103 protein-coding genes (2 of these 103 running past the window's edge) are annotated in these 115,343 nt (G+C 62.9%); 58 read left to right on the plus strand and 45 right to left on the minus strand.

Annotated features, from left to right (window positions below; all coding sequences use genetic code 11):
- The 5 genes from ACH79_RS21355 to ACH79_RS21375 all read left to right on the plus strand — a co-directional run.
- Positions 1-355 carry the final stretch of an ABC transporter substrate-binding protein gene (locus ACH79_RS21355; protein ID WP_161852747.1) on the plus strand. It extends 848 nt beyond the left edge of the window, so 355 of the gene's 1,203 nt are visible here — the last part of the coding sequence; its start codon lies off the left edge, out of view; its stop codon occupies positions 353-355.
- A 199-nt stretch (positions 356-554) separates the two neighbouring features.
- Complete coding sequence (locus ACH79_RS21360; protein WP_161852748.1) at positions 555-2,444, plus strand: ABC transporter permease; 1,890 nt, start codon at positions 555-557, stop codon at positions 2,442-2,444.
- The gene (locus ACH79_RS21365; protein ID WP_161852749.1) at positions 2,441-3,232 is read left to right on the plus strand and encodes an ABC transporter ATP-binding protein; all 792 of its coding nucleotides are present in this window, start codon (positions 2,441-2,443) and stop codon (positions 3,230-3,232) included. Before ACH79_RS21360 ends, ACH79_RS21365 begins: the two co-directional genes overlap by 4 nt.
- Positions 3,229-3,933: an ABC transporter ATP-binding protein gene (locus ACH79_RS21370; protein WP_065756668.1), complete on the plus strand. Its 705-nt coding sequence runs from the start codon at positions 3,229-3,231 to the stop codon at positions 3,931-3,933. Before ACH79_RS21365 ends, ACH79_RS21370 begins: the two co-directional genes overlap by 4 nt.
- Before the next feature lie 23 nt (positions 3,934-3,956).
- Entirely contained in the window at positions 3,957-4,412 is a 456-nt protein-coding gene (locus tag ACH79_RS21375) for a MarR family winged helix-turn-helix transcriptional regulator (protein WP_161852750.1), read from the plus strand.
- Between the two features lie 13 nt (positions 4,413-4,425).
- On the opposite strand, the gene ACH79_RS21380 is transcribed toward ACH79_RS21375, so the two are convergent.
- The 6 genes from ACH79_RS21380 to ACH79_RS21405 form a co-directional block, all read right to left on the minus strand.
- Positions 4,426-5,010, minus strand: a complete 585-nt coding sequence (locus ACH79_RS21380; RefSeq protein ID WP_246738702.1) for a hypothetical protein — start codon at positions 5,008-5,010, stop codon at positions 4,426-4,428.
- Positions 5,011-5,093: 83 nt separating this feature from the next.
- Positions 5,094-6,494, minus strand: coding sequence for a selenium-binding protein SBP56-related protein (locus ACH79_RS21385; RefSeq protein WP_161852751.1), 1,401 nt, complete (start codon positions 6,492-6,494; stop codon positions 5,094-5,096).
- A 156-nt stretch (positions 6,495-6,650) separates the two neighbouring features.
- On the minus strand, positions 6,651-7,076 hold the full coding sequence (locus ACH79_RS21390; RefSeq protein WP_161852752.1) for a DUF4399 domain-containing protein: 426 nt from the start codon (positions 7,074-7,076) through the stop codon (positions 6,651-6,653).
- 15 nt (positions 7,077-7,091) lie between these two features.
- Positions 7,092-8,696: an SUMF1/EgtB/PvdO family nonheme iron enzyme gene (locus tag ACH79_RS21395; protein WP_161856488.1), complete on the minus strand. Its 1,605-nt coding sequence runs from the start codon at positions 8,694-8,696 to the stop codon at positions 7,092-7,094.
- A gap of 398 nt (positions 8,697-9,094) precedes the next feature.
- On the minus strand, positions 9,095-9,784 hold the full coding sequence (locus ACH79_RS21400; RefSeq protein WP_161852753.1) for a hypothetical protein: 690 nt from the start codon (positions 9,782-9,784) through the stop codon (positions 9,095-9,097).
- 139 nt (positions 9,785-9,923) lie between these two features.
- A complete protein-coding gene (locus ACH79_RS21405; RefSeq protein WP_161852754.1) occupies positions 9,924-11,123 on the minus strand; it encodes an amidohydrolase family protein in 1,200 nt (399 codons plus the stop codon).
- Between the two features lie 145 nt (positions 11,124-11,268).
- Here ACH79_RS21405 and ACH79_RS21410 point away from each other — a divergent pair, with 145 nt between their 5' ends.
- The gene (locus ACH79_RS21410) at positions 11,269-12,042 is read left to right on the plus strand and encodes a ferredoxin--NADP reductase (protein WP_161852755.1); all 774 of its coding nucleotides are present in this window, start codon (positions 11,269-11,271) and stop codon (positions 12,040-12,042) included.
- An 18-nt stretch (positions 12,043-12,060) separates the two neighbouring features.
- Here ACH79_RS21410 and soxA read toward each other — a convergent pair whose 3' ends face one another.
- The 9 genes from soxA to ACH79_RS21455 form a co-directional block, all read right to left on the minus strand.
- Positions 12,061-12,834, minus strand: a complete 774-nt coding sequence (soxA, locus tag ACH79_RS21415) for a sulfur oxidation c-type cytochrome SoxA (protein ID WP_161852756.1) — start codon at positions 12,832-12,834, stop codon at positions 12,061-12,063.
- A complete protein-coding gene (gene soxZ, locus ACH79_RS21420) occupies positions 12,831-13,151 on the minus strand; it encodes a thiosulfate oxidation carrier complex protein SoxZ (protein ID WP_161852757.1) in 321 nt (106 codons plus the stop codon). Before soxZ ends, soxA begins: the two co-directional genes overlap by 4 nt.
- Positions 13,151-13,630 (minus strand): SoxY-related AACIE arm protein, encoded by a 480-nt coding sequence (locus ACH79_RS21425; protein ID WP_161852758.1) that lies wholly within the window; start codon positions 13,628-13,630, stop codon positions 13,151-13,153. Before ACH79_RS21425 ends, soxZ begins: the two co-directional genes overlap by 1 nt.
- Before the next feature lie 9 nt (positions 13,631-13,639).
- The gene (gene soxX / locus ACH79_RS21430) at positions 13,640-14,077 is read right to left on the minus strand and encodes a sulfur oxidation c-type cytochrome SoxX (RefSeq protein ID WP_161856489.1); all 438 of its coding nucleotides are present in this window, start codon (positions 14,075-14,077) and stop codon (positions 13,640-13,642) included.
- A gap of 13 nt (positions 14,078-14,090) precedes the next feature.
- Positions 14,091-15,371, minus strand: coding sequence for an NAD(P)/FAD-dependent oxidoreductase (locus ACH79_RS21435; RefSeq protein ID WP_161852759.1), 1,281 nt, complete (start codon positions 15,369-15,371; stop codon positions 14,091-14,093).
- A gap of 10 nt (positions 15,372-15,381) precedes the next feature.
- Entirely contained in the window at positions 15,382-15,669 is a 288-nt protein-coding gene (locus tag ACH79_RS21440; RefSeq protein WP_161852760.1) for a cytochrome C, read from the minus strand.
- Between the two features lie 53 nt (positions 15,670-15,722).
- Positions 15,723-17,915 carry a molybdopterin cofactor-binding domain-containing protein gene (locus tag ACH79_RS21445; protein WP_161852761.1) on the minus strand — a complete coding sequence of 731 codons (2,193 nt, stop codon included), beginning with the start codon at positions 17,913-17,915 and terminating at the stop codon, positions 15,723-15,725.
- Between the two features lie 10 nt (positions 17,916-17,925).
- Entirely contained in the window at positions 17,926-18,375 is a 450-nt protein-coding gene (locus ACH79_RS21450) for a (2Fe-2S)-binding protein (RefSeq protein WP_161852762.1), read from the minus strand.
- 188 nt (positions 18,376-18,563) lie between these two features.
- Positions 18,564-19,022, minus strand: a complete 459-nt coding sequence (locus ACH79_RS21455) for a MarR family winged helix-turn-helix transcriptional regulator (protein ID WP_161852763.1) — start codon at positions 19,020-19,022, stop codon at positions 18,564-18,566.
- 63 nt (positions 19,023-19,085) lie between these two features.
- On the opposite strand from ACH79_RS21455, the gene ACH79_RS21460 reads away from it, so the two are divergent.
- On the plus strand, positions 19,086-19,514 hold the full coding sequence (locus ACH79_RS21460; protein ID WP_161852764.1) for a DUF1772 domain-containing protein: 429 nt from the start codon (positions 19,086-19,088) through the stop codon (positions 19,512-19,514).
- A gap of 33 nt (positions 19,515-19,547) precedes the next feature.
- On the opposite strand, the gene ACH79_RS21465 is transcribed toward ACH79_RS21460, so the two are convergent.
- The gene (locus ACH79_RS21465) at positions 19,548-20,939 is read right to left on the minus strand and encodes an MFS transporter (protein ID WP_161852765.1); all 1,392 of its coding nucleotides are present in this window, start codon (positions 20,937-20,939) and stop codon (positions 19,548-19,550) included.
- Positions 20,940-21,208: 269 nt separating this feature from the next.
- Between ACH79_RS21465 and ACH79_RS21470 the strand changes: the two genes are divergently transcribed.
- Genes ACH79_RS21470 through ACH79_RS21480 form a run of 3 tightly spaced genes read left to right on the plus strand, consistent with a single transcriptional unit; the run spans position 21,209 to position 25,146 of the window.
- The gene (locus ACH79_RS21470) at positions 21,209-22,945 is read left to right on the plus strand and encodes an iron ABC transporter permease (protein ID WP_161852766.1); all 1,737 of its coding nucleotides are present in this window, start codon (positions 21,209-21,211) and stop codon (positions 22,943-22,945) included.
- Positions 22,946-22,979: 34 nt separating this feature from the next.
- Positions 22,980-24,014, plus strand: coding sequence for an ABC transporter substrate-binding protein (locus tag ACH79_RS21475; RefSeq protein WP_161852767.1), 1,035 nt, complete (start codon positions 22,980-22,982; stop codon positions 24,012-24,014).
- A gap of 28 nt (positions 24,015-24,042) precedes the next feature.
- Positions 24,043-25,146: an ABC transporter ATP-binding protein gene (locus ACH79_RS21480; RefSeq protein WP_161852768.1), complete on the plus strand. Its 1,104-nt coding sequence runs from the start codon at positions 24,043-24,045 to the stop codon at positions 25,144-25,146.
- A 5-nt stretch (positions 25,147-25,151) separates the two neighbouring features.
- On the opposite strand, the gene ACH79_RS21485 is transcribed toward ACH79_RS21480, so the two are convergent.
- From ACH79_RS21485 to ACH79_RS21510, 6 genes are all read right to left on the minus strand, one after another.
- Entirely contained in the window at positions 25,152-25,940 is a 789-nt protein-coding gene (locus ACH79_RS21485; protein ID WP_161852769.1) for an ABC transporter ATP-binding protein, read from the minus strand.
- A complete protein-coding gene (locus tag ACH79_RS21490) occupies positions 25,928-26,983 on the minus strand; it encodes a dihydrodipicolinate synthase family protein (protein WP_161852770.1) in 1,056 nt (351 codons plus the stop codon). Before ACH79_RS21490 ends, ACH79_RS21485 begins: the two co-directional genes overlap by 13 nt.
- Positions 26,984-26,992: 9 nt before the next feature.
- A complete protein-coding gene (locus ACH79_RS21495; RefSeq protein WP_161852771.1) occupies positions 26,993-27,817 on the minus strand; it encodes a GNAT family N-acetyltransferase in 825 nt (274 codons plus the stop codon).
- Positions 27,804-28,841 (minus strand): NAD(P)-dependent oxidoreductase, encoded by a 1,038-nt coding sequence (locus ACH79_RS21500; RefSeq protein ID WP_161852772.1) that lies wholly within the window; start codon positions 28,839-28,841, stop codon positions 27,804-27,806. Before ACH79_RS21500 ends, ACH79_RS21495 begins: the two co-directional genes overlap by 14 nt.
- A 13-nt stretch (positions 28,842-28,854) precedes the next feature.
- The gene (locus tag ACH79_RS21505; protein WP_161852773.1) at positions 28,855-29,625 is read right to left on the minus strand and encodes an ABC transporter permease; all 771 of its coding nucleotides are present in this window, start codon (positions 29,623-29,625) and stop codon (positions 28,855-28,857) included.
- An 88-nt stretch (positions 29,626-29,713) separates the two neighbouring features.
- The gene (locus ACH79_RS21510) at positions 29,714-30,361 is read right to left on the minus strand and encodes a TetR/AcrR family transcriptional regulator (protein WP_161852774.1); all 648 of its coding nucleotides are present in this window, start codon (positions 30,359-30,361) and stop codon (positions 29,714-29,716) included.
- A 98-nt stretch (positions 30,362-30,459) separates the two neighbouring features.
- Here ACH79_RS21510 and ACH79_RS21515 point away from each other — a divergent pair, with 98 nt between their 5' ends.
- The 3 genes from ACH79_RS21515 to ACH79_RS21525 all read left to right on the plus strand — a co-directional run bounded on the left by ACH79_RS21515 (position 30,460) and on the right by ACH79_RS21525 (position 35,482).
- Complete coding sequence (locus ACH79_RS21515; RefSeq protein WP_161852775.1) at positions 30,460-31,464, plus strand: ABC transporter substrate-binding protein; 1,005 nt, start codon at positions 30,460-30,462, stop codon at positions 31,462-31,464.
- 200 nt (positions 31,465-31,664) lie between these two features.
- The gene (locus ACH79_RS21520) at positions 31,665-33,485 is read left to right on the plus strand and encodes an NAD(P)/FAD-dependent oxidoreductase (protein WP_161852776.1); all 1,821 of its coding nucleotides are present in this window, start codon (positions 31,665-31,667) and stop codon (positions 33,483-33,485) included.
- Between the two features lie 50 nt (positions 33,486-33,535).
- On the plus strand, positions 33,536-35,482 hold the full coding sequence (locus tag ACH79_RS21525) for an alkyl/aryl-sulfatase (protein ID WP_161852777.1): 1,947 nt from the start codon (positions 33,536-33,538) through the stop codon (positions 35,480-35,482).
- Positions 35,483-35,739: 257 nt separating this feature from the next.
- Here ACH79_RS21525 and ACH79_RS21530 read toward each other — a convergent pair whose 3' ends face one another.
- Entirely contained in the window at positions 35,740-36,810 is a 1,071-nt protein-coding gene (locus ACH79_RS21530) for a glycosyltransferase family 4 protein (protein WP_161852778.1), read from the minus strand.
- A 303-nt stretch (positions 36,811-37,113) separates the two neighbouring features.
- Between ACH79_RS21530 and ACH79_RS21535 the strand changes: the two genes are divergently transcribed.
- The 4 genes from ACH79_RS21535 (at position 37,114) to ACH79_RS21550 (ending at position 43,022) form a co-directional block, all read left to right on the plus strand.
- Positions 37,114-38,877, plus strand: a complete 1,764-nt coding sequence (locus tag ACH79_RS21535; protein ID WP_161852779.1) for an ABC transporter ATP-binding protein — start codon at positions 37,114-37,116, stop codon at positions 38,875-38,877.
- A 66-nt stretch (positions 38,878-38,943) separates the two neighbouring features.
- On the plus strand, positions 38,944-41,142 hold the full coding sequence (locus tag ACH79_RS21540; RefSeq protein WP_161852780.1) for an amylo-alpha-1,6-glucosidase: 2,199 nt from the start codon (positions 38,944-38,946) through the stop codon (positions 41,140-41,142).
- A 49-nt stretch (positions 41,143-41,191) separates the two neighbouring features.
- Positions 41,192-41,689 (plus strand): PRC-barrel domain-containing protein, encoded by a 498-nt coding sequence (locus ACH79_RS21545; protein ID WP_161852781.1) that lies wholly within the window; start codon positions 41,192-41,194, stop codon positions 41,687-41,689.
- Positions 41,690-41,735: 46 nt separating this feature from the next.
- A complete protein-coding gene (locus tag ACH79_RS21550) occupies positions 41,736-43,022 on the plus strand; it encodes an MFS transporter (RefSeq protein WP_161852782.1) in 1,287 nt (428 codons plus the stop codon).
- On the opposite strand, the gene ACH79_RS21555 is transcribed toward ACH79_RS21550, so the two are convergent.
- Both ACH79_RS21555 and ACH79_RS21560 read right to left on the minus strand, forming a co-directional pair.
- Positions 42,994-44,214, minus strand: coding sequence for an MFS transporter (locus ACH79_RS21555; protein WP_161852783.1), 1,221 nt, complete (start codon positions 44,212-44,214; stop codon positions 42,994-42,996). The genes ACH79_RS21550 and ACH79_RS21555 overlap by 29 nt on opposite strands.
- Before the next feature lie 123 nt (positions 44,215-44,337).
- The gene (locus ACH79_RS21560; protein WP_161852784.1) at positions 44,338-44,829 is read right to left on the minus strand and encodes a cupin domain-containing protein; all 492 of its coding nucleotides are present in this window, start codon (positions 44,827-44,829) and stop codon (positions 44,338-44,340) included.
- Between the two features lie 278 nt (positions 44,830-45,107).
- Between ACH79_RS21560 and ACH79_RS21565 the strand changes: the two genes are divergently transcribed.
- Positions 45,108-45,392 carry a hypothetical protein gene (locus ACH79_RS21565; RefSeq protein WP_161852785.1) on the plus strand — a complete coding sequence of 95 codons (285 nt, stop codon included), beginning with the start codon at positions 45,108-45,110 and terminating at the stop codon, positions 45,390-45,392.
- A gap of 80 nt (positions 45,393-45,472) precedes the next feature.
- A complete protein-coding gene (locus tag ACH79_RS21570; RefSeq protein ID WP_246738059.1) occupies positions 45,473-46,192 on the plus strand; it encodes a peroxiredoxin-like family protein in 720 nt (239 codons plus the stop codon).
- Between the two features lie 41 nt (positions 46,193-46,233).
- Here the strand turns inward: ACH79_RS21570 and ACH79_RS21575 are convergent, their stop codons facing one another.
- Entirely contained in the window at positions 46,234-46,560 is a 327-nt protein-coding gene (locus ACH79_RS21575; RefSeq protein ID WP_161852787.1) for an antibiotic biosynthesis monooxygenase, read from the minus strand.
- Positions 46,561-46,680: 120 nt separating this feature from the next.
- Entirely contained in the window at positions 46,681-47,583 is a 903-nt protein-coding gene (locus ACH79_RS21580) for a LysR family transcriptional regulator (protein ID WP_161852788.1), read from the minus strand.
- 185 nt (positions 47,584-47,768) lie between these two features.
- Between ACH79_RS21580 and ACH79_RS21585 the strand changes: the two genes are divergently transcribed.
- The gene (locus tag ACH79_RS21585) at positions 47,769-48,593 is read left to right on the plus strand and encodes a 3-hydroxybutyrate dehydrogenase (protein ID WP_161852789.1); all 825 of its coding nucleotides are present in this window, start codon (positions 47,769-47,771) and stop codon (positions 48,591-48,593) included.
- A gap of 26 nt (positions 48,594-48,619) precedes the next feature.
- Positions 48,620-49,783 carry a patatin-like phospholipase family protein gene (locus ACH79_RS21590; protein WP_161852790.1) on the plus strand — a complete coding sequence of 388 codons (1,164 nt, stop codon included), beginning with the start codon at positions 48,620-48,622 and terminating at the stop codon, positions 49,781-49,783.
- 5 nt (positions 49,784-49,788) lie between these two features.
- Here the strand turns inward: ACH79_RS21590 and glgA are convergent, their stop codons facing one another.
- Positions 49,789-51,216, minus strand: coding sequence for a glycogen synthase GlgA (glgA, locus tag ACH79_RS21595; RefSeq protein ID WP_161852791.1), 1,428 nt, complete (start codon positions 51,214-51,216; stop codon positions 49,789-49,791).
- 183 nt (positions 51,217-51,399) lie between these two features.
- Between glgA and ACH79_RS21600 the strand changes: the two genes are divergently transcribed.
- The 8 genes from ACH79_RS21600 to ACH79_RS21635 all read left to right on the plus strand — a co-directional run bounded on the left by ACH79_RS21600 (position 51,400) and on the right by ACH79_RS21635 (position 60,516).
- Positions 51,400-52,605 (plus strand): CaiB/BaiF CoA-transferase family protein, encoded by a 1,206-nt coding sequence (locus ACH79_RS21600; protein WP_161852792.1) that lies wholly within the window; start codon positions 51,400-51,402, stop codon positions 52,603-52,605.
- A 150-nt stretch (positions 52,606-52,755) separates the two neighbouring features.
- Complete coding sequence (locus ACH79_RS21605; RefSeq protein WP_161852793.1) at positions 52,756-54,297, plus strand: ABC transporter substrate-binding protein; 1,542 nt, start codon at positions 52,756-52,758, stop codon at positions 54,295-54,297.
- 6 nt (positions 54,298-54,303) lie between these two features.
- The gene (locus tag ACH79_RS21610; protein ID WP_161852794.1) at positions 54,304-55,254 is read left to right on the plus strand and encodes an ABC transporter permease; all 951 of its coding nucleotides are present in this window, start codon (positions 54,304-54,306) and stop codon (positions 55,252-55,254) included.
- Positions 55,241-56,113: an ABC transporter permease gene (locus tag ACH79_RS21615; protein ID WP_161852795.1), complete on the plus strand. Its 873-nt coding sequence runs from the start codon at positions 55,241-55,243 to the stop codon at positions 56,111-56,113. Before ACH79_RS21610 ends, ACH79_RS21615 begins: the two co-directional genes overlap by 14 nt.
- An 11-nt stretch (positions 56,114-56,124) precedes the next feature.
- A complete protein-coding gene (locus ACH79_RS21620; protein WP_161852796.1) occupies positions 56,125-57,105 on the plus strand; it encodes an ABC transporter ATP-binding protein in 981 nt (326 codons plus the stop codon).
- Positions 57,102-58,082 (plus strand): ABC transporter ATP-binding protein, encoded by a 981-nt coding sequence (locus ACH79_RS21625; RefSeq protein WP_161852797.1) that lies wholly within the window; start codon positions 57,102-57,104, stop codon positions 58,080-58,082. The genes ACH79_RS21620 and ACH79_RS21625 overlap by 4 nt, the downstream gene beginning before the upstream one ends.
- A gap of 106 nt (positions 58,083-58,188) precedes the next feature.
- Positions 58,189-59,259 (plus strand): alcohol dehydrogenase, encoded by a 1,071-nt coding sequence (locus ACH79_RS21630; RefSeq protein ID WP_161852798.1) that lies wholly within the window; start codon positions 58,189-58,191, stop codon positions 59,257-59,259.
- A 174-nt stretch (positions 59,260-59,433) separates the two neighbouring features.
- Positions 59,434-60,516, plus strand: a complete 1,083-nt coding sequence (locus tag ACH79_RS21635) for an isocitrate/isopropylmalate dehydrogenase family protein (RefSeq protein WP_161852799.1) — start codon at positions 59,434-59,436, stop codon at positions 60,514-60,516.
- 169 nt (positions 60,517-60,685) lie between these two features.
- Here ACH79_RS21635 and ACH79_RS21640 read toward each other — a convergent pair whose 3' ends face one another.
- Together ACH79_RS21640 and ACH79_RS21645 are read right to left on the minus strand one after the other, a co-directional pair.
- Complete coding sequence (locus ACH79_RS21640; RefSeq protein ID WP_161852800.1) at positions 60,686-61,507, minus strand: enoyl-CoA hydratase; 822 nt, start codon at positions 61,505-61,507, stop codon at positions 60,686-60,688.
- 382 nt (positions 61,508-61,889) lie between these two features.
- Positions 61,890-62,285, minus strand: a complete 396-nt coding sequence (locus ACH79_RS21645; protein ID WP_028347342.1) for a helix-turn-helix domain-containing protein — start codon at positions 62,283-62,285, stop codon at positions 61,890-61,892.
- A gap of 905 nt (positions 62,286-63,190) precedes the next feature.
- Between ACH79_RS21645 and ACH79_RS21650 the strand changes: the two genes are divergently transcribed.
- The 3 genes from ACH79_RS21650 to ACH79_RS21660 all read left to right on the plus strand — a co-directional run bounded on the left by ACH79_RS21650 (position 63,191) and on the right by ACH79_RS21660 (position 66,183).
- Entirely contained in the window at positions 63,191-64,189 is a 999-nt protein-coding gene (locus tag ACH79_RS21650; RefSeq protein WP_161852801.1) for a TRAP transporter substrate-binding protein, read from the plus strand.
- Positions 64,190-64,351: 162 nt separating this feature from the next.
- Positions 64,352-64,867 (plus strand): TRAP transporter small permease, encoded by a 516-nt coding sequence (locus tag ACH79_RS21655; RefSeq protein ID WP_161852802.1) that lies wholly within the window; start codon positions 64,352-64,354, stop codon positions 64,865-64,867.
- The gene (locus ACH79_RS21660; RefSeq protein ID WP_161852803.1) at positions 64,864-66,183 is read left to right on the plus strand and encodes a TRAP transporter large permease; all 1,320 of its coding nucleotides are present in this window, start codon (positions 64,864-64,866) and stop codon (positions 66,181-66,183) included. Before ACH79_RS21655 ends, ACH79_RS21660 begins: the two co-directional genes overlap by 4 nt.
- A gap of 87 nt (positions 66,184-66,270) precedes the next feature.
- On the opposite strand, the gene ACH79_RS21665 is transcribed toward ACH79_RS21660, so the two are convergent.
- Complete coding sequence (locus ACH79_RS21665; protein WP_161852804.1) at positions 66,271-67,779, minus strand: sensor histidine kinase; 1,509 nt, start codon at positions 67,777-67,779, stop codon at positions 66,271-66,273.
- Between the two features lie 147 nt (positions 67,780-67,926).
- Positions 67,927-69,201 (minus strand): serine hydrolase, encoded by a 1,275-nt coding sequence (locus ACH79_RS21670; RefSeq protein ID WP_161852805.1) that lies wholly within the window; start codon positions 69,199-69,201, stop codon positions 67,927-67,929.
- Positions 69,202-69,335: 134 nt separating this feature from the next.
- On the opposite strand from ACH79_RS21670, the gene ACH79_RS21675 reads away from it, so the two are divergent.
- The 7 genes from ACH79_RS21675 (at position 69,336) to ACH79_RS21705 (ending at position 78,110) form a co-directional block, all read left to right on the plus strand.
- Complete coding sequence (locus ACH79_RS21675) at positions 69,336-70,250, plus strand: intradiol ring-cleavage dioxygenase (RefSeq protein ID WP_161852806.1); 915 nt, start codon at positions 69,336-69,338, stop codon at positions 70,248-70,250.
- Positions 70,251-70,590: 340 nt separating this feature from the next.
- The gene (locus ACH79_RS21680) at positions 70,591-71,910 is read left to right on the plus strand and encodes a CmpA/NrtA family ABC transporter substrate-binding protein (RefSeq protein WP_161852807.1); all 1,320 of its coding nucleotides are present in this window, start codon (positions 70,591-70,593) and stop codon (positions 71,908-71,910) included.
- Between the two features lie 63 nt (positions 71,911-71,973).
- A complete protein-coding gene (ntrB, locus tag ACH79_RS21685) occupies positions 71,974-72,882 on the plus strand; it encodes a nitrate ABC transporter permease (RefSeq protein WP_161852808.1) in 909 nt (302 codons plus the stop codon).
- An 11-nt stretch (positions 72,883-72,893) separates the two neighbouring features.
- On the plus strand, positions 72,894-73,688 hold the full coding sequence (locus tag ACH79_RS21690; RefSeq protein WP_161852809.1) for an ABC transporter ATP-binding protein: 795 nt from the start codon (positions 72,894-72,896) through the stop codon (positions 73,686-73,688).
- Between the two features lie 50 nt (positions 73,689-73,738).
- Positions 73,739-74,164 carry a globin family protein gene (locus ACH79_RS21695; protein WP_161852810.1) on the plus strand — a complete coding sequence of 142 codons (426 nt, stop codon included), beginning with the start codon at positions 73,739-73,741 and terminating at the stop codon, positions 74,162-74,164.
- A gap of 9 nt (positions 74,165-74,173) precedes the next feature.
- Positions 74,174-75,391 carry an NAD(P)/FAD-dependent oxidoreductase gene (locus ACH79_RS21700; protein ID WP_161852811.1) on the plus strand — a complete coding sequence of 406 codons (1,218 nt, stop codon included), beginning with the start codon at positions 74,174-74,176 and terminating at the stop codon, positions 75,389-75,391.
- Between the two features lie 13 nt (positions 75,392-75,404).
- Positions 75,405-78,110 carry a nitrate reductase gene (locus ACH79_RS21705; protein ID WP_161852812.1) on the plus strand — a complete coding sequence of 902 codons (2,706 nt, stop codon included), beginning with the start codon at positions 75,405-75,407 and terminating at the stop codon, positions 78,108-78,110.
- 280 nt (positions 78,111-78,390) lie between these two features.
- On the opposite strand, the gene ACH79_RS21710 is transcribed toward ACH79_RS21705, so the two are convergent.
- Both ACH79_RS21710 and ACH79_RS21715 read right to left on the minus strand, forming a co-directional pair.
- Positions 78,391-79,317, minus strand: a complete 927-nt coding sequence (locus ACH79_RS21710; RefSeq protein ID WP_161852813.1) for a response regulator — start codon at positions 79,315-79,317, stop codon at positions 78,391-78,393.
- Complete coding sequence (locus tag ACH79_RS21715) at positions 79,307-82,678, minus strand: ATP-binding protein (protein ID WP_161852814.1); 3,372 nt, start codon at positions 82,676-82,678, stop codon at positions 79,307-79,309. Before ACH79_RS21715 ends, ACH79_RS21710 begins: the two co-directional genes overlap by 11 nt.
- Before the next feature lie 174 nt (positions 82,679-82,852).
- Between ACH79_RS21715 and urtA the strand changes: the two genes are divergently transcribed.
- From urtA to ACH79_RS21755, 8 genes are all read left to right on the plus strand, one after another.
- Positions 82,853-84,112 (plus strand): urea ABC transporter substrate-binding protein, encoded by a 1,260-nt coding sequence (gene urtA, locus ACH79_RS21720; protein ID WP_161852815.1) that lies wholly within the window; start codon positions 82,853-82,855, stop codon positions 84,110-84,112.
- Positions 84,113-84,241: 129 nt separating this feature from the next.
- Entirely contained in the window at positions 84,242-85,168 is a 927-nt protein-coding gene (gene urtB, locus ACH79_RS21725; protein ID WP_161852816.1) for an urea ABC transporter permease subunit UrtB, read from the plus strand.
- A 17-nt stretch (positions 85,169-85,185) separates the two neighbouring features.
- Positions 85,186-86,331: an urea ABC transporter permease subunit UrtC gene (gene urtC / locus ACH79_RS21730; protein ID WP_161852817.1), complete on the plus strand. Its 1,146-nt coding sequence runs from the start codon at positions 85,186-85,188 to the stop codon at positions 86,329-86,331.
- 64 nt (positions 86,332-86,395) lie between these two features.
- Positions 86,396-87,151 carry an urea ABC transporter ATP-binding protein UrtD gene (urtD, locus tag ACH79_RS21735; RefSeq protein WP_161852818.1) on the plus strand — a complete coding sequence of 252 codons (756 nt, stop codon included), beginning with the start codon at positions 86,396-86,398 and terminating at the stop codon, positions 87,149-87,151.
- 12 nt (positions 87,152-87,163) lie between these two features.
- Positions 87,164-87,853 carry an urea ABC transporter ATP-binding subunit UrtE gene (gene urtE / locus ACH79_RS21740; protein ID WP_161852819.1) on the plus strand — a complete coding sequence of 230 codons (690 nt, stop codon included), beginning with the start codon at positions 87,164-87,166 and terminating at the stop codon, positions 87,851-87,853.
- 28 nt (positions 87,854-87,881) lie between these two features.
- Positions 87,882-89,111: a formamidase gene (gene fmdA / locus ACH79_RS21745; RefSeq protein ID WP_065755718.1), complete on the plus strand. Its 1,230-nt coding sequence runs from the start codon at positions 87,882-87,884 to the stop codon at positions 89,109-89,111.
- Between the two features lie 98 nt (positions 89,112-89,209).
- Entirely contained in the window at positions 89,210-89,557 is a 348-nt protein-coding gene (locus ACH79_RS21750) for a zinc ribbon domain-containing protein (protein ID WP_161852820.1), read from the plus strand.
- 217 nt (positions 89,558-89,774) lie between these two features.
- Positions 89,775-90,815: an aliphatic amidase gene (locus ACH79_RS21755; RefSeq protein WP_161852821.1), complete on the plus strand. Its 1,041-nt coding sequence runs from the start codon at positions 89,775-89,777 to the stop codon at positions 90,813-90,815.
- Between the two features lie 113 nt (positions 90,816-90,928).
- Here ACH79_RS21755 and ACH79_RS21760 read toward each other — a convergent pair whose 3' ends face one another.
- The 6 genes from ACH79_RS21760 to ACH79_RS21780 form a co-directional block, all read right to left on the minus strand.
- The gene (locus tag ACH79_RS21760; RefSeq protein WP_161852822.1) at positions 90,929-91,909 is read right to left on the minus strand and encodes a GNAT family N-acetyltransferase; all 981 of its coding nucleotides are present in this window, start codon (positions 91,907-91,909) and stop codon (positions 90,929-90,931) included.
- A 498-nt stretch (positions 91,910-92,407) separates the two neighbouring features.
- Positions 92,408-92,776 carry a hypothetical protein gene (locus tag ACH79_RS21765; protein ID WP_161852823.1) on the minus strand — a complete coding sequence of 123 codons (369 nt, stop codon included), beginning with the start codon at positions 92,774-92,776 and terminating at the stop codon, positions 92,408-92,410.
- 129 nt (positions 92,777-92,905) lie between these two features.
- A complete protein-coding gene (locus ACH79_RS21770) occupies positions 92,906-93,130 on the minus strand; it encodes a hypothetical protein (protein ID WP_161852824.1) in 225 nt (74 codons plus the stop codon).
- A gap of 178 nt (positions 93,131-93,308) precedes the next feature.
- Complete coding sequence (locus ACH79_RS21775) at positions 93,309-93,746, minus strand: hypothetical protein (RefSeq protein ID WP_161852825.1); 438 nt, start codon at positions 93,744-93,746, stop codon at positions 93,309-93,311.
- Between the two features lie 52 nt (positions 93,747-93,798).
- The gene (locus ACH79_RS43075; protein ID WP_202639364.1) at positions 93,799-93,996 is read right to left on the minus strand and encodes a hypothetical protein; all 198 of its coding nucleotides are present in this window, start codon (positions 93,994-93,996) and stop codon (positions 93,799-93,801) included.
- Between the two features lie 373 nt (positions 93,997-94,369).
- A complete protein-coding gene (locus ACH79_RS21780; protein WP_161852826.1) occupies positions 94,370-95,668 on the minus strand; it encodes a serine hydrolase in 1,299 nt (432 codons plus the stop codon).
- 396 nt (positions 95,669-96,064) lie between these two features.
- Between ACH79_RS21780 and ACH79_RS21785 the strand changes: the two genes are divergently transcribed.
- Complete coding sequence (locus tag ACH79_RS21785; protein ID WP_246738060.1) at positions 96,065-96,457, plus strand: hypothetical protein; 393 nt, start codon at positions 96,065-96,067, stop codon at positions 96,455-96,457.
- Positions 96,458-96,488: 31 nt separating this feature from the next.
- Here the strand turns inward: ACH79_RS21785 and ACH79_RS21790 are convergent, their stop codons facing one another.
- From ACH79_RS21790 to ACH79_RS21800, 3 genes are read right to left on the minus strand one after another with little or no spacing between them, the layout of a single operon-like run.
- Positions 96,489-97,163: an L-2-amino-thiazoline-4-carboxylic acid hydrolase gene (locus ACH79_RS21790; RefSeq protein ID WP_161852827.1), complete on the minus strand. Its 675-nt coding sequence runs from the start codon at positions 97,161-97,163 to the stop codon at positions 96,489-96,491.
- A 27-nt stretch (positions 97,164-97,190) separates the two neighbouring features.
- On the minus strand, positions 97,191-97,577 hold the full coding sequence (locus ACH79_RS21795) for a RidA family protein (RefSeq protein ID WP_161852828.1): 387 nt from the start codon (positions 97,575-97,577) through the stop codon (positions 97,191-97,193).
- Between the two features lies 1 nt (position 97,578).
- On the minus strand, positions 97,579-98,448 hold the full coding sequence (locus ACH79_RS21800; protein ID WP_161852829.1) for a VOC family protein: 870 nt from the start codon (positions 98,446-98,448) through the stop codon (positions 97,579-97,581).
- 128 nt (positions 98,449-98,576) lie between these two features.
- On the opposite strand from ACH79_RS21800, the gene ACH79_RS21805 reads away from it, so the two are divergent.
- From ACH79_RS21805 to ACH79_RS21830, 6 genes are all read left to right on the plus strand, one after another.
- A complete protein-coding gene (locus ACH79_RS21805) occupies positions 98,577-99,203 on the plus strand; it encodes a LysR family transcriptional regulator (protein ID WP_161852830.1) in 627 nt (208 codons plus the stop codon).
- A 7-nt stretch (positions 99,204-99,210) separates the two neighbouring features.
- Entirely contained in the window at positions 99,211-100,053 is an 843-nt protein-coding gene (locus ACH79_RS21810; protein WP_161852831.1) for an aldo/keto reductase, read from the plus strand.
- Between the two features lie 411 nt (positions 100,054-100,464).
- Positions 100,465-101,409 carry a DMT family transporter gene (locus ACH79_RS21815; RefSeq protein ID WP_161856491.1) on the plus strand — a complete coding sequence of 315 codons (945 nt, stop codon included), beginning with the start codon at positions 100,465-100,467 and terminating at the stop codon, positions 101,407-101,409.
- 257 nt (positions 101,410-101,666) lie between these two features.
- Positions 101,667-104,534, plus strand: coding sequence for an autotransporter domain-containing protein (locus ACH79_RS21820; protein ID WP_161852832.1), 2,868 nt, complete (start codon positions 101,667-101,669; stop codon positions 104,532-104,534).
- Between the two features lie 464 nt (positions 104,535-104,998).
- Complete coding sequence (locus ACH79_RS21825; RefSeq protein ID WP_161852833.1) at positions 104,999-105,304, plus strand: hypothetical protein; 306 nt, start codon at positions 104,999-105,001, stop codon at positions 105,302-105,304.
- Between the two features lie 156 nt (positions 105,305-105,460).
- On the plus strand, positions 105,461-106,543 hold the full coding sequence (locus tag ACH79_RS21830; RefSeq protein WP_161852834.1) for a zinc-binding dehydrogenase: 1,083 nt from the start codon (positions 105,461-105,463) through the stop codon (positions 106,541-106,543).
- Positions 106,544-106,843: 300 nt separating this feature from the next.
- Here the strand turns inward: ACH79_RS21830 and ACH79_RS21835 are convergent, their stop codons facing one another.
- The gene (locus ACH79_RS21835; protein WP_161852835.1) at positions 106,844-107,983 is read right to left on the minus strand and encodes a DJ-1/PfpI family protein; all 1,140 of its coding nucleotides are present in this window, start codon (positions 107,981-107,983) and stop codon (positions 106,844-106,846) included.
- Between the two features lie 285 nt (positions 107,984-108,268).
- Here ACH79_RS21835 and ACH79_RS21840 point away from each other — a divergent pair, with 285 nt between their 5' ends.
- Positions 108,269-109,297 (plus strand): IS110 family transposase, encoded by a 1,029-nt coding sequence (locus tag ACH79_RS21840; RefSeq protein ID WP_161849768.1) that lies wholly within the window; start codon positions 108,269-108,271, stop codon positions 109,295-109,297.
- A gap of 1,089 nt (positions 109,298-110,386) precedes the next feature.
- On the opposite strand, the gene ACH79_RS21845 is transcribed toward ACH79_RS21840, so the two are convergent.
- Entirely contained in the window at positions 110,387-110,848 is a 462-nt protein-coding gene (locus tag ACH79_RS21845; protein WP_161852836.1) for an Lrp/AsnC family transcriptional regulator, read from the minus strand.
- Positions 110,849-110,985: 137 nt separating this feature from the next.
- Here ACH79_RS21845 and ACH79_RS21850 point away from each other — a divergent pair, with 137 nt between their 5' ends.
- From ACH79_RS21850 to bla, 3 genes are all read left to right on the plus strand, one after another.
- Positions 110,986-113,352 carry a transketolase gene (locus ACH79_RS21850; protein WP_161852837.1) on the plus strand — a complete coding sequence of 789 codons (2,367 nt, stop codon included), beginning with the start codon at positions 110,986-110,988 and terminating at the stop codon, positions 113,350-113,352.
- Positions 113,353-113,747: 395 nt separating this feature from the next.
- Positions 113,748-115,178 (plus strand): aldehyde dehydrogenase family protein, encoded by a 1,431-nt coding sequence (locus ACH79_RS21855; RefSeq protein WP_161852838.1) that lies wholly within the window; start codon positions 113,748-113,750, stop codon positions 115,176-115,178.
- 151 nt (positions 115,179-115,329) lie between these two features.
- Positions 115,330-115,343 carry the 5' end (the start) of a subclass B3 metallo-beta-lactamase gene (gene bla, locus ACH79_RS21860; protein WP_161852839.1) on the plus strand. 877 nt of this gene lie beyond the right edge of the window, so only the first 14 of its 891 coding nucleotides appear in the window; it begins with the start codon at positions 115,330-115,332; the stop codon falls past the right edge of the window.

A 115,343-nucleotide genomic window follows, 5' to 3' on the forward strand; every position in this document is an offset into this window, starting at 1 on the left:
CAAGACGCCTGATCATGACAAGTTCCTGAAAGCGTATCAGGCCAAGTTCAACGACTATCCGCGGCTCGGCTCGATTGTCGGCTACCAAACCATCAAGGCGGCTGCCGCGATCCTTGCCAAGGCCAACTCCACCGATCCGGAGAAACTGATCGCGGCGACCGAAGGACTGTCGATGCCGTCGCCGTTCGGTGAGATCACCTTCCGCAAGATCGATCATCAGTCGACACTCGGGGCCTATGTCGGCAAGACCGCACTGAAGGACGGCAAGGGCGTGATGGTGAACTCGGTCTATCGCAAGGGCGCGGATTATCTTCCGAGCGACGCGGAAGTGGCAAAGCTGCGTCCGAAGGATTGACGGCTCTTCTCCCTCGCCCCGCTCTTGCGGGGAGAGGGTCGGGGTGAGGGGCTCTCTCCACGAGTCATGCAAGTTGTGAGACCTGTACCCCCTCACCCGGATCGCAAGGGCGATCCGACCTCTCCCCGCAGGCGGGGAGAGGTAAGCCGGACCCGCCGACGCCAATTCAACGCCGCAATAATGTGAACCCGGACCGCCCATGGCCTTCTACTTCGTTCAGTTCCTGACCGGTCTCGCCAGCGCGGCGTCGCTGTTTCTGGTCGCGTCGGGCCTGTCGATCATCTTCGGCGTGACGCGGATCGTGAATTTTGCCCATGGCGCGTTCTACATGCTTGGCGCCTATGTCGCGTTCACGTTGACCGAGCGCTTCTCCGGTGCGCTCGGGTTCTGGGGCGGGATCGTCGCGGCGGCGCTGGTCGTGGCCGTCGTTGGCGTACTGGTCGAAATGATACTGCTGCGGCGGATCTATCACGCGCCGGAGCTGTTCCAGTTGCTGGCGACGTTCGGCCTCACCCTGATGGTTCAGGATATCGTGGTGATGATCTGGGGGCCGGACGATCTGCTCGGCCGCCGCGCGCCTGGCTTCAGGGGCGCGGTCGATTTCTTCGGACAGAACATCCCGAGCTACGATCTGTTCCTGATCGGCCTCAGTCCGGTCGTGCTCGGCATTCTCTGGCTGTTATTCCAGCGCACGCGCTGGGGAGTGCTGGTGCGCGCGGCGACACAGGACCGCGACATGGTCGCGGCGCTCGGTGTTAATCAGAAATGGCTGTTCACCAGCGTGTTTGCGCTTGGCGTGTTTCTCGCAGCACTCGGTGGCGCGCTGCAAATCCCGCGCGATGCCGTGCATCATGCGCTGGATCTTCGTATCATCGTCGAAGTGTTTGTGGTGGTGGTGATCGGCGGGCTCGGCAGCATCATCGGCGCCTTCGTGGCCGCCGTGCTGGTGTCCGAGCTGAACGCCTTCGGCATCCTGATTTTCCCGAAGATCTCCATCATCCTCGTGTTCCTGGTGATGGCGGTGGTGCTGATCGTGCGTCCCTGGGGCCTGTTCGGCAAGCCGGAGGCCGCGGCGCGGCGTACGCCGGGGCTGACCGTCAATCCGTGGCGGCCGCTGACCTCGGCTGAGCGGTTGATGTCGGTCGGTGCGCTGGCGCTTGCAGCCATGCTGCCGCTGTTCGCCGGAAACTACGCACTCACTGTTGGTTCGGAAATCGCGATCTTCGTGATCTTCGCCGCCAGCCTGCATTTCCTGATGTCGGTCGGTGGGCTCGCCTCGTTCGGCCATGCCGCCTATTTCGGGCTTGGCGCCTATGGCGTCGCGTTCCTTGCCAAGGCGGCGGGACTGCCGATGATCGCTTCGCTGCTGCTGGGTCCGGTGCTGGGGCTATTGGGCGCCGCCGTGTTCGGCTTCTTCGCCGTGCAACTGTCCGGGGTTTATTTCGCCATGCTGACGCTGGCCTTTGCGCAGATCGTTTGGTCGATCGCGTTCCAGTGGGTCGCGGTGACCGGCGGCGACAACGGCATTTTGGGCGTCTGGCCGGATAAGTGGGCGGCGGGCCCGGCCGCCTTCTACTGGCTGTCTCTTGCAATCGCGGCGGTCGCCGTCACCGCGCTGCGTGTAATCGTGTTCTCGCCGTTCGGCTTTGCGTTGCGCGCGACGCGGGATTCGCCGCTGCGCAGTGAGGCGATCGGCATCAACGGCAAGCGTGTGCAATGGACGGCGTTCGTCATATCAGGCACGGTCGCGGGTATCGGCGGCGCGTTGTTCGCTTATCTGAAGGGAAGCGTATTTCCGGACAATCTTGGGATTTCGCTGTCGGTCGATGCGCTGGTCATGGTGCTGCTCGGCGGCGTGGAGACGGTTTCTGGCGCGGTGATCGGTGCCATCGTGTTCAAGGCGGCGAATATCTGGCTGGTGAGCCAGACCGATCTCTCGAAGCTGGTGCTGGGCGGCTTCATCGTTTTGATGGTGGTGGCATTCCCGAAGGGCATCGTCGGCACGCTGGAGACGATCTGGAACCGCCGCCGATCCTCCAAAGACAAGAAATCTGCGCTTGCCACCTCCCGCGTGGAGGTAGCCGAATGAGCATGATTCCGACATTGCTGAAGGTCGAAGCCTTGAGCAAATCCTATGGCGGCGTCCATGCCGTGCGCAGCGTGTCGTTTGAATTGCGCGCCGGCGAAATCCTGGCGCTGATCGGACCCAATGGCGCCGGAAAAAGCACCTGCTTCGACATGCTCAACGGCCAGAATATGCCGGACAGCGGCCGCATCACGCTCTTGGGCGAGGATACGATCGGCCGCAAGCCGCGCGCGATCTGGCGGCTTGGCGTCGGGCGCACGTTCCAGATCACCGCGACGTTCCCGACCATGACCGTGCGCGAGAATGTGCAGGTTGCACTGGTGTCGTATGGCAGGCAATTGTTCAATCTCTGGGGCTCGACCGCGCAGTTCGCGCGCGACGAAGCGGGGCGCCTGCTCGATCTCGTTGGCATGGGCGCCTATGCCGAGCGGCCCTGCGGCGAGCTGGCCTATGGCGATCTCAAGCGGCTGGAGCTTGCGATCGCGCTCGCCAACCAGCCCCGGCTGCTGCTGATGGATGAGCCGACCGCCGGCATGGCGCCGCGCGAGCGGATCGAACTGATGCGGCTCACCGCGCGCATCGCCCGCGAACAATCGATCGGCGTGCTCTTCACCGAACACGACATGGACGTGGTATTCGAGCATGCCGACCGCATCCTGGTCCTGAACCGTGGCAGCCTGATCGCCGAAGGCTCGCCCGAGGAAGTCCGCGGCAACCCGCAGGTGCGCGCGATCTATCTCGGCGAAGGCCTGGTCTACGATGCGCGGCATCGCGAGGGAGCCGGCGCATGAAGCTGCAGGTCGCCGATCTCAATAGCTTTTACGGCCCGGCGCATATCCTGTTCGATATCGCGCTCGAGGTCGGCGAGGGCGAGGTGGTGGCTTTGCTCGGGCGCAACGGCGCCGGCAAGTCGACGACCTTCCGCTCCATCGTCGGCCTGGTCGAGAACCGCTCGGGCCGGATCATGTTCGAAGGCAAGGATGTTTCGCGTGAGCCGACGCATGCAATTGTGCGCGGCGGGCTCGGCTACGTGCCGGAAGAGCGGCGCATCTTCACGGATCTGACGGTTGACGAAAACCTCGAAGTCGGTCGCCAGCCGAAGCGGCCGAACGCGCCATACTGGACGCGCGAAAAGCTGTTCACGCTGTTTCCGAACCTCGGCGAAATGCGCAATCGTCCGGGCGGGCGCATGAGCGGCGGCGAGCAGCAGATGCTGACCATCGCGCGGACGCTCATGGGCAATCCATCGCTGGTGCTGCTCGACGAGCCCTCGGAGGGCCTGTCGCCCAAAATCGTGGAGCAGATGGTCGACGCCATCCTGGCGATGAAGAAGGAAGGCGTCAGCATCGTGGTATCCGAGCAGAACCTGCATTTTGCGCGGCTGATTTCGGACCGCGCCTACATCATCGAGCGCGGCAAGATCTGCTTCGGCGGCACGATGGCCGAACTCGACGCGCGACCGGATATCCGCGACGCGCATCTGTCGTTGTGATCAGGGAAGGGCGGGGGACGCAGATGGGAAGGAGTGTTTCGCCGAAACGGGCCGTCAAGCCGGCGCGGCCGTCCTACATTCTCGACGAGCAGATCGGCTTCATGTTGCGCCAGGTCTGGCAGCGCCATGCCACCATCTTCGCCCGCGAGATCGGCATCAATCTGACGCCGACGCAATGGGCCGCCGTCTCAAAGCTTGCCGAGACCGGGCCGTGCTCGCAGAACCTGCTCGGACGGCTGACGGCGATGGATGTCGCGACCATCAAGGGCGTGATCGACCGCCTCACCGCGCGCGGCCTGACGGAAACGAGCCCCGACCCCGAGGACGGCCGCCGCCTGCTGGTGAGTCTCACGCGCGCTGGGCAGCAACTGGCGGAGAAGGCCGCACCGAATGCGCTGGCGATCTCCAGGGAGACGCTGGCGCCGCTGGACGTCAAGGAGCGCGAGACGCTGATTGCGCTGCTCGACAAGCTGCGTTGAGGCCAAGCTCGCGTCAGCTCAGGTTGAGCATCAGCGCGATCGCGCCCACCAGAATGAGGCTGACGGCCCAGGTCGTATCCAGGTTGAACCAGCTTTGCGATATGAATTTGAGGCCGAGATAGCGGTAGGCGAGCCACGCACAACATCCACCGGCGGCGACCATCGCGGCGGCGTGGACGGTGGCGACCAGCACCGCCATGCCAAGATTGCCATTCATGAGGGCGCCCGCGGCGGCATGGCCGCTGTCGAGCTCGGCTTCTCGGCACAGCCCGAGATAGATCGGCACCAGCATCAGCGCCGCGCCGTGCGCAAGCGCCACCGCGAAGGACCACAGCCCCAATTGTGCCGGCGATATCCGCGCCAAAACTCTTGGGTGGCGCCGGTTGGCCAACCGGAAAATGCCGAAGCCGATGACGAGGAGGCTTGCGCCGAACTGGATCGTGCGCTGCCATTCGACGACGGCAATGAGCAGCGCGAAGGGAAGGATCACCAGCAGCATCGCGAGCAGATGGCCAGCCGTGAGCGGCCACAGCGCGGCCACTAGCGCCCGTGGACTCCTCTCCATCAGTCCAGCCGACACGGCGAGCGGCCAGCCCATGCCCGGGTTGACGCCGTGATAGAGGCCGCTCGCGACGACAGCCAGCCAGAGCCAGGCGAGTGTCCAGTCGGCTCCGCTCAAGTCTAGACCGACGGATAACAGAACGAATCCGTCGAGCAATCGCCGCCGTCGAGCCGGACCTGGTGAGAGCGGTAACCGTCAGGGAAATTGATCCAGTAATCCCGCGCCAGTTCGAGGCCGCCGTCCGGCTTTGCGTTGGCCATCACCATGGCGCCCGGAACACCGTCGGGATAGAACTGATCATCCCACGTCGAGTAGAGCGAGTTGGTCCAGTACACCCGCTTGCCGTCGCGGCTGATCTCGACCATCTGCGGACCGCCGGCAAACGCCTTGCCGTTCGGGTGCGGCGTGCGGCGCGCGATGCCGCCGATGTGGACCGAGCCGGCCAGCTTCGGCTTTCTCGGCTCCCGGACGTCGTATTGACGCATCTCGCCGGTGCCCCAGCAGGCGACGTAGAGGAATTTGTCGTCCATCGACAGGTCGATATCAGATACCAGCGGCGGAACGGCGCCGAACCCCTGCAGTAGCGGCGGCAGTTGCTCCTTCGCTGCCGGCTCGGGCGGAATCGTCGCCGTCTTCTCGATGTGAAACACGCCACCCTCGCGCCACCAGGTCCAGATCGAGCCTTCGAGATTCGTGGTGTCGACCACGACGCCGAGGAAGCCGTATTCACGAACCGGATCATGCGCGGGACGCACTTCCAGCGCCATCTGATGGTTGGCGCCGAGATCGATGGTCTGCACATTGCGCCGGGCGCGCAGATCCCAGAAATGAATCCGGTGGCCGTATTTGTTGGAGAGCAGATCCTCGGGAACGATTCCGTTCTCGAACTGCGGCGGCAGTGCCCACTCGCTCGTCACCATGTAATCGCGCGGCAGGTTCCACCAGAAGTCATAATGCAGTGTTTGCGGACCGCGATCGAGCTCCCAGCGTCCGAGCACCTCGAACGTCTCGCAATCCATGATGAAGACGCCGGGCGGTCCGTCGGTGCCGTTCTTGCCGCCGCCGCCGAGCGTAGAGATGTAAATGCCTTCCGGTCCGCAATGAACGGTGTGGGGCCGCGAGTAGCCGGTCTTCCTGAAGATCTCTTCGGGCTCGATGATCTTGTGGATCGCCGCCTTGGTGGGGTCCGGCTTGGTGTCGACGATGTAGATGCGGGACGACCGCATGCCGGGGATGATGAGATAGCGGCGTTCGAGGAAGGCGTGTCCGCTGAGCGGCGACAGCGCCGACGAGCAGGCGTTCCAGCCGAAATGGTGAAACTCATCGCCCTTGTTGGGCATCGTCACGGTGTGCACGATCTGGCCGTAACTTTGGGAGTCCGGCTTGACGTCGATCACGGCAAGCGCATCCGGCTTCGAGAAGTCCGGGCTGAGCAGCACGGTATAGGCGAAGCTCTCCGGCGGAGCTTCCATGGCAAGCTTGGGCGAAGCGTGAAACGTGGGATCGGGCCGAATGTTCATCCTACTGCCTCCCTGTTTGCCTGAAATGGTCAGCAACACGGCTCAGCGGCACGCAACAGCAAGATATCACCCGGCGCGTTGAGTTCCTCTCGCGAGTGCCGCCGGCCGGGGTTTGCGCAATCGAGCATACACCGCAATGCGGTCGGCCGCCGGGTTTTACTTGATCGTTATGGTAATTTTTTCGGAGATGACCGGAGGGACGTGCGGATAGTGCTCGGCGTCGCCCAGCACGAGCTGAAGCGTGTGCTTGCCAGGCGGAAGCTCGATCCGGGCTTCGGTCTGACCCGCCCCAAAATGCAGATGTGACTTGTCTTGCGGGATCGGTTCGTTCGGATTGATGGGTTCATTCACGTCGACCAGCAGATGATGATGGCCGCTGTTCGGGTAGTTGTCGCCCGCGTGGGTTACGCCCATGTTGCGCAGACCAAAGCGGCACCAGAATGCACCCTTGATGACGGCGCCATTCTGCGGCCACACGAAATAGAGACGGGCATCCTTTGCGGCGGGCTTTCCTTGAGCGCAGGCGGCGAACGGCAGGCAAGTGAGCGCTACTGACAGAGCGATCCACTGCATAACCTTCATGACTGCCTCTCAACCTCATGGGGATAGCGCAACACGGAACCCGTGGGTGGGATATCGCACATTGGTGTCATAAGCGCCGCGGTTTGACGTCCGGGCATAATTGGAGTCTTTTCTCCAGGAGCCGGAACGTATCACATGCGAGGGACACTCGCTCTCGACCCACGCTGATCCGTCCGTGGGAGCGCCCTGATAGTTTTTGTGCCAGCAGTCTTCGACCCATTGATCGACGCTGCCGCCCATGTCGAACAGCCCAAAGGGATTTGGCTTCAGACTTCCGACCTTGACCGGTTGATCGACGGCTGGAATGTCAGTGCAGTTCTTGCAATTGACCATGCCCGGCTGAAATTGATCGCCCCACCAGTATCTGGTCTGCGTGCCGCCGCGGGCTGCATATTCCCATTCGGCCTCGCTCGGCAGGCGATATGGTTTTCGGGTGACTTGCGCAAGCCAGGCGACATACTGTTTGGCGTCGCTCCAGCTCACGTTCGTAACGGGCGCATCGCTCTTTCCAGTCGCTGTGAACCCGCATGCCTTTGCCGCGGCGCATGCGTTCCATTCCCGCACCGAGACGGGAAATTTCCCCATCGCAAATGGCTTGATCGTTACCTGACGGACCGGCCTTTCCGAGAGGTCTTCGTTGCTTCCCATCGCGAAGCTGCCACCGCGAAGGAGAATCGTCTCGGGTTCTCGAAACGACGCGGCTCCTTGTGTCGTCGGTGCAGGCTCAGGAATCGCGGGAGATGCGGGTGGCGTCAGCGGCGCCGCTTGTTTTTCCGTCGGAGAGGCCTCCGGCTTAGGTGTCGCCTGTTGTTGAGTTGGTGCCACGGCAGGAGAGGGCTGGGGCGGCGGCGCTGGTTGTTTCTCAGCAGGCGCAGGCGCTTTCGGCACTTCCGCCGGAGATGAAACGGGCGCTGACGCCCGTTCCGTCGCCTTGCGAACCGGCGCGAAGATGCTCCAGAGAGTGCCTCCCGCAATGATCAGTAATGCAAGGATAAGCAGGAAGGTCAGGATCCTTTCGCGTCGCTTCCGGTTCTCGTGCAGTGCGGACGGGTCGGGAAGCACGCGGTAGACGCGCACCGGATCGGTGATGTTCTTGACCTTTCGATCACCGAGCGACTCGTACCCGCACACCAGCTTATGCTTTATCTGTTCGTAGATGCCGCCGGAAATGTAGACTTCGCCGGCCTTGGCTATGCCCTCGAGCCGCGTCGCAATATTGACGCCATCGCCATAGACGTCGTCGGTTTCGATGATGACGTCGCCAAGATTGACGCCAATCCGATATTCGATCCAATGATGCTTGGGCAGTGACGCATTGCGACCGACCATATTCTGCTGGATCACGATGCTGGATCGGACGGCCTCCACGGGGCTGTCGAAAATGGCGATGAAGCCGTCGCCCGTGGTTTTGACGAGCCTGCCGTGGTGTTCTCTGATGGTGGGTTCGATGAGGTCGCGCTCGAGCCGCTTGACGCGGTTATGCGTCCCTTCCTCGTCGATCTGCATCAGGCGGCTGTAGCCGGAGATGTCGCCTGCCACGATGGCCGCAAGGCGCCGCGGCGTTGGCTCGCGTGGAGGCTCACCAACGCGGCCCGACTTGATGTCACGAATCTGGGCCATGGCTCGGATTGGCTCCCAACCTGCTAACACAGTGTAAGGCAAGCAATCTTTCCAGCATCCGCACCGTACCATACCGGCCGTTGGCGGCAAAGCAGCCGGGCGGGTTCCACGCTGGCTGGCACGGGCAATGGGCGGATGAGAACATGAGAACATGAGATTGAGTGTGATCCAGATCATGAAGATTCCGGATTTGCACTGCAGACCTGAATACCGGCAAACGGACTGGCCGGCATCGACCGGCCGGCCAATGATGCTCGCAATTGCATGAACACTGCCGACCAGCACGGCGGTTTGAGTTCCAATGGCGAGCACTACCAGTTGGATTGCTCAGCTAATGCACCTCAACGGCAAGCCAGTTTTCAAGGAAGAGGTGGATGAGCGCCTCGCGCTTGCAGGGCTCAATCCCGTCCCGGCCATTTGGCGCGATAGCGAATTTCACTGCCGTCGGGAATCGGCTGCCACGACCCGAGCTCGGAGGCATGCGGCGCCATGGCTGACAGTCCGATGCGGTAGAGTCGGTCAGGCTGGCCCTCGATCCTGATCTCCAACTGCCTATGCGCGGTGCGGAACGCCAGCTCGACGTCGCCCGCGAACACCGGCCTGTCGCCGTCGCTACGGAACTGGTTGAAGCGTGGCTCACCCGGCATGCGGTTGATGTCGGTCTGCAGTTCGATCGCTATGTCACGGGCGGAACTTGGCAATGCTGCGCCTGCGGGGAGGCGCACTTCAAAGACGAGAATCGGATTGGCGGCATTCGGATTGAGCCAGGGCGTGGCGGTCGTGACTGCGTAAACATAGTAGGCGGTGCCGGCCGCGACGCAGAGTGCGATGACAACGGCAAGTGCCTTCAGGCTGTTACGGAGAAGTGTGCCGGTATTTTCTCTGCCGCGCAGCCGCCTCGCCAGCGTCGTGCCGAGGACGAGACCCGCGGTCGCGCCAAGCGGCGCGAGCACCAGCAGCGCCAGCACGCCGGACATGATGGGATCGGCCCGGTTTCCGAAGCCGACCAGCTCAAGCAGCAGCAATGTCGCGACAAAGCCAATGACCGCGCCGACGACCCCGCCGGCGACTTGCAACGAATTCTTCAAACGTTCCTCGAAGGTCTGAGCGAATGGCTATCAGGCCAGCCCGCATTGGACAGGGCTGACCGGCAATTCGTTCACTGCCTTCGAGGCTTAATGTGACTTTTTCACACGCGCCGGCGTCGTCGTGCCGCGACCGGCGCCATCAATGTCCGCTGACGATCTCCGGCACCTTGCCGGCCGGCGGCGTGTTGCGGCTGCGCTGGGTGCGGACGATGCCGTCGATGATGGTCATGCCGATGCCCGGGAGGTCACCGAGTTGCACGCTTTCGAGGATGTTCTTGCCGGGCGAATGCTGCGCCTTGTCCATCAGGACGAAATCGGCGGAGCGGCCCACCTCGATGATGCCGCAGTCCAGCTCGCGCATGCGCGCGGTGTTGCCGGTCGCAAGGCAGAAGGCGAGTTCGGCCGGCAGGTCGCCGAGCGAAGACAGCATCGATACCATGCGAAGGATGCCCAGCGGCTGCACGCCGGAGCCGGCCGGCGCATCGGTGCCGAGGATAACGCGGTGCAAATCGCCCATCTCGCGCGCGGTGCGCAGCGTGAACAGCGCCGAGCGTTCGTTGCCGTTGTGAACCAGCTCCAGCCCGCGCTTGCAACCCTCGCAGATACAACGGATCTGGTCGTCGGGCAGTGCGGTGTGGCCGCCATTGATATGGCCGACCACATCGGTGTCGGCTTCCAGCACCACGTCCTTGTCGATCAGGCCGGAGCCGGGGATCGAGGGCCCGCCGGTGTGGATCGTGCTTTGAATGCCGTATTTGCGCGCCCAGCCCACCATCTTGCGCGCGGTCGGGCCGTCTTTCACGCCGCCGAGGCCGACTTCGCCAAGCAGCTTGACGCCGGCCGCGGCCATTTCCTTGAAGTCGTCTTCCACCATCTCGCATTCGATCACCGGCGCGCCGGCGTGAACCTTCACGCCGCCGGGCCGCAGCGTCCAGAACGCGCGCTGCGCAAAAATCGCCATCGCCTTCAGCCCGACGACGTCGCGCGGACGGCCGGGCATGTGGACTTCGCCAGCGGAGATCATGGTGGTGACGCCGCCGTGGAGGTAGCTGTCGATCCAGTTGATCTGGTTCTGCCGCGGCGTCCAGTCGCCGGCGACGGGATGGACGTGGCTGTCGATGAGGCCCGGGGCAACCGTGGTTCCGTTGGCATTGACGATTGTGGTAGCGCCCTCGATATCGACGTCCTTGAAGCGGCCGATGGCAGTGATCTTGCCGTTCTCGGCGACGATCGTATCGCCGTCCAGGATCGGCTTTTCCAGGGCACCCGATAGCAGCAGCCCGATATTGCGGATCACCAGCTTGCTCGGGCCGGTCGCCTGGGGTGCATCGTGGGCCATGGTTTTTCCTTTTGGTTCAATGCCTTCGCCGGACATTCTGCCCGGCTTGACGATCGGATCAAGCTGGATTATTCATTTGTATACGAATGATCGTATACGAATGATACGGCCGGTCAATCCGGCCAGCAGGTCAGGAAACGGTGCGATGAGCAATTTCAACAAGGAAAGCGTGCTGAGCGTCCATCACTGGACCGACACGCTGTTCAGCTTCACCACCACGCGCGATCCCTCGTTCCGCTTCCGCAACGGCGAGTTCACCATGATCGGACTCAAGGTCGGCGAGAAGCCGCTGCTCCGCGCCTACTCGGTCGCCAGCGCCAATTATGAGGACCGGCTCGAATTCTTCTCGATCAAGGTGCCGGACGGGCCGCTGACCTCGCGGCTGCAGCACCTGAAGCAGGGCGACGAGATCATCGTCAGCCGCAAGGCCACCGGCACGTTGGTCATCGACAACCTCGAAGACGGCCGCAACCTTTATCTGATCGGCACCGGCACCGGGCTCGCGCCGTTCCTTTCCGTGATCAAGGATCCCGAGACCTATGAGCGGTTCGAGAAGGTGGTGCTGCTGCATGGCTGCCGCCGTGTCGCCGAGCTCGCCTATGGCGAGATGATCACCGAAAAGCTGCCGAACGACGAACTGATCGGCGAGTACATCCGCAACCAGCTCATCTATTACCCGACCGTGACGCGCGATCCCTTCCGCAACCGCGGCCGCATCACCGACCTGATCACATCAGGCAAACTGTTTAGCGATATCGGGCTGGCCTCGCTCGATCCCGCACATGACCGCGTCATGATCTGCGGCAGCCCCGCGCTGGTGGCCGACACCCGCACGCTGCTCAACGGCAGAGGTTTTGTCGAAGGCAATCACGGCGAACCGGCCCAGTTCGTGGTCGAGAAGGCGTTCGCGGAGCGCTAATTTAGGCTTCCTGCGAAGCTAGGGCCTGACTGCGGGTGTCTCCATCGGCATCCCGCGAGCCCGCGACATCAGATACAGCTCCAGCTCGACCAGTTCCGGTGCGCCATAGTCATAAGCCTGCGCCCGGATGCCTGACATGCACGCCCGCAGCCGCCGCTGCAGCGATCCCAGCGATTGCCATTCCAGCCGGTAGAGCGGGTAACCCGTCGGGTGTCCTTGCGTGATCGCGGAGCCGGCGAGCCGCTTGTCCCAATTATCGTCATGGCAATTGGCGCAGCCGAGATTGAGCTGTCCCTGCCGCTGCATGTAGAGCTCGCGCCCCTTGGCGATGAATGGTGCAAGCTGCGGGTCGGCGCCGGTTTCGATCGGCACGCCCTGCGACTGCCGCGCGATGAAGGCGGTGAGCGCCAGCAACTCGCGGCCCTCGAAGGCCAGCGGCGTCGCCTGCTGGTGGCCAGCGCGGCAGGAATTGATGCGCTGCTCCAGATCGACGGGGCGCCCGGTTGCCTTGTCGAAAGCGGGATAGCGGGCGGCGACGCCCTTCATGCTGGTGCGGGCGTCACCATGGCAATCGGCACAAGCCTTCTCCGCCGCACCCGACTTGCGCTTCCACAAGGCTTCGCCATCGAGCACCCAGAGCATGCCGGGATTGGCGGTATCCTCGTCCTGCATCGCCTTGGTGTCAGGTTTCATGAAGCTGTAACCGGAGCGGCGTTCGGCCTGCGGAATTTCGGTGGCGCCAACGGCGCCCGCCACCAGCAGCGCGGCGGCTATGGCGCCGAAAGATCTCATTCGACCGTAATCGAAGCGGAAGCAGTTTCGGAGAAGCCCTTGTCGCCGATCCACTCGAATTCGAACTTGCCGCTTTGGGTCGCGGTCGTGAAGAAGGTGATGAAGGGATTGGCCGAGATCGCCGGAAACAGGTCGGCGCGGAAAATCTCGGTGCCGTTGAAGCGGCACGTAAAGCTCGTAATGATGTCGCGCGGCACGACTTCGCCTGACGCGGTATGGCGATAGCCGGTTTCCATGATGTGCGACATCAGCGTCTTGATCTCGATGATGTCGCCGCGTTTGGCCTTCGCAGGAACGTTGATCAGTGCTGAAGCCATCAGATGACATCCTCGGTGCAGGCGGCCAGCGTGACGACGACGTCGATGCTGGCCGACCAGTACGAGCCGTCCGAGAGCTTTGCGATCGCCACGATTTTCTGGGTGTCGGCGAGACGGACGCGGGTCGAAATCTGGGCGCGGCCCGCGTGTGGACCGAGATGGAAGTTGCCGATGTTCGGCTGCGGGTTCTTTTCGTTGAAGACGTGGATACTTGCGACGTGATCCTCCGGCGCCATCGGGCTGGCGACGCTGACCGTCATCGGCACGGTATTGCCGTTCTCGACCAGCGGGGGAATGTCCAGCTTGACCTTGCCGGTCTTCACCGCGGCGCCACCGGTCACGTTGCGGATGGCGGAGGCGAGCATCGCTGGCGTCGCTTCAGTGGGCCGGACCGTGACGATGGGGACCGCGCCGGCTATGGCGGCGCCGCCGGCGAGGCTGAGGAATTGGCGGCGTGTTGTGTCGGGTTGTTGTTGCATCACGTCTTCCTATTCGCGCAAGCTTGCCAGATACGCCACGACATCCTCGATCTGTTCCGCCGACAGGATCGGCTTGTCACGCCATGGTGTCCCGACACGTTGAAGTCCGTCGAGGCGGTAGTAGGACGGCATGATCGTCTCGGCATTGAGACGCGACGCATCCACGAGCCGGAGCCGTAGCTGGCCTTCCGACCAGCGGCTGCCGGAACCGGAAAGGTCGGGGGCCAGATCGCCCTGGAATTTCTGTTCGGGAAATGGGCCGCTGTGGCAAAGGATGCAAGTGCTGGAACGTTCCACCACAAGTTCTCGCCCGCGCGCCACATCGCCGGCCGTGCCCGTCAGCGACTGCGGTATCGCGTCGCCGGCGACGGCATAGAGGCGAAGTTCCGTTGCGGCAGCCAAGCCGGGCAGGGCGAGCACGACCCCGGCGACGATCGGACCCGACATGCGATCGATGAGTCTAGCCAAAGACTTCCGCCGTAATGGTCGCAAACCAGGATTGCGCGTAGTCGGCTTCGCGCGCGCGGAATTCGCGTGGCACGTCCGCCGGGCTGACGCCGCCGGCGCCCTCGACATCGGCCAGCGTTCCATTTTTCGGCTGATAGACGCCGGCCACCGAGATGCCGTAGCCGGGAGCCGCCAGGCTGTAGCAGGTGTTGATCAGCTTTGGCGCGGCAGGCGTGCCACCCGACAACAGCGTGGCGATCGCGGCCGCGCAGACCTTGGCCTGCGCATTCGCCGTGAAGGCCGATTTCGGCATGGCGCCGGCGAGACAGGCATCGCCGATGACATGGATGTTTGGCGCCGATTTGGACTCGAAGGTGACCGGATCGATCGCGCACCAGCCGGTGTTGTCGGTGGCGCCGGCTGACGTCGCGATGCGGCCGGCCCGCTGCGGCGGAATGACGTTGGCCACCTGCGCGGTGTGGTTGCCGAAATCGGTGATCAGCGTGTTGGTCGCGGGGTCGACGGCATTGACCTTGCCGCCTTGCGACAGCGAGACCCATTCGACCATGCCGGGATACAGCTCCTTCCAGGCGTTCTGGAACAGGCGCTGCTTGGAGAAGGTGTCCTTGGCGTCGAGGATGATCAGCTTCGAGCGTGGCTTTTTGGTCTTCAGATAATGCGCAATCAGGCAGGCGCGTTCGTAAGGTCCCGGCGGACAGCGGAACGGATTGGCGGGAGCCGCGATCACCACCAGGCCGCCATCGTCCATCGCCTCGAGCTGCTTGCGCAGCAACAGCGTCTGCTCGCCGGCCTTCCAGGCGTGCGGCATCTTCGAAGCGGCGGCTTCGTCATAGCCCTGCAGCGCGCCGAAACGCAGATCGATGCCGGGCGAGAGCACCAGCCGGTCATAGCCGAGCGAGGTGCCGTCGGCGAGGGTAACGGTCCGCGCCGCGCCATCGACGCCGGTCGCCATCTGCGCCACCACGGTCACGCCGCCGGCGGCGATCTTGTCGTAGCCGAATTGCTGCTCCTCGATCGAACGCAGCCCAGCGATGACATTGTTGCTGAACGGGCAGGCGGTGAAGGTCTTGTTCGGCTCGACCAGCGTGACCTGCAGTTTCGGATCGATCTGTTTGAGGGCACGCGCACAACTCGCGCCGCCAAAACCGCCGCCGATCACGACGACGCGGGCTGCCGCTTGCGCGAATGCGGGCAGCGGAAACGTCAGGGACGCTGCTGTGGCCGCGCTGGTGCCCAGGAATCCCCGGCGGCTGATGCGATGGCTGATACCCATGCCGGCCCCCTTATTTCTGCGCCGCGAGCCACGCCGCAATCGCGCGCAGCTCGTCGTCCGTAAAGCCCTTGGCGATGCGGGTCATCACCGTAGAGGGAACCGAGCCATCGCGAAATCCGGTCATCGCGGTCACGATCTCGCCGGCGTCGCGGCCGTACAGCCGCGATACCGATGCTGCTCCGGCGGAGTGACAGCCGGAACAGGACGCCGCGCCGGGCGGGGGGACGGAGGCCGCCAGCACGGGCAGGCTCGACGCCACAATCGTTGCCACCCCGAGGATGACAGACAAGGTTTTCATCAGCGGCCCCTCCGGAAGATAGAGCGGCGGCCCGAAGGCCGCCGCTACTTTTGTCAGGCGAACGTGATGTTCTGGTCCTTCAGCGGCACCGAACGAATCCGCTTGCCGGTGGCCGCGAAGTAGGCGTTGAGCACCGCGGGTGCGGCGACGCCGATGGTCGGCTCGCCAACGCCACCCCAGAAGCCGCCGCTCGGCACCATCACGCATTCCACCTTCGGCATCTCGGCGATGCGCATGGAATTGTAGGTGTCGAAGTTGGTCTGCTCCATCTTGCCGTCTTTCACCGTGCAGCCGCCATAGAACAGGGCGGACAGGCCGTACACGAAAGAGCCCGCGATCTGCCGCTCGACCTGCGCCGGGTTGACGATGTAGCCGGGATCGGTGGAAGCGACAATGCGATGCACCTTGATCTTGCTGCCCTCGGTGACGGAGATTTCGGCGGCACCCGCGACATAGCTGCCGTAGCCCATCACCTGCGCAATCCCGCGATAGACGCCTTGCGGCGCGGGCTTGCCCCAGCCGATCTTCTCGGCCACGGCGTTGAGCACGGCGAGATGTTTGGGGTGCTTGCTCATCAGCTTGCGGCGGAATTCGACCGGGTCCTGGCCGACCGAATGCGCCAGTTCGTCCATGAAGCATTCCATGTAGATCGCATTCTGGTTGACGTTGACGCCGCGCCAGAAGCCGGGCGGAACGTGCGGGTTGCGCATGGAATGCTCGACCAGCAGGTTCGGCACGGAGTAGCCGATCGCAGCGTCGCCGGAAGGACTGAGCCCCTGGAACGCAGCCGTATCCATCCCGTTCACCAGCGCCGCCGGACGCACGGTGTACAGGATCGACTGGCCGGACAATCGCACATGCAGCGCCGTGAGATTGTTGTCGGCATCGAAGGCGCCGGTCAGCTTGCACTGCGTGACCGGATGGAATTTGCCTTGCGCCATGTCCTCTTCGCGCGACCATAGCAGCTTGACCGGCGTGCCCGGCATCTCCTTGGCGATGAGAACCGCCTGCCGGACGTAGTCGGTCATGCCGCGGCGGCCAAAACCGCCGCCGAGGATGAGCTTGTGCACCTCGCATTTCTCGGCCGGCAATCCCGACGCTTCCATCGTGGCGGCAAATGCCGCTTCGCCGTTCTGCGTGCCGCACCAGACTTCGCACTTGTCCGGCGTATAGACCGCGGTCGCGTTCAGCGGCTCCATCGTGGCGTGGTTCTGGTAGGGATAGTTGTAGACCGCCTCGACCTTCTTGACGGCAGAGGCAATCGCCGCCTTGGCATCGCCGTTCTGGTTGCCGATAAAGGCCGGCTGCGAATTGTCGAGGCCCTCGGCCAGCCATTTTGCGATCGACTCGCTGGAGACTTTTGCGTTCTCGCCTTCGTCCCAGACGATCGGCAGCGCATCGAGCGCGGTCTTGGCGTGCCACCAGGTGTCGGCGACGACGGCGACTGCGCTATCGCCGACCTTCACCACCTTCTTGACGCCCTTCATGCCGGTGATCTTGGCTTCGTCATAGCTCTTCAGCTTGCTGCCGAAGACCGGCGCGTCCTTGATCGCGGCGTTGAGCATGCCGGGCAGCTTGATATCGGCGCCGTAGATCATTGCGCCCGTGGTCTTGTCGACGGTATCGAGCCGCTTCACGCCCTTGCCGGCGATCTTCCAGTCCTTCGGATCCTTCAGCTTGACGTCGGCGTCGGCCGGCGGCGTGAGCTTGGCTGCGGCTTCGACCACCTTGCCGTAGGTCGTGGTCCGGCCCGACGGCGTATGGGTGATGACGCTGTTGGCCGCGCTGCATTCCGAGGCTGGCACCTTCCACTCGTTCGCGGCGGCCTGCACCAGCATCATGCGCGCGGTGGCGCCGCCCTTGCGGACATATTCCTGGCTGGTGCGGATGCCACGGCTGCCGCCGGTCGAGAAATCGCCCCAGGCGCGCTTGCGTGCGACACTTTGACCCGGTGTCGGATATTCGGTGACGACCTTCGACCAGTCGCATTCGAGCTCTTCGGCGACGAGCTGGGCGAGGCCGGTGAGGGTGCCCTGGCCCATTTCCGAGCGGGCGACGCGAACTACCGTGGTGTTGTCGGGGCGGATCACCACCCAGACATTGACTTCCGGCGAGCCGTCGGCGGCGCGGACGACCTTCGGTCCGCCGAAGGGAATATCGAGACCGATCGCGAGGCCGGCGCCGGCAGCAGCGGTGCCGATTACGAAGGCGCGGCGGTTGAGCTTGGGCATGACGTGCTTGTTCATGGCGTCCTCCTCAAGCGTTCGCGGCGGCGTGGATCGCCTCGCGGACCTGCTGGAAGGTCCCGCAACGGCAGATATTGGTGATGGCCTCGTTGATGTCTTCGTCGGTAGGCTTTGGCTTCTCCTTGAGAAGCGCCGCAACCGCCATGATCATGCCGGCCTGGCAATAGCCGCATTGCGGCACGTCGTTGGCCACCCAGGCTTGCTGCACCTTATGCAGCGTGCCGCCAGTGGCGAGACCTTCGATCGTAGTGATCTGCTTGCCGACCGCTTCGCTGACGGTAACGCCGCAGGAGCGCATCGCGACGCCATCGATGTGCACGGTGCAGGCGCCGCATTGTGCAATGCCGCACCCATATTTGGTGCCGGTCAGCCCGACGTTCTCCCGGATTGCCCAAAGAAGTGGCGTGTCGTCTTCGACGTCCACATTGATCGATTTGCCGTTAATTGTGAGATTTGCCATCGCGTATCCCCTGTTCGCTCCATCCACCGAGGGAGCTGCGCGCGGAAGATGGCCCGCAACTTGGAATAGTTCAAATCAAGAAAATGCGTTTGTGCGCACGATAAAAAACTCGTTTTCGTGCCGGATGAAACTTGACCAGCCGGTGTTGCGGCGGGTGGGCGCGGTCGCCACCCATCGGCGCGGCGGGGCTAATCCGCGCTATCGAGGCGCTCGTTCAGCGCCTTCAAGGTTCGACTGGCGGCGGCAATCTCGTTGGGCGAGATCCCCTTGGCGAGGGCATTTGCCCACGGCGCCTGCAAATTCGTGGCGGCCGAAAAGGCATCCTGTCCACGCCTGGTCAGCGCAACGAGATGGGCGCGGCGGTGATTTGGGTTGGGGCGCAGCTCGACGAGGCCGTCGTCCCGCATCTCATTGACGATGCGCTGAACGCCCTGGCGATTAAGCCCCATGCTTCTCGCCAGCCACGCCACCGGCTGCAGGGTTGGCGAAAGGGCGATCGCGCCCAGCACCTGCCAGCGCGCGCTGGTCAGACCGAGATCGGCCACAAGGCGGTCGCCGGCCGCGAGCAGCCGTCCGTTGAGCCGGAACACCGCCAGCACCAGATCGGTCAGGGCCTCGCCGCCGGGCGTATGTCGTTTTGTCGCCATTTGACTATTAGTACCCAAGATGACAATATATTGTCAATTAGCAAACGATATCTGGAGTGAGTCATGTTTGCAGGACAGCTAGCGACGATCGTCGCCGCGGCATTCGCCGGCGCCGCATTTTTCATCAACTTCGCCGAACAGCCGGCCAGGCTGGCTCTCGATGACCGAGGTCTGTTGCGACAGTGGAAGCCAAGCTATGCGCGCGGCTTTACGATGCAGGCGAGTTGTGCGGTGATTTCAGGCGTGTTTGGCCTGATCGCCGCCTGGTTGACCGGGGACTGGCGCTGGATCGTCGGCGCGGTGCTCATTCTCGCCAACTGGCCCTATACGCTGATCGGCATCATGCCGACCAACCGCGTACTGAACGCTCTCGACGAGAAGGACGCCGGCCCGCAATCACGTGCGCTGATCGTGAAGTGGGGAGGGCTGCACGCGGTCAGGACGGGTCTCGGGATCGCGGCGACGCTGGCCTATCTCTGGGCGCTCAACTAGCAGTAGCGGCTGGCCGTGCTGCGTCGCCGGCCGTCACGTTTTCTCTGCGCCTACGGCGAGGCGCAGGAAACTCATCAGGCTCCCGAGCGCAGCAAATCCGGCTCCGAGCGCCAGCGCCACGGTCGCACCATTATGGCCGGCCAGCGCAAAGCACAGGGCGGCGAGCGCCGCGCCGAGGGTTTGTCCGGTCAGGCGCGCGGTCGCGACGATGCCGCTCGCGCTGCCACTGCGATGCGGCGGCGCGCTCGCCATCAGCGCCCGCAAATTGGGCGTTTGAAAAAAGCCGAATCCGATCCCGCAGACCACGGTGCGCCAGACGATGTTGGCAATGCTGGGGTCCGGCGGCAGCGTCGCCAGCAGCGCCATGCCGATGCCGAGTAGCACCAGCCCGATGCCGCCGAGAATGCCGACGGGATAGCGGTCGGACAATCGGCCTCCGATCGGCGCCATGATCGCCACCACCAGCGGCCACGGCGTCATGAAGAAGCCGGTCTCCACCTGCGAACGGTGCAGCACGTCCTCGAAGTAGAAGGGCAGCGAGACGAACGCCAGTCCCTGCACCGCGAATGCGCAGACCGAAGTTGCGGCCGACAGCGCGAACATCGGCCGCCGAAACAGATCGATCGGCAACATCGGCGCCGGATGGTCCGCATCTCTGCGCATCATGATCCAGCCAAGCAGCAACGCAGCGCCAAGCTCCAGTCCGACAAGGGCGGGTGGCGCCTGATGCGCGGCACTGCCGATGCCGATGATGAAAAGCCCGAGGCAGCTCGCGGTCAGTGCTGCGCTGGCAAAATCGAAGGCGTGCTTCGCGCGCGGCGTTTTCGGCAGCGTCTTCAGGCCGATCCAGATCGCGATTACGCCGAAGGGGATGTTGATCGCAAACAGCCACGGCCATGTTCCGATCGCAAGGATCGCCGAGGCAATGGTCGGGCCGAATGTGAATGCCGTTCCAACCACCAGTGCGTTATGTCCGAAGCCACGGCCGAGCATGTGGGTCGGGTAGACGAAGCGGACCAGCGCCGCGTTCACGCTCATGATGCCGCTGGCGCCCAGCCCTTGCAGCGCCCGGGCCGCTGTCAGGCTGGGCAGCGACCATGCCAGGGCGCAGCCGAGCGAAGCCAGCGTGAACAGGATGAGCCCGCCGATATAGATTCGCTCATGGCCGACGATTTCGCCGAGCGCACCGAGCGGCAGCAGCGTCGCCACCAGCGCGATCTGGTAGATATTGACCACCCAGACCACGTCGGCCGGGCTGACATGGAGGTCGGCGGCAATCGCGGGAAGTGCGACGTTCGCAATTGCCGTATCCAGCGAAGCCATCGCCAGCGCGGTAAAGATCGCCGCGACCGCCCAGCGCCGGAGTTCCGGGGGCAGGCCGTCGATCGGCGCGGTTGATGGCTTTGCGGTTGCATCTGCGGTCATTTCGTTCGGGCTCTCCACGCCGGGGGCGGTCGCGCCCACGGCGGCGTGTACTACGGACACGGTGCAAGCCACAGGCACACCGCTGCATGATGCGTATGCGAAGGGATGGACGCCCGCCGCGCCATATCCGCGCGCCGACCTTCGGATACCTTTCCGCCTGCCGAACGATCGACTAGGCTTGGGCGCACAGCGACCGCAGTTTTATAAAAAGACGGTCACCGGCGAGGGAAAACGCTTTGGACGGACTGGCGAGCCGGCGCAGCGAGGTCATGCGTAGCGCGAGTGAGGGCGGGCGTGGGCGCGTAGGGGCGGGGTTGTGGGTTTCGCTCCTGCTCGGAATCCTCGGCTTCCTCGTCATCTATCCGATCCTGATGCTGCTGCTCGGCGCGCTCACCGACACCAATCCGGTGGTCGACGGCATCCAGCTTAGTCACCTCTCAGTCACGAACTTCCTCACCGTGCTGGCGAACCCGAACGTCGCCGAGGCGCTCGCCAATACGCTGATCGCTTGCGGCGGCGGCACGCTGATTGCGGTCGCAGTCGGATTGCTGTTTTCCTGGATCGTCGTCCGCACTAATACGCCGTTCAAGGGTTTTATCGCGGCCGCGAGCATTTTGCCGCTGTTCGCGCCGCCGCTGGTCGCGGGCGTCGCATGGGCCATTCTCGGCTCCCCGAAGACCGGCCTGATCAACACCATGTTCAAATGGGTTGGGCTCGACTGGCGCGTCGATTTCTATTCGATGTGGGGACTGGTGTTCGTGTTCGGCATCTATTACGCGCCCTATGTCTACATGTTCACCTCGTCGGCGCTGCGCAACATGGACCCGAGCCTGGAGGAGGCTGCCGAGATTTCCGGCGCCAGCGCGTTCGCGACGCTGTTCACGGTGACGTTTCCGCTGATCATGCCGGCGATCGTCTCGGGCATGCTGCTGTCGTTCATCGTCATGCTCGGCATCTACGGCATCCCCGCGGTGCTGGGGGCGCCGACCAACCTGGCGGTGCTCACCACCTACATCTTCAAGCTCACCAACTGGTCGCCGCCGCTCTACAACACCGCCGCTGCAGTGGCGATCATCCTGATGGCCGTCACGGGCCTGCTGGTGTTTTTGCAGCACAAGGTGCTGAGCGGCCGCAGCTACACCACCGTCGCCGGCAAGGCGTTCCGGCCGCGCAGCCTCGATCTCGGGCGCTGGCGCTGGTTCACCTTCGGTCTCGGCATCGTCTATCTCCTGATCGTGGTGGTGCTGCCGTCGCTGGCGCTGATCGTTGCGGCGTTCCGGAAATTCATGTTCATCCGCGACGTCTCGAGCCTGTTCGACGCCAGGCAGTATTCGCTGATGCATTTTCACAGCATCTTCGACAATCCCTTGACCATGCGTTCGATCTACAATGCGGTCGAGGTCGGTATCATCACCGCCGTGGTCGGCGGGGCGCTCGCCTTTGCGATCGGCTACACCATCCACCGCACGCAAGTGATGGGCCGGCGCTGGATCGACGTGATCTCGACCTTGCCGGTGGCGATCCCGGGCCTCGTGGTCGGCGTTGCCTATCTCTGGGCATGGATCGGCATTCCCGGCGGTCTCTACGGCACCATCTGGATTCTGGCGCTGGCGTTCATCGCGCGCTTCATGCCGGATACGGTCAAATCATTGTCGACCTCGTTCCTGCAAATCCATCGCGAGCTCGAGGAAGCGGCATGGGTCTGCGGCAAGGGCGTGCTCGGCACCATCAGGACGATCGTGCTGCCGCTGGCGCGGCCCGGCGTGATGGCCTCGATGACGCTGCTGTTTGTGCTCGCGATCCGCGAACTCGGCTCGTCGCTGTTTCTCTACACCAGCGACACCATGGTGATGTCGGTGCTGCTGCTCGACTATTACGAGGGCGGGAACCTCGGAAAGACCGCCGCATTCAGCCTGGTGCAAACCGTTCTGCTCGGCGTTCTCATTGGCGGCGCCAATTGGCTGTCGCGCGGTGCGGCGCAGGGCAGCGTCGCCCGGACCGGATAACAAAACGAAGGGCAAAGGAAGGGAGGGATTGGCTATGACTGGAAGGATCCTCACCAACATCGTGGCAGCCGCCGGCATCGCCGGTCTCGCACTCACATGGGGCGCGCGGGCACAGGCGCAGGAATTCGGTCCGCCCGAATTAATCGCGGCGGCGAAAGCCGAAGGCAAGCTGGTGTTCTACACCGCGAATTTCGCCGAGGTCGAACAGCAGGTCATCAAGGCCTTCAACAAGCGATTCCCCGAAATCAAGATCGAGATGGTGCGCGCGCCAGGTGGTCAACTCATCACCCGGGTGAAGACCGAAGCGGCGGCCGGAAAACTCATCGCCGACGTGGTCGATCATTCCGACCGCGCGCTGATGCAGCCCCTGGCGGACATGTTCCAGGACTACGCGCCGCCAAATGCCGCCGACTACAATCCCGAATCGAAAATCGCACCGCAGCTCTGGCCGCGCGTCACGCTGGTATGGTCGATCGCCTACAACACCGAACTGGTGAAGAGCCCGCCCAAGACCTGGATGGACCTTACCAAGCCCGAATACAACAAATTGACCGGGCAGGTGATCGCCCCGTCTGGCGGCACCACATGGACCCGCGTGATGTTCGAACGCCAGGTGCTCGGCGAGGATTATTGGGCCAAGCAGGCAGCGACCCGTCCGGTACTTTATCCATCGGGCGCGCCGATGTCGGATTCGCTGGTACGCGGCGAAATCGCCATGGGGCCGTTGCTCTACAACGCGATCTATCCAAAGCAGAAGGATGGCGCGCCGATCCAGATCTTCTTTCCGCCGGAGGGCGCACCGGTCAATCCCTATGCCACGGGCATTCCGAAAACCGCCGCACACCCCAACGCCGCAAAGCTGTTTCTCAACTGGTGCCTGTCGAAGGAGGGCCAGACGTTCATGATCAAGGAGCTCGGCAATCTCACGTCGCTGAAGGTGCCGCCGGCCTATCCGGAGGGCTTTGATCCCAAGGTGGTCAAGGTCTGGTTCCCCAAGTTCGACGAGTATGTGAAGTTGCACACGGCCTGGGTGGCCGAGTGGAACAAGACCTACGGCTACGCGCAATGATCGTCAGATCAGTGGAATTGTCGGACCGATGACGGCGACCCTCGAAGTTACCGACCTGCGCAAGCAGTTTGCGATCGGCCGGCCGGCGATCGACGGCGTCAGTTTCGGCGTGCCGGCCGGCGAGATCGTGGTTCTGCTCGGTCCCTCCGGCTGCGGCAAGACCACGACGCTGCGCTGCGTCGCGGGGCTGGAACATCCGACATCGGGCGAGATCAGCATTGCCGGCAAGGTCGTCTCGTCGCCCGAGCGTGGCATTCTGGTGCCGCCGCGGTTGCGCGATCTCGGCATGGTGTTTCAGTCCTATGCGGTGTGGCCGCATATGACGGTGCGGCAGAACGTGGTCTATCCGCTCAAGCACCGCAAACTCTCTCGCGCGGACGCCCGCCGCAAGGTCGACGAGGCGCTCGAACTGGTCGGCCTGTCGGAATATGCCGAGCGGCCGGTGGTCGCATTGTCTGGTGGGCAGATGCAGCGCGTGGCGCTGGCGCGCAGCATCGTCTACCGGCCGCAATTGCTGCTGCTCGACGAGCCGCTGTCGAATCTCGATGCCAAATTGCGGTTGCGGCTGCGCGACGATCTGCGCGTCATCCTCAAGCAAACCGGAATGACCGCGCTGTATGTCACCCATGACCAGGCCGAGGCGGTGGTGCTGGGCGACCGCATCGGCGTGATGCGCGACGGCAAGCTGCTGCAGATGGATACGCCTGACGCGATCTATAACCGGCCGGCGGATCTGTTCGTCGCCAATTTCACCGGCGCGACCAACGAGCTCGCCGGCACGCTGGTGTCGCGCAACGGCGCGTTCGGCACAGTCGATTTCGGCGAGGGGCGGCGCGGCGAGGTGGCCTTGCTGCATCCGCTCAGCCCGGATGAGAAGGTACGCATCGCGCTGCGGCCGGAAAACATCACGATCGGCCAGCACAACGGCGCCAACGTCTTTTCCGCTCGCGTGCTCGATCGCCGCTACCAGGGCACGCAGACCGCCTATGGCATCGAGCTGTTCGGCCGGCGGCTGGAGGTGGTCGAGCTCGGCACCGCGGCCCGCCATCAGGTGGGGATCGAGACCGAGGTTTCGCTGCCGCGGGAAAGTTGCTGGGCTTATCGCGATACCGGGCCTGTGGCGTACGAGTAGGAAGCTCAAGCGCTCGGGCTCAACCCCAGCCTTTCATAAATCCGCCGCGCATAGGCGCCGAACTCATCCGTGGTCTTGATCGGCAATGCGCGGGGAAACGGCAGCTCGATCGGGAAATATTCCGCCATCCGCGCCGGGCCTGCGGTGAGCACGGCGCAATGCGAGGCCAAAAACACCGCTTCCTGAATCGAGTGCGTCACGAACAGGATGGTTTTGCCGCTCTCGCGCCAGATCCGCAGCATTTCGAGGTTCATCTGCTCGCGGGTCAGCGCATCGAGCGCGCCGAACGGCTCGTCCATCAGGATCAGTTTTGGGTCGTGGATGAACGCGCGCGCAATCGCCGTGCGCTGCTGCATGCCGCCGGACAATTGCTGCGGATATTTGTTCTCGTAGCCGGCGAGGCCAACAAGGTTGAGCAGGTCGCGGGCGCGGTCCCGCGCCGGCTTCATGGGCAGGCCGACGATTTCGGCGGGCAGCAAAACGTTATCGAGGATAGTTCGCCATTTCAGCAGCAGGGCCTGCTGGAACACCATGCCGATGTCGCGCGCGGGGTCGAACGGTGTTCTCGAATTGCCGATCTTGATGGTGCCGCCATCGGCATCATGCAGCCCGGCCAGGATCTTCAGCACGGTGGTCTTGCCGCAGCCGGAGGGGCCGACGAGGGATACCAGCTCGCCTTCCTTCACGTCCATGGTGACATCGGAGACGGCGAGGAATTCCGTGCCCTTGGACCGATAGACCTTGCGGACGTTCTTCAGGCTGATGAAAGGCTCGTCGGCGCTCATGCCAGCCATTTCTGCAGGTTCGCCTTCACGAAGGTGTCGTCGGAAAGGTCGGCATGCTCGCGGCAGACGCGGTCGATCTCCTGCATCTGGCCGGGGCTGAGACCCTCGGCGGGATCGAGGCACCAGAGGCCCTGCATCAATCCTTGCCGCCGCAGCACTTCATGGCAGCCTGCGATGCAGCCATGGAAATTGTTGGCGACATCGAAGAATGCGCTGTTGCAATCGGTGACGCGGGCGTCGAGCGCCAACAAATCGGCCGGTACGGTGTCCTTGCCGCGCGCTGCCTTGCACATCTCGAACTGCATGATCGCGCTCGCGGTCCACACCGACCAGTGCCCGAGCAGGCCGCCCCTAAAGTAGGCGCGGGTGGTGACGCCCTTGTCGCGCAGATCGAAGGGCAAAGTGAGGTCCAGCAGAATGTGGTCGTCATTGCCGGTATAGAGCGCGACCCGGTCGAGCGCGCCGGCCGCCGCCACGCCGCGCAGAACGTCAAGCGTCCGGTAGCGATTGAACGGCGCGATCTTGATCGCGATGACGTTATCGATGGAAGCGAAGCGGCGCCAGAAATCGGCGCTGAGGATGACGCCGCCGACCGCCGACTGCAGATAGAAGCCGACCAGCGGGATCTCGCGTGCCACCGCCGCGCAATGGGAGATGATGTCGTCCTCGGAAGCCGATTTCATCGCTGCAAGGCTGAGCAGGCCGGCATGGTAGCCGATGCCGCGTGCAGTCTGCGCCTCCGCAACGGCTTGCTTTGTCGGACCGGCGAGCCCCGCGACCATCGCGACCGGTCGTTGGGCCCATGAAGCGGCGGTCTCCGCTGCCAGTTCCAGCACCGGCCGGTACAGACCGACCTCGCGGATCGCGAATTGGGTCGTGTGCACGCCGACGGCGAGGCCACCGGCACCGGCATCGAGGTAATAGCGCGTCAGCGCCCGCTGATGCCTGACATCGAGCGCGCGGTTGGCATCGAGCGCAAGCGGATGCGCCGGCAGCACGGTGCCGTCGGCGATCAGCTTGCGGACTTCGGCCTTGATCTCGCTGTGGTGCATCGGCACTTCCTATCCAAATTCCGGCCCGGCGACGGCGAACGGCAGTTGCGCAGGCGGCGCGGTGGGACGGCCAAAGCGCATCCGCTGAAACGGCCGCTCGATGTTCCAGCCTGACTGAACGAGCTCCTGCAGAAACGCTTCCTGAGAATGAACGGCGTCGATCAGCCACGGTCCAGTCTCGGAGCCGACGATGGCGTCCACCAGCGCCAGCGCCTGCTCGGTTCGATCGGCCAGCAGTGGCCCGATCTGCCGCGCGGCGCGCCCATCGCGTACGAGGGCCATGGCGCGATCATCCGACACGATGCGCGAGCCCGGTCGCGCAGAAAATTCCGACAGCAACGTGCTTCGGTCGAACCCCATGGCGCTGCTATCGCGCGTGGCCAAGGCGTCGATCCTGCCGGCCGCCAGCAGCCGCGTTGCTGTGGCGCCTTGCGGCTTTTCCAGCCGCAGCCGCCGCAATTGCAGTGTCGGCGTGAAGCCGAGCGGACCATAGACGGTGGCGCCTGCCGGCGTCGCATCCAGCCAGGCGGTGAGGCCGCGCCGAGCCGCCGCGCCGAGGCAGGCGTCGACCAGCTTTGTCGCAATGCCACGGCGGCGAAAGTCTGAGGTCACCAGCACCATGCTGATCCAGGCATTGCCCGCCGAGTACGGTAGCAGGGCGGCTGATGCTACCAGCCTCGTGTCGTGACGCACGCCGAACACAACGCCATTGCTCAGGAAAAAGCGCCAGTCGGCCTCGTTCTGGTTCCAGCCCGCTTCGGTCGACAATACCAGCCCGGCTGGCGCATCGTCGACGTCGAGCTCGACGATGTCGATCGGCTCAATAGCGGCCATCGCGCACCTCGTATTTGGTGGGCTTGCCGAGGCTGGGCATCGATCGCGATACCCAGTCGGCGGTCCAACTGATGAGTTGCTCGGTGTCGACGATCGGCAGGCCGAACAATTTCACCGCCTGCGAAGTGTCGGTGAGCCACGCCGTCGGCTCCTCCTTGCCGGTGATGACGGGCGCGCGGCCGAAGCGCTGGCCGAATTTCGCGGCAAGATCGCGCACGGCCAAAATCTCATGGCCGCTGACATTGATCGGCGAGGTCGGTGTGTCGCAATGCGCGAGGCAGCGCAGCGCCTGCGCGGAGGCGTCGCCCTGCCAGATGAAATTGACATGGCCGAGGCTGACGTCGATCGGCTTGCCCTGCAGCACCTTGCTGGCGATGTCGTGCAGCACGCCGTAGCGCATGTCGATCGCGTAATTGAGCCGGAACAGCCGCCCCGGCGTCGAATGCTTTTTCGAGAAATACTCGAACATGCGTTCGCGCCCGACGCAGGATTGCGCGTATTCGCCGGGCGGGTTCGGCGCCATGTTCTCGTCCGAGCCCTTGCCGTTGACGGGCACGAACGGATAGACGCAGCCGGTCGAGAACGCGACGATGCGTGAAGTAGAAAAGGCCTGCGCGACAAGGGCAGGGACATGCGAATTCATCGCCCAGGTCAGCGAGAGATCGCCCTCGGCGCCGAACTTGCGTCCGGCCATGAATACGATATTCGGAATCTTTGGCAGCGCCTTGATCTCGGTCTCGTCGAGCAGATCGCAATTAATGGTCTCGACGCCGCGGGCCTGCAGCCAGTTTTTCACGCCGGCATCGCTGAAGCGGGCGACGCCGACCACGCGGCGCTTCGGCGCGGCCGCCTTGGCAAGGCCGGCCAATGTCGGACCCATCTTGCCGGCGACACCCAAAATCATGATGTCGCCGTCGACCTTGTGGAGATCGTCGATCAGCGCCTGGCTCGGGCGGCACAGCAGTTCGTCCAGTGCTGCGATATCCGAAATCGTCTGCGGCAGGCTTTCGCGCGTTAACAGCATGTTTCTTCCCGTCTTATTGCAGCCGGATATCCCGGACGACGAACATCCGCTCCAGGCCGAGCACGAGCCCATACAGCGCCACGCCCAGCAATGTCAGCAGCACGACGGCCATCACCATCGCCGGCGTATCGAGCGACGACTGCACCTGGATCATGAGGTAGCCGAGCCCTCGCTCGGAGGCGATGAACTCGCCGACGATGGCGCCGGCCACCGCCAGGATCGCGCCAACCTTCATTCCGGAAAACACGTAAGGCAGCGCGCCCGGCAACTGGATCTTCCGGAACAATGTCCAGCGCGAGCCGCGCAACGATTTTACGAGATCCAACAGGTCCGGCTCGACTTCGCTCAAGCCTCGGGCTGTCGTCAGCAGGATCGGAAAGAAGCAGATCGAGAACGCGATCAGGATGTTCGGGAAGATGCCGTAGGAGAACCAGACGATGAACAGGGGGCCGAGCGCCACTTTCGGAATCATGTTCAGCGTCACGAACAGCGGCAGCAGCAACAGGCTGATCAGCGGCGACCAGGTGAACATCACCGCCAGCGTGATGCCGACCACCGCGCCGAGGCAGAACCCGCCGAGAATTTCGGCCGCCGTCACCGCGAGATTGGAAAGCCAGGCATAACCGGGCGTGCCCAGCGTCTTGACGGTTGCAAGCGGCGAAGGCAGGATGAATTTCGGCACCTGAAAGAGGTCGACCAGCACCTGCCAGAGCACGATCACGGCCAGATGCACGATCAGGATGATCGCGAAAGACCGTGCCGATCCGCCATCCCCGCTGAACACCAGATACTCCCGTTAGACTCGTAGCCGGTTCCCGGCCGCGTGGCGGCAATCTATCGCGGCCTCTCCTACCGATCAACCATCTGGTTGATTAGGGGCGCAGCGAATGCATCACCAGATCGACCACGTGTTTCCGGCGGGCCTGCCGGGCGGCCCGGCTCGACAGGTCCTTGCCGAAGATCGCCGACAGGGTCGGCGTATTCGAAAAGTAGAAATAGCTGAGTCCGGCGATCGAGATGTAGAGGTGAACGGGGTTGATACCTCTACGGAAGATGCCGGCCTTCACGCCCTGGGACAGGGTGGTCGAAACCAGGCTGACCAGCGGCGAATGCATCGCTTCCAGCTTGCGCGAACCGCGGACATGGCGGGCGCCGCCACGGTTTTCGTCGTTCAGCAGCACGATGAAGTCAGGGTGTGCGGCGAGGTAGTCGAAGGAACTTTCGATCAGCTTCTTGATCGCCTGCTCGGGCGGCAGTCCCTCGAGGTTAAGCTCGCGCTCCTGGGCACGGATTTCCTCATAGACCCATTCCAGTACCGCCAGATAGAGCGCGTCCTTGTCGCCGAAATAGTGGTAGACAAGCTGCTTGTTAACGCCCGCGCGCGCGGCAATCTCATCGACGCGGGCGCCGGCAAGGCCGCTGCTGGCGAACTCGCGCCGCGCCGCCGTCAGTAGTTTTTTCCGGGTCGCGGCCGGATCGCGCCGCTGCGGCTTTAAGTCGTCAGGTCGTTTCTTGGGCATTTCCAACCAAATAGTTGACAAGTCGTCTGGTCCCTTGTTGCATTGGTAGCGTCACGGATGCGCGACGACAAGATCGGTTGCAGAACGAGGAGGGTGCAATGAAGGCTTTGCGAATTGCGGGATTGGCGCTTGCGCTTGCCATGCCGGCTGCTCCCAGCGTTGCGGCCGAGGCGGTCAACCTCGTCCTGAACTGGACGCCGACGGCGGATCATTCGCCGTTCTACTACGCCAAGTCACAAGGCTGGTACGAGAAGGCCGGCATCGATCTCACGATCGAGGTTGGCAAGGGCTCCGGCGTTTCCTCCCTGAAAGTCGGCTCCGGCGGCTCGCCGTTCGGCATCGCTGATCTCGCGACCGCGCTGGTGGCCAAGAGCAAGGGCGCCGACGTGGTGGCGCTGATGAGCATCTACGCCAACACTGGACAGACCTTCTACTGGCTGAAGAGCTATGGCGTGAACGGGCCGAAGGACTTTCCGAACCACAAGATCGGCAATCCGCCCGGCGATGCCTCGCGGGTAATGTGGCCGGCCTTCGCCAAGGCCGCCGGCATCGCACCCGACTCGGTGAATTTCGTCAATGTCGGCCCGACCGCCAAGATCGCGGCACTGAAGAGCCATACCGTCGATATCATCAGCGACTTCTACAACGAGCACGATTTGAAGGTGATCGAGTTCGGCGCCGATCTCGGCTTCATCAACTGGAAGGATATCGGGCTCAATCCCTACGGCAACTCGCTGATCGTCAACGGCGCCTATCTGCAAAAGAATCCGAAACTGGTCGAGGAGTTCGTCAAGATCAGCCAGAAGGCCTATGCCGCCTGCGTCGCCGACGTTGCGCCTTGCCTCAAGGCGCTGCTTGACCAGGCTTCGGGTCTGGACAAGGAAAACCAGCAGCGCCAGTGGGAGCGCATCAAGTTTTTGATGACGGATGAATTCACCACGACCAAGGCGCTAGGCTGGATCGACGCCGAGCGGATGAAGAAGGATTACGAGTTGGTGCAGACCTATTTCGGCATGGAAAAGCCTTTCGACGTGAACACGGCGTTTTCGGTCAAGATGCTGGATACGTCAATCAAGATGGATGCGAGCAAGGTGAAGAAGTAGTTGGGCAGGCTCTCTCGTCCGTCATTGCGAGGAGCGAAGCGACGACCTGTCCGCCGTAGCTCGGAGAGCGAAGGCGGAAGCAGCCCACCTATCCCTGCGTAGATAGGTGGGTTGCTTCGCTTCGCTCGCAATCACGGCTGCGCAGACGAGGGGAACAATGATAATGATGGGCACCTTCGCCACTTCCGAAAGGCGCCCGGATGACAATGACTGACCATGCCCCGTCCTCGCATAGCCTCCCGATCGACAAGGAGCGGCTGCGCCAGAAATATCTGGAGGAGCGTAACAAGCGGCTGCGCCCGGAAGGCAACGATCAGTACATCCGCGTCGCGGGGCAGCTCGCGCATTATCTCGACGATCCCTATACGCCGGTCACCGCGCGCGAGCCGAAAACCGACCACGTCACCTTCGCCTTCATCGGCGGCGGCTTTGCCGGCCTCGCCACATCAGCGCGAATGTCGGAAGCCGGGGTCACGGACGTCCGCATCATCGAGAAGGGCGGCGATTTCGGCGGCACCTGGTACTGGAATCGCTATCCAGGCGCGCAATGCGACACGGCGTCGATGGTCTACATGCCCTTGCTCGAAGAGACCGGGCACATGCCGTCGGAGAAATATGCGCATGCGCCGGAAATCCTCGCGCACTGCCAGCGCATCGGCAAGCAATATGGTCTCTACGACAACGCGCTGTTCCACACCGAGGTCGTGAGCCTCGATTGGGACGAGGCAAAATCGCGCTGGAATATCCGCACCAACCGTGGCGATGCGTTCACCGCGCAGTTCATCGGTATGGGTACGGGCCCGCTTCACGTGCCGAAGCTGCCCGGCATTGCCGGCATCTCTTCGTTCAAGGGCCATTCGTTCCACACCAGCCGCTGGGACTATGACTACACCGGCGGCAACCCCTCCGGCGCACCGTTGGAAAAGCTGGCGAACAAGCGCGTCGGCATCATTGGCACGGGCGCGACGTCGGTGCAGTGCGTGCCGCATCTCGCGCGTGCCTGCAAGGAGCTCTACGTCTTCCAGCGCACGCCGTCCTCTGTCGATGTGAGGGCCAACGCGCCGATCGATCCGGAGTGGTTTGCAGGGATAGCTACACCCGGCTGGCAGCAGCGCTGGCTGGAGAATTTTACGGCGAACCAGGCCGGCGGCTCTGCGGAAGAGGATCTGGTGCAGGACGGCTGGACCGATCTGTCGCGGCGGATTCGCGCCAAGGTCATGCATCTGCCGCGCGAGCAGCGAACGCCGGCAAACATGCTGGCGGCGTTTGAGGATTCCGATTTCGAGAAGATGGAGGAAATCCGCGCCCGGGTTGACAGCATCGTCAATGACCGCGAGGCCGCCGCAAAGCTCAAGGCCTGGTATCGCCAGCTCTGCAAGCGACCGTGCTTCCACGATTCCTATTTGCAGGCCTTCAACACGCCGGGTACGCATCTCGTCGATACCGACGGCAAGGGCGTCGAGCGTATCACCAAGAACGGTGTCGTGGTTGCGGGCAGGGAATACCAGCTCGACTGTATCATCTATGCCTCGGGATTTGAGGTCGGCACCGAGTACAAGGGGCGCGCCGGCTTCGACCTGACCGGCCGTGGCGGCGTCAAGTTGTCGGAGCATTGGGCGTCCGGCATGCGCACCAAGCACGGCATTCACGTTCACGGCTTTCCGAACGCCTTCTTCGTCCAGCCGACGCAGGGCGCCAATCTCATCTCCAACGTGCCGCACAACCTGACCGAAGCCGCGCGGACCATCGCGCTGATGGTCCGGCATGCCCAGACGAACGGCTTCAAGGAGATCGAGGTCACCAGGGAGGCGGAAGAGCGCTGGGTCGAGCTGCTGCTGACCGGCGCCGGCCGCATGATCGGCTCGCCCGACTGCACGCCCGGCTACTACAACAATGAAGGACGCGAGCCCGGTCCTGCGGCCAAGCTCAATGTCGGCCATCCCGCAGGCCCGATGGCCTACTTCAAATATATCGAGGGTTGGCGCAACAGCGGCGAGTTCGAGGGACTGCAGTTTCGCTGACGTCGTTCGGGTTTTTCGACCTTCTGTCTTGTGCAAGGGAGCAAGCAACAATGAGCCAACCAGCCACGATCGAAACACCCCGGGAGTCTCCAAAGGAAGCTTCCGCCTCCGTCATCGCGCAGCACGCGGCGACGCTGAAGGCGCTGCCGTTTTCCGACACGCGCGATTTCGACGACGCGACGCGCGGCTTCGTTGGCACGGTGGAGAACGCAAAGATCACCTCGCCACAGGGCAGGGTGTTCTGGAGCCTCGAGCCTTATGGCTTTCTTTCCGCTGAGCAAGCGCCGCTGACGGTCGATCCCAGCCTGTGGCGGCAGTCGCGGCTCAACATGCATCACGGCCTATTCGAGGTGGTATCAGGCGTCTATCAGGTGCGCGGGCTCGACATCGCCAACATGACGCTGATCGAGGGTGACAGCGGCGTGATTGTGGTTGATACGCTGACCTCGATCGAAGGCGCGCGGGCGGCGATGGAGCTCTATTTCCAGCATCGCGGCAAACGGCCGGTCGCGGCCGTGATCTTCACCCATACCCACACCGACCATTGGGGCGGCGCGCGCGGCGTGCTCGACGATGCAATGCGCGCCGGCGGTGAGGTGCCGATCATTGCGCCCAATCTGTTCATGGAGCATGCGGTCTCCGAAAACATCATCGCCGGCCCGGCCATGCTGCGGCGTGCGCAGTATCAGTTCGGGCCGTTCCTTGCCAAGGGCGTGCGTGGACAGGTCGATTGCGGGCTGGGCAAGACCATGGCGGCGGGGGCGGTCGCGCTGGTGCGTCCGACCGACCTGATCATGGCAACCGGCGACAACCGGACGATCGACGGTGTCGAGTTTGAATTCCAGATGGCGCCGAACAGCGAAGCGCCGGCCGAGATGCATTTCTTCATCCCGCGCTACAAGCTTCTCAACCTTGCGGAAAACTGTACGCATAATTTCCACAATCTGCTGCCGTTCCGCGGCGCCGACGTGCGCGACGCGCTGGCCTGGTCAAAGTATCTCGGCGAAGCCTTGCAGATGTGGGGCGGCAAGGCGGATGCGATGTGCGGCCAGCACCATTGGCCGGTCTGGGGCCAGGAGCGGATCGATACCATGATCCGCCAGCAGCGCGATCTCTACAAGTTCGCACATGACCAGACCGTTCGCCTGATGAACCACGGGCTCACCGCTGCCGAGATCGCGGAGACCATCCGCCTGCCGGCGAGCCTGGAGGGCGCCTGGCACGGCCGCGGCTATTACGGTCACATCAGGCATAACGTGAAGGCAATCTACCAAAAATATCTCGGCTGGTACGACGCCAATCCGGTCAACCTCGATCCTTTGCCGCCGGTCGAGTCAGGCAAGAAATATGTCGAGTATATGGGCGGCGCGGACGCAATCCTGACGCGGGCGCGAGCGGATTTTGCCAAGGGCGAATTCCGCTTCGTCGCGCAAGCCGTGAGCCATCTGGTGTTCGCCGAGCCAGACAATCAGGCGGCGCGGGCGATGCTTGCCGATACCTTCGAACAGCTCGGTTATGCCTCCGAAAGTTCGACTTGGCGCAACGCTTATTTGTTCGGTGCGCAGGAATTGCGGCAGGGCATGCCGAAGGCGCCGCCGCGTTCCACGATGCCGCGCGAAACGCTGGCCGCGCTGCGCACCGAGCAGCTCTGGGACGTGCTCGGCGTTCGTCTGAATGGCCCCAAGGCCGAAGGCCAGCGCATCGTGCTGAACTGGAATTTCACCGATACCAATGAGAGCTTCATTCTCAACCTGGAAAATTGCGCGCTGACTTATACAGCCGGCGCGCAAGCCGCCGACGCCGATGCTACCTTTACCCTGGCACGCGGCGTGCTCGACGACGTGATCGCCAAGCTGACCACGTTCCCCGAAGCGGTCAGCGCCGGCAAGATCAAGGCCGCCGGCAACCCGATGCGTCTCGGCGAGTTGATGATGCTGATGGATGAATTCCCGCGAATGTTCGAGATCGTCGAGCCGAAGCGGACAGTGATCTCCTAGCGTCATTGCGAGCAAAGCGACTTGTCCGCCGAAGCCTTGGCGAAGGGCGGAAGCAATCCATTCTCCATGCGCGGTGAGATGGATTGCTTCTCGTTTCACTCCTCGCAATGACGGAGCGTGGAGAGTTGTAGGGTGGGCAAAGGCGCCTACGCGCCGTGCCCACCATCTGTCCGGATCCATTGCTTGATGGTGGGCACGCTGCGCTTTGCCCACCCTACGGCCGTCTTGCGACGACAAGGGAAGGCGTTATCGCGCCGCTACTCCGCGCTGCTGACGAGCTTGATCCGCGGCTCCGCTTCTTCCACCAGGCCGCGATAGGCGGCGAGATAATCCAGCGCCATGCGGCGCGCGGTAAACCGTGCTTCGAACTGTTTGCGGATGGCGGCCCGGTCCAGCGCAGCGAGACGGTCGACCACAGCGACCGCGCTGGTTTCGTCTTCCACGACGAAGCCGGTGAGGCCTGGGTCGATGATCTCCGGCACCGAGCCGCGGTTATAGGCAAGGACCGGCGTGCCGCAGGCCATGGCTTCGATCATCACCAGGCCGAACGGCTCCGGCCAGTCGATCGGGACAAGGAGGCCGATCGCGCCGCTGAGGAAATCGGGTTTCTCACGGTCGCTGATCTCGCCGATAAATTCGACCAGCGGATTGGCCTTGATCAGCGGGGAGATCAACTCATCGTAATATTCCTGGTCGGCGCGGTCGACCTTGGCTGCGATCTTGAGCGGAATACCGCATCGCGTCGCGATCCGGATGGCACGATCAACGCCCTTTTCCGGCGCGATGCGCCCGAGCACGGCGAGATAGGATGGCCTCACCTGCTGCGGCGTCAGCAGATCCTCCGGCAGTCCATGGTGAATGGTGCGCACCCAATTGGCCTGCGGCACCGGCCGCCGCTGTGAGTTGGAAATCGATATCACCGGGATCTTGGAGAAGGTCGTGAACACCGGCTGATGCTCCGGCAGGTCGAGCCGGCCGTGCAGCGTCGTCAAAAACGGCGTCGGCTGCCGGTAGAACAGCGAGAATGGATAGTAATCGAGATGAAAGTGCAGAAAATCGAACTCTTCATCGTCGCATTTCTGCCGCACGCGCTCCAGCATCACCATATGCAGCGCGTTGGGGTCGCGCACCGAGCCGTCGAGGCGCAAGGCCTTCGGCCAGGCTGCGTCGAGTTTCGCCGAGGTGCGGGAATCGCCGCTGGCGAACAACGTGACTTCATGCCCTAACGCTACCAGTTCTTCAGTCAGCCAGTGCACCACCCGCTCGGTGCCGCCGTACAGTTTGGGGGGAACAGCCTCCGTCAGCGGGGCGACCTGCGCGATGCGCATCTTTCGTCTCCTGTTTGGAATGATAGTTGAATGAAGCCCTCAGCCCGCAAGTCGACACCGGTGTGCCGATAGGTGGAACGTTCTTGCATCTGCGAAGTTCCACTCATCGGCGCATCTTGGTTCTTCCACACGACTGTCTTGCTGATGCCATCTGACAACAACAGATTTACGGCGACTTTGATGCTGCAGAATTGTTGCGCGCTGATGGCCGCGTGCCCGCAAAACCGCCGCAGTATCGTTCACGACCTCGTGCGCGACGCGCGTTAGGGATTCCCGTTCACTCTCAACAGGTTTGCAGACGACATGGACAATCTTTCAGGGTATGCGCGCCGGCCGTTTCCGTTTGTGTTGCGCTATCTCCGGCAGCGCCGCGCGGCCCATGCCGTCATTCTGACTGCTGTTGTGGCGGCGGTTGCCTGCTCCGTGGGCACGCAATACGGCGTGAAGCATCTGGTCGACAGCCTGACGGCCGGATCGGAACGTGCAGGAAGCGTATGGCTGGCATTCGCTTTTCTCATGTCGCTGATCGCGGCGGACAATCTGTTGTGGCGTGTCGCAAGCTGGACGGCGAGCTTCACTTTCGTGGGCGTCACCGGCGATCTCCGCCGTGACATGTTCCGGCATCTGACCGGTCATGCGCCCAGCTATTTCTCCGACCGGCTGCCGGGCATGCTGACCAGCCGCATCACCGCGACCTCAAATGCGGTTTTCACGGTCGAGAACATGTTCGTCTGGAACGTATTACCGCCGTGCATCGCGACCATTTCGGCAATTCTCCTGATCGGGACCGTCAGCCTGGCGATGTCCGCCGGGTTGATCGTCATCGCCGCCATCATGCTGATGGCGATGTTCCGCCTCGCCGCGGCGGGTAAGCCGCTGCATGACGATTTTGCCGACAAGGCCGCTGCGGTCGACGGCGAGATGGTCGACGTCATCAGCAATCTGCCGCTGGTTCGCGCGTTCTGCGGCCTCAGCTACGAACACGACCGCTTCGATGCCACCGTCGAGCGGGAACTCGACGCCCGTGGCCGCAGCCTGCGCTATCTCGAGAAGCTGCGGCTGCTACACGCCGTCGTGACAATCGTGCTGACGATCGCGTTGCTGGCATGGGCCATCGCGCTTTGGCAGCGCGGCGCGGCGACCACCGGCGATGTCGTGCTGGTCTGTACGCTCGGACTTTCGATCCTGAGCGCGACGCGCGACCTTGCAGTAGCACTGGTCGACGTGACCCAGCATGTCGCCCGCCTGACCGAGGCGATCGCCACCCTGTTGCTGCCGCACGAATTGAAGGATCATCCCGAGGCCGAGCCACTGATCCGCAGCGGCGCCGCCGTCGGATTCAATAACGTCGCATTCCATTATCCTGGCGGTGTTCAAGTGTTCGAAAAGTTCAACTTGCGCATTCAGCCGGGACAGCGGGTCGGTCTGGTCGGTCATTCCGGCGGCGGAAAATCCAGCCTGTTCACACTGCTGCAGCGCTTCTACGACGTCGAGCATGGCAGCATCACGATCGATGGCCAGGATATTGCGCGGGTGACGCAGCAAAGCCTGCGCGAAGCGATCTCGGTGGTGCCGCAGGACATCTCGCTATTTCACCGCTCGATCATGGAAAACATCCGCTACGGACGGCCGAACGCGACCGACGACGAGGTGCTGCGCGCGGCGATCGCAGCGCGGTGCGATTTCATCGAAAATCTCCCGGAAGGGATGGCGACCATCGTCGGCGATCGTGGTATCAAGGTCTCCGGCGGACAGCGGCAACGCATCGCCATCGCGCGCGCCTTCCTGAAGGACTCGCCGATCCTGCTGCTGGATGAAGCGACTGCTGCACTCGATAGCGAATCGGAGGAGGCGATCCGCGAGGCACTGTCGCGGCTGATGCGCGGACGCACCGTGATTGCCATCGCCCATCGTCTCGCCACCTTGCGCAATTTCGACCGCGTGGTGGTATTGCAGAACGGGCGGATCATCGAAGACGGACCGCCGGATATTCTGGTACAGGGAAGGGGCCCTTACCGCGAACTGGTCGCGCGCGAAATGGGCCGTCTCGCCAGCCACGCGGCCTGATCTGCGGCAGTAGCGTTTGCGTCCCGATGCGTCCCTCGCAACGCAAGGAAATCGCCTGAGGTCAATATGACAGCCGAAGTCACTCAATTCATCACCATTGAGGCTGCCGAACACGTCGCGGAATCGCCGTTCTATATTCCGATGACGGGACCGGCGACGCGGCAGCGCCGCTCGCTCAAGCACGACGACACCTTTATCGTACTCGACAGCCATGGCGACATCGGCGCCTCTGCCGGCGGGCCCGACGGCCTGTTCAATGCCGATACACGTTATCTCGCCCGGCTGGAGATGGTGCTCGACGACGTCCAGCCGCTACTGCTGGGCTCCAATCTGCGTGACGATAATTCGGCGTTGACCGTCGACCTCACCAATTCCGACGTGTACCGCAACGGTAGGCTGACGCTGCCAAAGGACACGCTGCACATCGTGCGCTCGATCTTCCTGTGGCGCGGCACCGCTTACCAGCGCATCGCCCTGCAAAATCACGGCGAGCGGCCGGCAAGTTTCGACCTGACGCTGCTGTTCGACAATGATTTCGCCGATCTGTTCGAGGTGCGCGGCGAGCGCCGACCGCGTCGGGGAATAGGTTCCAGCCGGCTGCTCGGGCCCGCCGACGTGGTGCTGGAGTATGCTGGGCTTGACGGCCAGGCCCGCATTACCGCCTTGCATTTCGAGCCGCGGCCGACCCGGCTCGCCGTCAATTCAGCGACCTATCATTTCGAACTCGAACCCGGGCAAGTGATCGCCCTGTTCGTCGCGGTGTCCTGCAACAAGCCGATCATGCAGAAGCCGGTACCGTTCTTTCGCGGCCTCCTGGCGCATCGCCGCGAGATGCGGCGGTCGACGGCCGGCGCAGCCAGCATCGAGACCTCGAACAATATCTTCAACGAGGTGCTGTGCCAGGCGATGGCCGATCTCAACATGCTGATGACGGACACGCCGCAGGGCAGATATCCCTATGCGGGCATTCCCTGGTATTCGACCACGTTCGGCCGCGACGGGCTGATCACCGCGCTGCAGATGTTGTGGGTCGATCCGCGCATCGCCAAGGGAGTGCTGCGGCGGCTCGCCCATTTTCAGGCCAAGACGGTCGATCCGCTCGCCGATGCCGAGCCCGGCAAGATCCTGCACGAGATGCGCGGCGGCGAGATGGCGGCGCTGCGCGAAGTGCCGTTCGCGCAATATTACGGCAGCGTCGATTCGACGCCGCTGTTCGTGCTGCTGGCCGGCCTCTATGTCGAGCGTACCAGCGATGACGACACGCTGGTCGAGTTGTGGCCCGCCATCGAAGCGGGCTTGCGATGGATCGACGGCCCCGGAGATCCCGATCGCGACGGTTTCGTCGAGTACCAGCGCGCCACCGAGCAGGGGCTTGCCAACCAGGGCTGGAAGGATTCGTTCGATGCGATCTTCCACGCCGATGGACAGCTCGCCGAGGGCTATCTCGCGCTGGCGGAAGTTCAGGGATATGTCTTCGCCGCCAAGCGGCTGGCGGCACGTTGCGCCCGCCGGCTCGGAAAGATCGATCGCGCGGCGGAACTGGAATCCGCTGCGCTGTTGCTGGCCGAGCGCTTCGAAGAGGCGTTCTGGTGCGAGGAGCTCGGCACCTACGCGCTGGCGCTCGACGGCGCCAAACGGCCGTGCAAGGTGCGAACTTCCAATGCCGGCCAGCTTCTCTTCACCGGCATCGTCCGAACCGATCGCGCCCGTCGCGTCGCGGCCGATCTGATGAGCCAGAAATTCTTTTCGGGATGGGGCATCCGCACCGTGGCCTACGGCGAGGTTCGCTACAATCCGATGTCCTATCACGACGGCTCGATCTGGCCGCACGACAATGCGCTGATCGCGCTCGGCTTCGCGCGTTACGGCCTGAAGCATTCGGTCGCGCATCTGTTCAAGGGCCTGTTCGATGCCGCGAGCTACATGGACTTGCGGCGGCTGCCGGAATTGTTTTGCGGATTCCGCCGCGAAAAGCGCCGAGGTCCGGTGCTCTATCCCGTCGCCTGCGCGCCGCAGGCCTGGGCCAGCGCGACGCCCTTCACGCTATTGGAAGCGGCGCTCGGCCTCGAATTCGATGCCGCGCGCGGCGAGATCCGCCTTCGCGACCCAAAGCTGCCGGAATTCCTCAACGAGGTGGTGTTGCGCGATCTGCAACTCGGGCCGTCCAGCGTCGACTTGAGGGTGCGCCGCCACGACGATGAGGTCTCGCTCGAAGTATTGCGCACCCGCGGCCAGATTCAGGTGTCGATCGTATTGACGCATTAGCGATGGCGGATTCGGGTAACCGAAGCGTCCGCCAAGATCAGGAGACCATATGCGCGCCGGTATTCTTGTCCTATCTTTGATCGCCGGGTTAGCGATGAGCCTTCCGGTATCGGCAGCGGAAGACGGCGGAACGCAGGGAAGCCGCGCCGCGCCGGCCGATGCCGCGAAAGATGCCACGAAAAAGGAACCGGCGCCTCCACCTTCGGTCACGGTGATCGGGGCCCGTGACGCGCTCGGCATTCTGGGTCGCGAGGTCCGCAGTGCAGCCAACGAGAATATGGGACGCATCGTCGACGTGATTGTGGACCGCGAGGGCGCTGTACGCGCCGCGGTCATCGATTTCGGCGGATTTCTCGGTGTCGGCAGCCGAAAGATAGTCGTGGACTGGAGTGCGCTGCATTTTGGTCGAGTCGCCAATAAGAGCGACAGCATCACCCTGGAGCTGACGAAAGAACAGGTGACGGCGGCGCCGGAATACAAGCAGGACGCGCCGGTAATCGTGCTCGGTGCGGCTGGCCGCCTACAGCCGTGGGATTTCGACAAGTAAGGGAGAAAACGATCTGGTCGCGCTCCCGTCCCAGTCGCTCGATCTGATGAACGACGATCGCCAGAGGCGATCCGCCGGCGAGAGCAATATCGTGCCGCAGCCGCCCGCTCCCAGCGAGCGGCCCAAACCGTCGATTGAGAGCCAGCGTGGCCTCGACTGGTTCATCTTCTTCCTCGCCGACGTGCAGACCGGGTTCGGTCCGTTCATTGCGGTCTATCTGACCACGCAGAAATGGACGCAGGTCGAGATCGGCTTCGTGCTGTCGATCGGCGGGATCATCGGCCTGCTCGGGCAGATGCCGGGCGGGGCCGTGGTCGATGCAGCCCGTTCCGAGCGGCTGGTGGCGGGGCTCGCGGTCGCCACCATCGGCTGCGCCGCGCTGGCCTATGCGCTATGGCCAATTTTTCCGGTCGTGACCGCGGCGGCGGTGCTGCATGCGCTGGCGAGCTGCGTGCTGGGTCCGGCAATCGCGGCCATCAGTCTCGGTCTGGTGGGGCCACTCGCGATCGGGGAGCGGCTCGGGCGCAACGCCCGTTTCGCGTCCCTCGGCAACGGTTCGGCGGCGGCGCTGATGGGCGCATGCGGCTATCTGTTGTCGAGCCAGTCGGTGTTCTTCGTCACCTTCCTACTCACAATCCCCACCTTGCTGGCGCTTACCCGGATTCGTGGCCAGGAAATCAACGTGGCGCAGGCACACGGCGCCTTGAGCGAGGACAGGGCTACCACGGCCACCGACAAGGAGGCGACCAGTGTGCTGCATCTCCTCCGGCAGCGCCCGCTGCTGATCTTCGCCGGCGGAGTATTACTGTTTCAACTTGCCAACGCCGCCATGCTGCCGCTCATGGCCGGCGTGGTCACGACGCGATCGGCTCAATGGGCGCCGGTGCTGATTGCGGCCTGCATCATCGTACCTCAAGCGATCGTCGCGCTGACTTCACCCTCGGTCGGGCGCAAGGCGCAGGCCTGGGGGAGGCGGCCGCTGCTGCTCATGGCGTTCGGCGCGCTGGCGATCCGCGGATTGCTGTTCGCAGTCGTGCGCGATCCCTATCTTCTGGTTCTCGTGCAGGTGTTCGACGGCATCACCGCGGCCGTACTCGCCGTGATGGTGCCGCTGATTGTGGCCGATGTCGCCTATGGCAGCGGCCACTTCAATCTGGCGCAGGGCGTCGTCGGCACTGCGACCGGCATCGGTGCATCGCTCAGTACGGTGCTGGCGGGCTATATCAGCGACACCTTTGGCAGCAGCATCGCCTTTACGGGCTTGGCCGGAATTGCAGCCCTCGGCCTGACCGTGATCTGGCTGTTCATGCCGGAGACCCGGCGAACCGGGTAAGCCGCCCGGTCAACAGTGCGGCGATGACCAGCGACGCGCCGATTCCGGCGACGCAGGCGGTCCATCCAGAGCGGTCGAACAATTGGCCCAGTGCGGCGCTTCCGACGAGACCGCCGAAGAAATAGCTGGCGAGGTAGGTTCCGCTGGCAATGCCGCGGTTGTCGCTGGCGGCCTGCCCGACAAAGCCGGTGGCGCAGGCCTGTGCGAAGAACGTACCGACGCCGACCAGCACCATTCCCGCGAGCACCGCCAATAGATGCGAAGACAGCATCATGGGCAATCCCAGCGCGGCGACCGCAAGCGCGGCCCAGATCGCCGGGCGCGTGCCCAAGCAGGCTACCGCCTTGCCGGCGAACAGTGTCGTGAACACGGAGGGCGCAAACACGAAATAGACAAAGCCGAGATCCATCCGCCCCAGCGACAGCGGCGCGCGAACCAATACGAAATTGACGTAGGTGAAAGTGCCGATGAAAACGAACAGAATACAGAAGCCGATCGCAAAGGCCGCGCGGAGCGCCGGATTGCGCCAATGCGCGAGCGTCGCCGCGAACGGCGACGGCGCCGCGGATACCGCCTGCATCGGCTCGACGCGCTGGATGGTGAAATACACCAGCACGGCGCCGGCGAGGTTGAGCAGCGCGAAGAAATAGAAATTTGAGGCCAGCCCGAGCGTGTCGACCACTGCCGCCGACACCAGGCGTCCGATCAGATTGCTTGCGACGTTGCCGGTGATGTACGCCGCGAAGGCGCTACCCGCATCCATCGCGCTGCATTGCTCGCCGAGATAGGCCAGAGTCAGCGCAAACGCCGAGGCCATGCAGAGGCCCTGCGCGATCCGAAGTACGGTGAATGTCGTGAGGTCGGGCGCGATCGCCAGCAAGGTGGTCGGAATCGCCAGCAGGATCAGGCTCATGAGAATGCCGCGCCGACGGTCGATATGCGGACTCAGGAAGCCGACAACGAGGCTGGCGATCGCCATGCCCAGCGTGCTGGCGTTGACCGCGACGCCCATCTCGGCGGGCGACACGTTGTAGTGCCGCGTCAGCGAGGGAAGGATGGCCTGCGTCGCGAACAGATCGACCACGGTCAGGAACGCCGTGAGGCCAATGATGAAGGATCGCAGCACCGGGCCCGGCGAGTGACCATGCACTTCCACCGCTTCGGTTTCCATCGGCGCGGAAATGCCGGTCATGGCGCTTCTCACTGTCATCTCGGAAAAAGGAAGGATGTGACGGCCGGGGCGTGCGGGGCGACACGGGGATTCCAAGCCGTCACATCCGGCAACGAGGCGTCGGGTGGCGCTCGTTACAGCTCCTTACATGTTGTGATCGTGCGGATCCTTACGGACGTCGCCGACATAGAGGATGACGGTTTCCTTGCCGAGGTTCTTCCACCAGTGCGAGGTGCCGGCGACTTCCGGCCTGATCTCGCCGGCCTTGTGCACGATCGGCTCCGAACAGTTGCTGGCGTATTCAACGATCTCGCCCTGCTGGACGTAGATCAGCGCGGGACGATCGTCATGGCTGTGCCAGGGGACGATGCCGCCGGGCTCGATCGTCAGCTTGCGGAAGCGCAGCTCACGATCCCTGATGTTGGCGGGCTGCTTCTCGAGGTTGATCGAGCCAAGCGTGACGTCAGTGACGCCGACCGGCTTGTAGTCGACCATCGGGCGGACGTTCGCTTGCATCTTCCCGGCCGGGCATTCACCGGCCACGGCAGTGGAGGTCGCTGCAAACGAGCCCGCGATGAGTGCGGTAAGCGCGAGGCCTCGCCGCATCGCGCGTGAGGCGAGATTTGATTTGGACATGTCGTGGTCTCCTCTTGAGGTTTTGCCTCGGCCCGAAAGATCCGGCCGGCTACGCCCGCGAAAATCATTGAATTCGCGACCAGGAGGAAATGCCGGTTGGCTCTCGACTCCATAGCGTCGCGCTATGTGCGGCGGAGATCGATTGCAGTCGGCTTGCAGGTTCCTCAATGCGCCGCGGCTATCGAACCGATTGTGCAACGGCATTTCTCATTCGGATCAGGCCGCCCTCTGATGGGACAGCGCCCGATTGGCGGGCGTCACCATCCAGAGGAATCCCGATGAAAACCTTTTCCAAAACCCTGATTGCCGCCGCTGCGTTTGCCGCCGTCGCCACCACGGCCTTCTCGCAAGTTCCATGGGAATTCAACCCGGGCATGGCCTACATGTATGCCGGCCCCGGCAAGATGTCGGCGATGGCCATGGCCGCGAGCCCCAAGAATCACGACGCGATGATGAAGAACGCCAAGAAGGTCCCGAACAATACCGTGTTCTTCATGGACAAGGGCCAGCTCTACTCGACCTCGGGCATGCTCGACCCCACCGGCAATTTCTATCTGCCCTGATCAAGGCACAATGAAAGTTTGGGCCGCCCTTGCGGGGCGGCCCGGACCAGAAAATAATATGGGGAATGCTGGAGCAAGCCATGACGACAATGCTGACGCCCGCCAACGCCGAACGTCTCAAGCAGGCGTTCCAGCAATGCCGCGACATGGAAGGCTCGTTGCGCGAACAGCTCGAGGCCTACGCGGCGGCGGGGCGGGAGATATTTCCGGCCTATGGCGAAGCGGTCGACCGGCTGGTGGCGCGGCTCAATGAGAACGGCGGCGGCGAAAATGCGCCGCGGGTAGGCGAGGCGATGCCGCCCTTCCTGCTGCCGGACGAGACCGGCAACCTGGTCAGCCTGAAGTCATTAATCGATCGAGGACCGGTCGCGGTGATGTTCTATCGCGGTCACTGGTGCCCTTATTGCCGGCTAAATGTCCGGGCTGTGATCCAGGCCCACGTCCGGATCACGGCGTTGGGTGCGCAAGCCGTTGCGATCATGCCGGAGACGCAGGCCTATGCTGAAAGATTCAAATCCGAGGCCAACGCGCCGTTCCCTGTGCTGACCGACCTCGACAATGGCTACGCGCTGTCGCTCAACCTTGCGATCTGGCTCGGCGCCGAAATCCAGCGGCTGCTGTCATACCAGGACATGGCGAGCTTTCACGGCAATGACGGCTGGGTGCTGCCGATCCCGGCGACCTTCGTGGTCGGTCGCGACGGGCTGGTGAAGGCGCGCTTCGTCGATCCCGATTTTCGCAAGCGCATGGAGATCGACGACCTGCTCGCCGCGCTAAAGAGTGCGAGTGAAGAGCGGTAGCTCCTTGGCGCCTTCGGAATGCGCATGGCGGAAGGCGCTGCCTACCGTTCCTCCTCCATGACTTCGGTAACTTCGTACAGATGCGGATCGATGTCGCTGGTGATTTCGTCGAAGTGACCCCATCGCTTGCGAAACTCCGGCGATTGATGGGCCGATCGCAGCAGATCGCGATTTTGCCATTGCACGTAGTTGACGATGCGGCGGCCATCGAGGCTGCGATGCAGACTGATGGAAACAAAACCCGGCTGGCGCGCCATGAAGCGGGCGCGCTCGGTCATGACCGATAGCGCCTCGGCCTGCTTCTCGGGCTCTGACTCGATGATCGTGATCTGGGTAACGGGCTGTTTGTCGGTGTGGATCTGCGGCATGGCTGATCTCCCTTGTTGGCCGGGGGCCTTGCGTCAACCATGGAAATTCCCGGAATGGGAGGCAGTTCCGAAGCATCAGCCGAAAGCTTGATCTGACCTCATCAGGGCAAGGAGCAGGACCTATGCAGTTCCGCCCTTGCGCATAAATTGCTGCCAGTCGGCACCGCGCAGCATGCGCATCACGGCGGATGCCACGGCGGTCCGTTCACGCCCCGCAACGCCGTAGAGGTTCACGGTCCGGCGCGCATCCAGCCCTTCGACGGCAGCGCGCTTCAGCGTCGGTGGGATAGAGGCCGTGTCAGGCACCACGGCAATGCCGATATCGGCCTCCAGCAGCTCGATCAAATCGCGTTCTGACGCGATCTCATGGCTGCGATCGACGTCGAGACCGTGCTCGCGAAGCGAAGCGTTCACCCGCGTTGCATGCTCGCAGTAATTTCGCGACAGCAATTGCTCGGCGCGCAGATCGCCAAAATCGATTTTCTCGCGCGTTGCCAGTGGGTGGTTCTTGTTGACGACGAACTGAAAGTTTTCTGTGAACAGCGGCCAGGCGTCGAGCCGGTCCCACTCTTCGCTGATTTCGGCGGCAATGCCTAGCTCGGCTTCGCCCTTCTTGAGAAACTCCGCCACTTCGTGGGCATTGCCGCGCAGAAAGCGGAACTCCAGGCGGTTGAACATCCGCTTGATCTGGTCGAGGTGCGGGATCAACAGCGACAGGTCGACGGAATGGGTGAGCGCGATCCTGAGCGCGCCGACTTCGCCGCTCTTGAAGGAAGAGGCAAGCTCGCGGGCGCCGGTCGCGGCCTCATAGCATTGCTTGAGCAGCGGATGCATGCGCTGGCCGAGTTCGGTGAGTTGCGCGGCGGGCCGCTCGCGGCGAAACAGATCGCCGCCAAGTTCGGCTTCCAGTTGCTTGATGGCCCGCGTCAGCGATGGTTGCGTGACGTTGCAATCGTCGGCGGCGCGCGTGAAGTTGAGCACGCGCGCAACCGCGAGGAAGTAGCGAACCTGATGCATCTCCATGGCCGTGCCCCGGTCTGTCGTGCGGCAAAGCTACCCGATCGCGCCCCCCGATGACTACCCAAACCGCCATAGCGCCGACGTATGGTTTTGGAAGCCAAACGGCATTTTCTTAGACCCCGCCCGCCGTGCAGGCTGAAGCTGAGCGGTCTCGTCGAGAGGCTGATCAGCCACACGAAGGGAGGCCCATGAATATCCAGCTCAAAACCCAGAATACTGCGGCCCGGCGCCCGCTTTCCGGCAAGGTCTCGCTTATCACGGGATCGACCAGCGGCATCGGGCTCGGGATTGCCCGCGCATTGGCGGAAGCCGGCTCGGCGGTGGTGCTGAACGGTTTCGGCGTTGCGACCGAGATTGCAAAAGCGCGGGATCGGATCGAAGCCGATTTCGACGTCAAGGTCAGCTATTCTGCGGCCGATATGACGAGCCCGGAGGCGATCGCCGAGATGATTGCAGCCACCGTCGCCAGCCACGGACGGCTCGATATTCTGGTCAACAATGCCGGCATCCAGCATGTCGCGCCGCTCGATCAGTTTCCGGTCGAGAAATGGGACGCGATCCTGTCGATCAATCTGTCGTCGGCGTTTCACACCACGCGGCTCGCGCTGCCCGCGATGCGTCAGAACAGGTTCGGGCGGATCATTAACATCGCCTCCGCGCACGGGCTGGTCGCGTCGCCTTTCAAGGCGGCCTATATTGCCGCCAAACACGGCATTGTCGGCCTGACCAAAGTCGCGGCGCTGGAGACGGCGGAAGACGGCATCACCTGCAACGCGATCTGTCCAGGCTACGTCTACACGCCGCTGGTCGAGGCACAGATCGACGGCCAGGCCAAGGCGCATGGCATTTCCCGCGAGCAGGTCATCCGCGACGTGTTGCTGGCGCAGCAGCCGAACAAGCGTTTTGCCACGGTCGAAGAGCTCGGCGCGCTCACGGTGTTTCTTGCCAGCGATGCGGGAGCGTCGATTACCGGTGCTGCGTTGCCGGTCGATGGCGGATGGACCGCGCACTAAATCAACCAGCATTCAGGGAGCGTGACATGAAGGACGTTCAGGGCATTCATTCCTCGGCGAAGGCCAATTCGCCGGACACGCCCGGGCCCGGACAGGTGGTGCTGGTGCTGCAGGGCGGCGGTGCGCTCGGCTCCTACCAGGCCGGCGTCTATCAGGCGTTGCACGAGGCCGGGATCGAGCCGGACTGGATCATCGGCACCTCGATCGGTGCCATCAACGCCAGCCTGATCGCCGGCAATTCGCCACAGGACCGGCTGTCGCGTCTCCGCAAATTCTGGAAGAAGATGGAGCAGAGCCCGGTCTGGAGCTTTCGCGATACCTTTCCGGGCTTCAACGAAAAGCTGTCTTACTGGTCGACCGTGACCAACGGCATTCCCGGTTTCTTCCGGCCCAACCCGCTGGCCCATGCCGGCGACAGCTATCCGCTCGGCGCCGACAATGCCGGCTATTATTCGATCGCGCCGCTGGAGCGGACCTTGAGCGAGCTGGTCGATTTCGATCTGGTCAATCAATGTACGCCCCGCCTGACCGTTGGCGCAGCCCATGTCCGCACCAGCCAGATGCGCTATTTCGACAGCCGGGATTGCGAACTTGGCGTCAAGCACATCATGGCCTCTGGCGCGCTGCCGCCGGCGTTCCCGGCGGTGCGCATCGAGGGCGAGCTCTATTGGGATGGTGGGATCCTATCGAACACGCCGACGGAAGCCGTGTTCGACGACAATCCGCGCAAGAACTCGCTGATCTTCGCCGTTCATCTGTGGAATCCGTCCGGCGCCGAGCCGACCACGATGGCGGAGGTGCTGAACCGTCACAAGGACGTGCAATATTCGAGCCGGATCGCCAGCCACATCGCCCGCCAGCAGCAGGCGCATCGGCTGCGCCATGTCATCAACCAGCTCGCGGCGCGCCTGCCGGAGGCTGAGCGCAATAACGAGGCGGTGAGGGAGCTAGTGGGTTACGGCTGCCCGACCCGGATGCATGTGGTGCGGCTGCTCGCCCCGCAGCTCAGCCGCGAGGACCACACCAAGGACATCGATTTCAGTCCATCCGGCATCATGCAACGCTGGGACGCCGGCTACCGCCACACCAGCTCGGTGCTCGAAAAGAAGCCCTGGGTCGGCAAATTCGATCCGCTCTCCGGCGTCGTCCTCCATGAGCAGATGGAAGCCCTGCTGGAAGCGGCGGAATAGCAGACTTATGCGATGATGGAGGGCGCGATCGTCTTGCGATAAAGCGCGCTATAGCACGCGGCCGACAGGTCCCAGCTAAAGGAACGCGCCATCGCACTTCGCCGCATCGCGTCGAGCTTGTCCTTGGCGCGGAAGGCGTCGAAGGCGCGCCTGACGCCGCCGAGGAAGGATTCTGCGGACGGTTGCGGAAACAGGAAACCGGTTTCGCCGTCCTGGATGGTTTCCGCCAGCCCGCCGGTCTGGTGGCCGATCGGCAGCGATCCGAACCGCTGCGCATACATCTGGCTCAGCCCGCACGGCTCGAACCGCGACGGCATCAGCGTGAAATCGCTGCCGGCAAAGATTCGCCGCGCCTGGGCGTCGTTGAAGCCGATGACGACGCCGATTGCATCCGGCCTGCGGCGATGCGCATTGACGAGCGCCTGTTCGATCTGGGCCTCGCCGCTGCCGGTTACCACGATCTGCCCACCGGCCTCGATGATTTCGTCGGCGGCGGACAACACGAGGTCGACGCCCTTCTGGTGAACCAGACGCGCGACCAGGCCGAACAGCGGGCCGCGCGACACCGCGAGGCCAAACTGCTTGCGGACGTAATCGGCATTGGCCTGTTTGCCTTTCCAGTCGCCGGGGGCAAAGGTCTGCGCCAGATGCGCACAGGCGCTGGGATCCCAACTTTCGTCGATGCCGTTCAGGATGCCGGTCAGTTGCGCGGCGTTCGAGCGCTGCTGCAGCAGGCCTTCCAGCCCGCAGCCGAGTTCGCGCGTCGTGATCTCCTTGGCGTAGGTCGCGCTGACGGTGGTCAGATGCGAGGCGTAGACCAGGCCGCCCTTGAGGAACGACACGTGGTCGTAAAATTCGAGCCCATCGATGTGGAAGGAACTTTCGGGAGCCCCGATCCGGCGCAGCGCGTCCGGCGGGAACAGGCCCTGATAGGCGAGGTTGTGGATGGTCAGGATCGAGGGAATCTTCGTGCCCCTCCATGCCAGATAGGCTGGCGCCAGGGCGGCCTGCCAATCGTTGGCGTGGATCAGGTCTGCTGCCCAATTCTTGTCCACGTTGCCCGCGGCAAGTTCGGCCGCGGCAGAGGCAAACCGGCCGAACCTGATGTCGTTGTCCGGCCAGTCATGTCCCGATTCGTCGCCATAGGGGTTGCCAGGCCGGTCGTACAATTGCGAGCACAACAGCACGTAGACGGGCATACCATCCTTGGTGGCTGCCCGCCCGAGCGAGCAGGCTGGCATCTGTGCCAGCGCACCGCATTCTCCAACAATTTCAATGTGGGTGAGCTGTTCGAGAATGTCCCGGTAACCGGGCAGCATGACCCGGACGTCACTCCAGCGGCGCAGCGCCCGAGGTAGCGCCGCAGAAACGGCAGCAAGTCCGCCTACCCGGACGAAGTCATCCATCTCAGTGGTGACGAACAAGACCTTCACGGAAAACGTCCTCGTACCAGCCGCGATGAAACAGATGCAAGAATAGGTCCAACTTCCTTACCCGTTATAACGCTGGCTCCGAATAGTCGTTCCTCTGCGACTACTTCCCTGTCGGGGCTGCACAATTTAGGGTCACGGCCACCAACAACGAATGGCCGCAAAAGGCCGAAGGAGTTCGACGCAATGACCATAGCCGGCAATGATCAGGGGAATTTGACAGGCAGCTTCGCAGGCCTGCGGGTCCTCGATTTCTCAACCACGATTGCCGGACCGCATTGTACACGAATGCTCGCCGATATGGGAGCCGAGGTTATCAAGATCGAGACCGAGGAAGGCGAGACGATGCGAACCCGTCCGCCGGTACGGAATAACTGCTCGACGGCCTTCGGCCAGCTCAATGTCGGCAAGAACAGTATTGTTCTGGATCTGAAATCGTCGAAGGGAGTGGAGGCGGTTCGCCGGCTGGTCGCGACCGCTGACGTGCTGATGGAGAATTTCCGTCCAGGCGTGATGCGGCGATTGAAGCTAGACTACGCCTCGCTGCACGAGCTCAACCCGAAACTGGTCTATTGCTCGATCTCGGGATACGGCCAGACCGGGCCGTCGGCGGAGCTGCCGGCCTATGCGCCGGTGATTCACGCAGCCTCCGGCTATGAGATGGCGCATCTAGCCTATCAGCCGGGACGCAGCCGGCCGGACTATTGCGGCATCTATCATGCCGACGTGCTCACCGGCGTCTACGCGTTCGGCGCCATCTCGGCGGCGCTTTACCAGCGCGCGGCGACCGGGCAGGGCCAGCATATCGACGTCTCGATGTTGGAATCCATGCTGAGCCTGACGCTGAACGAATTGCAGTGGTCGCAGTTCGAGGTGAAGCCGACGCAGCGGCCGATGTTCGGCCCGATCGAGACGACGGACGGCTATGTGATGATGGCGATCGCCAGCGAGAAAACCTTTCAGAGCCTGATGCAGGTGATCGGCCACCCCGAGTGGGTGAGCGATCCGCGCTTTGCCAAATATTCCGATCGGCGAGAAAACTGGACGAGCCTGATGGAAGGCGTCGAAGCGTGGTCGCGCACCGTGACGACTGAGCAGTGCCTCGCTGCACTCAATACGCACGGCGTTCCGTCCTCGGCCTATCGCACCGTCGCTGAAGCGCTGCGCGATCCGCAGATTGCCCATCGCGGCGCATTGGCCGAGGTCGAGGATGGCGGCGGCTCCTTCAAGGTACTCAACCTGCCGTTCCGCATGTCGGGCGCCAAGGTGTCGGCGGCGTCGCGCATGTCGACGCTCGGCGAGCACACGCGTGCTTACTTGAAGGAGACCGGCCTGTCCGACGACGAGATCGCATCCTTTGCCGGCAAGGCGCAGGCGATCGCGCGTGGCTGACAGCGCGGTCCGCATAGCGAAACATTAACCTGCGGCGTTTTCATCCACGGCGTGTGATCGGCCTTGCCCGCGACTGCGTTTCCGGACAATCTTGCGGGCAGCCATACCTGATCCGGAATACCGGACGGACGACACATCGGAGGAAACACAATGAAGGCGGCGATCCGTTCGAGCGCGCTCGCGCGAATATTTCTTGTGGCGGGATTTGGTGTGGCATTGTCAGCAATGCCCGCTAGCGCGCAGAAGGCGGGCGGCAGCATCACGGTCGGCCTTGAGCTCGACATCCCCGGCTTCGACGTGTTGAAGGTCGGCGTTTACGACACCGCAGCGCTCACCGCCTCATCGGCGCTGTTCGATACGCTCACCTATCTCGATGACAACGGCAAGCCGCAGCCGAAGCTGGCACTGTCCTGGGAGCCCTCCGAGGACTTCAAAATGTGGACCTTCAAGCTGCGTCCGGGCGTCAAGTTCCACGATGGCACGCCGTTCAACGCCGAAGCTTTCAAAGCGAATTTCGACCGGCAGAAGGATCCCGCCAACAAGTGCCGCTGCGCCTTCTATATCTCCAACGTCAACGATGTTCAGGCGCCGGATGAACTGACGTTGGTCTATAACCTCAATGACCCGTCGGTAAACTTCCCCTCGCTGGTGTCCTACGCGAGCCAGACCAACGCGATACACTCTCCGACCGCGTGGAAGACCAAGGGCGATGAATACAACCGCAATCCCGTCGGCACCGGTCCCTACATCCTGAAATCCTGGACGGCCGGGGATCGCATGATCCTGGAGAAAAATCCGGATTACTGGGACAAGGACAAGATCTATTTCGATCGCATCACGCTGAAGCCGCTGCCCGATGCGCAATCGCGCTTCGCCAGCCTGCAATCGGGTGAGGTCGACCTGATCTGGGATGACGAATATAGCGCCGACAATATCCAGAAGGCGCAAAAAGATTCCAAGCTGACGGTGCATACCTATGCGGGGTCGGGTGCGCAGGTATACGCCTTCAACACCAAGGTTGCGCCATTCGACGACATTCGCGTCCGCCAGGCACTGGTAATGGCGCTTGACCGCAAGAAGATGTCGCAGGCCATTACCAATGGTCTCTCTAAACCCGCCTCCAATCCCTATGGCGACGGCTCCTGGGTCAAATGCAAGGACGACGGTGCGCTTCCCGAAGACCTTGAGAAGGCCAAGGCGCTGATCAAGGACTACGGCAAGCCTGTCGAGTTCAAGATGCTCGTCACGGCGACACCACGCGGACGCATGGTTGGCCAGGTGCTGCAGCAGTTGTGGAAGCGGGCCGGCGCCAACATGGAGATCGAGCAGGTCGATCAGGCCACCATCCCGCCGCGCGCCTTCATGCGCCAGTTCCAGTTGACGCCGTGGCGAATTGTCGATCTGGCTGATCCTGACATACAGATGTACTCCAACTTCAAGACCGGAAGTCCGGTGGCGCTTGCCAACTACTCCAATCCGGAACTCGACAGGCTGCTGGATCACGCCCGCACCACGGCCGATACCAATAAGCGAATTGACGACTATTGCGCGATCAGCCGGCTGATCAACAAGGAGGCGATCTGGTTCTGGACGTTCCAGAACACCTATTATGCGATCTCGACTGCCAAGCTGAAGGGCTTGCCCAAGATGTATAGCGGGAAGATCGACGTATCGCGCGCCTGGAAGGAATAGCCGCCTATGGCGTTCTTCGTCGCACGCCGGCTCCTGTATCTGGTGCCGGTGCTGATTGCGGTTTCGCTGCTGACCTTCTCGATCGCATCGCTGCTGCCGGGCGATCTGGCGTACACCATCCTCGGTGACCAGGCTACGCCGGAGAACGTGGCGGCGCTGCGACGTGACATGGGGTTGGATCAGCCGATCTGGTGGCGCTATCTGAGTTGGCTCGGCGGCGTGCTGCAGGGCGATTTCGGCCGTTCGTTCCGCACCGGCCAGACGGTGCTGCAGGCCGTCACCGAGCGGCTGCCGGTCTCGATCGAGCTGATGCTGCTGGCGCAACTCGGCGCGCTCGGGATCGGCGTTCCCCTGGCGATCGTCTGCGCCGCGCGCAGCGGTGGACCGTTCGACCGCTTCATGACCGGTACCGCGTTCGGCATGCTGTCGGTTCCAACCTTCCTGTCCGCGATCCTGCTGATCTACTTTTTTGCGGTCGAACTGCGCTGGCTGCCGGCGACCGGCTATGTGCCGTTCGGCGAAGACCCTGCCGCAAATCTGCGCTTCATGGTGCTGCCGGCGCTGACGCTTGCACTCGCCGAATGGCCCAGCATCATGCGCGTGCTGCGATCCGACATGATTGCGACGCTGCAGGAAGACTATATCTCGCTGGCCAAGGCCAAGGGCCTGAAGGCCTCGCGCATTCTGTTCGTGCACGCGCTGAAGCCGTCGTCGCTCACGCTGGTCACGATTACGGGCATAAATATCGGCCGGTTGATCGGTGGCGCGGTCATCGTGGAAACGATCTTCGCCCTTCCGGGCATCGGCCGGCTGTTGATTGGAGCGATCCTCACACGTGACCTGATCATCCTGCAGGGGGTGGTGCTGCTGGTCGGTGCGGGTTTCGTCATCATGAACTTCATCGTCGACATGCTCTACGCCGTTCTCGATCCCAGGATTCGCCATGGCCACGCTTGAACTCGACGTAGCCGAGGAGGCCGTAAGCCAGCCTGTGCGCAAGGGCCGACGGCTTGGCGTGCTGTTCTGGGCGGCGATCGGCTGGTTGATTTTCGTGATCGCTGTGGCGGTTTTTGCCAACGTCCTGCCGCTGCAGAGCCCCACCGACATGGATATGCTGGAGCGGCGCGCGCCATTCTCCGCCGAGCATTGGCTCGGCACCGACGGGCTCGGCCGCGACGAACTCTCGCGCCTGATTCATGGCGCGCGGATATCGCTGGTTGTCGGCGTTTGCGCGCCGGTGATCGGGCTCGTCATCGGCGGCGCGCTCGGCATGCTTGCGGGCTATTTCCGCGGCCGGTTCGAATCGATGGTGGTCGGCAGCATGGATGTGCTGCTGGCGTTTCCGCCTCTGATTCTGGCGCTGGCCGTGACCGCCTATCTCGGGCAGTCGATTTTCAACCTGACCCTGATTCTCGGCCTGCTCAGCGTTCCCGCCTTCATGCGGGTGGCGCGGGCGGCGACGCTGACGCTGGCGCGGCGCGAATTCGTGATCGCCGCGCAAGCGCTGGGCGCGACGCATGCACGGATATTGCTGCGCGAATTGCTACCCAATGTCATGCTGCCGCTGCTGGCTTTCTTCCTGCTCGGCGTTGCCGTCATCATCGTGGTCGAGGGCTCGCTGTCATTCCTCGGTCTCGGCGTGCCGCCGCCGATATCGAGCTGGGGCAGCATGATCGGGGAGGGGCGCGAAAGCCTCGATGTGGCGCCGCGGCTCGCTTTCATGCCTGCGGCGGCCATGTTCCTGACCGTACTGGCCTTCAATCTCGTCGGTGACACGCTTCGTGCGCTCACCGATCCACGTCAGGGCGCGCTGTGACCGGAAATACCTTGCTGTCCGTTGAGGATGTTACCGTCGATCTGCCGACGCCGCGCGGCAATCTACGCGCCGTTGATCATGTCGATCTCACCGTTGGCGCCGGGCGCACGCTCGGCGTCGTCGGCGAATCCGGCTGCGGCAAGACCATGCTGTCGCGGGCGATCCTGCAATTGCTGCCGAAGAAGGCAAAACTCTCCGGCCGCGTGATGTTCGACGGGCAGGACTTGCTGCGGCTGCCGCCGGAGAAGCTGCGCCAATTGCGCGGCCGGTCGCTGGCGGTCGTGTTCCAGGATCCGATGACCTCGCTCAACCCGGTGCTGACGATCGGCACCCAGTTGATCGAAACGCTGCAGGAGCACCTTGAACTCGACGATGCTGCCGCCACGCGACGAAGCGTCGAATTGCTGACGGCGGTCGGAATCCCCGCGCCCGAGCAGCGGCTGGCGCAGTATCCGCACCAGCTTTCCGGCGGGATGCGGCAGCGCGTGGCGATCGCGATCGCGCTGTCATGCGAACCGAAACTCCTGATCGCGGACGAACCGACCACCGCGCTCGACGTGACGATCCAGGCGCAGATCCTCGATCTCCTGGCGCGCGAGCAGCGCCGCCGGCACATGGCGATGATCATCATCACCCACGACCTCGGCGTCGTTGCCGGGCGCACCGACGAAGTCGCCGTCATGTATGCCGGCCGGGTGGTCGAGCGCGCCCCGACGCCTGATTTGTTCAAGAAAATGCGGATGCCCTATACCGAAGCGCTGCTTGCCGCTCTCCCGCGGCTCGACGCCGCGCCCCATACGCCGCTGCCGGCGATATCGGGGCGTCCGCCCGATCCGACCCGGCCGCTGCGGGGCTGCTCGTTCTCGCCGCGCTGCCGCTATGCGGTGGCCCGCTGCCAGGCCGAGAAACCGGCGCTCGAGGCTGCCGAGACCAGCGCACACACATTCGCCTGCTTCCATCCGATCGAAACCCGCGCGGATGCCAACGCATGATGCTGCAAGCCGCTCCATCCGCTTCATCCGAAGCTTTGCTCGAAGTCGACAATCTCGTCGTCGAATATCCGGTCGGCCCCAAGATCGTTCACGCCGTGTCCGGTGTCTCCCTGCAGATCGCTCGCGGCGAGACGCTGGGGTTGGTCGGCGAATCCGGCTGCGGGAAATCGACACTGGGGCGCGCCGTTCTGCAGTTGCGCCGGCCGACCGCCGGGCGGGTGTCGTTCGACGGCCAGGATCTCACGGCGATGCACGGCGAGGCCTTGCGGCGGATGCGCCAGCGCGTGCAGTTGATCTTCCAGGATCCGATCGCTTCGCTCAACCCGCGCCGCAAGATCGGCGATATCGTCGCCGAGCCGCTGGTGATTGCCGGCGTCACGGACCCGGAGAAGCGCAAGCAACTTGTGTACGAGGTGCTGACCGCAGTCGGGCTCGATCCCAGCCTGGTTGTCGGGCGGCTGCCGCATGAATTTTCCGGCGGCCAATGCCAGCGCATCTGTATTGCGCGCGCGCTCGTCCTCAATCCGGAATTCATCGTTTGCGACGAGCCGGTCTCTGCGCTCGACGTTTCGATCCGTGCGCAGATACTGAACCTTCTGGAAGAGATGAAAGGCCGATTCGGCTTGACGCTGCTGTTCATCGCGCACGATCTCGCTGTTGTGAAGGCGGTCAGCGACCGCGTCGCGGTGATGTATCTGGGGCGGCTCTGCGAGGTCGGCCCCTCCGAACAGTTGTTCGCCAGGCCAGCGCATCCCTATACCGCGCTGCTGATCGAGGCGATCCCGGTGCCCGACCCGGACGTCCGTCCAACCGAGACCGTGCCGGTCAGCGAGCCGCCTTCGCCGATCGCGCCGCCGTCCGGCTGCCGGTTTCGAACCCGCTGCCCCCGCGCGGACCAGCGATGCAGCGACGAAATGCCGGAACTGCGCGCCGTCGCGCCGGGTCAGTTCGTGGCCTGCCACCACCCGCTGATCTGAATACCGGAAGACCGCTGCACGCGTTTGTCTCGATGGGACGGACATGGCAATGTCCGTCCCCAAGACGTGTTCGGGGTTCAAGAAAAAGAATGACGGGAGAGAAGCGATGAAGAGTTTTCAGGTCGCCGAGTTCAACGCGCCTCTGAAAGAGGTCGATCAGGAGACGCCGCAGCCAGCCGGCACGCAGGTGCTGATTAAGGTGAAGGCGGCGGGCGTCTGCCACAGCGACCTCCACATCTGGGAAGGCGGCTACGATCTTGGCCATGGCCGCAAGCCACTGTCGCTGAAGGACCGCGGCGTGTCGCTGCCGCGCACGATGGGGCACGAGACCGTCGGCGAGGTGGTGGCGTTCGGACCCGACGTCACCGCCGCCGACAAGGGCGATCTCAAGATCGGCGACGTCGCGCTGGTCTATCCCTGGCTCGGCTGCGGCAAATGCCCGACGTGCGTTGGCGGCGACGAGAATATGTGCGTGGTGAAGCCGAACTCGCTCGGCGTCTATTGCGACGGCGGCTATGCCGATCACATGACGGTGCCGAACCCGAAATATCTGCTGAACCTGAAGGGGCTCGATCCCGTCACCGCGGCGCCCTATGCCTGTTCCGGCGTCACCACCTATAGCGCGCTGAAGAAGGTCGAATTCGCCTTCAACTCGCCGATCGTGATCTTCGGCGCCGGCGGGCTTGGCCTGATGGCGCTGTCGCTGTTGAAGGCGATGGGCGGCAAGGGCGCCATCGTCGTCGATATCGATGCGCGCAAGCGCGAGGCTGCGGAAGCCGCCGGCGCGCTTGCCACCGTCGACGGCAAGGCGCCGGATGCGTTGGAACAATTGGCGAAGAAAGCCGGTGGCCCCATTCGCGCCGTGATCGATCTCGTCGGCAATGCGCAGACCACGCAGCTCGGCTTCGACTGCCTGACCAAGGGCGGCAAGCTCGTCATCGTCGGCCTGTTCGGCGGCGGCGCGACCTTTGCTTTGCCGCTGATCCCGATCAAGGCGATCACGATCCAGGGCAGCTATGTCGGCAATTTGCGCGAGACCGAAGAGTTGCTCGAACTCGTGCGCAACAAGATGATCGCGCCCATTCCGGTGACGACGATGCCGCTCGCGAAGGCGAATGAAGCGCTGTCCGATTTGCAGAAGGGCAAGCTCGTTGGCCGCGCGGTGCTGACGCCTTAGATCCAGACTTTCTCCGTCATGGCCGGGCGAAAGCGCGAAGCGCGTCTTCGCGCAGATGTCCCGGCCATCCACGTCTTTCTTGCCGATACCCGCGGTAAAGACGTGGATGCCCGGGACAAGCCCGGGCATGACGAGCCCTAAAGTTTCGTGCGAGCTAGATCCCAAGGAACCCCCATGTCCGCAAATAACGCCCTCCACATCGCCGTGCTCGGCGGCGATGGCATCGGCCCTGAAGTGATGGCGCCAGCGCTCGAAGTTCTGCGCAGGATCGAGGCGACCAGCGACCTGAAGTTTCGCTTCACCGATGCGCCGGCGGGCGCCAACAATTATCTCGCGACCGGCAAATCGATGCCCGACAGCACCGTGCGGCTGTGCGAGGAGGCGGATGCCATCCTGCTCGGTGCCTGCGGCCTGCCGTCGGTGCGTTATCCCGACAATACCGAGATCGCGCCGCAGATCGAACTGCGCTTCCATTTCGATCTCTATGCCGGCGTGCGCCCGGCGCGCCTCGTTCCGGGCGTGCCGAGCCCGATCGTCGGCGCCGACCAGCGCGGCATCGACCTCGTGCTCATCAGGGAATCGACCGAAGGCCTGTTCGCCTCGATGGGCAAGGGCGTCGTCACCGACACCGAGGCGCGCGAAAAGCTCATCATCACCCGCAAGACCTCCGAGCGGCTGTTCGAGTTTTCGTTCAAGCTCGCCGAACGCCGCAAGGCGCGCGGCAAGGCGAATGGCGGCCTGACCTGCGTCGACAAGGCGAACGTGTTCAGGGCCTTCGCGTTCTTTCGCGAGATGTTCGATGAGGCCGCAAAACGCCATCCGACCGTCAAGACGGACCGGGTCTATGTCGATGCCTGCTCGCTGATGATGGTGAAGCGTCCCTGGGATTTCGACGTCATGGTGACGGAGAACATGTTCGGCGACATCCTCTCCGATCTCGCCGCCGGCCTGATCGGCGGGCTTGGCATGGCGCCCTCGGCCGATATCGGCGACCGCTACGCCGTGTTCCAGCCATGCCACGGCACCGCGCCCGATATCATGGGGCAGGGCAAGGCCAATCCCACCGCGATGATCCTGTCGGCTGCGATGATGCTGGACTGGCTCGCCGACAAGCACGGCCTCGAGAGCGCCGCCGAGGCCGGCGAGCGCATCGAGCGCGCGGTCGACAAGGCCTATGCCGGAGGCATCAAGCCGATGGAGTTCGGCGGCAGCAACGGTACGGCGGATATCGCCAAGGCGGTGCTGGCGGGACTTTAGCAGGCCGACGTGCCGTCATTGCGAGGAGCATAGCGACGAAGCAATCCATCTATCCCCGCGCTGAGCTATGGATTGCTTCGCGAAGCCTGTCATCGGGCGCGCATTCGCGCGACCCGTTGGCTCGCAATGACGCGGGTAGGCTTTCGCCAATTGACCCTTCGCAGGGCGCCTACTTCCCCTTGAACTGCGGCTTGCGCTTTTCCATGAAGGCCGTTCGGCCTTCGCGAAAATCTTCCGAGTCCATGCAGGCCATGCCGATCTGCTTGATCGCCTCCATGTCGCGCTTGCTTTCGTCCTTCAGCACCTCGGCAATCGTGATCTTGGCGGCCTTGATGGCGAGCGGCGCGTTGCCGGAGATGGTGCGCGCGATATCCATGGTGGCGTCCCATAATTCCGCGTCCGGCAGCACCCGGTCGACCAGGCCGATCCGCAAGGCTTCCGCCGCCTCGATCCGCATTCCCGTATACATGATGAGCCGCGCCCAGGACGGCCCGACCAGCGAGACCAGGTGGCGCAGCCCGTCATAGCCATAGGCGATGCCGAGCCTGGCGGCGGGAATGCCGAACTGGCTGTTGTCCGAGGCGATACGGATGTCGGTGAGCATCGCGACCTGCATGCCGCCACCGAGGCAGAAGCCGCGGATGCAGGCAATCGTCGGCTTCGGGTAGCTTGCGAGCAGCGCGCGCTGCGCCTCGCTCCGCTTCGAATATTCTTCCGCCGCCGCGGCATTGTGGCGTGTCTTCTCGAACTGGCTGATATCGGCGCCGGAGACGAAGGCCTTGTCGCCGGCGCCTGTCAGGATCACGACGCGCACATCGGGATCGTCGCGCAGCGTAGTCAGCGCGTGGCCCAGGCCTTCCCACATTTCCAGCGACATCGCGTTGCGCTTGTCGGGATTGTTGAAGGTGATGACGCCGACGCCATCGCTGACGCTGTGCAGGATCTTGCCGTCGGCATGCGGGATTTCAGCAGGTTTTGGGATGTCGAGCATCGATTGCGGCTTTCAGTTCGGGAAGTCTGGTCCATTGTCGGACAAGCTTCGCGCAGCGGTCAATCGCCGCATCTGCACGCGTGGTCAGCTCAGGGCACTGGGCACAAATGGTGAGGTCGTCAGGGCAGGGGTGGGCTCACGCGCATTGGCGCGTGGCGGGCATCGGCGTGACAGTAATGCAGTCGTTGTTGCTGGTTGAACCGGGGTCGTCGTTGGCTGTTCGCTGTGGCGCATCCGGACTCCGCCATCCCCCATCCCTTGGCGTCGCACGGGTCTCGTCCCGGGCAGCTTAAGATTCGGCCTAGCGCAGCAACAGGCTACCCGGCGATTTCTCGCGTCGATTGATCGGGTCCGCGGTGCTGCGATCCAGGCGCGATAGTGCCTAGCCCTCGTTGGCGGCGATCGATTCCATCAGGGACACCAACTGACGCTGCACAGTCTGGTCCTTGATCTTGCTGTAGGCGCGCAGCAGCCTGAGGCTGAAGGCGCTGTCCAGGAAGAGCAGGCTCTCGACTTCACGCGCCTTGCCGTCGCCGTCGTAGAAGAACGTCACCGGCACGTCGAGCGCGGTAGCGATTTGTTGAAGACGAGCCGCGCCGACACGGTTGACGCCTTTCTCGTACTTCTGGACCTGCTGGAAGCTGACGCCGAGCTTGTCGCCGAGCTCCGCTTGCGAGATTTTCTGTTCCACACGCCGCAGGCGAATCCGCTTGCCCAACTCGATATCGGGTTTGCCGGCGCTGCGCTGTTTCATCTTCTTCGCTGCTGATCTGTTCATTCTGGTTTTACCGTCCTTCAATCGGGAAACCCTGGCAAAAGTAGGTCAGGGTTTCGTCCATTTGTACCGCGTTAAAGTTCAGTCCGGACCGTGAGTTAGAATCGGGAACCACGGAATTCCTGAGCTATTGCGGGATGGTAGCCAAACGCCTGCGCGCATTGACAGCATCCTGATACCGGCGCCTCTAACCACCTAAGGCTGTCGGCGCCCGGGGCGTAGTGGCAAAACCCCGCTCTCTACATTTGACAAAATATTCGACAAACCACAACCACTGCGAGTTCAAAGGACACAGATTTTGGCGAGCATACTTACTGTGTCGCGCTCAACCACCGGTTTTTTACGGGTTTTGCCGACTATTCGTGCAGGTCGTTCGCAATTCATCGGCGTTTGTTGCCAGACATTTCTGCGAACAGTGATGCCTGATAAAATGCAGCAGAGTTCAGCTCCGGCTTCTGAGTCAGTCGTATCGGGAATTTACGGCAACCTGCGAGCTCGTGCACTATCGGAATCCTGCAAATTGGTATGGGGGAGTGTCGTCCGAGCGGGAATGTCTTGCACGTCTTCGACGGGCCGGGCCGCACCCGACATGGTGCAACATTTGCGGCGTGTCAGTTGCGTGCACGAGGCCGGCGGCGCGTTCGAGTTTGCTCGGCACGCACATGCGGCGAAGCGGTGGCGAACGCTTGCGGCTATTGGCGGCAGGAACATCGGTTCGGCGCGAGCCTCCGGTGCCGAAATGATTGCAACCACAGGCATGGCCATCCGCGGCCGATTGGCGCCCGGGTACGACTTAAATTGGCTTCCACAGCCGCACCGTTTTGCATACGCTTTGCCGTAGTGGCCGCATCGTCGGCCAAGCCCAAAGTCCCGCTTACAAGGGACGGGCATGACAGGGGAGAAACGCCATGAAGCGAAGAACCGTACTCGTGGGCCTTGGTGCGACGGCGGCTGCCGGCGCATTGGGCTTTCCATCGATCCTCAAGGCGCAGACGCCGATCTCGCTCAATGGCGCCGTCCAGTTCAACGACGATCATGCCTTTAACCGGGCGCTGCTCCGCTTCGAAGAGCTGGTGAAGAAATATTACGGCAAACCGATCAACTTCACGCTGCACCGCAACTCTTCGCTCGGCCTTGAAAAGCAGTATTTCGAGTACATGTCGCAGGGCAAGGCGGTCGATTACGGCATCGTCTCGCCGGCCCACATGTCGACCTTCGCCAAGGCGGCGCCGTTCATCGACGCGCCCTTCGTGTTCAAGGGCATCGAGCACATGAACAAGGTGGTCGAGGCCAACATTCTGGCGCCGATCGCCGATGAAGTTGCGGCCAAGGCCGAGGTGGTTCTGATCGGCTATGCCGGCGGCGGCGTGCGCAACATCTTCGCCAACAAGCCGCTCAAGAATCTCGCCGATCTTAGGGGTCTCAAGGTGCGCGTGCAGGGCGCGCCGATCTGGTCGAAGACGTTCGCGGCCGTCGGCATGAGCCCGACCGTGATCGCCTACAACGAAGTCTACAACGCCATCCAGAACGGCGTGATCTCGGCCGGCGAGAACGAGGCGGCCGGCGTCGAGGCGATGAAGTTCTATGAAGTCGCGCCGCATCTCAACCTGACGCAGCACGCGGTGTCGATCCGGCCGATCTGCTTCTCGGTGAAGACGCTGAAGACCCTGCCGAAGGACCTGCAGGACGCGATCATGAAGGCCGGCAAGGAAGCCGGCGATTACGGTCGTCAACTGGAGTCGAGCGAGGAAGTCGTCAAGCTCGACACTTTGGAGAAGGCAGGCAAGCTCAAGCGCGTTCCCTTCGAGGAGCGCGACGCCATGAAGAAGCTCGCCGATCCCGTGATGGCCACCTACGCCAAGGAAATCGGCGCCGAGGGCATCTACGAGAAGATCAACGTCGCATAATAGGGCTTGAATCGTGAACCGGTGGGGGCCGGTTTTCTCTCGCGACAATGCGAAAACGCGTTTGCGCGGGATTGCACGTCGAGCCAAACGACCGCCGAAAGCCTCCGGGCAAGCCCCGCTTCTTGCCCGGATCGGCGGGCTGGTATCCAAGACGGAGCCGAAATGACTGAAATGCCTGTTGAGTCCACCCCGTCGCTGTGGCGCCGAGCGACGGCGGCCTATGCAAAGCTGCTGGAATTCCTGCTCGCCGCCTGCGTCGGCATTCTGGTCATTCCGGTCACGCTGCAGATCATCTCGCGCTACACGCCGTTCATTCCGTCCTACATCTGGACCGAGGAGATGGCGCGCTTCCTGTTCGTGTGGACGATCATGATCGGCGCCATGGTCGGCATACGCGAGGCGCAGCATTTCGAGGTCGACGTCTGGCCGGATCTGTCGCGCCGAAGCGAGGCCGCGGTGCGGATTCTCGCCCGGCTCGGCGTGCTGGCGATGGCAGTGGTGTTTGTGTGGGCCGGGCTCGAATTCACGCGGTTCGCCTGGAACCGAACCTCTGAACTGGCCGATCTCCCCCTCTGGCTGATCCATGTCGCCTGGCCCGTGGCGGGCGTGACGTGGATCGTGTTTGCGGGCGAACAGATCCTCGATGAAACGCGGATTCTGCTTGGGGCAAAGCAATGAGCGGCAATGTTCTTTCTGCCGGACAGGCGGCTATGGTCCTGTTCGGTGTCTTCATCGGCCTGCTCATCATTCGAGTGCCGGTCGCCTTTGCGCTCGGCCTCGCCTGCGTGCCGATCCTCATGATCGAGCCGCGCCTGTCGATCATGACGCTCGCGCAGGAGACGTTCAACGCCTACAATTCGTTCATCCTGCTGGCCGTGCCGTTCTTCCTGCTGACCGCCAACCTGATGAGCATCGGCGGCATCACCGATCGGCTGGTCGCGTTGTCGCGCTCGATGGTCGGGCATTGGCCGGGATCGCTGGCGCAGATCAACGTGGTGCTGTCGGTGTTCTTTGCCGGCATCTCCGGCTCTTCCACGGCCGATGCCGCGAGCCAGTCCAAGATCTTCATCGATGCGCAGACCAAGGAGGGCTACGATCTCTCCTTTTCGATCGCCATCACCGCTGTCTCCGCCGTGCTCGCCGTCATCATCCCGCCCTCGATCCTGATGATCGTGTGGGGCGGGCTGATCTCGACCTCGATCGCCGCGATGTATCTCGCCGGCATCATCCCCGGTCTGCTGATCGCGGGCGCGCAGATGGCGACAGTGCATGTCTATGCCGTGCGCCGCGGCTATCCGACCTATCCGAAGGACAGTTGGCGGGAGATGTGGTGGGCGATCTTGCGGTCGATACCGGCGCTGACGACGCCGTTCATCATCGTCGGCGGTATTTTGCTGGGATGGTTTACCGCGACCGAATCTGCATGCGTCGCGGTGCTCTATTCCGTTGCGCTGTCGACGTTCTTCTACCGTGAAACTGGCGCGCGCCAACTCTACAAGGCGTTGCTGGACACCGGACGTCTAGCCGGCGTCGCCCTGTTCTGCATCGGTACCGCGAGCGCCTTCGGCTGGCTGTTGGCCTACTACAAGATTCCGCAGGAACTGCTGGCCAACGTCTCGACCTGGGGCATGGGCGCGATCGGGGCTGGCTTCTTCATCGCCTTCTGCTTTCTGGTGGTGGGCTGCTTCCTCGACGCCATTCCGGCGATCGTCATTGTCGGCACCGTGCTCGAGCCGTTGGCGAAATCGGTCGACCTGCACCCCGTTCAGTTTGCGATCATCTCGATCGTGTCGCTGGCGTTCGGGCTGGTGACGCCGCCCTATGGCCTGTGCCTGATGATTGCGTGCGCGATCGCCGGCGTGCGGCTGCGCTATGCGCTGAAAGACACGGTGATCATGCTGATACCGATGCTGCTGGTGCTGGCCGCGCTCATCATCTGGCCCGAGGTTTCGCTGTTTCTGCCGCGGTTGATCGTGCCGGAGATGCTCAAGTAACACAGAGTTTTCAAGCGAAGCATGCCCTCGGACTTGATCCGTGGGTGGATTCCGGTTCGCGTGAGGAAAACGCGTCAAAGAAGATAGCTACTCGTCCCTGTTGAGCGCGCAGCTGATCGTGTAGACCACGCCGCGTGGCAGGAAGTCGACGGTGGCTTCGCCGCCGAGCTGGTCGCGTGCGCTGCGCTCGATCAGCCGCGAGCCGAAACCGCGCTGCACCGGCGTCGTGACCGGTGGGCCGCCTGTCTCGGTCCAGATCAACCGCAATTTGCGCCCGTCGCTCTCTTCGAGGATCTCCCAATCCACCGCGACGGACCCGGTGTCGTTCGATAGCGCGCCGTATTTGGCGGCATTGGTTCCGATCTCGTGCACGATCATCGACAGCACCACCGCGAGCCGCGGCGATAGCGGGACTTGCGGTCCGAACATCCGCACCCGCTCCGGATTGTTCAACAGATAGGGTTGCAGCACCCGCGCGATCACTTCCCGCAACTCCGCGCCCTGCCACTTCTCCTCGCTCAAGAGATTGTGCGCCTCCGCCAGCGCGCCGAGCCTTCCCTCGAACTTCGCGCGCTCTGTGCGGCTCGCGCTGCGGAACGTCTGGGTGGCGATCGACTGCAGGACCGCGAGCGTATTCTTGACGCGATGGTTGAGCTCCTCGATCAGGAGATTATGCAGCATCTCGCCGCGGGCGATCTGGGTTGCCATCCGCACCGCAAAGGCTAGGCCGACCATCAGCAGGACGGCGCCCATCACACTTGTTATCGCGAGGTTGCGCCAGAGCGGCGCGACCAGCGAGCTTTCGGCCACGCCCGCGGCAACCGTCCAGCCGGTGAGCGAGGAGCGGGCAAAGCTCGTGATCAGCGGTACGCCCTCGAGCGATATGGTCGGCAGCGTGGAGTCCGGATTGTTGAACATTTCCGCATAAAGCGTGGGCGATGCACGCTTGCCGACGGTCTCCTGCGGATTCGGCACGCGTGCGAAATTGGTGCCTTCGCCGTCGAAGATTGAGATCGTCCAGTCCTTGCTCGGCTGCTGCTGCTCGATCATTGCCTGGAATATTTCGATCGGCGGACTGAAGGAGATGTCGTAAAGCACCTCGTTATCCCGCATGACGGGCACCTCGACCGTCACGATCAGCCGTCTCTTGACCGACCCGAAGAACAGGTTGGAATAGACCGGCTTCTTTTCCGCAAACACCTTCTGGACCAAGGGCAGGTTGTTGCGGAGCGGCAGGTTTGCCGTCTCTGGCGTCAACGAGGAGAACACCTGCCGCCCTTCGCGGTCGGCCACCAGCACGACGCCGCCTTCGCCATACTGGTCGAGGAAGCCCTGACAAATGCGGCGGAATCCCTCGAAATCTCCGTCGCGCAGCGCGTTTGTCAGCGACAGCACCTGGAGTGCGCCGGTGATCCGCTGCATCTCCGAGTCGAGCACGAGGCGAATGCTGCGGACCGTTTCAACGACCCGTTGCGTCGCGTTCTGGCGGTCCTGCTTGTAATGGTTGAAAACGATGCCGGCCGCGAAGAGGATCAGCGGCAGCGTGGTTCCCGCGACCAGAAGGGCGAGACGTACTGGCAGTGAAGGTTTCGGCAACGCAAGTCCCGGATCGGCGCCCAAGCGGGGCAAGCATAAGAGAAGCCGCCGAATTTCGCCAATGATATAAAGAATGTAAGTCTGGTCCGGCAAAAGCGCCGGGCTCCCGCCGCGCTCTCGCGCCGCGGGAACCCTGCCTTCCCGAAATCAAAGATTGCTGTCGGTGATGGCGGCGTACACCATGGTGCGCAGTTCGCGCCGCAAGGGATAGGCGCTCGACGGCAGCACCTGCGTCATGAAGATCGTGATCAGCTCTTCCGCCGGATCGATGAAGAACGACGTCGTCGCCGCGCCGCCCCAGTTGAACTCGCCGGGGCTGCCGGGGATCAGCGTTTGCACCGGGTTCATGGTGACGGCAAAGCCGAGCCCGAAGCCGATGCCGTTATAGGCGGCTTCCGAGAACAGGGAGCGCGACATCGCCGGCAGGTCGACCCCGCCCGGCAGGTGGTTCGACGTCATCAGCTTCAACGTCTTCGGGCCCAGCAGGCGGACGCCGCCGAGTTCGCCGCCATTGAGCAGCGCGCGGCAGAAGGTGAGATAATCGGCCGTCGTCGAGCAGAGCCCGCCGCCGCCGGAGATGAAGGAGGGCGGCTCCAGGAACGAGCTCGTCGCCGGATCGTCCTGCAGCGTCAGCGTGCCCTTGCGATCGGCGGCGAGCGGGTTGAAGCCGCCTTGCGGATCGGCCGAATAACACGCCGCGAAACGATGCACCTTGTCTTTGGGTACGAAGAAATCGGTGTCGTTCATGCCGAGCGGATCGAGGATCCGTTCTTTGAGGAACTGCTCGAACGGCTTGCCGCTGATCACGCCGATCAGATAGCCGATCACGTCGGTGGCGACGGAGTAGTTCCAGCCTTCGCCCGGCGAAAACTCCAGCGGAATTTTGGCGAGGTCGTCGATCATGCCTTGCAGCGTGCCGGCCTTCTCAACTTCGCCGATCTTGTTCTCGCGATAAGCGGCATCGACATTGCTTCGCTGCTGGAAGCCGTAGGTCAGGCCCGAGGTGTGCCGCAGCAGGTCCACGATCAGCATCGGCCGCGACGGCGGTCGGGTCAGGAAGGCCGGATGGGTGCCGGCCACGAACACGCCGAGGTTCTTCCAGGCCGGGATGTATTTGTGCACGGGCTCGTCGAGCGCGACGCGGCCTTCCTCGACCAGCATCATGAAGGCGACGGACGTGAGCGGCTTGGTCATCGAGTAGATGCGGAAGATCGTGTCGTCCTTGACCGGCACCTTGCGCTCGACATCGGCAAAGCCCTGCGAGGTCGAGTGCACGACCTTGCCGCGGCGATAGATCAGGAGCTGTGTGCCCGGGAAGCGGCCGGCATCGATGTAGCGCTGCTTCAGGTGGTTCTCGAGGCGATCGAGCGCCGCCTGGGACATTCCGGCTTGCTCGGGCGAGGCGGGGGTAGGGGCTAACATCGGCGCTGATCTCCGGCTGGCGAGACGTCTTGATAGCCGAAAAGTGTCTCACGTTCCAACCGGCCGTGCTTATCCGGGGTGGAACGGTGGAGTAGGGTCGCGCCAGCCTTCGTCTATTCCGCAGGACAGCAAAAATGCGCCAATTCAGCGAAACCGAACTGACCGCCGCCGTGATCCGCAGCTTCGACAATACGCCTGATCCGCGCGCCAAATTCCTGCTGCAGGAACTTGTGAAGTCGCTGCACGACTATGTCCGCAAGACCGGCCTCACCTTCGAGGAATGGGAGTACGCGATCGATTTCCTGACTCGGACCGGGCAGAAGTGCACCCCGATCCGGCAGGAGTTCATCCTGCTGTCCGACGTGCTCGGCGTGTCGATGCTGGTCGATGCCGTGAACCACAGGGAACGCGAGGGCGCCACCGAGACCACCGTGCTCGGCCCGTTCTATGTCGGTCAGCACAAGGTGACGCCCCATGGCACCGATATCTCGGCCGATCTGCAGGGTGAGCGGATGTTCGTGCAGAGCCGCGTCACCGACCTCGAAGGCAAGCCGCTGGCGAATGTGCCGGTCGACATCTGGCATGCCGATGGCGACGGCTTCTATGATTCCCAGAAGCCGGCCTATGCGACGCAGGGCCCGTCGTCGCGGGCGCGCTTCATCACCGATGCCGATGGCAGGTTCTTCTTCCGCACCATCCTGCCGTGCAGCTATCCGATCCCGACCGACGGCCCGGTCGGCGAGATGATCGTGCAGACGGGCCGCCACCCGATGCGGCCGGCACATGTGCATTTCCTGGTCGATGCGCCCGGCTACCAGCCGCTGATCACGCATGTCTTCATCGACGGCGATAAATATCTCGATTCCGATGTGGTGTTCGGCGTCAAGGATGAACTGGTCGCCAGGATCGAAAAGCGCACGGATACGAAGATGCCAGACGGCAAGCCGGCCAGCGAGCCATGGCACCTGATGACCTACGATTTCCGGATGAAGCCGGGCGTCGGAAACGCGCCGAAGCCGATGATGGCGAAGGCCAGCGAGGACGTTTAAGGCAGAGAGCTCTACGGCCTGCTCAATTCTTGTGCGCCGCACAAGAATTGAGCGAATCGCAAATTTGGAAAGCTGTGACTGGTTCCTGATTGCCGCCTAGTTTTGCGGCATGAATCTAACAATATACTGATATCAATAAGTTTTTTGCGCTGCCCGAGGCTTGGCACGGAGCTTGAATAGCTAGTGCTGACGCCATCGATGCCGTCCCTTGAGACCACTCATCCGAATTGTGACGCCGCCATTCCGGGGCCTCCCTGGAACACGCCTTTTTGCGCCTAGCGCGGTGACCCAATCGGACGGCCCCCGTTTCACGCACTGACGCAAAAGGACAACGACGCCCATGACGATGCCTACCAATCCCCCCTCACGTCGCGGCTTCAGCCGTCGCCAGCTCCTGAAGGCAACCGGCGGCACGGCGGCCTTGCTCGCCGCGGCCAAGCTGAATTTCCCGGCCGGCGCGTTTGCGCAAGGCGCAGGTCCGGAAGTCACCAAGGCGACGCTCGGGTTCATCGCGCTCAGCGACGCCGGGCCGCTGTTCGTCGCCAAGGACAAGGGGTTGTTCGCCAAATACGGCATGCCTGATGTCGAAGTCGCCAAGCAGGCCTCATGGGGCACGACCCGCGACAACCTCGTGCTCGGCTCGGAAGGCAACGGCATCGACGGCGCGCATATCCTGACGCCAATGCCTTACCTGATCTCGGCCGGCAAGGTGACGCAGAACAATGTGCCGACGCCGATGTACCTCCTGGCGCGACTCAATCTCGATGCGCAGTGCATCTCGGTCGCCAAGGAATATGCCGATCTCAAGATTGGCGTCGACGCCTCGCCGCTGAAAGCAGTGTTCGAGAAGAAGAAGGCGGCCGGCAAGGCGGCCAAGGTTGCGATGACCTTCCCGGGCGGTACCCACGATCTCTGGATTCGTTACTGGCTCGCCGCCGGCGGCATCGACCCCGACAAGGACGTCGAAACCATCACGGTGCCGCCGCCGCAAATGGTCGCCAACATGAAGGTCGGCACCATGGACGCCTTCTGTGTCGGCGAGCCATGGCCCGGGCAACTGGTCCATCAGGGCATCGGCTATACCGCGATCAATACCGGCGAGATCTGGAGCAAGCACCCGGAAAAATCGCTCGGCATGCGCGCGGCGTGGGTCGACAAGAATCCGAAAGCCGCCAAGGCGATCCTGATGGCGGTCATGGAGGCCCAGCAGTGGGCCGACAAGATGGAGAACAAGGGCGAACTCGCGACCATCATGGCCAAGCGGCAGTGGATCAACTGCCCGGTCGAGGACATCGCCGATCGCGCCAAGGGCAAGTTCGACTACGGCATTCCCGGCAAGGTCGTCGAGAACTCGCCGCACATCATGAAATACTGGCGCGACCACGCCTCCTATCCGTTCCCGAGCCACGATCTCTGGTTCATGACGGAGGATATCCGGTGGGGCAAGTACGAAGCCTCTTTCGACAGCAAGGCACTGATCGCCAAGGTCAACCGTGAGGACATGTGGCGCGACGCAGCCAAGACGATGGGCGTTGCCGCAACAGACATTCCGGCCTCGACCTCGCGTGGCAAGGAGACCTTCTTCGACGGCAAGGTGTTCGACCCTGAAAACCCCGCCGCCTATCTGAAGTCCCTGTCGATCAAGCGTGTTGAAGTCTGATCAAGCTCGGGCCGCGCGCAAGCTGCGGGCGGCCCGCTCAGGAAACACGGAGATACAACTTCAATGTCGATGCCCGCGATGAAAGCCGAAGCCACCGCTGTAGCCGTTCCGACCGCGTCACCGGCCGCTACGGCGCCGGTGGTGACGATGACGCCGAAGCAGGCGCCGCGCGCCGAGAAATACGTCAAGATGGCGAAAGAGACCGCGGTACGCGTCGTGCCGCCGCTGATCGTTCTCGCGCTCTTGATGCTGTTCTGGGAATTGGTCTGCCGCCGCACCGGCTCGACCCTGCCGCCACCATCGAAAGTTTTCAAGGACACAAAGGAACTGATCTTCGATCCGTTCTTCGATAATGGCGGGATCGACAAGGGCCTGTTCTGGCATTTGTCCGCCTCGCTCCAGCGCGTTGCCTACGGTTATTCGATTGCCGCCATTGTCGGCATCGCGCTCGGCACGCTGGTCGGGCAGTCGGTGTGGGCGATGCGCGGGCTCGATCCGCTGTTCCAGGTGCTGCGCACCATCCCGCCGCTGGCGTGGCTGCCGCTGTCGCTTGCCGCGTTCCGTGACGGTCAGCCCTCGGCGATCTTCGTGATCTTCATCACCTCGGTGTGGCCGATCATCATCAACACCGCGGTCGGCATCCGCAACATCCCGCAGGATTATCGCAACGTCGCGGCGGTGGTGCAGCTCAATCCGCTGGAGTTCTTTTCCAAGATCATGATCCCGGCGGCGGCGCCCTACATCTTCACGGGCCTTCGCATCGGCATCGGCCTGTCGTGGCTTGCGATCGTCGCGGCGGAAATGCTGATCGGCGGCGTCGGCATCGGCTTCTTCATCTGGGACGCCTGGAACTCTTCGCACATCAGCGAAATCATCCTGGCCCTGTTCTATGTCGGCATCATCGGCTTCGTGCTCGACCGCCTGATTGCGGGACTGGCGAAGATCGTGACCCGCGGCACCGCACTGAACTGAAGGAGAATGTCATGCAGGCCTATCTGAAGCTCGACCACATCGACAAGACCTTCACCCGCGGCAACGCCACGACCGAGGTGCTCAAGGACATCAACCTGACCATCGAGAAGGGCGAATACGTCTCGATCATCGGCCATTCCGGCTGCGGCAAGTCCACGCTGCTTAACATCGTGGCCGGCCTCACCGGCGCGACCAATGGCGGCGTGCTCTTGGAAAACCGCGAGGTCAACTCGCCGGGGCCGGATCGCGCGGTGGTGTTCCAGAACCACAGCCTGCTGCCCTGGCTGACGGTCTATGAGAACGTCCGGCTCGGCGTCGACAAGGTGTTCGCCTCGACCAAGACCCGCGCCGAGCGCGGCGCCTGGGTGATGCACAATCTCAACCTGGTGCAGATGGCTCATGCCAAGGACAAGCGCCCGTCGGAAATCTCCGGCGGCATGAAGCAGCGCGTCGGCATTGCGCGCGCGCTCGCGATGGAGCCGAAGGTGCTCTTGCTCGACGAGCCCTTTGGCGCGCTCGACGCGCTGACGCGTGCGCATCTGCAGGACTCGGTGATGGCGCTGCACCAGAAGCTCGGCAACACCATCCTGATGATCACGCATGACGTCGACGAGGCCGTGCTGCTGTCGGACCGCATCGTGATGATGACCAACGGTCCCAGCGCCCGGATCGGCGAGGTGCTGGAGGTGCCGCTGGCCCGTCCACGCAAGCGGCTCGAGCTCGCCACCAACCCCGGCTATCTCAAGTGCCGGCAGCGCGTGCTCGAGTTCCTCTACGAGCGGCACCGCTTCGTCGAAGCGGCCTGAGTTTTGCTTGGTCCGGCGTAGGCCGGGCTTGGAAGAGGCAGGAGAAGAAAATGACACCTGAGCAAGTCAATCTCGTGCAGCAAAGTTTCGCCAAGGTCGCTCCGATTTCCGAACAGGCAGCCGTGTTGTTCTACGACCGCCTGTTCGAAGTCGCTCCCTCGGTCAAGGCGATGTTTCCCGCCGACATGACGGAACAGCGCAAGAAGCTGATGGGAACGCTCGCCGTCGTGGTCAACGGCCTCGGCGATCTCGGGTCGGTGTTGCCGGCCGCCAGCGCATTGGCAAAGCGTCACGTCTCCTATGGCGCCAAGCCCGAACACTATCCCATCGTCGGCGGGACGCTGTTGTGGACGCTCGAAAAAGGGCTCGGCGAGGCCTGGACTCCGGAAATCGCCGATGCCTGGACCGCCGCCTACGGCACGCTGTCCGGCTACATGATCTCGGAAGCCTACGGTGGCGCCCAAGCCGCCGAGTGAGGGTGCGCCATGAGCGAACCGCTTGTCATCGTCGGCAACGGCATGGCCGCTGCCCGCCTGGTCGACGAATTGGCCAAGGTGGCCCTGGGCCGCTACGCGATCGCCGTGATCGGCGACGAGCCGCGGCTCGCCTATAACCGCGTGCTGCTGTCGTCGGTCTTGGCTGGCGAGACCACCTCGCAGGACATCGAGCTGCGGCCGGCGTCCTGGTGGCGCGACCGCGGCGTCACCCTGAAATATGGCTGCGTCGCCACCGAGATCGATGTCGGCCGCCGCGAACTCAAGATCGAGAACGACGAGAGCATTCCGTTTTCGAAACTGGTGCTCACCACCGGCTCGTCGCCGCTGCGACTCAATGTGCCGGGCGCCGATCTCGCCGGCGTGCATACGTTCCGCGACAGCCGCGATGTCGACCTGTTGCTGACGCTGGCGGCGCAGAAAAAGCGCGTGGTCGTGGTTGGCGGCGGACTGCTCGGCCTCGAAGCGGCCTACGGCCTCGCCAAGGCCGGCGCGCCGGTGACGCTGGTGCATCTGATGGATCGCCTGATGGAGCGGCAGTTGGATGCGCCCGCGGCCGAACTTTTGAAATCGCTGGTCGAGCGCAAGGGGATCGAAATCCTGCTCAATGCCAACACCGCGCACATCCATGGTGTGACGCGCGTCGAGGGCGTCGAACTGGCGGATGGACGCCGGATCGACGCCGACGCCGTCATCTTCGCTGCGGGCATTCGTCCAAACACCGCGCTGGCGAAGGAAGCCGGCATCCCGGTCAATCGCGGTATCGTGGTCGACGACCAGTTGCAGACCGGCGCAGTGGACGTATTTGCGATCGGCGAATGCGCCGAGCATCGCGGCGTCTGCTATGGCCTGGTCGAGCCGGCCTATGAGCAGGCGCGGGTGCTGGCGCGGCATCTGGCGGGTCGCGAGGCTGCCTATTCCGGCAGCACCGTAGCGACTAACCTGAAGGTCTCCGGCGTCAGCGTGTTTTCCGCCGGCGATTTCATGGGTGGCGACGGCAGCGAAAGCATCGTGCTGTCAGATCTCAACCACGGCACCTACAAGAAGCTGGTGATCGCGGGCGGGCGACTGACTGGGGCGGTGCTGATCGGCGATGTCGCCGACGCGCTCTGGTATCTCGAATTGATCCGCACGCGCCAGCCGACGGCCAGAATTCGCGCCGACATGATGTTCGGCCGTTCGCTCGCGACGCGCTCGGAAGCTGCATGATCCGGTTGCTGCCATGACCATCGTCGATCCCGATCTCCGCGCTGTCAAAACCACCTGCGCCTATTGCGGCGTCGGCTGCGGCGTGCTGGCGACGCCCGACGGGCGGGGCGGGGCGGCGATATCGGGCGATCCCGAGCATCCCGCCAATTTCGGCCGGCTGTGCTCGAAGGGCTCGGCGCTCGGCGAGACGCTCGGCCTCGCCGACCGCTTGCTCTATCCGATGATCCGCTGCGGCGAGGGGAAGATGGAGCGCGTGGCCTGGAGCGACGCGCTCGACCATGTCGCGCACCGCTTCCAGCACATCGTCGCGCGTGATGGCCCCGGTGCCGTCGCCTTCTATCTCTCCGGCCAGTTGCTGACGGAAGACTATTACGTCGCCAACAAGCTGATGAAGGGATTTATCGGCAGCGCCAATGTCGACACCAATTCGCGGCTCTGCATGGCCTCGTCCGTCGCCGGCCACCGCCGCGCCTTCGGCGCCGACACTGTGCCCGGCTGTTACGAGGATCTCGACGACGCTGATCTGCTGGTGCTGGTCGGCTCCAATGCGGCGTGGTGTCACCCGGTGCTGTACCAGCGCATGCTCGTCAACAAGCAGAAGCGCGGCGCGCGCATGGTCGTGATCGATCCGCGCCGCACCGATACCGTCGGCGACGACGATCTGTTTCTGGGATTGAAGCCGGGCACGGATGCCGCGCTGTTCAGCGGGTTGCTGGTTCACCTCGCCGACAACGGTACGCTCGACCGCGACTACATCGAACGCCACACGGCCGGCTTCGACGACGCCATCGCCCGTGCGCGCGCCATCGCGGGCAGCGTCGGGGCCACCGCGCTGGCGACCGGTCTTGCCGAGCCGGACGTTGCAACGTTCTTCCAGCTCTTTGCCAACACGCCGCGGGTGGTCACGCTCTATTCGCAGGGCGTCAACCAGTCGGCGCAGGGCACCGACAAGGTCAACGCCATCCTCAACTGCCATCTCGCGACCGGGCGGATCGGCCTGCCGGGCGCATCGCCGTTCTCGCTGACGGGCCAGCCCAACGCGATGGGCGGGCGCGAGGTCGGCGGGCTCGCCAACCAGTTGGCCGCCCATATGGGCTTTACGCCGCCCGACATCGATCGCGTGCGGCGGTTCTGGAAAGCGCCGCGGATCGCGACCCATGAGGGGTTGAAGGCGGTGCAGATGTTCGAGGCCATCGCGCGCGGCGAGATCAAGGCACTGTGGGTGATGGGCACCAATCCGGCGGTGTCGCTGCCGAACGCCGACGGCGCCCGCGACGCGCTGAACAAGCTCGAACTGTTCGTGATTTCCGAGAACGTGATTTCCAACGACACGGTCGATGCCGGCGCGCATGTGCTGCTGCCGGCGCAGGCCTGGGGAGAGAAATCCGGCACCGTGACCAATTCGGAGCGGCGCATCTCGCGGCAGCGCGCGTTTCTTGACCCGCCCGGCGAGGCCAAGCCCGATTGGTGGATCATGGGCGAGGTTGCAAGGCGCCTCGGTTTCGGCGCGGCCTTCGGCTTCACCTCGGCCGCCGACATCTTTCGCGAGCACGCCGCGCTCTCGGCCTTCGAGAACGAGGGCGCGCGCGACTTCGACATCGGCGCGCTGCAGGCGCTGTCGAACAGCGATTTCGACGCGATGGCGCCGGTGCAATGGCCGGTGCGGCAGGGCGCCGAGCCGCAGGCGCGCTTTTTCGGCGAAGGTGGTTTCTTCGCCAACGATTTCAGGGCCCGCTTCGTCGCGCCGGAAGTGCCTGCGTTGCGCACCGAGACCACGGCCGCGCGGCCGCTGCGGCTGAATACCGGCCGCATCCGCGATCAATGGCACACCATGACCCGCACCGGGATGAGCCCGCGGCTCGGCCAGCATTTGCCGGAGCCGTTCGTCGAGGTCCACCCCGACGATGCCGCGCGCTACGGTGTCGCCGACGGCGATTTCGCGCGGGTCACCACCGATTACGGGCAATGCACGCTTCGCGTCATCGTCAGCGAACGCCAGCAGCGCGGCATGCTGTTCGCGCCGATCCACTGGAGCGAGGCCAACGCGACCGGCGCGCGCGTCGGCTCGCTGGTGGCCCCGTTGACCGATCCGTTCTCGGGCCAGCCCGAGAACAAGGCGACGCCGGCTTCGATCACGCCTTACGAATACGTCTTCCGCGGCTTCGCCCTGTCGCGCCAGCCGCTCGAATTCCCGGCGCATGCCTGGGTGGCGCGCGTTGCCGTCAACGGCGGCCATGGCTACCTGTTCGCCGACAATGCTGACGTCACGGACTGGCAGTCCTGGCTCAAAACCGCCGTGCGCGACGATCTCGCCGAGTACAAGGACTTTGGCGGCGGCGTCTATCGCGCCGCATCGTTCGATGGTGACCGCATCGACACCTGTCTCTTCGTCGGCCCTGCGCAGGACGCCGGCGACTGGAACGTGGTCAAAGGCCTGTTTGCCGCCGATGCACTGGGCCACGACCAGCGCCGCATACTGCTGTCGGGCAAGTCGGCCGACGGCCTCGCCAACGCCGGTCCGATCGTCTGCGCCTGTTTCGGCGTCGGCCGCAATACCATCTGCGATACGATTGCGGCCGGCGCGCGCACGGCGGCCGATATCGGCGGCAAGCTCAAGGCCGGCACCAATTGCGGCTCCTGCATCCCGGAATTGAAGCGGCTGATCGCGCAGGCGGGGCCGAGCGATGCCGAGCCGCGGAAGCTGGCGGCGGTGAACTGAGGACGCCTGCCCAACCGTCATTGCCTGCGACAAACGCGAAGCGTTTGCGCAAGGGAGCGCAGCGACGAAGCAATCCATATCTCAACGCGTGGAGAGATGGATTGCTTCGCTGCGCTCGCAATGACGGCGGGTTGAGCATGCAGTCTCCTCTCCCACGCCCCGCTCTTGCGGGGAGAGGGTCGGGGTGAGGGGCTCTCGCCGCGAGTCGAATGCTTGGAAACAGCCCCTCACCCCAGCCCTCTCCCCGTGAAGGACGGGGAGAGGGAGGGCAATCAGCCTCTCACCCCTTCCGGTTCTTCGCATTCACCGCGATCGCCGCCGCCGCGGTGCGGTTCTCGACGCCGAGTTTGGAATAGATCTGCTCCAGATGCTTGTCGACGGTGCGCGGGGAAAGGCCCAAAATCTGCGCGATGTCGCGGTTGGTCTTGCCCTTGGAGAGCCACGACAGCACCTCGCCCTCGCGCGTGGTCAGCCCCAGCTCGCTGGAGAATTCCGCCGGGGCGTCGGCGCCTGAATCCTTGGCAAGCCGCAGCAGGAATTCGTTCGCACCGAGCTTGCCCATATATTGCAGGCGAAGCTGCTCGCCACCGTGAAGCGCCGCCATCACCGCGGCCTTGGCGCCGGCCTTGCCCTTGCGCGCCTGATCCAGCCATTGCGGGATCGGTTCCGGCAGCACGACGTCGTCGCCCTCGGCCGCAAACGCGTCCGCCAGCAGCTTCTGCGCCTGCGGCGTCGCCCACATGATCTTGCCCGCGGCATTCACCGCGAGCAGGTAACGGCCGGAAACGTCGAGCGCGGCGCGCGCGCTCTGGGTCAGCCGGGCGTTGGCGAGGTGAACGCGGATGCGCGCCAGCATCTCCTGGACCGCGATCGGTTTGGTCACATAGTCGACGCCGCCGGCCTCCAGCCCGCGCACGATGTGCTCGGTCTCGGCCAGGCCCGTCATGAAGATAATCGGCACGTGGTCGAGCCCGGCGTCGCGCTTCAGCCGTCGGCAGGTCTCGAACCCGTCCATGCCCGGCATCACGGCGTCGAGCAGCACGATGTCGGGCGTGATCTGATCGACGATCCGCATCGCGGAAGCGCCGTCGAGCGCGACCATCACTGTCATACCCGCGCCGTCGAGCGCATCGGTCAACAGCCGCAGCGTCTCCGGGGAATCGTCGACGACGAGGGCGACGTCGCGTTTTTTCGGTTCAATGATCATAGCTGTGCAGGGCTTTCAGGGTCGCCATGTACTGATCGAGATCGAAGCGGTCGATCAGCGCGCGCATTTGCGAAACAAAATCGGCATGTTCTGGGTAATCGTTCCCGATCTCGTCGAGCTTGACCTGGATCGCTCTGATATAGCCTAGCTGGCCTAATCCGATCAGTTCTTCGACGTGTTTCACCGGCGGCCGCGAGCCGGTCTCCGGCTTCCAGTGCGGGGCAGGGATCTGGTCAGCCTCATACTGCCATTCGAGCTTGAGCAATTGCCGGATGGTCTCCAACAGTTTCGGGATATCGATCGGCTTCATCAGATAGCCGTCATGGAACGGCTGCGCCAGCGGCGCGCCGTGCGCTTCCAGCGCGCTCGCCGACACCATCAGGATGCGGGCCTGATGATGGCCGCTCTCGCGCAACGTCTGCGCCACCGTCCATCCGTCCATCCCGGCCATCGAGATATCAAGCAGGAACAGATCGGGCCGGCAATGTTGCGCCAGTGCCAGGCAGCCGGGCCCATCAGGCGCGCTGAGCAGGATGAAGCCGAGCGGCGTCAGCACTTCGCGGAGGAGATCGCGGTGGGTCGGATCGTCGTCGGTGATGAGGATTGTCTTGCGCGGGCCGTGATAGCCGAAGATCGGCGCCTCCACCGGCGCGATGCGGGTCGGGTTGGTCACTTCCGAGAGCAGGATTTTTACGCGGAACGTGCTGCCGTTGCCGACCTCGCTCGCCACCTTGATATCGCCGCCCATCACGCCGGCCAGCAGCCGGCTGATGGTGAGACCAAGTCCGGTGCCGGTCTGCGGCTGCGAGACGCCGAGCGCGCCGCGTTCGAACGGCGCAAAGATGCGTTCGAGATCGTCCGCCTGGATGCCGGGCCCGGTGTCGATGATCTCGAACTCGGCGACCGGGCTGCGGTAGTGCACCACGAACTGCACGCTGCCGGTCTGCGTGAACTTCAGCGCGTTCGACAACAGGTTGATCAGAACCTGCCGCAGCCGCTTCTCGTCGGCATAGACCACGACGGGCAGCACGGCGGGCCGCTTGAACACGAAATCGATGCCCTTGGCGGCGGCCTGGACGCGAAACATGCCGACGAGCTGGTCGAGGAATTCGCTCAGGCGCACCTCGTCGCGCGACAGATACAGCCGCCCCGCCTCGATTTTGGAAATGTCCAGAATGCCGTCGATCAGTCCCGACAGATGGTCAGCGCTTCGTCGCACCACGCGCACCTGATCGCGCGGCTTGGTGGCCAGGCTCGTATCCTGTTCCAGCAATTGCGCATAGCCGGAGATAGCGTTCAGCGGCGAGCGCAGTTCATGGCTCAACCCCACCACATAACGGCTCTTGGCTAGATTCGCCGATTCCGCGACTTCCTTGGCGCGCTGCAATTCGGCATCGGTGCGCTTGTGCGCGTCGATTTCCTGGATCAGCAGCGTGGTCTGCCGCCGCGTCTCCGCTTCCGCCGCGCGGCGGCTCTGCTCCGCCAGCACGAACAGCCATGCCACCACGCCGATGATGATGCTGAGCGCAAAAAACACCTTCCACAGCACGTCCGACAGCGCAAAGTTCTCGGCGGGCATCGTCGCGGAGGTCTGCAGATAGATCAGCCCCAGCGTCAGTCCAACGAGGCCGGCGGAAACCGCGAACACGCCAAGATAATGTCCGAACTGCGAGTTGATCCGCGCGTAGATTTTCTCCGGCAGCAGTTTCCCGAGCATGTCGGAGACCTGGGCGCCGGCGCGCGCATGCGGCTTGCAGAGGTCGTGGCAGCGCGCATCGAGCGAACAGCACAGCGAGCAGATCGGTCCGGCATAGGCCGGGCAGGAGGCCATGTCCTCCGGCTCGAACGAATGCTCGCAGATACAGCACTGAATCGATTCGAGGTTCTGCCAGCTCCGCTTCGGTTTTCGCGCGATGTAGTATTTTCCGTCCGTCGCCCAGGCAATCAGCGGCGCCGTGACGAACGCGACCGCCAGCGCCACGAAGGCGGAAAGCGCCTTCGCCGTCGGCCCGAACAGGCCGTAAAACGCCGAGATCGAGACGATGGTCGCGATCGTCATCGCGCCGACGCCGACCGGGTTGATGTCGCACAGATGCGCGCGCTTGAACTCGATGTGCTGTGGCCTGAGCCCCAGCGGCTTGTTGACGACGAGATCGGCGACTAGCGCGCCGACCCAGGCGATCGCCACGTTGGAATAGAGCGCCAGCGTCTGCTCCAGCGCCTTGTAGACGCCGATCTCCATCAGCAGCAGCGCGACCACGACGTTGAAGACGAGCCACACCACGCGGCCGGGATGGCTGTGCGTCAGCCGCGAGAAGAAGTTCGACCAGGCGATCGAGCCGGCATAGGCGTTGGTGACGTTGATCTTGATCTGCGAGAGGATGACGAAGGTGCCGGTCAGCGCCAGCGCCATGTCGGGCTGCGACAGCACGTAGCGGAACGCCTCGAGATACATATGGGCGGGCTCGGCCGCCTGCTCGCTGGAGAGGCCATGACTCAACGCGAAGAAGGCGAGGAAGGATCCCAGCAGCAGCTTGAGCGCGCCAAAAATGATCCAGCCGGGGCCTGCGATCAATAGCGCAATCCACCACGACGTTCGCGACGTGCGGCGGTCGCGCGGGAGGAAGCGCAGGAAGTCTACCTGTTCGCCGATCTGCGCCACCAGCGAAAATACCACCGAGGCGGCGGTACCGAACAGCAAGAGATCGAGATGCCCGCCAGGGTCGCCGTGTTCGCCGGCAAACTTTCGCCATTCCGTGAACGAGTGCGGATTGGCGTAGGCGATCGCGACGAAGGGAAGAATGTGCAGGATGATCCAGATCGGCTGCGTCCACAATTGGAAGCGGCTGATCAGCGTGATGCCGTAGGTCACCAGCGGAATGATCACCACGGCGCTGATGAGATAGCCGATCGGGCGGGGGATGCCGAAGCACATCTCCAGCGCGGAAGCGAGGATGACCGCCTCGATCGCGAAGAAAATGAAGGTGAAGGAGGCGTAGATCAGCGAGGTGATGGTCGAGCCGATATAGCCGAAGCCGGCGCCGCGGGTCAGGAGATCAATATCGATGCCGCATTTGGCGGCATGATAGGCAATCGGCAGGCCGCAGAAGAAGATGACGACGCTGACGACCAGGATGGCAACGGTGGCGTTGGTCGCGCCGTAATTCAGCGTAATCGTGCCGCCGATCGCCTCGAGTGCCAGAAACGAGATGGCGCCAAGGGCGGTATTGGCGACGCGGGCGGCGGACCACCGCCGCGCGCTCTTGGCGGTGAAGCGCAGCGCGTAGTCTTCCAGCGTCTGGTTGGCAACCCATTGATTATACTGGCGCCTGACGCGGTCTATCCGCTGCCGCCCTGCCACTTAGTTGCTCCTGCCCGGTTTGCCCGACCCTGCGTAGCCAGCAAACTCCGTACCAGAAACCTACGTCGCTATTTTGCGGTGCAGTATACGCAATCCCACGTATCTGTGCGGTGCACAATTCTGGGCAATCCTCGCCTGACCAATAAGCGTTCTCGAACAAAAAATGGGGTGCTCATGTCAGACGAACCAAACCAGGGCTTGCAGTCGCCGCTTCGCCGCAAACTGCTGATGGGCGCAGCGGCCTTGCCGCTCATTTCGATCCTTCCCCGGCCCTCATTCGGGGCGGGTCCTGCAACCGCCACCGTCAACACCACGGGCCTCGCGGTCACCGATACGGAAGTCACCGTCGGCATCCTGCACTCCGCCACCGGCACGATGGCGATCTCGGAGACCGGCTCGATCCAGGCCGAAAAGCTCGCGATCGAACAGATCAACGCCATGGGCGGCGTGCTCGGGCGCAAGATCAAATTCATCCAGGAAGACGGCGCCAGCGACTGGCCGACATTCGCGGAAAAGGCCAAGAAGCTTCTCGTCAACGACAAGGTCGCCGCGATCATGGGCTGCTGGACCTCTGCATCGCGCAAGGCGGTGCTGCCTGTCGTCGAGCAGTACAACGGCATGCTCTATTACCCGACCTTCTATGAAGGTCTCGAGCAGTCCAAGAACGTCATCTACACCGGCCAGGAAGCCACCCAGCAGATTCTCGCTGGTCTCAACTGGATCGCCAAGGAGAAGGGCGCCAAATCCTTCTTCTTCATCGGCTCGGATTACATCTGGCCGCGCACCTCGAACAAGATCGCGCGCAAGCACGTCGAGAACGTGCTGAAGGGCAAGGTCGTCGGCGAGGAATATTACGCGCTCGGCAGCACCCAGTTCAATTCGGTGATTAACAAGATCAAGCTGACCAAGCCCGACGTCATCTTCACCGACGTGGTCGGCGGCTCGAACGTCGCCTTCTACAAGCAGCTCAAGGCGGCCGGCGTCGACCTCTCGAAGCAGGCGCTGCTCACGATCTCGGTGACCGAGGACGAAATCGACGGCATCGGCGGCGAAAACATCGCGGGCGCCTATGCCTGCATGAAGTATTTCCAGTCGCTCGACAATGCCAACAACAAGGCGTTCGTTCCCGCCTTCAAGAAGCTGTGGGGCGAGAAGACCGTGATCGGCGACGTGACGCAGGCCGGCTATCTCGGCCCGTGGCTGTGGAAGCTGACTTGCGAGAAGGCCGGCAGCTTCGATGTCGACAAGATTGCCGCCGCTTCGCCCGGCGTCGAATTCAAGGAAGCGCCCGAAGGCTACGTGCGCATCCATGAAAACCATCACCTCTGGTCGAAGACCCGGGTCGGCCGCGCCAAGCTCGACGGCCAGTTCGAACTGATCTTCGAGACGTCGGATCTGGTCGAGCCCGATCCGTTCCCGAAGGGCTACCAGTAGGCGCAGCGGGTTTCCGCAAGCTTCCCAAGCAAGAGCTCCCTGGCGTGGACCGTCAATCCGCGCTTGACGACCCCGCGTCGCGACTTTGCTCGCGGCGCGGGGAACTTATCCCCCGACGGAGAAACATCGATGTTCGGCGACTATTCGATTGGCGATCTGGGCTCCATCTTCGTCATGCAGGGGTTTGCGGGCCTGATCCTGTTTTCCGTCTACGTCCTGATGGCGCTGGGGCTAGCGATCATCTTCGGCCAGATGGGCGTCATCAACATGGCGCATGGCGAGTTCATGATTCTCGGCGCCTACGTCACCTGGATGACGTCGAACTTCTTCCAGGCGTTTCTGCCGAGCCTGTTCAGCGGCTATTTCTTCCTGGCGATGATACTGGCCTTCCTGGCCTCCGGTGCGCTGGGGATGCTGGTCGAATGGGCGCTGATCCGCCATCTCTACAAACGTCCGCTCGATACGCTGCTTGCCACTTGGGGCCTGAGCCTGATGCTGCAGCAGGCCTATCGTTCGGTGTTCGGCGCGCGTGAAGTCGGCGTCGATCTGCCGCAATGGATGCTGGGCTCGCTCAAGGTGACCGACAGCATCGAGGTCCCGATCAACGGCGTCTTCGTGATGGGGCTGACGGTGCTGATCACCATCGTGGTCGCTTACGTCCTGTACAAGTCTCGCTGGGGCCGCCAGGTCCGTGCCGTGGTGCAGAACCGCATCATGGCCGGCGCCGTCGGTATCAACACCGAGAAGGTCGACCGCTACACCTTCGGGTTGGGCTGCGGCATCGCCGGCATCGCCGGAAGCGCCTTCACCATGATCGGCTCCACCGGGCCCACCTCAGGCCAGCTCTACATCGTCGATACCTTCCTGGTTGTCGTGTTCGGCGGCGCCGCCAGCCTGCTCGGCACCATCGCCTCCGCCTTCTCGATCTCGCAGACCCAATCGACGCTGGAATTCTTCATGTCGGGTTCGATGGCCAAGGTGCTCACGCTGCTCGCTGTGGTCGGAATTCTGATGCTGCGGCCGCAAGGCCTGTTCGCCCTCAAAGTCCGCAAATAACAGAAGCAGGCTCGGTCATGATCATCCACTCACGCTTCTTCAATCGATCCGAACTCATCGGCTTCATTGCGCTGGCCGCCATCCTGTTCGTGATCCTGCCGCTGTCGCTGGATGTGTTCCGCCTCAACCTGGTCGCGAAATATCTGACCTACGCCTTTGTCGCGATCGGGCTTGTGCTGTGCTGGGGCTATGGCGGCATTCTGAGCCTGGGGCAGGGGGTGTTCTTCGGCCTCGGCGGCTACTGCATGGCAATGTTCCTCAAGCTGGAAGCCTCCAGCGTCGAGAACACCAAGATCCAGTCCACGCCCGGCATTCCGGATTTCATGGATTGGAATCAGATCACCTCGCTGCCCCTGTTCTGGCAGCCGTTCCACAGTCTCACCTTTACCATCGCCGCAATCATCCTGGTGCCCGGCCTGTTCGCCCTGATCATCGGAACCGCGATGTTCAAGCGCCGCGTCGGCGGTACCTATTTCGCGATCATCACCCAGGCCGTCGCCGCGATCCTGACCATCCTGATCGTGGGGCAGCAGGGCTACACCGGCGGCATCAACGGCATGACCGACCTGCGCACCCTCAAGGGTTGGGACATCCGGCCGGACCATGCCAAGGTCATCCTGTACTTCGTCGAGGTGGTGTTGCTGTTCGCCTGCATTGGCATCGCGCAGTTCATCCGCCTGACCAAGCTCGGCCGCATCCTGGTGGCGATGCGCGAACAGGAAGACCGCGTTCGCTTCTCCGGCTACAGCGTCGCCAACTTCAAGATCTTCGCCTTCTGCATGGCCGCGGTGTTCGCCGCAATCGGCGGCGCCATGTTCGCGCTCAATGTCGGCTTCATGTCCCCGTCATTCGTCGGCATCGTGCCGTCGATCGAGATGGTGATCTACACGGCGGTCGGCGGCCGGATGTCGATCTTCGGCGCGGTGTGGGGATCGCTGCTGGTCAATTTTGCCAAGACCAGCCTTTCGGAATCCTTCCCGCAGCTCTGGCTGTTCGGCCTCGGCGCGCTGTTCATCGCGGTCGTGCTGGCGTTCCCGAACGGCCTGTCGGGAATCTGGGCCGATTACGTTCAGCCGCGCATCGACCGGCTGCTGGCATCACGCAAATCAAAGCCGGGCGGGTGGGCCGACAATTCCGTCGCCGACGGCGCACCAGCAGAGTGAGGCAAGCATGCTCATCGGTCATCTCGGTTGCCGATGCCACACCGGCGGAATGAGGAGATAGATCATGCTCATCGGTCACCAACCCAAGCCCTTTCTGCTCGCGGTCGAGGCGCTCACGGTGTCATTCGACGGCTTCAAGGCCGTGAACAATCTCTCCTTCTATGTCGAGGAGAACGAAATCCGCGTCATCATCGGTCCCAACGGCGCCGGCAAGACCACCGTACTCGATCTTATCTGCGGAAAGACCAAGGCCACCTCGGGCTCGATTCAGTTTCGCGGCAAGGAGCTGACGAAGCTGAAGGAGAATCAGATCGTGCAGACTGGCGTCGGGCGCAAGTTTCAGACGCCGTCGGTGTTCGAAGATCTGACCGTGTTCGAGAATCTGGAGATCTCCTATCCGCGCGGCCGCTCCGTGTTCGGCTCGCTCGCCTTTCAGCGCGATGACGCCGTGAAACAGCGCGTCGAGGAGGTCGCGGAGATGATCTTCTTGAAGGATCGTCTCGATACCTATGCCGATCAGCTCAGTCACGGCCAGAAGCAATGGCTCGAGATCGGCATGTTGCTGATTCAGGACCCGGAACTCCTGATGCTCGATGAGCCCGTCGCCGGTATGAGCGTCAGCGAGCGCGCCAAGACCGCCGAACTGCTCAACCGCATCATCAAGGATCGCTCGGTGCTGGTGATCGAGCACGATATGAAGTTCGTCGAGGACATCGCCCACAAGGTGACGGTGCTGCACCAGGGCCAGATCCTGTCGGAGGGCACGATGGAGAAGGTGAAGAACGATCCGAAAGTGATCGAAGTTTATCTGGGACATTGAGGGAGTAGGGGCATGCTGGCTATCTCGGATCTTCACGTCGCCTACGGCCAGAGCGAAGTGCTGCACGGCCTCAACGTGTCGGTGGCGCCCAACGAGATCGTGGCGATCATGGGCCGTAACGGCATGGGCAAGACCACGCTGATGAAATCGCTGATGGGCATTCTGCCCGCGAAAAGCGGCTCGGTGAAAATGCACGGCGCCGAGCTCAACACGATGCAGAGCTTCGAGCGGGTGGCAAAAGGCCTCGCCTATGTACCGCAGGGCCGCATGATCTTTTCCACCATGACGGTGAAAGAGAACATCGAAACCGGCCTGGTCGTATCAGGCGGCTCGGAGGTGCCCGAAGACATCTACGAGCTGTTTCCGGTACTGCTGGAGATGAAGAACCGCCGCGGCGGCAATCTGTCGGGCGGTCAACAGCAGCAGCTCGCGATTGCGCGCGCGCTCGCCACCAAGCCGAAGGTGCTGCTGCTGGATGAGCCGACCGAAGGCATCCAGCCGTCGATCATCAAGGAAATGGCGCGCACGCTGAAACGCATTCGCGACGAGCGCGGCCTTTCCATTGTCGTCTCCGAACAGGTCTTGAGCTTTGCGCTTGATATCGCCGACCGCGTGCTGGTCATCGAGAACGGCGAGATCGTCCGCGACGACCCGCGCGACAGCGTCGACGCCGCGCAAGTTTCGAAATTCCTGTCCGTTTGAACCTGTGTTCTAAAAAGGGGAGCTATCGATGCCAGAGACACTGATCAAGGTCGATCTTACGAAGTCGGCCTATGAGAACGACATGATCCACAACCGCTGGCATCCCGATATTCCGATCGTGGCGTGGGTCAATCCGGGCGACGATTTCATCATCGAGACCTACGACTGGACCGGCGGCTTCATCAAGAACAACGATTCCGCCGATGACGTGCGCGACATCGATCTTTCGATCGTGCACTTCCTGTCCGGCCCGATCGGCGTCAAGGGCGCCGAGCCCGGCGATCTCCTGGTAGTCGACCTGCTCGATGTCGGGCCGCTGAAGGAAAGTCTCTGGGGTTTTAACGGCTTCTTCTCCAAGCAGAACGGTGGCGGCTTCCTGACCGATCATTTCCCGCTGGCGCAGAAATCGATCTGGGACATCAAGGGCCTCTACACGTCGTCGCGCCACGTGCCCGGCGTGAATTTTGCCGGCTTGATCCATCCCGGCCTGATCGGCTGTCTGCCCGATCCGAAGCTGCTGGCGACCTGGAACGAGCGCGAGACCGCGCTGATCGCGACCAATCCGACCCGCGTACCGGGTCTCGCCAATCCGCCGTTTGCCGCGACCGCCCACGCCGGCCGCGCCAAGGGCGACGCTAAGGCCAAGGTCGGCGCGGAGGGGGCCCGCACCGTGCCGCCGCGCGAGCATGGCGGCAATTGCGACATCAAGGATCTGTCGCGCGGCTCCAAAATCTTCTTCCCGGTCTATGTGCCGGGCGGCGGGCTGTCGATGGGCGATCTGCACTTCAGCCAGGGCGACGGCGAGATCACCTTCTGCGGCGCTATCGAAATGGCGGGCTGGCTGCATCTCAAGGTCGAAATCATCAAGGACGGCGTCGCCAAATACGGCATCAAGAACCCCGTGTTCAAGCCGTCGCCGATCACGCCGAACTACAAGGACTACCTGATCTTCGAGGGCATCTCGGTCGACGAGGCCGGCAAGCAGCATTACCTCGACGTTCACATTGCCTATCGTCAGGCCTGTTTGAACGCGATCGAGTATCTGAAGAAGTTCGGCTATTCCGGCGCGCAGGCCTATTCGATCCTCGGCACCGCGCCGTGCCAGGGCCACATCTCCGGCGTGGTCGACGTTCCCAACGCCTGCGCCACGCTGTGGCTGCCGACGGAGATTTTCGACTTCGACATCATGCCGTCGTCGGCCGGACCGATCAAACACATCACAGGCGACATCCAGATGCCGATCTCGCCGGACAAGTGATCCCTGCGCGAGAAGGATGCGGGGCGGCTCAAGCGTGCCGGCCGCCCCGCATCCGCCATCGCCAAATTCCCTTCCGGACCCTCGCGCAAGGAAACCCAATGCCCGTCTACGAGTATCTCTGCAACGATTGCGGTCCGTTCACCGACATACGGCCGATGTCCGAATACAACAATCCGCAGGACTGCCCGCGCTGCGACAATGAATCGCCGCGCGTAATCCTGACCGCGCCGGCGTTCTTCTGCATGCCGTCCGACAAGCGGAAAGCAATCGCCACCAACGAGCGCAGCGCCCACGCGCCGAAGACATCAGGCGAATACAAGGCGTCCCACGGTCCCGGCTGCGGCTGCTGTTCATCCGGAAAGAAGAAGCCGGCGCGGCTGGTGACCAAGACAAAGGGCGGCGCGAAGGGTTTTCCGACTGCGCGGCCATGGATGATCAGCCACTAAAGCATGATGAAACCAGATTTGATTGCAACCACGAAGAAGGTGCGCTCCGCTTGCGGGGGAGGGTTGGGGTGGGGCTGTCTCCGCGGGCGACACTGCCGCTTCGCTCGTCTCGGCCCCGCAAGCGGGAGAGGTAAAGCGCGTCTGCGGCTAACTTGTCTGACTAAGACCACATGCTCTAGCGATCCTTCAAACCCAAACCAGAACAAGAGGCGATCCAATGCTCCACGGTGACATTTCTTCCAGCAACGACACGGTCGGCGTCGCGGTCGTCAACTACAAAATGCCGCGCCTGCACACCAAGGCCGAGGTGCTCGACAACGCCCGGAAGATCGCCGACATGATCGTGGGCATGAAGCTCGGCCTGCCGGGCATGGACCTCGTGATCTTCCCGGAATATTCCACCCACGGCATCATGTACGACTCCAAGGAGATGTACGAGACGGCTTCGTCGGTCCCGGGGGCCGAGACCGAGATCTTCGCGGAAGCCTGCCGCAAGGCCAAGGTGTGGGGCGTGTTCTCGCTGACCGGCGAGCGCCACGAGGAGCATCCGCACAAGGCGCCTTACAACACCCTGATCCTGATGAACGACAAGGGCGAGATCGTCCAGAAGTATCGCAAGATCATGCCGTGGGTGCCGATCGAAGGCTGGTATCCCGGCAAGTGCACCTATGTCTCCGAGGGACCGAAGGGCCTGAAGATCAGCCTGATCATCTGCGACGACGGCAACTATCCGGAGATCTGGCGCGACTGCGCGATGAAAGGCGCCGAGCTGATCGTGCGCTGCCAGGGCTACATGTATCCGGCCAAGGAGCAACAGGTGCTGATTTCCAAGGCGATGGCCTGGGCCAACAACGTCTATGTCGCGGTCGCCAACGCCGCCGGCTTCGACGGCGTCTATTCTTACTTTGGCCATTCCGCGATCATCGGCTTCGACGGCCGGACCCTGGGCGAGACCGGCGAGGAGGAATACGGCATCCAGTATGCGGGCCTGTCGAAGCACCTGATACGCGACGCCCGCCGCAACGGCCAGTCGCAGAACCATCTCTTCAAGCTCCTGCATCGCGGCTACACCGGCAAAATCAACTCCGGCGAAGATGCGAAGGGTGTCGCGGAGTGCCCGTACGATTTCTATGCGAAGTGGATCGCCGATCCCGAAGGCACGCGCGAGATGGTCGAAGCGATGACCCGCCCGACCGTCGGCACCGACGAATGCCCGATCGAGGGCATCCCGAACGAGGCAACGGCGAGCAACTACTAGACACAGAATCGTAGGGTGGGCAAAGCGAAAGCGTGCCCACCATTCACGATGAACGTGTCGATGGATGGTGGGCACGGCGCAAGGGGCCTTTGCCCACCCTACGAAACTGGATGTTATCGCCAATCGTCGATGATGTAGGCGCCGGGGCGGCAATAGCCGGGATCGTTCTGTCTGTGCATGGTCACGCCCTGAATTTCGCTGCGAAATCCGCGGGCGACGAGATGCCGATAGGCTTCGTGGCGCGCCATGTTCGCGCCAGCCAGCAAGTTCGACATGCCGGCAGCGACCGCTAAAGCCTCGCACGCGTCGAGCAGCCGAAGATAGTCGTGTTCGGCCGATCCTCCGTCGCGAGCTGCACCGAATTTAACGAAGCAGGTGTCTGCGCCGGCTTCGCTGCGCGGCCCGTAGTGACACACTGCGAACGCCGCGATGTCACGGGCACCTTCAACCAAAACTGTATCACCCAAACCCTGCGCATGCGTCGCGCCTATCTCGCCGGATAGGTCGAGACCCGGGTAAACCGTTTCAGCTACGTCCCGGCACGATTGGAGAGCCTGCTCTCGCTGCGCTTCGCTTAACTCGCTGAAGCGCAACCATCCGGCTGCCGCTTGCCGCACCGCTTTTGCCGACATGATTGCTGTGAGGAAACGCGCGTAAAAGCCGTATTTTTGATATAGGGCGATATGCTTCGCGCTATCTGAGAATGTGAATAACCCGACATGCCGCGTATTCCAGGCACTGAATTGCTCCATGGTTTTCGCAAGCAGTACTCGGGCGATACCTCGCTCCTGGAGATCAGGATGCACAGTCAAGGGACCGAAGAAGCCGACGCTTCCCCAATTGGTGACAAAGTTGGAGCCGACTAATTTTCCATCTAGCGTCGCGCCGAATGAGGCCACGTGAGCCGCGCGCTGGCGGCCATAGATGTAGTCCCGATCGGCCCAGAACGTCTCCGGGTCCGGAGCCCCAAGGAAGGTCCCAAAGGCAAGACGGAAAATCCGCGCAGCTTCCGGCAAGTCTCTTTCATCGAGTTTGCCCACCACCGCGCGCCTTGCGTTCGGACCAATGTTCTCGCTGGCATTATGATCTGACATGATCACCTTCCTTTGAGAACTAACTTTGGAAGTGGCCACAGTAGCGACGATAGCAGCTCAGGTACTCGCAATCCAAGCAAGCCGAGGTTGATCAAGCGGGGCCGATGTCGCCTGATGCGTAAGGATAGCTGCCATTGGGTATGGACGTCAGCTCATGGGCCACAAGCCGACATTCGGAGACGAGGGCTCAGTCCGCGTATGTTCCGTAAACATAGTCGCGAGCAAACAACCTTGGTGGTCCACCTGCAACGAAGTGGCCAAGATCGTGCGCGATCTCTTTCATTCCCCGTGGGGAGTCAAAAAAGCGTTCGGAAAGCGCCGTTGTGCTCGCGAAATGCAGTTCCGCAACACCGCCGATCTTTGGCGCATCCTCGGATGGATGTTCCTCGACCCACCATTGGATATATCGGCTTGCCCCTTCGTGAACCTCGACCGCCAGAGGCGCATGACGAGCCCAGCTTCGCCGAATTGCAGTCTCCGGGAGGTCGTCGTGGAAGATCAAACCACGTAAGTATTTATACCGTTGGATGGCCTCCCATCTACAATAGAGCCGTCGTCTTTGATGACCTTACGCGTGACGCGATAAACGTGGTCGAGATCAACCCATTCTCTTAAACCTGCGAGGAAAGCGTTTGAGGGTAACAGAGCGTGTCCTTGGAGTATGGCGGCATCATATGAGGGCCAAGGAACACTGTTGCTCGCGTCCAGCCTCATTGCTGGTGGTAAAAAGAAACTGGATGGCGGTGGCTCATTTAGGCTGGCGACGCAATAACCGGAGGCGCTCTCTTCGAGCTGTGCCAGTAGCCAACGTCGGAAGGTCGTCGCATCGCGATCTTGACGAACGCGCAGGAAGGACATGATGGGCATAGCTTCTCCCCAGAAACAAAGTCTTGCCGTGCACAGCTAACCGCCTAGTAGCCGATGTCCGCAAGGGGGCCAGAAGCTGCCGAAACGAGCTATTCGGCGTTGTTCGTGCGCGGCGTGCTGTTCTGGCCATCACGCTAACAACCTTTGCAAAAAATAGCCGCTGATTTGCCCGAGCATCATGCCAATACCCATGATTGCCAGTGCGCCAAGGCTGCGGAGTTGACGGGCAAGCCAACCAAGGTCCGGCTTTCGTAGCGAAAAGAGCTGGTAGCCAACCGCGAAGCCGCCCACTCCGCCAATCAGCCCACCAACGACTTGAAGGATTGGAAAGGGACCTATCATCACGCCTGACATATTAGCTCCGCCCTTTGTAACATGAACCGGCCGCCGATGTCCCAAATGGGTCAGACTCGGAAGTCAGGCGACGCAATCGCGACTTCCGTTCTTCTCTCAACAACAGACATTCCTGCGTCCGGTTGTGACGTCCGAAAAGTGCCAGGAGCGGGGCATTCATTTCGCTCTCGCGGATGGGCTAGCTCCGCCCGCGGGGGCCCTGCGGCGGCTGAGGATTGTTGGCGGGATTGGTATCGTACTTGGATATTCGCTTGATGAGCCCGCTAGTGGCGAGCGGCTGCAAGTCCGCCTCCAGCGCGTCAGCAATCTCCTTGGCATAGACCTCCCGGTCGTCCACGTAGACTGTAAAGGATCTCAAATACTTTTCCTTCTTCGCCGGATTTTCGATCGTCGCCTTCGTCCACTGGTAGAGCGGATAGTTTTCGACGCCGTGCTCTTCTGCTGCGGCGACATACTCCGCAAAGGCGTCGAACTGGCATTTCAGCGCAGCGCTATGCTCGGCGAGGATATCGAACAGCGACGTCAGTGCCGGAACACGGTGTTTTCGGCGTACCGATTCCGCCGTGGCAGAATCGTTCAGATCGAACCTAACCTGGTACTGCCACTGAGAAGTCACGCGAGTCTCGCATTCTGTGGCACCCGCCTTGTCCCTTTCCGATCGCAAGGCGCTACCGCTTCCTCACGAGCAGGTCCGGCACACGTGTGTCAAGAGCTGGTCGCAATGTCAGGCCGACCGTTTTCGATGGCCGCGTCGTAATCTTCATCATGTAGATCGCGCCGGGGCTCGGGCCTGCATCCTCGACCACGCGCGTGGTGCGTGCCACAAGATCGAGTGTGAGCGCCATCTCTCGAAGCGTTGTCGGCATAAAGCTGTCCCTATCGGGAGGCGATGAAAACTACTGCATTTTGCTCCAGCTTAGCGGAGCGCATACTAGACCTCCTTGGAGCTAATCGGAATCTATAGAAGGCAGTGGAATTCTGGCAGTGTTCCTGTCATAGGCAGGGGCCTTGCGTGACAGGACGGAGCGAACCTCACGCGACAAAGCTCGCGAATTACAAGACGCCGCGTCCGCACTCGCTAACGTCTCCTTCGGATCAATCGCGTCATCTTGGTCGTCGGCCGACTACTTCCGGTCTTCCCCCAACTGCGGACATTACGCAACGGGACCACCACTTCCGAAAAGTGCCAAGAGGCGAAGTGGCGCTTTTCGCGCTCGGAGCGCCAAGCCCACTATTCCATCACTCGACCATAGCGCCGTAGACGAGGTTCTTGAACAAATGCCGGCTTTGCACGCGGGCGGTGGCACCTTGTGTCAGTTGGATGGCGAGCAGTTTTTCTTTGGGGTCTATGGTGAAGCTGGTTCCGAATATGCCGCCCCACATTGCATCGCCCTTTGAGCCCGGGCTCCAACCAAAACCGTCCTGCAGACGGACGGCGAAACCAAGTCCAAACCCGTAGCCAGGACCCGTTGAAGCTTCCGTGGAACCACCCATGCCAACTAAATGGTTTTGCAGCATGAACTCTACAGTCTTCTTCGAGAGATACCGCCTGCCCTCGTACTCGCCACCGTTCAGGATCATTTGCAAAAACTTGAAGTAATCTTCAGCAGTACCACACATGCCGGCGCCACCCTTCAAGTAGGACATCTTGATCTCGCTTTCGGTCCTGCAGAAGCGTAGTGAGAATTTCTTCAAGGGATCGCTATCAAGCACCTCCGCCAACCGCGAGGCTTTCTCCCCCGGTACCCAGAATGCCGTGTCCTTCATGCCGAGCGGGCCGATGACCATTTCTTGCAGCACAACGTCCAACGGCTTCTTTGTTGCGCGTTCAAGAAGGAGGCCCAGAACATCCACCGAGATCGAATAGAGAAAATTCGTGCCAGGTTGATAAGCTAGCGGGATTTGTCCTAGCCGCTTCAACATCTCGTCGCCGGTGATATCTTGCTCGCCAGCCTCGACATTGGCCTGCTCGTAGGCGTCCTTCAGCCGTTTGGACTTCATGGCGCCACCATAGAAGAAGCCCGATGTATGGCGCATGAGATCCTGGATCGTGACCGCCCGGTTCGCTGGCAGATCTTCGATCGTTGTGGTGCCGTCACCGTTCGTTCTGCTCACCTCGACTTTTAAATCCTTCAACTCGGGCAGGTACCGCGCGATCGGATCGTTGATCTTGAAGACACCTTGCTCGACCAGCATCATCGCCGCAACCGTCACGATCGGCTTAGTCATTGATGCCATGCGGAATATGCTGTCCTTCGCCATCGGCTTAGTCTTAGCGGCGTCTTGAAAGCCGTTTGCCTCGAAATGGACCAGCTCTCCGCGCCTGGCGATCAGCGTGACGGTGCCCGAGAACGTGCCGTTGGCCACCTCTCGCTTCATAACGCCCGCGATACGATCTAGTCGCTCGCGCGACATGCCCTGCGCAACGTCTTCACCAGCCTGCGCGAGCTGAGTCTGCTGTGCGTTTGCGGCGTATGGAAAGGTAACGCCGACCACTATCGCGGCAACCAGCGATGCTGAAGCAAGTGTCCTTCGCATAGTTCCCTCCCTCACAACCGATATTCCGATCACACTATACTACGTAGACAGCACTTTCCATCCGGGAGGATGTCGCCTTCGGGTCAATCGCGTCACTTCGGCGCTGCGCCGATCACTTCCGGTCTACCCCGATGAACCGACATCAGAACGGCCTGTTGGCATGTCTCAAACGTGCCAATAGCAGGCATACGACCGATGGCATATAAGGCCGCAAGCATGAGGGGCAAGTTAGTCGGGAGACTGGCGGTGGGGAAGTCGAGCGATACTATCGGTCGGTGGACCAAGGGCTACACACAATCTGAACTCGACCGAGCGCAACGCCGATTTGGTTTAGTCTTTCCGCCGGACCTAGTAGCCCTGTTGAGGCGGAAGCGGCCGGTGGATGGGCACGATTGGATGGACGACCGTGCGATAAGGCAGGCACTGGACTGGCCCTTCGAAGGGCTTCGTAAGTCCGTCGAGCAGGGGCAACTCTGGTGGCCTGAGTGGGGGAAGTTACCTTCCAGCGCCCGCGCTCGCGAGCAGGTTCTGCGGGAAGTGGTTTCCCGAGCACCTAAACTAATCCCGCTGATTGGTCACCGATACTTGCCCGAGCAGCCGCATGAGGCAGGCAACCCCGTTTTTTCCATCTTCTACACCGATGCAATCTACTACGGTGCCAATCTGAAGGACTATTTCGAAAGAGAGTTCACAAGCTGGAACAGCAAGCCTTGGCCTTCACAGATCAAATATGTTCCGTTTTGGTCCGACCTTGTCGAGCGGTTCGCGCAGAACCGAAATCACACCTAATGAATGACCCGAAGCGGCGGCCTCGCATGTCCTACTTTGTTTCGAGGTGGGAGAAGCGAAAATTGCAGTGGCTGGCGCCGCCGGCCAGCGTTTGGGTTCGTTCCAAACGAATGCCGCGCGTTGCGTAGGCCTCGAAATCAAGTCCGCAAATGTGTGGGAGGATTTCTTTATCTCCGTGACGAGCGGCGAATTTGCAGAAGCCACAAGCCTTGTAATCGATACCGAATTCAAAGCTGTCGCCGGGTCCTGGCTCGACGAAATCGTAGACAAAATCCTCTGGATATTCGTTCGCCAGGCTTTTTGCTGCCTGTTCGCGTAGCAAGGACTGGTTCTCCCGAGACAAGAATTGACGTCCCGAAGCGAGCCGTTCGGCCTCCGGCACGGTCAGCAATTGAGCCTTGTAACTTTCTCGCTCGAATTCGCCAATTATCGGGAGAGCAACGCCATGCCGCCGGAGCACGCGCCCGATAGCCATAAAGCCCATCAAGCGGATGAAGAAGTCGCTCATGCGGCTAGCCGCACCTCCGACATAAGGCATTTGGCTGAGCACGATTTCGAACTCATCCATCACATCTTGTCTGACCTTGTCCAAATCCGCGAGATGCGCGCGTTCGCGCAACATCGTCTCGGCAAGATCGAGGCGCTGGCGCATGGCGGCTTCCATTGCGCCGCGATGCGCCTGATAGAATGGATGAATTTCGCCCATGAGATGTCCCCCCCGCAGGTACGCGTTTCATTCCGCGGCGATCGCCTCGATCTCCAGCAACCATTTGCCGTCGACTGTTTCGGCGATCATCACCGTGGAAGCCGGTTCGTTTCCTTGCAGCATCTTGCGGCGAATGGCGCGGTTGGCCAAGACCTGACTTTTGTCGGTTAGAAACGTATTGATCTTGACCAGGTGCTCGACGCCGAGGCCGGCGGCGGCGAGCACCGCGATGACGTTGCGCCAGGCTTGCTCGCACTGCGCCTCGAAACCTTCGGGCACGCTGCCGTCGGAATTTTCCGGCACCTGTCCGCTGACGAACAGCAGTCGGCGATGCTGGCCAACTTCGAGCCCCATGCTGTAGCCGCTGGAAGGCGCGTGGACCGCCGCGGGATTATGCCTGATGATGTCTGCCATGTCAGATTGTCTCCTGTTCGACGAATTCGAGCGCCAGACCATGCGACGCCGCGGGCGGGATCAGCAGCGCGGCGCCGGTCATCTCGAAGTCGACGCCGTTGTTTTTCAGTGCGCGCTTGGTCGCATCGAGATCGGTGACCGCCAGACGCGCGGCGCAAAAGCGCGGCGACGTATCGCCGGCGAGACCCGGCAGCCGGCGTGCGATCTCGGCCGGATCGAGCACGGTGATCCGATCACAGCTATCGCCGACCGTCAGCCGCCCGGGCACAGACTGGGCTTCGCTTTCCGTGACGCGCTCGAGGAAATCGCGGTGCGCCGCCGGCTCCTGCGCCGACATCACGACCTCGATCACGCGCAAGGCGCCGTTGGGGTGGCGCTGATAGTCGGGTTTCCAGAACAGTTCCGGCGGGTGACGCTGCTGGCAGGTGAAGAAGGCGATCCCGGGCATGGCGGGATTGGTGGCGAACGCCAGTGAAAATGCGACGCGCGCCGTGCCGCCGCCCGGCAGCACCGCATCGCGGCCAAAATCAAACGGCGCATAGGTACTGACGTGATCGGCCTTGAAGCGCGCCGCATCGGCATGGGCGTCGGTGCTGTGCAAGGCCAGCATCGACATTCCCTCGGTGGTGGCCAGAAAATCCTGGTTGTGGGCGGCGAAGCTGAACTTATCAGGCGCGGCCGGCGGCACCGCGGCGGCGTCCGTGACGGCCAGCAACTCCAGAAAATTGTTCCCGAACATCGCCAGGCGGTTGCTGGTTCCGAACGGATGCACGCCGGTCGGCGTGAGGGTGAAGCCGAGCTTTTGCCAATCCAGCGCGGCCTGCGCCAGATCGCGGACACAAATGACGAGATGATCGATACGGCGGGGCATGGGATCTCCGGAAATTGCAGACCGACCGTAACCGGCGGCATCAGCCCTCGGCAAAGCATTGTTGCTGCGGCTCTGCTCAAGAAAATCTATTGCAAGGCTGCGGCCTATCAGTGACAAACTGGACGGCGATGACCTACATCCTTCCACCGCTCAATGCGCTACGCGCGTTCGAAGCCGCGGCGCGGCATCTCAGCTTCAAGCTCGCCGCGCACGAGCTGCATGTGACGCCTGCTGCCGTGGGGCAGCAGGTGAAATCGCTGGAGGCGCGCCTGGGCGTCCGCCTGTTCGAACGGCTGCATAAGCAGCTTGTCCTGACCGAGGCCGGCCAGGCCTATCTGCCAAGAATTTCCGACGGCTTTCGCCGTATTGCGGACGCAACGGTGCGACTGAAGCCGACGGGCGCGGCGCTGTTGCAACTGGGCGTGCACGGCAATTTCGATCTGCGCCGTCTGGCGCTGGCGGAGTTTCGCGCAGCCCACGAGGAAATCGGCTTGCGGGTGCTGCAGCCCGCCGGCTTGGCCGAGCTGATCGAGGGCAAGGTCGATGTGCTGATCGCGCGTGGGGTCGGCCACCATCCGGGCTACCGCTGCGATCGCGTGACGGAGGGATCCGGGCTCGGCGACTGGCTGATTGCGCCCGCCGGCACCGCGGATTGTCCGGAAATCGCAAGTTTCCGAGATTGGCTGCGCGGTCTGCCCGCCGAGAATTCGCTCGGGCAGCAGCGTCGTCGTGTGGTCGGCATGATCAGAAGTTGAGGTGATCGTGAAGCAGAAAAAATTCGGCGCAGGCAGTGCGGACGTATCCGTGATCGGGCAGGGCACCTGGTATCTCGACCGCGGTGACCGCAAGGCGGCGATCGCAGCGCTCCGCCGCGGTATCGAAACCGGCATGACCCATATCGACACCGCGGAGATGTATGGCGATGCCGAGCTCGTGATCGCGGACGCGATCGCTGGGCTGCCGCGTGAAAAACTCTTTCTCGTCTCAAAAGTGTTGCCGAGCAACGCCTCGCGTCGCGGCACCGTCACGGCCTGCGAGCGTTCGCTGAAGCGGTTGAAGACCGATTATCTCGATTGTTATCTCCTGCACTGGCGCGGCTCCTATCCGTTCGAGGAGACGGTGGCGGCGTTCGACGAACTGGTGAGAAGCGGAAAAATCCGCTCCTGGGGCGTCAGCAATTTCGATGAGGACGATCTCGACGAACTGCTCGATGTCGCCGGACAGGGCAAGATCGCCTGCAATCAGGTGCTCTATCATCTGCTGGAGCGCGCGATCGAGCATGCGGTGATCCCGTGGTGCGAGAAGCATGGCGTTGCCGTCGTCGCCTACTCGCCGTTCGGTCATGATGAGTTTCCATCGCCGCGCAGCAAGGGCGGCGAGGTGCTGCAGGCGATCGCGGATGCGCACCAGGCGAGCCCGCGCCAGGTCGCGCTGGCGTTTCTCACGCGTGCGCAATCGGTGCTCGCGATTCCCAAGGCGTCGAGCGCGGAACACGCGGCAGAGAATGCGAGGGCAGGGGATCTGAAACTCAGCGAGCAGGAGATCGTCGCACTCGACAAGGCCTTCCCACGCGGCCCCAAGCCACGCGGCCTGCCGATGCTGTAGGTCTCTCCGCTCCCTCTCCCCGCTCTTCGCGGGGTCGAGACAAGCGAAGCTTGCTCTTAGAGGGTAGGGGTGAGGGGCTCTCTCCGCGAGCATGCGTTCACCGATAGACCTGTACCCCCGCACCCGGAATTCGCGCTTCGCGCAAATTCCGACCTCTCCCCGCAAGCGGGGCGAGGTTGAAGCGGAGTTCACGTCATCGCGCGCATGCGCTCCTCAAACACATCACCGTGAACACCGTCCTTAACAAAGTGTTGCAATTGCCCCCTCAGCGCATATCCGCATCCCGCTTTCGGACCTAGTCGCATCGGGCCAATTGGTGTTTTTTACAACCTCGCCCGATTCGAAATTACCGCCTTCGAGATTGCCGTGACACCGCCCCCCGCCGCAGCCGCCAGGCTGGACAGCGTTCATCTGCCTTTGCCCGAAAAGAAGTCGACGATCCGCAAGGCGCCCGCGCGCGCCGACCGACCGTTCAAGGGCATCGCGCTGGTACTGGCCTCGACGGTATTTCTTGGCGCCTCCGACGTGACGGCGAAATATCTCTCGGCGACACTGCCCTCGATCGAGATCGCCTGGATCCGCTTCCTGGTGTTCGCGATGATCATGACGCCGGCGATGATGCCGGGTTCCCCGCTGTTTGCGATGCAGACCGGCCGGCCCGGTCTGCATCTCTTGCGCGGCCTGACGATCCTGGGCTCGTCGCTGTTCTTCATCTCCGGCCTGCGGTACCTCCCGATTGCGGAGGCTTCCGCGACCGGCTTCGTCGCGCCGCTGTTCGTCACCGCGCTGTCGATCATCTTCCTCAGCGAGAAGGTCGGCCTGCGCCGCTGGATCGCGACCGGCGTTGGCCTCGTCGGCGTCATCATCATCCTGCGTCCGGGCACCGGCGCGTTTCACCCGGCGGCGTTCTTTCCGCTGGTCTCGGCGCTGGCCTGGGCCTGCACGCTGATCATCACGCGGATGATGAGCGGCACCGAGCGCGCCATCACCGTGATGGCCTATTCGTCGATCGTCGGCCTCTGCATTCTCTCCGCGCTGGTGCCGTTCGTCTGGGTCACGCCGACCTGGCATGACATCGCCTTCGGCGTTTTCATCGGCATCGCCTCGACCGCGGGGCAGTGGATCGTGGTGCTGGCGTTTCGCTATGCCGACGCCTCCGTGCTGGCGCCGTTTTCCTACACGCAATTGCTGTGGGTCAGCGTGCTCGGCTTCCTCATCTTCGGCGAAGTCCCTGATGCCTACACCATCACCGGCGCCGCGTTCATCGTCGCTTCGGGCCTTTATACTGCACATCGCGAACGCGTCCGCCGCTCGCAGCTTCTGGCTGTCTCGGGCGAGCCGTCCCCCAACGCCTGATCCTGCGCGGCCACTGAGTCGTGGTCACACCCGCCAAAAACGTGGCGCGGGTGCCACATCGGTGCCGTAAAACGCTTGGTTGTGGTGCAAATCTGGCGGATTCATCTCCGCATCCGTAATTCTACGGCGGAACCCATGCTAGTGAGTTCCTATGGCGCCGCAGAGCGCCGGGGAATGGGGTTCGGGCGTTGTATTTTCAATTGCTATCGTCGGCGCAGGGCCGACGCCATCGGGCTGTGGCTGCGCGGGCAGTCGCGATGTCGGCGTTTCTCGTTGGCCTGTGCCTGTCGACGACACCCGCGAACGCAGCCTGTGCGCCCGATCCGGCGTCGAGCGGCGATACCGTCACCTGCAGCGGCAACACCCCGGGCGGCTTTCAGGCCGGCGGCGGCGTCGACAATCTCGCCGTCAACGTGCTGACGGGAGCGACCGTCAGCGACGGCGGCGGTGGCGTGATCCTCGGCGTCAACGACTTCAACACGGTGACCAACAGCGGCACGCTCACCGCCGGGCCATCGACCACCGGCATCTTCGCCGGCGTGAACAACACGATCGTCAACGCCGCCTCCGGCGTTATTGCCCTCGGCGACGACGGCGTCGGAATCTTCGCCGCCGGCAACAGCAACATAACGAATGCCGGTCAAATCACAATCGGCGACGCGGCCGGGCCGGGGGCTGCCGTCTTTGCTGTCAATGACGATAACACGATCAGCAACCTCGTCGGCGCAACCATCACCGTCGGTCTGAATGCCGCCGGCATCTCGGTGCAGGGCCATCGCGCCATCGTCAACAATGCCGGCACGATGAACGTCGGTTCCTTCGGCACCGGAATCGACGTGTCCGGCGACGACGCGATGATTACCAGCAACGGCGTCATCAATATCAGCAACAACACGGCTGCAATTTCCGCGCAGGGCGACCGAGCCGTGATCACTCATTTCGGCACCATCAATGGCGGCATCGACAACGCCGGCGTCGCCTATAACGGCTCGTCCGGCACCATCAACAATATCGGCCATATCGTTCTCGGGGACGATTCCTTCGGCATCGTCGTGCTCGGCGATTCCAACACCATCACCAACAGTGGCACCATCACCGTCGGAAGCGGATTTGCCGTCGGCATCGACGTCAGCAGTTTCGTCGGCACTAACTCCGTCATCAACACCGGAACGATCAACGTCGGCGCGGGCGGGTTCGGCGTCGGTATCATGCTGAGCGGCAGCGGTACGGTCTTCAACTCGGGCACCATCAATGCCGCTGCAGGATTTGCGGCGATCGAACTCTGCGGCTGCAGCGGCGTGCTGACGCTCGGGCCGGGCAGCGTCATCAACGGCCTCGTGCTCGGCAGTGGCGGCGCGTTGCAACTCGGCGGCACCGGCACGGACACATTCAACCTCAGCCTGATCGGCGCCGGCCAGCAATATGACGGCTTTTCGACCTTCAACAAGGTCGGCAGCTCGAACTGGACCGTCACCGGCACCGGCGCGCAGGACTGGAACGTGCTTGGCGGCACGCTCGCGGTCAACGGCGTCATCAATGGCGTGGTCACCGTCAACGCCGGCGGCACGCTCGGCGGCACCGGCACCATCGACAACGTCTTCGTCAACGGCGGCACGCTGGCGCCGGGCAATTCCATCGGCGCAATCAACGTGGCGGGCAGCCTGACCTTCTCGGCAGCGTCGAGCTACATGGTCGAGATCTCGGGCGCGAGCAGCGACCTGACCATGGTCACCGGCGTAGCTACGCTTGGCGGCGCGACTGTCGTTGTCGTTCCGAGCGGCACGGTGGCGAAGCAGTACACGATCCTGACCGCGACCGGCGGCGTATCTGGTACGTTCCACCCGGTTGTGTCGAGCGCATCGAACCTCAACGCAAGCCTCAGCTATGACCTCAACAACGTCTACCTGAATTTCGCGCTGAGCTATGGCGGCGGCCTCAACGTCAACCAGCAGAACGTCGCGAACAGCCTCACCAATTTCTTCAACACGACCGGCGGCCTTCCGGCTTCCTTCGCTTCGCTGTCGCCGGCCGGCCTGACGCAGGTCTCGGGCGAACTGGCGACCGGATCGCAGCAGGCGACCTTCGATGCCATGAACCTGTTCCTGTCGCTGATCTCGGATCCGTTCGTGGCGGGCCGTAGCGGCGGGATCGGCGGCAATGCCGGCGCTGTCCCGTTCGCCGAGGAGAGCGCGCTTGGCTATGCCGCGAAGAAGCGCGGCGCCGCGCGCGACGCCTTGGCCAAATTCCCGACCAAGGCCGATGGCGCGCGCAACGATCTGTTCGACCAGCGCTGGAGCGTCTGGGGCTCCGCTTACGGTGGCGGCAGCAACACGTCGGGCAATGCGGCGCTCGGATCGAACGATGCCACCGCGCGCGTGTTTGGCTTTGCGGTTGGCGTCGACTACCGCCTCTCGCCCGATACGCTGGCAGGTTTTGCGCTTGCTGGCGGCGGCACCAATTTCAGCGTCTCAGGTTTCGGCTCCGGCCGCTCCGATCTGTTCCAGGCCGGCGCCTTCGTGCGCCACAACATCGGCAACGCCTACATCACCGCCGCAACCGCCTATGGCTGGCAGGACGTGACCACGGAGCGCACCGTGACGGTTGCCGGCTTCGAGCGGCTGCGCGCGCAGTTCAACGCCAATGCTTTCTCCGGCCGCATCGAGGGCGGCTATCGTTACACCACACCGTGGATGGGCATCACGCCTTATGCAGCCGGCCAGTTCACCACCTACAGCCTGCCGGCCTATGCCGAGCAGGTACTGGCGGGCGCAGGCACCTTCGCGCTGAATTATGCGGCCAAGGACGTCACGGCGTCGCGCACCGAGCTTGGTGTTCGCACCGACAAATCCTGGGCGATGCCGTCAGGCATCCTGACGCTGCGCGGCCGCGCCGCCTGGGCGCATGATTTCAACACCGACCGTAACGTCACGGCCTTGTTCCAGGCGCTGCCGGGCGCGGCCTTCGTCGTCAACGGCGCGGCGCAGGCGCATGACTCCGCGCTCGTGACCGGTGCGGCCGAGATGAAATGGCTGAACGGTTGGTCTGCGGCCGCGATCTTCGAAGGCCAGTTTTCCAACGTCACCAATTCCTACGCCGGCAAGGGTGTGGTGCGCTATTCGTGGTGATCCTCCGTGCTAGAGCATGATGCGGAAAGGTGGAAACAGGTTTTCCGACTCGCTCTGGCCCGCGATGTCTTGAGCGATCACCGTAATGCCCAGCGCGTAGATAACAGGAGAAATAGCGCCCGATTACCCCTGTAGTTGGCCGCTGGTCGGGTGGTTTCAAACCCGCCCATGATCGTCGTGCCATGGCGGTCACAGACCCGCCATTCCCATTTCGTCAGGCTTCGCTTGGTAATCAATACTTCCAACACGGTGCCGACTCGCATCCCCAGTTGCGTACGATCAAAATACCAATGGGCGTTAAGCTGTCGGTTCGCTTTTGGACTCTCAGATGTGGTTTTGCAGAATTAAGTGTTTGAAACAGCGTTTGAAACGCAGCACCTGATGATGTCTTGGTTTGGGGGCTTTGTCACTTAATAGCAGGCGTCCGTTAAATGCAGATGGTGCGCGAACTGGAGCACTGACCGATGGATGGCTTTGGCGTCTTTATTATTTTTGTTGTCTTCGGAGGCGGAGCGTTTCTCGCCTCAATCATCCCCGGCCTGATTGTCGGCGTACCTGTCGGAATGTTCGTGCACCGCCGGGATGTTGCTCGTCTAATTTGCCTGACAGCAAGTTTTATCGGAGCAATCGTCGCATATCTCTGGCTCAAAAAAACCGATGTCGCCTTTGATCCAGTTCCTTTGCTCGTTTTTTGGGGCGCATTGCTGACGACAATTGCGCTCGGTACTTGGATAGGCCGGAAGCTGGCGTCCGCGGGCAACCGCGATTAACAGACTCACCCGATGTAGTAGAGCGTTGTTCGCTTCTCCGCCCGCTGGGGAATAAGCTGACATCGCGAATTTATGAGTACATGCCCTGGATGATGATGCGATTTGATGAAATCACGTCATGATCTAAGGTGAAGAAAATTACCGGGAGGATGTTTCGTGCGCGCAGCCATTTTCCGCCATGGGGAAATTGTCGTCGACCAGATGCCGGAGCCAAAACCCGGCGCCGGGCAGGTGCTGGTGAAATCGCTGGCCTGCGGCATCTGCGGCTCCGACCTGCACGCGCGCAAGCACGCGCACCGAATGGTCGAACTCGCCAAGCATTTTCCCGGCCGCAAACCGATGGACCTTTCGCGCGACGTCGTGTTCGGCCATGAATTCTGCTGCGAGGTGCTGGACTATGGCCCGGGCACGACGGGCAAGTTCAAGCTCGGCACAAAGGTCTGTTCGCTGCCGGCGCTGCTGACGCCGGAAGGCCCGCAGGGCATCGGCTATTCCAACGACAATATCGGCGCCTACGCCGAGCGTATGCTGCTCAGCGAGGCCTTGCTGCTGGAGGTCCCGAACGGCCTCGCCGCCGAGCACGCCGCGCTCACCGAGCCGCTGGCGGTCGGCGTGCACGCCGTAGCAAAAGCCAACATCAGGGGAGGCGAGGTGCCGCTCGTGATCGGCTGCGGACCGGTCGGGCTTGCGGTCATTGCGGCGCTGAAGATCAAGGGGCTGCACCCGATTGTCGCCGCCGATTACTCGCCGGCCCGCCGCGCGCTCGCCGAAAAGCTCGGCGCCGACGTGGTGGTTGATCCTGCGCACACGCAGCCTTATGCGACGTGGGCCGAGCACGCCCAGATGTCGCCGGAGGAAAAGGCCGCGCGCCCGCCATTGCAGGCATTGTTGCCGGCGCTGAAACCCGCGCTGATCTTCGAATGCGTCGGCGTGCCCGGCCTGATCCAGCAGGTGTTCGAAGGCGCGCCGCGCGATGCGCGCATCGTCGTTGTCGGCGTCTGCATGGAGACCGACCGCGCCGAGCCGATGCTCGGCATCCTCAAGGAGCTCAACGTTCAATATGTGCTCGGCTACACGCCGGAGGAATTCGCCTATTCGCTGCGCCTGATCGCGGAAGGGGAGGTCGACGCCGCCTCGATGGTGACGGCCAGCGTCGGCATCGACGGCGTGGCAAAAGCATTCGCCGATCTCGCCAATCCCGAAGCGCATACCAAGATCATCGTCGAGCCGTGGCGGTGATGATCTTCGGAGGGGGTAGCAACAATTGAACCCTCATGGTGAGGAGGCGCGGAGTGCCGTCTCCAGACGATGCTTCGCATCGCCGGGAGAACCATGAGGCCCACGCTCTCTCCACGTCATTGCGAGCGCAGCGAAGCAATCCATCTTTCCGTGCAAGAGGTGACAATGGATTGCTTCGCTGCGCTCGCAATGACGAGAGAACCAGTTGTGCCCACCATTCGCGACACGGCATGGGTCGATGGTGGGCACGCTTCCGCCTTCGCTCGTTGAGCTACGGCGGACGCGGTCGCTTTGCCCACGCTACGGACGTTTCGGATACTCAAGCTGCATCGCGACGAAGTCCGCCGTATCCGTTCCGTAACGCGCAGCAATGCCCGCAAGCGCATTGTCCAGCGCTTCCGCCGGTTTCGTGGCATCGCTCGGCAGCAATCGCGCCGCAGGCCAGTTCGCCGCGACCTGGTCGGGAATGATCCGCAAGCCGCCGCGGCTCTGCTGCGCGCCGGCCGTGCGTGCGAACGTCACCGCCTGTGACCGGTAGGTCCGCGACCACGCGTCGGTGATCAGCGCCAGCGACACCTCGTCGACGCCTTGCTTGAGTTCGATGCCGAGCTGCTCGTGCGCCCAGAACGCAGCCGTGTTACGGATGGCCGTCAGCGCAAATGGGCGCGTGAACTTGAACGCGTCGCTGTCATGTCGCTCGTCCCATTCGGCAACGCCGATATCCCGGCCGACCGCCTTGGCCTTGTCGCGTCCGGCGATCGCCTCGATCAGCGTCAGCGACATCGGCATCGACGCGGTGATACCTGTCGTCGTCGCCACGCCGTCATCGACCACCAGCCGCCGGTCTTCGACGTAGCGCATCGTTGGATGCTTGCCACGCAACTCCTTGACGGAATACCAGTGGGTGGTCGCCCGCTTGCCATGCAGCAGTCCGGCATCGCCGACCACCTTGGCGCCAACGCACACGCCAATGATGATTGCCTTCTTCGCCGCCTGGCCTCTGATCCATTGCAGCGCCTCGGGGTCGTCATCCCTGCTCATCGCGGGCACGATCACGTAGTCGGCGCCATCGGGATGCTGTGCGTCGAACTCGGCGATCGTCGCGTCCGGCTCGACCTTGAGCGTCGGATAGAGCGTCACGGGACCCGGTTTCGTTGCCAGCGCGACGACGTCGGCAACGCCGGCCCGCCGCAGGATGCCGTAGGGCATCAGATAGTCGGTAGTCTCGGTGGCGTCATTGATCCCGATGATGGCGACCAGCGGCCGCTGCCGCTTCGGCGGCTTCAACGCGGCGACCGTCGCGTCGCGCTCGGCTTGCGCGATCGGCGGTGGTGCTGCGGCGGATGGCGACGGCGGCAGCGACCACAACCAGCCTCCACCGATGATGGCGAGCAGTACGACAGCGCCAAGGGCGCTCCACAACAGGCGTCGCGATGTCATGATACGCGTGGCTCGATATTTCCTGAGTTGACTGGAGTCTACAGCCGCTATATCCGGCGCGAAATGACGCAAATCCCGCGAAAACGGTCATGCGGCGAAGCGGGCAACGTCGTAGATGGGGTAACGGGCCCCGGTCCACCCTCCAGGCAAGCCGCGCTTGCTACGGCGGTGTTGGGTGGCGCGCTTCGCGCGACCTGCCTGGAAGGCGGGCGGTCGTCCCTCACATTGATGGTGTTACGGAGTCAGAGGGATGAGCCTCGCTCCAAGCATCAAGGAGAGACGACCATGGAGCATTATGCCGGAATCGACGTGTCATTGGAATGCTCGAGCGTGTGCGTTGTCGACGCCAATGGCAAGATCGTGCGCGAGGCCAAGGTGGCGAGCGAGCCGCAAGCCCTAATCGCCTGGTTCGGTTCGCTGGGCTTCGGCCTGGAGCGGATCGGGCTGGAGGCCGGACCATTGTCGCAATGGCTGTTTGCGGCCATGAAGATAGCCGGCCTTGCCGTGGAACTGCTGGAGACGCGGCACGTGCGGAAGGCGTTCGAGGCGATGCCGGTCAAGTCGGATCGCAACGATGCCCGCGGCATCGCGCAACTGATGCGGCTGGGCTGGTTCCGGCCAGTGCATTGCAAATCGATGAGTGCGCAAGAGACCCGATCGCTGCTGACGGCGCGCAAGCTGGTGCAATCGAAGCTTCACGACGTGGAGAACAGTCTGCGCGGGATCCTGCGCGGTTTTGGCCTGAAGGTTGGCAAGACGACCGGGCAGACGTTCGCGGGACGGATCGAGGAGCTCGTGGCGGGCCACCCGCACCTGCAAACGATCGCCAAGGCGCTGCTAGCGGTGCGAACAGTGCTGCGGGCCGAGTTCGCAGCCTTCGAGAAGCAGATCCGCAGGATGGTGCGATCCGACATGCAAGCACGGCTGCTGACGTCAGTCCCGGCGGTCGGCCCAATCGTGGCGCTAACCTATGCCAGCGCGATCGACGATCCAGCCCGGTTCAAATCGTCGAAGCAGGCAGGAGCCCATTTCGGGTTGACCCCGAAGAAGCATCAATCCGGCGAGACCGACTACACCGGCCGGATCAGCAAGATCGGTGATGCTTCGGTGCGCACGGTGCTTTACGAAGCCGCCAACGTCATGCTGACCAAGCCGGTCAAAGGCTGTTCGCAATTGAAGAGCTGGGCCATGCGGATCAAACGGCGCGCCGGCACGAACAAAGCCAAAGTGGCGCTGGCGCGCCGGCTCGCGGTGATCATGCATCGCATGCTCGCCGACGGAACACCCTTTAACGCCGCTGCTGCCGCAGCCTAACAGGAGAGACACAACAGTTTTCGGGCGGGTCACAACACCAGGCCTTCTCGAAGCGAAGTCCCTTCGCCGGGACGATGGATCAGGTCAGGCCGTTGCCCACCAGGTCGCCCTCGTGAGCACGCACAACGTAGATTGGTCGACCTATCCTCTTCCAACCCCATCAGGTGGCGGCCCTGCGCCGACCCCGTACAGAAGCGAGACCCCGGCGGGCGGACAACGCAAAGGGATTGACTAATCGAGGCCCGTTACAGAAGGGTGGGCAAAGCGCAAGCGTGCCCACCATCAAGCAGCACGATCGGTGATAGATGGTGGGCACGTCGCTAGCGCTCCTTTGCCCACCCTAGGGAGTCCGAGTTGATTTGCTCCGCGCGCAAGCCAAATATGAACGCGCAACTGCGCCACCTGGCCCGGCAGGCAAATCACTTCTGGTTTTCAGAAATTGTGTCAAGGCCGTGAATCAAAAATATTCCGCTTTCGTTCTCACCCAAATCAGTCGCATAACTCCGCCCGTCTCACGGCAAGATGAGGGGCGTTGGCCATCGTCACGAACGTGCGGTGAGATGCGATGGACGCTGATGGCGCGCTCGACGTACGCGCGAAGCGTACGGCGAAGTCGTGTGGTTCGGGCGCCGCGGTGCTGGCGTTAAGTTTCACGAATTATCTCGTGGAGCGACGGAGGCAAAAGAGCCGTTCTCCGGGAAGAGCACGAAGTAAGCCGTAAAGCCATTGCGCAGGGAAGGCCGGAGTGTTTCCGCTGTACCTGTATGCTCGTGTGCGTTTTTTGCTATGCGTAATGGCACACGAGACCTCGGGTGCAGCAAGCACCCGGTCTTCCCTGCGCCCTCACAATGAGAGGGCGGGAAAGAAGATACAAACCTCGGGCGATCAGCGTCGCGAGATCGCGAAACTATGTCCACGTCATTGCGAGCGCAGCGAAGCAATCCATTGTCACCACGTACGCGGATAGATGGATTGCTTCGCTGCGCTCGCAATGACGGGGAGGGTGCATCGCCAAGCATCCATCCCCTCGCCCTGAGGAGGCCGCGCAGCGGCCGTCTCGAAGGGCGGGGCCACCAGCGGGCCCTCACGTTACACCGGCAGCGCGATCGAATATTTCACCTGGCTCAGCGCAAAGCTGGACTCGATCGAGGCAACGCCATCCAGCCGCGTCAGCTTGTTCTTCAGGAATGCTTCGTAGGAGGAAAGATCAGCCGCAACGACGCGCAGGAGGTAATCGCGGTTGCCGGTCATCAGGTAGCACTCCAGCACCTCGTCCCATTTCGAAATCGCCTTGGCAAAGCGGTTGAGGTCTTCCTCCTTCTGCCGCGCCAGCTTGATCGAGATGAAGACGCTGACGTGCAAGCCCAACGATTTCTGGTCGACGGTCGCGATATAGCGGGTGATGACGCCGCGCTCCTCCAGAAGTTTCACGCGGCGATGGCAGGGCGATACCGACAGGCCGACCTTGTCGGCGAGCTCCTGCATGGTCATGCGGCTGTCGGATTGCAGCAGGCCGAGGATCTTGCGGTCGATGGCGTCGAGGGACGGCATTGGGATGAACTCGTGGTTTTGGGGGCGATTGTGGTAAACTATCCCAATATTGGGCGGTATGTCGCAGCAAATTGAGAATTTTGGTGTCCTGCCGCCCGCTAAAATCGGCGCATACTGAACGCCTCCGGAGCATGGCCATGCCGATCGAGCCCGCACGCCTGGAAACGCTGACCGCGCTGGCGCGCAAGGTGTTGTGGCTGTCGTCGTGGACCATCCATCACGCCAACCATGTCAGGCCCAATAGCGACGGGTTGAAGGTCGGCGGCCATCAGGCTTCGTCCGCCTCGCTCGCCAACATCATGTCGGCGCTGTACTTCTCCGTGCTCCGTCCGCAGGACCGCGTCGCGGTGAAGCCGCATGCAAGCCCGGTGTTTCACAGCATCCAGTATCTGTTCGGACACCAGACTCGCGAAAAACTGGAAAATTTCCGCGGCTACAAGGGCGCGCAGTCCTACCCATCGCGCACCAAGGATGCCGACGACGTCGATTTCTCCACCGGATCGGTTGGCCTCGGTGTCGCGCAAACGCTGTTCTCCTCGCTGGTGCAGGATTACGTCACCGCCCATGGCTGGATGAAGGACCGGCCCGAGGGGCGGATGATCGCGCTGGTCGGCGACGCCGAGATGGACGAGGGAAACATCTTCGAGGCGCTGCTGGAGGGGTGGAAGCACGCACTGCGCAACACCTGGTGGATCGTCGACTATAACCGCCAAAGCCTGGACGCCGTGGTGCGCGAAGGGCTGTGGGAGAAGTTCGAGACCATGTTCCGCAATTTCGGCTGGGACGTGGTGATCGTGAAATACGGCCGCCTGATGCAGGCGGCGTTCGCCGAACCCGGCGGCGAAGCCTTGAGGCGCTGGATCGACAATTGCCCGAACCAGATGTATGCGGCGCTGTGCTTCCAGGGCGGGGCGGCGTTCCGCAAACATCTGCAGGACGACATCGGCGATCAGGGACAGGTGTCGCAACTGATCGACCGTCGCAGCGACGAAGAGTTGCTGGCGCTGATGTCCAACCTCGGCGGCCATGACATGGCCAGCATGATCGAGGCATTTGAATCGATCGATCACGACCGTCCGGTCTGCTTCATCGCCTACACCATCAAGGGCGTCGGCCTGCCGATGCAGGGCCACAAGGACAATCACGCCGGCCTGATGACGGTGGCGCAGATGGAGAAGTGGCGCGGCGCGCAGAACATCCGTCCCGGCCACGAATGGGACAAGTTCGAAGGCTTGTCGCAGGCGCCCGCCGAACTCGAAGCATTTTTGGCGGCAGCGCCCTTCAATCAGGAAGGCCGCCGCCGTCTCACCGCTGACGTCATCGACGTGCCGCAACAGCTCACCTTCAAGCCGGCGGCGCAGATGTCGACGCAGCAGGGCTTTGGGCTGGTGCTCAACGAGCTCGCGCGTGGCGACACCGAACTGGCCGCGCGCATCGTCACCGCGTCGCCCGACGTCACGGTGTCGACCAATCTCGGCGCCTGGGTCAACCGCCGCGGGCTGTTTGCCAAGGCCGAAAACCACGACCTGTTCCGGCAGGAGAAAATCCCGTCCGCCTACACCTGGGAATTTTCGCCGAAGGGACAGCACCTTGAACTCGGCATCGCCGAGATGAACCTGTTCATCATGCTATCGGCGCTGGGGCTGTCGCATCAGATCAACGGCGAGCGGCTGCTGCCGGTCGGCACGCTGTACGATCCCTTCATCGAGCGCGGTCTCGATGCGCTGAACTATGCCTGCTACCAGGATGCGCGCTTCATGGTGGTGGCGACGCCATCCGGCATTACGCTGGCGCCGGAAGGCGGCGCGCACCAGTCGATCGCGACGCCGCTGATCGGCATGGCGCAGGATGGGCTGGCCTCGTTCGAGCCGGCTTTCGTCGATGAACTCGCCGCGATCATGGGGTGGGGTTTTCGTCACATGCAGCGCGAAGGCGGCGAGGGCGGTTCGGTCTATCTGCGGCTGTCGACGCGCACCATCGATCAGCCGCAGCGGATCATGACGCCGGACCTGCAACGGGACATCACCGAGGGTGCCTACTGGCTGCGCCAGCCGGGACCGAACTGCGATATCGTGATCGCCTATACCGGCGCGGTGGCGCCGGAGGCGATCGAGGCGGTGGGCTTCATCGGTGAAAGCCACCGCGACGTTGGTTTACTGGCGGTAACCTCTGCCGATCGGCTGCATGCCGGATGGTCCGCGGCGCGGAATTTGCGCCGTGACCGCCGTGGCATCCAGCATCTCAGCCACATCGAAAAACTGCTGGCGCCGCTCGGCCGCGACTGCGGCATCGTGACCGTGATCGATGGCCATCCGGCCGCGCTCGGCTGGCTCGGCAGTGTCCGCGGTCACCGCCTTGAGGCGCTCGGCGTCGAGCAGTTCGGCCAGACAGGCACCATTGGCGACCTCTACCGCCACTACGGCATCGACGCCAACGCCATCATCGACGCCGCCGAAAGCCTCACGGTCGGCGCGCCGGTGCGGCACCGGAAGACAGCGGTGTGAGGTCTGATGCGAGAATTCCGCTGCCGCGCCACCCCCACCCCAACCCTCCCCCACAAGTGCGGGAGAGGGGGCGCACCGCGGGGCTTGATGGCGAGCGCGCGTAACATTTGAATTGATTGAAGTTGCGTCTAGCTGCTGCGTTGAATTTTCACTCGCTATCGCAGCGGGTGTCTCCCTCTCCCGCTTGCGGGGGAGGGCCGGGGTGGGGGGTCTCTCCGCACGGGCAGACGATGTTGAGGAGCACCTTGCCACCGCCACGCCGGTAACCTTATATCCAGCGCCTGCCGCATCGCGGCACCCCGCATATGGCGGGTTCAACTGCCCTGGCTTTCGTGCAAGGATGCCTGCCGAACGCTTCCGTTCCCCTCCATTGCTTCGAGATAAAGAGGTTTCCGATGGTCAATCGCATGCAATTCTACATCGATGGCGCCTGGGTCGATCCCGCCGTCAAGAAGTCCACCCCCGTCGTTAATCCGGCGACCGAAGAAGCGATGTATGAAGTTGCGCTCGGCTCCAAGGCCGATGTCGACAAGGCGGTAGCCGCCGCCAAGCGCGCCTTCGTGACCTATTCGCAGACCAGCCGCGAGGAGCGCGTTGCGCTCTTGGAAAAGATCATCGCGATCTACAAGGGCCGCATGAAGGACATCGGCGCCGCCGTGTCCGACGAAATGGGCGCGCCGCTGCCGATGGCAGAAAAGCTGCAGGCCGGTGCTGGCCTGGGCCACATCATGTCGACGCTGGAAGTCCTGAAGAACTATCACTTCGAAGAGACGCTCCCCTCCGCTGTCGTGGTGCGCGAGCCGGTCGGCGTCGTCGGCATGATCACGCCCTGGAATTGGCCGCTGAACCAGATCGCCTGCAAGGTCGCGCCCGCGCTCGCCGCCGGCTGCACCATGATCCTCAAACCCTCGGAATTCACCCCGACCTCGGCGCTGATCTTCGCAGAGATCCTGCATGAAGCGGGCGTGCCGAAGGGCGTGTTCAACCTCGTCAATGGTCTCGGCCCCGAAGTCGGCGCCGCGATGGCCGAGCATCCCGACATCGACATGATCTCGTTCACCGGCTCGACCCGCGCCGGGGTCGACGTTGCCAAGCGTGCTGCGCCGACCGTGAAGCGTGTCAGCCAGGAACTCGGCGGCAAGTCGCCGAACGTCATCCTCGAAGGCGCCGACCTCACTAAGGCCGTCACCGGCGGCGTGATGCACATGTTCAACAACTCCGGCCAATCGTGCAACGCACCGTCGCGGATGATCGTGCCGCTGTCGAAGATGAAGGAAGTCGCCGCCATTGCGAAGGGCGTCGCCGACAAGACCAAGGCCGGCGATCCCCGCGCCGAAGGCACCACCATCGGCCCCGTGGTCAATCGCGGCCAGTGGGACAAGATCCAGGCGCTGATCCAGAAGGGCATCGATGAAGGCGCTACGCTCGTCGCCGGCGGTCCCGGTCTCCCCGAGGGCGTCAACAAGGGCTTCTACGTCCGCCCGACCATCTTCGCCGACGTCACCAACGAGATGACGATCGCCCGCGAAGAAATCTTCGGACCAGTGCTGACAATCATCGGCGCCAAGGATGAAGCCGATGCGGTGAAGATCGCCAACGACACGCCCTACGGTCTCGCCGGTTACGTCTCGGGCGATACGGTGGAAAGCGCGCGCCGCGTGGCCAAGCAGATCCGCGCCGGAAACATCAACCTGCAGGGCGTGCCGAACGACCGCACCGCGCCGTTCGGCGGCTACAAGCAGTCCGGCAACGGCCGCGAATGGGGCAAGTATGGCCTCGAGGAATATCTCGAGGTGAAGGCGGTCGCCGGCTACAACGCGGCGTAAATTGATGCGGCGCTCGCGCCGTTCATGAAAGGTGCCGGCTGCGGAACCGCGGCCGGCATTTTTTTGACCAGAATCGTCGTCAGGCTGAACTCGGCGTCAATGCGCAAGCCGACAATGGCGACGACGCAATAAGAAAAGATGGAGGATGGCCGTGAGGAAAATCGT

The sequence above is a fragment of the Bradyrhizobium sp. CCBAU 051011 genome (genome assembly GCF_009930815.1).
Classification (GTDB): domain Bacteria; phylum Pseudomonadota; class Alphaproteobacteria; order Rhizobiales; family Xanthobacteraceae; genus Bradyrhizobium.

Coding starts and splice junctions, on each gene's coding strand:
- ACH79_RS21360 (WP_161852748.1), top strand. CDS start 555: ATGGCCTTCTACTTCGTTCAGTTCCTGACCGGTCTCGCCAGCGCGGCG.
- ACH79_RS21365 (WP_161852749.1), top strand. CDS start 2,441: ATGAGCATGATTCCGACATTGCTGAAGGTCGAAGCCTTGAGCAAATCC.
- ACH79_RS21370 (WP_065756668.1), top strand. CDS start 3,229: ATGAAGCTGCAGGTCGCCGATCTCAATAGCTTTTACGGCCCGGCGCAT.
- ACH79_RS21375 (WP_161852750.1), top strand. CDS start 3,957: ATGGGAAGGAGTGTTTCGCCGAAACGGGCCGTCAAGCCGGCGCGGCCG.
- ACH79_RS21380 (WP_246738702.1), bottom strand. CDS start 5,010: ATGGGCTGGCCGCTCGCCGTGTCGGCTGGACTGATGGAGAGGAGTCCA.
- ACH79_RS21385 (WP_161852751.1), bottom strand. CDS start 6,494: ATGAACATTCGGCCCGATCCCACGTTTCACGCTTCGCCCAAGCTTGCC.
- ACH79_RS21390 (WP_161852752.1), bottom strand. CDS start 7,076: ATGAAGGTTATGCAGTGGATCGCTCTGTCAGTAGCGCTCACTTGCCTG.
- ACH79_RS21395 (WP_161856488.1), bottom strand. CDS start 8,696: ATGGCCCAGATTCGTGACATCAAGTCGGGCCGCGTTGGTGAGCCTCCA.
- ACH79_RS21405 (WP_161852754.1), bottom strand. CDS start 11,123: ATGGCCCACGATGCACCCCAGGCGACCGGCCCGAGCAAGCTGGTGATC.
- ACH79_RS21410 (WP_161852755.1), top strand. CDS start 11,269: ATGAGCAATTTCAACAAGGAAAGCGTGCTGAGCGTCCATCACTGGACC.
- soxA (WP_161852756.1), bottom strand. CDS start 12,834: ATGAGATCTTTCGGCGCCATAGCCGCCGCGCTGCTGGTGGCGGGCGCC.
- soxZ (WP_161852757.1), bottom strand. CDS start 13,151: ATGGCTTCAGCACTGATCAACGTTCCTGCGAAGGCCAAACGCGGCGAC.
- ACH79_RS21425 (WP_161852758.1), bottom strand. CDS start 13,630: ATGCAACAACAACCCGACACAACACGCCGCCAATTCCTCAGCCTCGCC.
- soxX (WP_161856489.1), bottom strand. CDS start 14,077: ATGTCGGGTCCGATCGTCGCCGGGGTCGTGCTCGCCCTGCCCGGCTTG.
- ACH79_RS21435 (WP_161852759.1), bottom strand. CDS start 15,371: ATGGGTATCAGCCATCGCATCAGCCGCCGGGGATTCCTGGGCACCAGC.
- ACH79_RS21440 (WP_161852760.1), bottom strand. CDS start 15,669: ATGAAAACCTTGTCTGTCATCCTCGGGGTGGCAACGATTGTGGCGTCG.
- ACH79_RS21445 (WP_161852761.1), bottom strand. CDS start 17,915: ATGAACAAGCACGTCATGCCCAAGCTCAACCGCCGCGCCTTCGTAATC.
- ACH79_RS21450 (WP_161852762.1), bottom strand. CDS start 18,375: ATGGCAAATCTCACAATTAACGGCAAATCGATCAATGTGGACGTCGAA.
- ACH79_RS21455 (WP_161852763.1), bottom strand. CDS start 19,022: ATGGCGACAAAACGACATACGCCCGGCGGCGAGGCCCTGACCGATCTG.
- ACH79_RS21460 (WP_161852764.1), top strand. CDS start 19,086: ATGTTTGCAGGACAGCTAGCGACGATCGTCGCCGCGGCATTCGCCGGC.
- ACH79_RS21465 (WP_161852765.1), bottom strand. CDS start 20,939: ATGACCGCAGATGCAACCGCAAAGCCATCAACCGCGCCGATCGACGGC.
- ACH79_RS21470 (WP_161852766.1), top strand. CDS start 21,209: ATGCGTAGCGCGAGTGAGGGCGGGCGTGGGCGCGTAGGGGCGGGGTTG.
- ACH79_RS21475 (WP_161852767.1), top strand. CDS start 22,980: ATGACTGGAAGGATCCTCACCAACATCGTGGCAGCCGCCGGCATCGCC.
- ACH79_RS21480 (WP_161852768.1), top strand. CDS start 24,043: ATGACGGCGACCCTCGAAGTTACCGACCTGCGCAAGCAGTTTGCGATC.
- ACH79_RS21485 (WP_161852769.1), bottom strand. CDS start 25,940: ATGGCTGGCATGAGCGCCGACGAGCCTTTCATCAGCCTGAAGAACGTC.
- ACH79_RS21490 (WP_161852770.1), bottom strand. CDS start 26,983: ATGCACCACAGCGAGATCAAGGCCGAAGTCCGCAAGCTGATCGCCGAC.
- ACH79_RS21495 (WP_161852771.1), bottom strand. CDS start 27,817: ATGGCCGCTATTGAGCCGATCGACATCGTCGAGCTCGACGTCGACGAT.
- ACH79_RS21500 (WP_161852772.1), bottom strand. CDS start 28,841: ATGCTGTTAACGCGCGAAAGCCTGCCGCAGACGATTTCGGATATCGCA.
- ACH79_RS21510 (WP_161852774.1), bottom strand. CDS start 30,361: ATGCCCAAGAAACGACCTGACGACTTAAAGCCGCAGCGGCGCGATCCG.
- ACH79_RS21515 (WP_161852775.1), top strand. CDS start 30,460: ATGAAGGCTTTGCGAATTGCGGGATTGGCGCTTGCGCTTGCCATGCCG.
- ACH79_RS21520 (WP_161852776.1), top strand. CDS start 31,665: ATGACAATGACTGACCATGCCCCGTCCTCGCATAGCCTCCCGATCGAC.
- ACH79_RS21525 (WP_161852777.1), top strand. CDS start 33,536: ATGAGCCAACCAGCCACGATCGAAACACCCCGGGAGTCTCCAAAGGAA.
- ACH79_RS21530 (WP_161852778.1), bottom strand. CDS start 36,810: ATGCGCATCGCGCAGGTCGCCCCGCTGACGGAGGCTGTTCCCCCCAAA.
- ACH79_RS21535 (WP_161852779.1), top strand. CDS start 37,114: ATGGACAATCTTTCAGGGTATGCGCGCCGGCCGTTTCCGTTTGTGTTG.
- ACH79_RS21540 (WP_161852780.1), top strand. CDS start 38,944: ATGACAGCCGAAGTCACTCAATTCATCACCATTGAGGCTGCCGAACAC.
- ACH79_RS21545 (WP_161852781.1), top strand. CDS start 41,192: ATGCGCGCCGGTATTCTTGTCCTATCTTTGATCGCCGGGTTAGCGATG.
- ACH79_RS21550 (WP_161852782.1), top strand. CDS start 41,736: ATGAACGACGATCGCCAGAGGCGATCCGCCGGCGAGAGCAATATCGTG.
- ACH79_RS21555 (WP_161852783.1), bottom strand. CDS start 44,214: ATGACCGGCATTTCCGCGCCGATGGAAACCGAAGCGGTGGAAGTGCAT.
- ACH79_RS21560 (WP_161852784.1), bottom strand. CDS start 44,829: ATGTCCAAATCAAATCTCGCCTCACGCGCGATGCGGCGAGGCCTCGCG.
- ACH79_RS21565 (WP_161852785.1), top strand. CDS start 45,108: ATGAAAACCTTTTCCAAAACCCTGATTGCCGCCGCTGCGTTTGCCGCC.
- ACH79_RS21570 (WP_246738059.1), top strand. CDS start 45,473: ATGACGACAATGCTGACGCCCGCCAACGCCGAACGTCTCAAGCAGGCG.
- ACH79_RS21575 (WP_161852787.1), bottom strand. CDS start 46,560: ATGCCGCAGATCCACACCGACAAACAGCCCGTTACCCAGATCACGATC.
- ACH79_RS21580 (WP_161852788.1), bottom strand. CDS start 47,583: ATGGAGATGCATCAGGTTCGCTACTTCCTCGCGGTTGCGCGCGTGCTC.
- ACH79_RS21585 (WP_161852789.1), top strand. CDS start 47,769: ATGAATATCCAGCTCAAAACCCAGAATACTGCGGCCCGGCGCCCGCTT.
- ACH79_RS21590 (WP_161852790.1), top strand. CDS start 48,620: ATGAAGGACGTTCAGGGCATTCATTCCTCGGCGAAGGCCAATTCGCCG.
- ACH79_RS21600 (WP_161852792.1), top strand. CDS start 51,400: ATGACCATAGCCGGCAATGATCAGGGGAATTTGACAGGCAGCTTCGCA.
- ACH79_RS21605 (WP_161852793.1), top strand. CDS start 52,756: ATGAAGGCGGCGATCCGTTCGAGCGCGCTCGCGCGAATATTTCTTGTG.
- ACH79_RS21610 (WP_161852794.1), top strand. CDS start 54,304: ATGGCGTTCTTCGTCGCACGCCGGCTCCTGTATCTGGTGCCGGTGCTG.
- ACH79_RS21615 (WP_161852795.1), top strand. CDS start 55,241: ATGGCCACGCTTGAACTCGACGTAGCCGAGGAGGCCGTAAGCCAGCCT.
- ACH79_RS21625 (WP_161852797.1), top strand. CDS start 57,102: ATGATGCTGCAAGCCGCTCCATCCGCTTCATCCGAAGCTTTGCTCGAA.
- ACH79_RS21630 (WP_161852798.1), top strand. CDS start 58,189: ATGAAGAGTTTTCAGGTCGCCGAGTTCAACGCGCCTCTGAAAGAGGTC.
- ACH79_RS21635 (WP_161852799.1), top strand. CDS start 59,434: ATGTCCGCAAATAACGCCCTCCACATCGCCGTGCTCGGCGGCGATGGC.
- ACH79_RS21640 (WP_161852800.1), bottom strand. CDS start 61,507: ATGCTCGACATCCCAAAACCTGCTGAAATCCCGCATGCCGACGGCAAG.
- ACH79_RS21645 (WP_028347342.1), bottom strand. CDS start 62,285: ATGAACAGATCAGCAGCGAAGAAGATGAAACAGCGCAGCGCCGGCAAA.
- ACH79_RS21650 (WP_161852801.1), top strand. CDS start 63,191: ATGAAGCGAAGAACCGTACTCGTGGGCCTTGGTGCGACGGCGGCTGCC.
- ACH79_RS21655 (WP_161852802.1), top strand. CDS start 64,352: ATGACTGAAATGCCTGTTGAGTCCACCCCGTCGCTGTGGCGCCGAGCG.
- ACH79_RS21660 (WP_161852803.1), top strand. CDS start 64,864: ATGAGCGGCAATGTTCTTTCTGCCGGACAGGCGGCTATGGTCCTGTTC.
- ACH79_RS21670 (WP_161852805.1), bottom strand. CDS start 69,201: ATGTTAGCCCCTACCCCCGCCTCGCCCGAGCAAGCCGGAATGTCCCAG.
- ACH79_RS21675 (WP_161852806.1), top strand. CDS start 69,336: ATGCGCCAATTCAGCGAAACCGAACTGACCGCCGCCGTGATCCGCAGC.
- ACH79_RS21680 (WP_161852807.1), top strand. CDS start 70,591: ATGACGATGCCTACCAATCCCCCCTCACGTCGCGGCTTCAGCCGTCGC.
- ntrB (WP_161852808.1), top strand. CDS start 71,974: ATGTCGATGCCCGCGATGAAAGCCGAAGCCACCGCTGTAGCCGTTCCG.
- ACH79_RS21690 (WP_161852809.1), top strand. CDS start 72,894: ATGCAGGCCTATCTGAAGCTCGACCACATCGACAAGACCTTCACCCGC.
- ACH79_RS21695 (WP_161852810.1), top strand. CDS start 73,739: ATGACACCTGAGCAAGTCAATCTCGTGCAGCAAAGTTTCGCCAAGGTC.
- ACH79_RS21700 (WP_161852811.1), top strand. CDS start 74,174: ATGAGCGAACCGCTTGTCATCGTCGGCAACGGCATGGCCGCTGCCCGC.
- ACH79_RS21705 (WP_161852812.1), top strand. CDS start 75,405: ATGACCATCGTCGATCCCGATCTCCGCGCTGTCAAAACCACCTGCGCC.
- ACH79_RS21710 (WP_161852813.1), bottom strand. CDS start 79,317: ATGATCATTGAACCGAAAAAACGCGACGTCGCCCTCGTCGTCGACGAT.
- urtA (WP_161852815.1), top strand. CDS start 82,853: ATGTCAGACGAACCAAACCAGGGCTTGCAGTCGCCGCTTCGCCGCAAA.
- urtB (WP_161852816.1), top strand. CDS start 84,242: ATGTTCGGCGACTATTCGATTGGCGATCTGGGCTCCATCTTCGTCATG.
- urtC (WP_161852817.1), top strand. CDS start 85,186: ATGATCATCCACTCACGCTTCTTCAATCGATCCGAACTCATCGGCTTC.
- urtD (WP_161852818.1), top strand. CDS start 86,396: ATGCTCATCGGTCACCAACCCAAGCCCTTTCTGCTCGCGGTCGAGGCG.
- urtE (WP_161852819.1), top strand. CDS start 87,164: ATGCTGGCTATCTCGGATCTTCACGTCGCCTACGGCCAGAGCGAAGTG.
- fmdA (WP_065755718.1), top strand. CDS start 87,882: ATGCCAGAGACACTGATCAAGGTCGATCTTACGAAGTCGGCCTATGAG.
- ACH79_RS21750 (WP_161852820.1), top strand. CDS start 89,210: ATGCCCGTCTACGAGTATCTCTGCAACGATTGCGGTCCGTTCACCGAC.
- ACH79_RS21755 (WP_161852821.1), top strand. CDS start 89,775: ATGCTCCACGGTGACATTTCTTCCAGCAACGACACGGTCGGCGTCGCG.
- ACH79_RS21760 (WP_161852822.1), bottom strand. CDS start 91,909: ATGTCAGATCATAATGCCAGCGAGAACATTGGTCCGAACGCAAGGCGC.
- ACH79_RS21765 (WP_161852823.1), bottom strand. CDS start 92,776: ATGCCCATCATGTCCTTCCTGCGCGTTCGTCAAGATCGCGATGCGACG.
- ACH79_RS21770 (WP_161852824.1), bottom strand. CDS start 93,130: ATGTCAGGCGTGATGATAGGTCCCTTTCCAATCCTTCAAGTCGTTGGT.
- ACH79_RS43075 (WP_202639364.1), bottom strand. CDS start 93,996: ATGCCGACAACGCTTCGAGAGATGGCGCTCACACTCGATCTTGTGGCA.
- ACH79_RS21780 (WP_161852826.1), bottom strand. CDS start 95,668: ATGCGAAGGACACTTGCTTCAGCATCGCTGGTTGCCGCGATAGTGGTC.
- ACH79_RS21785 (WP_246738060.1), top strand. CDS start 96,065: ATGGACGACCGTGCGATAAGGCAGGCACTGGACTGGCCCTTCGAAGGG.
- ACH79_RS21790 (WP_161852827.1), bottom strand. CDS start 97,163: ATGGGCGAAATTCATCCATTCTATCAGGCGCATCGCGGCGCAATGGAA.
- ACH79_RS21795 (WP_161852828.1), bottom strand. CDS start 97,577: ATGGCAGACATCATCAGGCATAATCCCGCGGCGGTCCACGCGCCTTCC.
- ACH79_RS21800 (WP_161852829.1), bottom strand. CDS start 98,448: ATGCCCCGCCGTATCGATCATCTCGTCATTTGTGTCCGCGATCTGGCG.
- ACH79_RS21805 (WP_161852830.1), top strand. CDS start 98,577: ATGACCTACATCCTTCCACCGCTCAATGCGCTACGCGCGTTCGAAGCC.
- ACH79_RS21820 (WP_161852832.1), top strand. CDS start 101,667: ATGTCGGCGTTTCTCGTTGGCCTGTGCCTGTCGACGACACCCGCGAAC.
- ACH79_RS21825 (WP_161852833.1), top strand. CDS start 104,999: ATGGATGGCTTTGGCGTCTTTATTATTTTTGTTGTCTTCGGAGGCGGA.
- ACH79_RS21835 (WP_161852835.1), bottom strand. CDS start 107,983: ATGACATCGCGACGCCTGTTGTGGAGCGCCCTTGGCGCTGTCGTACTG.
- ACH79_RS21840 (WP_161849768.1), top strand. CDS start 108,269: ATGGAGCATTATGCCGGAATCGACGTGTCATTGGAATGCTCGAGCGTG.
- ACH79_RS21845 (WP_161852836.1), bottom strand. CDS start 110,848: ATGCCGTCCCTCGACGCCATCGACCGCAAGATCCTCGGCCTGCTGCAA.
- ACH79_RS21850 (WP_161852837.1), top strand. CDS start 110,986: ATGCCGATCGAGCCCGCACGCCTGGAAACGCTGACCGCGCTGGCGCGC.
- ACH79_RS21855 (WP_161852838.1), top strand. CDS start 113,748: ATGGTCAATCGCATGCAATTCTACATCGATGGCGCCTGGGTCGATCCC.